General features: G+C 55.6%; 81 protein-coding genes, 2 tRNA genes and 1 pseudogene (1 of these 84 running past the window's edge). 33 read left to right on the top strand and 51 right to left on the bottom strand.

Going from position 1 to position 115,343, the window contains the following annotated elements; all coding sequences use genetic code 11:
• The 13 genes from OHL21_RS15160 to OHL21_RS15100 form a co-directional block, all read right to left on the bottom strand.
• Positions 1-88 carry the start of an arabinofuranosidase catalytic domain-containing protein gene (locus OHL21_RS15160; protein WP_263418121.1) on the bottom strand. It extends 3,038 nt beyond the left edge of the window, so 88 of the gene's 3,126 nt are visible here — the first part of the coding sequence; the start codon lies at positions 86-88; its stop codon lies off the left edge, out of view.
• A 133-nt stretch (positions 89-221) separates the two neighbouring features.
• Positions 222-2,204 (bottom strand): sialate O-acetylesterase, encoded by a 1,983-nt coding sequence (locus tag OHL21_RS15155; protein WP_263418120.1) that lies wholly within the window; start codon positions 2,202-2,204, stop codon positions 222-224.
• Between the two features lie 55 nt (positions 2,205-2,259).
• Complete coding sequence (locus OHL21_RS15150) at positions 2,260-4,581, bottom strand: hypothetical protein (protein ID WP_263418119.1); 2,322 nt, start codon at positions 4,579-4,581, stop codon at positions 2,260-2,262.
• Between the two features lie 408 nt (positions 4,582-4,989).
• Complete coding sequence (locus OHL21_RS15145) at positions 4,990-6,816, bottom strand: glycoside hydrolase family 97 protein (protein ID WP_263418350.1); 1,827 nt, start codon at positions 6,814-6,816, stop codon at positions 4,990-4,992.
• A 183-nt stretch (positions 6,817-6,999) separates the two neighbouring features.
• The gene (locus OHL21_RS15140; RefSeq protein ID WP_263418118.1) at positions 7,000-7,614 is read right to left on the bottom strand and encodes an NAD(P)H-dependent oxidoreductase; all 615 of its coding nucleotides are present in this window, start codon (positions 7,612-7,614) and stop codon (positions 7,000-7,002) included.
• 390 nt (positions 7,615-8,004) lie between these two features.
• Positions 8,005-9,258, bottom strand: coding sequence for an ABC transporter permease (locus OHL21_RS15135; RefSeq protein WP_263418117.1), 1,254 nt, complete (start codon positions 9,256-9,258; stop codon positions 8,005-8,007).
• On the bottom strand, positions 9,255-9,962 hold the full coding sequence (locus OHL21_RS15130) for an ABC transporter ATP-binding protein (protein WP_263418116.1): 708 nt from the start codon (positions 9,960-9,962) through the stop codon (positions 9,255-9,257). Before OHL21_RS15130 ends, OHL21_RS15135 begins: the two co-directional genes overlap by 4 nt.
• Complete coding sequence (locus tag OHL21_RS15125) at positions 9,952-10,374, bottom strand: DUF3299 domain-containing protein (RefSeq protein ID WP_263418115.1); 423 nt, start codon at positions 10,372-10,374, stop codon at positions 9,952-9,954. Before OHL21_RS15125 ends, OHL21_RS15130 begins: the two co-directional genes overlap by 11 nt.
• A gap of 129 nt (positions 10,375-10,503) precedes the next feature.
• Positions 10,504-11,952, bottom strand: coding sequence for an amidohydrolase/deacetylase family metallohydrolase (locus OHL21_RS15120; protein ID WP_317889989.1), 1,449 nt, complete (start codon positions 11,950-11,952; stop codon positions 10,504-10,506).
• Positions 11,953-12,575: 623 nt separating this feature from the next.
• The gene (locus tag OHL21_RS15115) at positions 12,576-13,742 is read right to left on the bottom strand and encodes a diphosphate--fructose-6-phosphate 1-phosphotransferase (RefSeq protein ID WP_263418114.1); all 1,167 of its coding nucleotides are present in this window, start codon (positions 13,740-13,742) and stop codon (positions 12,576-12,578) included.
• 6 nt (positions 13,743-13,748) lie between these two features.
• A complete protein-coding gene (locus OHL21_RS15110) occupies positions 13,749-15,821 on the bottom strand; it encodes a hypothetical protein (protein ID WP_263418113.1) in 2,073 nt (690 codons plus the stop codon).
• A gap of 12 nt (positions 15,822-15,833) precedes the next feature.
• The gene (locus OHL21_RS15105) at positions 15,834-18,440 is read right to left on the bottom strand and encodes an alpha-amylase family protein (protein ID WP_263418112.1); all 2,607 of its coding nucleotides are present in this window, start codon (positions 18,438-18,440) and stop codon (positions 15,834-15,836) included.
• 20 nt (positions 18,441-18,460) lie between these two features.
• Positions 18,461-21,739 (bottom strand): DUF5107 domain-containing protein, encoded by a 3,279-nt coding sequence (locus OHL21_RS15100; protein WP_263418111.1) that lies wholly within the window; start codon positions 21,737-21,739, stop codon positions 18,461-18,463.
• 192 nt (positions 21,740-21,931) lie between these two features.
• On the opposite strand from OHL21_RS15100, the gene OHL21_RS15095 reads away from it, so the two are divergent.
• Entirely contained in the window at positions 21,932-22,771 is an 840-nt protein-coding gene (locus OHL21_RS15095) for a carbohydrate-binding family 9-like protein (RefSeq protein ID WP_263418110.1), read from the top strand.
• 141 nt (positions 22,772-22,912) lie between these two features.
• On the opposite strand, the gene OHL21_RS15090 is transcribed toward OHL21_RS15095, so the two are convergent.
• The 6 genes from OHL21_RS15090 to OHL21_RS15065 all read right to left on the bottom strand — a co-directional run bounded on the left by OHL21_RS15090 (position 22,913) and on the right by OHL21_RS15065 (position 33,090).
• Positions 22,913-26,392 (bottom strand): TonB-dependent receptor, encoded by a 3,480-nt coding sequence (locus OHL21_RS15090; protein ID WP_263418109.1) that lies wholly within the window; start codon positions 26,390-26,392, stop codon positions 22,913-22,915.
• Between the two features lie 166 nt (positions 26,393-26,558).
• Entirely contained in the window at positions 26,559-28,037 is a 1,479-nt protein-coding gene (locus OHL21_RS15085) for a DUF4832 domain-containing protein (protein ID WP_263418108.1), read from the bottom strand.
• Positions 28,034-29,329 (bottom strand): M20/M25/M40 family metallo-hydrolase, encoded by a 1,296-nt coding sequence (locus tag OHL21_RS15080; RefSeq protein WP_263418107.1) that lies wholly within the window; start codon positions 29,327-29,329, stop codon positions 28,034-28,036. Before OHL21_RS15080 ends, OHL21_RS15085 begins: the two co-directional genes overlap by 4 nt.
• A complete protein-coding gene (locus OHL21_RS15075; RefSeq protein ID WP_263418106.1) occupies positions 29,326-30,684 on the bottom strand; it encodes an APC family permease in 1,359 nt (452 codons plus the stop codon). The genes OHL21_RS15080 and OHL21_RS15075 overlap by 4 nt, the downstream gene beginning before the upstream one ends.
• Positions 30,681-31,667, bottom strand: a complete 987-nt coding sequence (locus OHL21_RS15070) for a carbohydrate kinase family protein (protein WP_263418105.1) — start codon at positions 31,665-31,667, stop codon at positions 30,681-30,683. The genes OHL21_RS15075 and OHL21_RS15070 overlap by 4 nt, the downstream gene beginning before the upstream one ends.
• Before the next feature lie 58 nt (positions 31,668-31,725).
• On the bottom strand, positions 31,726-33,090 hold the full coding sequence (locus tag OHL21_RS15065; RefSeq protein ID WP_263418104.1) for an SIS domain-containing protein: 1,365 nt from the start codon (positions 33,088-33,090) through the stop codon (positions 31,726-31,728).
• Positions 33,091-33,110: 20 nt separating this feature from the next.
• On the opposite strand from OHL21_RS15065, the pseudogene OHL21_RS24520 reads away from it, so the two are divergent.
• From OHL21_RS24520 to OHL21_RS15020, 10 genes and pseudogenes are all read left to right on the top strand, one after another.
• Positions 33,111-33,326 (top strand): annotated as a pseudogene (locus tag OHL21_RS24520) (GntR family transcriptional regulator); the annotation flags it as partial.
• Positions 33,327-33,497: 171 nt separating this feature from the next.
• The gene (locus tag OHL21_RS15060; RefSeq protein WP_263418103.1) at positions 33,498-34,406 is read left to right on the top strand and encodes an ABC transporter ATP-binding protein; all 909 of its coding nucleotides are present in this window, start codon (positions 33,498-33,500) and stop codon (positions 34,404-34,406) included.
• Complete coding sequence (locus OHL21_RS15055; RefSeq protein WP_263418102.1) at positions 34,393-35,178, top strand: ABC transporter permease; 786 nt, start codon at positions 34,393-34,395, stop codon at positions 35,176-35,178. The genes OHL21_RS15060 and OHL21_RS15055 overlap by 14 nt, the downstream gene beginning before the upstream one ends.
• A complete protein-coding gene (locus tag OHL21_RS15050) occupies positions 35,156-35,947 on the top strand; it encodes a hypothetical protein (protein WP_263418101.1) in 792 nt (263 codons plus the stop codon). Before OHL21_RS15055 ends, OHL21_RS15050 begins: the two co-directional genes overlap by 23 nt.
• 261 nt (positions 35,948-36,208) lie before the next feature.
• Positions 36,209-36,733: a site-specific integrase gene (locus tag OHL21_RS15045; protein ID WP_263418100.1), complete on the top strand. Its 525-nt coding sequence runs from the start codon at positions 36,209-36,211 to the stop codon at positions 36,731-36,733.
• A gap of 344 nt (positions 36,734-37,077) precedes the next feature.
• On the top strand, positions 37,078-37,317 hold the full coding sequence (locus tag OHL21_RS15040; protein WP_263418099.1) for a FitA-like ribbon-helix-helix domain-containing protein: 240 nt from the start codon (positions 37,078-37,080) through the stop codon (positions 37,315-37,317).
• Positions 37,314-37,733 (top strand): type II toxin-antitoxin system VapC family toxin, encoded by a 420-nt coding sequence (locus tag OHL21_RS15035; RefSeq protein WP_263418098.1) that lies wholly within the window; start codon positions 37,314-37,316, stop codon positions 37,731-37,733. The genes OHL21_RS15040 and OHL21_RS15035 overlap by 4 nt, the downstream gene beginning before the upstream one ends.
• A gap of 315 nt (positions 37,734-38,048) precedes the next feature.
• A complete protein-coding gene (locus tag OHL21_RS15030) occupies positions 38,049-38,219 on the top strand; it encodes a hypothetical protein (protein ID WP_263418097.1) in 171 nt (56 codons plus the stop codon).
• Between the two features lie 406 nt (positions 38,220-38,625).
• Entirely contained in the window at positions 38,626-39,969 is a 1,344-nt protein-coding gene (locus tag OHL21_RS15025) for a TolC family protein (protein WP_263418096.1), read from the top strand.
• A 177-nt stretch (positions 39,970-40,146) separates the two neighbouring features.
• Complete coding sequence (locus tag OHL21_RS15020) at positions 40,147-42,375, top strand: hypothetical protein (protein WP_263418095.1); 2,229 nt, start codon at positions 40,147-40,149, stop codon at positions 42,373-42,375.
• A 317-nt stretch (positions 42,376-42,692) separates the two neighbouring features.
• Here OHL21_RS15020 and OHL21_RS15015 read toward each other — a convergent pair whose 3' ends face one another.
• The 3 genes from OHL21_RS15015 to OHL21_RS15005 form a co-directional block, all read right to left on the bottom strand.
• Positions 42,693-42,989, bottom strand: a complete 297-nt coding sequence (locus tag OHL21_RS15015; protein ID WP_263418094.1) for a putative quinol monooxygenase — start codon at positions 42,987-42,989, stop codon at positions 42,693-42,695.
• A 988-nt stretch (positions 42,990-43,977) separates the two neighbouring features.
• A complete protein-coding gene (locus OHL21_RS15010) occupies positions 43,978-45,375 on the bottom strand; it encodes a sensor histidine kinase (RefSeq protein WP_263418093.1) in 1,398 nt (465 codons plus the stop codon).
• Complete coding sequence (locus tag OHL21_RS15005; RefSeq protein WP_263418092.1) at positions 45,372-46,106, bottom strand: response regulator transcription factor; 735 nt, start codon at positions 46,104-46,106, stop codon at positions 45,372-45,374. The genes OHL21_RS15010 and OHL21_RS15005 overlap by 4 nt, the downstream gene beginning before the upstream one ends.
• Positions 46,107-46,402: 296 nt before the next feature.
• On the opposite strand from OHL21_RS15005, the gene OHL21_RS15000 reads away from it, so the two are divergent.
• Positions 46,403-47,392: a hypothetical protein gene (locus OHL21_RS15000; RefSeq protein ID WP_263418091.1), complete on the top strand. Its 990-nt coding sequence runs from the start codon at positions 46,403-46,405 to the stop codon at positions 47,390-47,392.
• Between the two features lie 132 nt (positions 47,393-47,524).
• On the opposite strand, the gene OHL21_RS14995 is transcribed toward OHL21_RS15000, so the two are convergent.
• The 3 genes from OHL21_RS14995 to OHL21_RS14985 form a co-directional block, all read right to left on the bottom strand.
• Positions 47,525-48,271, bottom strand: a complete 747-nt coding sequence (locus OHL21_RS14995; RefSeq protein WP_263418090.1) for a response regulator transcription factor — start codon at positions 48,269-48,271, stop codon at positions 47,525-47,527.
• A gap of 168 nt (positions 48,272-48,439) precedes the next feature.
• Positions 48,440-51,295, bottom strand: a complete 2,856-nt coding sequence (locus tag OHL21_RS14990) for a TonB-dependent receptor (protein WP_263418089.1) — start codon at positions 51,293-51,295, stop codon at positions 48,440-48,442.
• 392 nt (positions 51,296-51,687) lie between these two features.
• Complete coding sequence (locus OHL21_RS14985) at positions 51,688-54,369, bottom strand: protease pro-enzyme activation domain-containing protein (protein ID WP_263418348.1); 2,682 nt, start codon at positions 54,367-54,369, stop codon at positions 51,688-51,690.
• A 1,446-nt stretch (positions 54,370-55,815) separates the two neighbouring features.
• Between OHL21_RS14985 and OHL21_RS14980 the strand changes: the two genes are divergently transcribed.
• From OHL21_RS14980 to OHL21_RS14965, 4 genes are all read left to right on the top strand, one after another.
• Entirely contained in the window at positions 55,816-56,562 is a 747-nt protein-coding gene (locus tag OHL21_RS14980; protein ID WP_263418088.1) for a response regulator transcription factor, read from the top strand.
• A 106-nt stretch (positions 56,563-56,668) separates the two neighbouring features.
• Positions 56,669-58,528: a type II secretion system protein GspD gene (locus OHL21_RS14975; RefSeq protein ID WP_263418087.1), complete on the top strand. Its 1,860-nt coding sequence runs from the start codon at positions 56,669-56,671 to the stop codon at positions 58,526-58,528.
• 400 nt (positions 58,529-58,928) lie between these two features.
• The gene (locus OHL21_RS14970; RefSeq protein ID WP_263418086.1) at positions 58,929-60,311 is read left to right on the top strand and encodes a type II secretion system protein GspD; all 1,383 of its coding nucleotides are present in this window, start codon (positions 58,929-58,931) and stop codon (positions 60,309-60,311) included.
• Positions 60,312-60,422: 111 nt separating this feature from the next.
• A complete protein-coding gene (locus OHL21_RS14965) occupies positions 60,423-60,860 on the top strand; it encodes a hypothetical protein (protein WP_263418085.1) in 438 nt (145 codons plus the stop codon).
• Between the two features lie 141 nt (positions 60,861-61,001).
• Here the strand turns inward: OHL21_RS14965 and OHL21_RS14960 are convergent, their stop codons facing one another.
• From OHL21_RS14960 to OHL21_RS14935, 6 genes are all read right to left on the bottom strand, one after another.
• A complete protein-coding gene (locus OHL21_RS14960) occupies positions 61,002-61,421 on the bottom strand; it encodes a hypothetical protein (RefSeq protein ID WP_263418084.1) in 420 nt (139 codons plus the stop codon).
• Positions 61,422-61,901: 480 nt separating this feature from the next.
• Positions 61,902-63,527: a glycoside hydrolase family 27 protein gene (locus tag OHL21_RS14955; protein ID WP_263418083.1), complete on the bottom strand. Its 1,626-nt coding sequence runs from the start codon at positions 63,525-63,527 to the stop codon at positions 61,902-61,904.
• A 261-nt stretch (positions 63,528-63,788) separates the two neighbouring features.
• Positions 63,789-64,376 (bottom strand): carboxypeptidase-like regulatory domain-containing protein, encoded by a 588-nt coding sequence (locus OHL21_RS14950; RefSeq protein WP_263418082.1) that lies wholly within the window; start codon positions 64,374-64,376, stop codon positions 63,789-63,791.
• 136 nt (positions 64,377-64,512) lie between these two features.
• A complete protein-coding gene (locus OHL21_RS14945; protein ID WP_263418081.1) occupies positions 64,513-64,926 on the bottom strand; it encodes a VOC family protein in 414 nt (137 codons plus the stop codon).
• Positions 64,919-65,338, bottom strand: a complete 420-nt coding sequence (locus OHL21_RS14940; protein WP_263418080.1) for a hypothetical protein — start codon at positions 65,336-65,338, stop codon at positions 64,919-64,921. The genes OHL21_RS14945 and OHL21_RS14940 overlap by 8 nt, the downstream gene beginning before the upstream one ends.
• 747 nt (positions 65,339-66,085) lie before the next feature.
• The gene (locus tag OHL21_RS14935) at positions 66,086-68,221 is read right to left on the bottom strand and encodes a TonB-dependent receptor plug domain-containing protein (RefSeq protein WP_263418079.1); all 2,136 of its coding nucleotides are present in this window, start codon (positions 68,219-68,221) and stop codon (positions 66,086-66,088) included.
• A 985-nt stretch (positions 68,222-69,206) separates the two neighbouring features.
• On the opposite strand from OHL21_RS14935, the gene OHL21_RS24515 reads away from it, so the two are divergent.
• A complete protein-coding gene (locus OHL21_RS24515; protein ID WP_399258586.1) occupies positions 69,207-69,608 on the top strand; it encodes an adenylyl-sulfate kinase in 402 nt (133 codons plus the stop codon).
• A gap of 370 nt (positions 69,609-69,978) precedes the next feature.
• Here OHL21_RS24515 and OHL21_RS14930 read toward each other — a convergent pair whose 3' ends face one another.
• On the bottom strand, positions 69,979-70,500 hold the full coding sequence (locus OHL21_RS14930; RefSeq protein WP_263418347.1) for a hypothetical protein: 522 nt from the start codon (positions 70,498-70,500) through the stop codon (positions 69,979-69,981).
• Between OHL21_RS14930 and OHL21_RS14925 the strand changes: the two genes are divergently transcribed.
• Entirely contained in the window at positions 70,456-70,671 is a 216-nt protein-coding gene (locus OHL21_RS14925; RefSeq protein ID WP_263418357.1) for a hypothetical protein, read from the top strand. The two genes, OHL21_RS14930 and OHL21_RS14925, sit on opposite strands and share 45 nt — an antisense overlap.
• Positions 70,672-70,724: 53 nt before the next feature.
• Complete coding sequence (locus OHL21_RS14920) at positions 70,725-70,874, top strand: hypothetical protein (RefSeq protein WP_263418078.1); 150 nt, start codon at positions 70,725-70,727, stop codon at positions 70,872-70,874.
• Between the two features lie 105 nt (positions 70,875-70,979).
• Here OHL21_RS14920 and OHL21_RS14915 read toward each other — a convergent pair.
• Positions 70,980-71,054: transfer RNA gene (locus OHL21_RS14915), tRNA-Val, on the bottom strand.
• Positions 71,055-71,183: 129 nt separating this feature from the next.
• Here OHL21_RS14915 and OHL21_RS14910 point away from each other — a divergent pair.
• From OHL21_RS14910 to OHL21_RS14895, 4 genes are all read left to right on the top strand, one after another.
• Positions 71,184-71,912: an RNA polymerase sigma factor gene (locus OHL21_RS14910; protein WP_263418077.1), complete on the top strand. Its 729-nt coding sequence runs from the start codon at positions 71,184-71,186 to the stop codon at positions 71,910-71,912.
• Between the two features lie 27 nt (positions 71,913-71,939).
• Entirely contained in the window at positions 71,940-72,428 is a 489-nt protein-coding gene (locus OHL21_RS14905; protein ID WP_263418076.1) for an anti-sigma factor, read from the top strand.
• A 200-nt stretch (positions 72,429-72,628) separates the two neighbouring features.
• Positions 72,629-73,189: a DUF3106 domain-containing protein gene (locus OHL21_RS14900; RefSeq protein ID WP_263418075.1), complete on the top strand. Its 561-nt coding sequence runs from the start codon at positions 72,629-72,631 to the stop codon at positions 73,187-73,189.
• A 311-nt stretch (positions 73,190-73,500) separates the two neighbouring features.
• Complete coding sequence (locus tag OHL21_RS14895) at positions 73,501-74,736, top strand: TlpA disulfide reductase family protein (protein ID WP_263418074.1); 1,236 nt, start codon at positions 73,501-73,503, stop codon at positions 74,734-74,736.
• 44 nt (positions 74,737-74,780) lie between these two features.
• Here the strand turns inward: OHL21_RS14895 and OHL21_RS14890 are convergent, their stop codons facing one another.
• Positions 74,781-75,650 carry a proline dehydrogenase family protein gene (locus OHL21_RS14890; protein ID WP_263418073.1) on the bottom strand — a complete coding sequence of 290 codons (870 nt, stop codon included), beginning with the start codon at positions 75,648-75,650 and terminating at the stop codon, positions 74,781-74,783.
• 165 nt (positions 75,651-75,815) lie between these two features.
• Here OHL21_RS14890 and OHL21_RS14885 point away from each other — a divergent pair, with 165 nt between their 5' ends.
• From OHL21_RS14885 to OHL21_RS14875, 3 genes are all read left to right on the top strand, one after another.
• Positions 75,816-76,970 (top strand): YncE family protein, encoded by a 1,155-nt coding sequence (locus tag OHL21_RS14885; RefSeq protein WP_263418072.1) that lies wholly within the window; start codon positions 75,816-75,818, stop codon positions 76,968-76,970.
• A gap of 590 nt (positions 76,971-77,560) precedes the next feature.
• Positions 77,561-77,893, top strand: a complete 333-nt coding sequence (locus OHL21_RS14880; RefSeq protein WP_187142960.1) for an energy transducer TonB — start codon at positions 77,561-77,563, stop codon at positions 77,891-77,893.
• An 84-nt stretch (positions 77,894-77,977) separates the two neighbouring features.
• Complete coding sequence (locus tag OHL21_RS14875; RefSeq protein WP_263418071.1) at positions 77,978-79,450, top strand: methyl-accepting chemotaxis protein; 1,473 nt, start codon at positions 77,978-77,980, stop codon at positions 79,448-79,450.
• A gap of 81 nt (positions 79,451-79,531) precedes the next feature.
• Here OHL21_RS14875 and OHL21_RS14870 read toward each other — a convergent pair whose 3' ends face one another.
• The gene (locus tag OHL21_RS14870; RefSeq protein WP_263418070.1) at positions 79,532-81,613 is read right to left on the bottom strand and encodes a PP2C family protein-serine/threonine phosphatase; all 2,082 of its coding nucleotides are present in this window, start codon (positions 81,611-81,613) and stop codon (positions 79,532-79,534) included.
• Complete coding sequence (locus OHL21_RS14865; protein WP_263418069.1) at positions 81,610-82,548, bottom strand: YihY/virulence factor BrkB family protein; 939 nt, start codon at positions 82,546-82,548, stop codon at positions 81,610-81,612. Before OHL21_RS14865 ends, OHL21_RS14870 begins: the two co-directional genes overlap by 4 nt.
• A 273-nt stretch (positions 82,549-82,821) precedes the next feature.
• Here OHL21_RS14865 and OHL21_RS14860 point away from each other — a divergent pair, with 273 nt between their 5' ends.
• Entirely contained in the window at positions 82,822-83,028 is a 207-nt protein-coding gene (locus OHL21_RS14860) for a cold-shock protein (protein WP_317889988.1), read from the top strand.
• Positions 83,029-83,132: 104 nt separating this feature from the next.
• Here OHL21_RS14860 and queG read toward each other — a convergent pair whose 3' ends face one another.
• The 8 genes from queG to OHL21_RS14820 all read right to left on the bottom strand — a co-directional run bounded on the left by queG (position 83,133) and on the right by OHL21_RS14820 (position 94,111).
• The gene (gene queG / locus OHL21_RS14855; RefSeq protein ID WP_263418068.1) at positions 83,133-84,221 is read right to left on the bottom strand and encodes a tRNA epoxyqueuosine(34) reductase QueG; all 1,089 of its coding nucleotides are present in this window, start codon (positions 84,219-84,221) and stop codon (positions 83,133-83,135) included.
• A gap of 119 nt (positions 84,222-84,340) precedes the next feature.
• Positions 84,341-84,432: transfer RNA gene (locus OHL21_RS14850), tRNA-Ser, on the bottom strand.
• Positions 84,433-84,867: 435 nt separating this feature from the next.
• A complete protein-coding gene (locus OHL21_RS14845) occupies positions 84,868-85,419 on the bottom strand; it encodes a hypothetical protein (protein WP_263418067.1) in 552 nt (183 codons plus the stop codon).
• Between the two features lie 19 nt (positions 85,420-85,438).
• On the bottom strand, positions 85,439-87,589 hold the full coding sequence (locus OHL21_RS14840; RefSeq protein ID WP_263418066.1) for an RHS repeat-associated core domain-containing protein: 2,151 nt from the start codon (positions 87,587-87,589) through the stop codon (positions 85,439-85,441).
• A gap of 22 nt (positions 87,590-87,611) precedes the next feature.
• Entirely contained in the window at positions 87,612-91,037 is a 3,426-nt protein-coding gene (locus tag OHL21_RS14835; RefSeq protein WP_263418065.1) for an RHS repeat domain-containing protein, read from the bottom strand.
• A gap of 9 nt (positions 91,038-91,046) precedes the next feature.
• Positions 91,047-91,841: a hypothetical protein gene (locus OHL21_RS14830; protein ID WP_263418064.1), complete on the bottom strand. Its 795-nt coding sequence runs from the start codon at positions 91,839-91,841 to the stop codon at positions 91,047-91,049.
• Between the two features lie 54 nt (positions 91,842-91,895).
• The gene (locus OHL21_RS14825; protein ID WP_263418063.1) at positions 91,896-93,323 is read right to left on the bottom strand and encodes a hypothetical protein; all 1,428 of its coding nucleotides are present in this window, start codon (positions 93,321-93,323) and stop codon (positions 91,896-91,898) included.
• A gap of 32 nt (positions 93,324-93,355) precedes the next feature.
• Entirely contained in the window at positions 93,356-94,111 is a 756-nt protein-coding gene (locus OHL21_RS14820) for a hypothetical protein (protein WP_263418062.1), read from the bottom strand.
• Between the two features lie 244 nt (positions 94,112-94,355).
• On the opposite strand from OHL21_RS14820, the gene OHL21_RS14815 reads away from it, so the two are divergent.
• Entirely contained in the window at positions 94,356-94,556 is a 201-nt protein-coding gene (locus OHL21_RS14815) for a hypothetical protein (RefSeq protein WP_263418061.1), read from the top strand.
• Here the strand turns inward: OHL21_RS14815 and OHL21_RS14810 are convergent, their stop codons facing one another.
• Genes OHL21_RS14810 through OHL21_RS14800 form a run of 3 tightly spaced genes read right to left on the bottom strand, consistent with a single transcriptional unit; the run spans position 94,557 to position 98,182 of the window.
• Positions 94,557-95,825: a hypothetical protein gene (locus tag OHL21_RS14810; RefSeq protein WP_263418060.1), complete on the bottom strand. Its 1,269-nt coding sequence runs from the start codon at positions 95,823-95,825 to the stop codon at positions 94,557-94,559.
• 58 nt (positions 95,826-95,883) lie between these two features.
• Positions 95,884-97,149, bottom strand: a complete 1,266-nt coding sequence (locus OHL21_RS14805; RefSeq protein WP_263418059.1) for a hypothetical protein — start codon at positions 97,147-97,149, stop codon at positions 95,884-95,886.
• A 58-nt stretch (positions 97,150-97,207) separates the two neighbouring features.
• On the bottom strand, positions 97,208-98,182 hold the full coding sequence (locus OHL21_RS14800; protein WP_263418058.1) for a hypothetical protein: 975 nt from the start codon (positions 98,180-98,182) through the stop codon (positions 97,208-97,210).
• A gap of 480 nt (positions 98,183-98,662) precedes the next feature.
• Between OHL21_RS14800 and OHL21_RS14795 the strand changes: the two genes are divergently transcribed.
• Positions 98,663-99,178: a Dps family protein gene (locus OHL21_RS14795; RefSeq protein ID WP_263418057.1), complete on the top strand. Its 516-nt coding sequence runs from the start codon at positions 98,663-98,665 to the stop codon at positions 99,176-99,178.
• 37 nt (positions 99,179-99,215) lie between these two features.
• On the opposite strand, the gene OHL21_RS14790 is transcribed toward OHL21_RS14795, so the two are convergent.
• A complete protein-coding gene (locus tag OHL21_RS14790; protein WP_263418056.1) occupies positions 99,216-101,966 on the bottom strand; it encodes a heparinase II/III-family protein in 2,751 nt (916 codons plus the stop codon).
• 370 nt (positions 101,967-102,336) lie between these two features.
• Here OHL21_RS14790 and OHL21_RS14785 point away from each other — a divergent pair, with 370 nt between their 5' ends.
• The gene (locus OHL21_RS14785; protein WP_263418055.1) at positions 102,337-103,182 is read left to right on the top strand and encodes a fumarylacetoacetate hydrolase family protein; all 846 of its coding nucleotides are present in this window, start codon (positions 102,337-102,339) and stop codon (positions 103,180-103,182) included.
• 71 nt (positions 103,183-103,253) lie between these two features.
• Here the strand turns inward: OHL21_RS14785 and OHL21_RS14780 are convergent, their stop codons facing one another.
• Positions 103,254-104,576, bottom strand: a complete 1,323-nt coding sequence (locus OHL21_RS14780; protein ID WP_263418054.1) for a sugar porter family MFS transporter — start codon at positions 104,574-104,576, stop codon at positions 103,254-103,256.
• Positions 104,577-104,654: 78 nt separating this feature from the next.
• Positions 104,655-105,641: a LacI family DNA-binding transcriptional regulator gene (locus OHL21_RS14775; protein WP_263418345.1), complete on the bottom strand. Its 987-nt coding sequence runs from the start codon at positions 105,639-105,641 to the stop codon at positions 104,655-104,657.
• Between the two features lie 227 nt (positions 105,642-105,868).
• Here OHL21_RS14775 and OHL21_RS14770 point away from each other — a divergent pair, with 227 nt between their 5' ends.
• Entirely contained in the window at positions 105,869-109,318 is a 3,450-nt protein-coding gene (locus OHL21_RS14770; protein WP_263418053.1) for a TonB-dependent receptor, read from the top strand.
• An 82-nt stretch (positions 109,319-109,400) separates the two neighbouring features.
• On the top strand, positions 109,401-113,039 hold the full coding sequence (locus OHL21_RS14765; protein ID WP_317889987.1) for an alpha-mannosidase: 3,639 nt from the start codon (positions 109,401-109,403) through the stop codon (positions 113,037-113,039).
• Between the two features lie 62 nt (positions 113,040-113,101).
• Here OHL21_RS14765 and OHL21_RS14760 read toward each other — a convergent pair whose 3' ends face one another.
• On the bottom strand, positions 113,102-114,031 hold the full coding sequence (locus OHL21_RS14760; protein ID WP_263418052.1) for a LysR family transcriptional regulator: 930 nt from the start codon (positions 114,029-114,031) through the stop codon (positions 113,102-113,104).
• 47 nt (positions 114,032-114,078) lie between these two features.
• On the opposite strand from OHL21_RS14760, the gene OHL21_RS14755 reads away from it, so the two are divergent.
• On the top strand, positions 114,079-115,017 hold the full coding sequence (locus tag OHL21_RS14755; RefSeq protein ID WP_263418051.1) for a DMT family transporter: 939 nt from the start codon (positions 114,079-114,081) through the stop codon (positions 115,015-115,017).
• Positions 115,018-115,343: the final 326 nt, after the last annotated feature.

The raw sequence follows: 115,343 nt of genomic DNA, 5'->3' as shown, positions 1-115,343 counted from the left end.
CGGTGGACTGCTGCGCCGTCGCTAGTGTTACGGAGATCAACACCGATACGAGGGCGAACATAACTCCAAGACCGTGTCTTAACTTCATTCATGCTCCAGTACAGCCGTGCTTAAAAACCATCATTCGGTATCGTGTGCTTCCAGCCGGACTGTTGTTGCGGCAGTCCTACCGGAAACAGGTTCTTATGCTTGTCGTCTTGCATGTTTCGCTGCCAAGTACTTCAATAAGGCTGACGCCCCTCTGTAATTCCCTTCCAGTTGTCTGTACGAAACGGAGCAGCAGGTAGTCCCGCTCCGTTGAACAATGTTGCAACGGGATTGGCCTGCCACGCGTAGCGCACGGCTACCGGATTTTGGATAAGTGAGGTTGAGACGATAATGTAGTCTCCCGATATATGAGCATCCGCCCACATCCACTGATGATCGTCCCCCGCAATCTGGAATTGACCGAGATGGTCACCCTTCACCACTAAGCCTCCTTCGGCATGGATGAAGTGGAGCCGAATTGCGCCAGATTGTTTCTCCACTTTATCTACAGTCGGCCCCTGATACACAATGGGTTTGCCGTACTGTTTCGCCAAGGCACAGCGAGCCAGCCGGTCGCCGACCGGCGCCTTATCTTTGGGATGAATGTTGTCGGCTTCTCCGGTATCAATGGTGACTGCTAAGCAGGTATTCGGCACCGCAGCCACCGTACCCGCTTGTGCTTCGCGGGTCTCAGCCCATGAGTCCTCCACCGGAACCTCGCTTCGCGCCTTGAACGCGGGCAGGCTAACAATATAGAAAGGAAAATCTCCCTGATGGAAGGCTCGTCGCCAGTCAGCAATTAATGCCGGCATAACCTTGCGATACTCATACGCACGCTCAGAGTTTGCTTCGCCCTGGTACCACAGAGCGCCGGTAATCGCCAACGGCGTCAACGGCTCAATCATTCCGTTAAAAAGGACAGAAGGGATAACGGGCCAGTTCTGATAGGAGTTGGGTAACGGAAACGGAGGACGTGCATCCACACTCACCTTGCCCTTCCAGGGACCGGAAAACGGGATCGTTGTGTTATCGGCGAACTGAAGTTTCAGGTCTTCCGGCATTGCGGTAAAGCCGCCATCTGGCAAGGTCTTCAGAACGCGAATCGTAATCTGATTTTTGCCGGGCTTTAATACTCCTGGCCGCAGAAAATAGTTTCGCGGGTTTTCTACCCAAGAACTGCCACCAACCGTCTGGCCATTCACCCATACCGTATCCATCTTCTCGACAACTCCGAGCCGCACCGTGGCGCGCTGCGCAGGAATCGTTTCAGGTAAGGTGAACTCCTTCCTGAAGTAGACAACCGATGGCGCGTCTGCCACACCGAGATCCCTGAATCCACTCTTGAGTGTGACTGTCGCCCACCCGGAATCATCGAACGCGGGCTCTTGCCATCCTTCCTTTTTGCCGATGTCGTACCTGTCATACCAATGGCTTACATAATTGCCGTACTCTGGTAAGCCCTCATCCGCCATCTTCTTGAGTTCGGCCAATGGCGGCTCAAAGTCCTTCAATTCGTGCAAAGCAGCCACGCTCATCCAGGTCTCAGCCGGGGTGCCACCGACAGCATCCACCACCAGCCCGATCGGCACATGAAGCTCCTCTTCTAGTCTTCGACTGAAGAAGTACGCAACTGCAGACAGTCGCCCGGCCGTCTCCGGTGTCACCACCTGCCAACTTCCCGATGGCACGCTCACGAGGTGATATCCCGATCGTTGCGCCACCACGAAAAATCGTATGTCTGGATAGTTCGCGGCTTTCAACTCCTGGTCAGCATTCTTGACCTGCCGCATCATGAATTCCATATTCGATTGCCCGCTGCACAACCATACGTCGCCCACCATGATGTTCTTCAGCTCGGCGACTTGTTTGCCCATAACCTTCATGGTGTACGGTCCACCGACCGCTGGGGGCGTAATCATCGCAGTCCACTTCCGATCAGCTCCTGCGGTCGCTGTTACCGACACATCACCAATCTGCACGGTAATCCGATCTCCCGGTTCGGACCATCCCCAGACGCTGTTCACCTTATCCCGCTGCAGCACCATATTGTCCCCGAAGATGGGACTCACAAAAGGCAGATGAGCTGTTGCAACGTCCGCCGGCTGGGCAATTGCCGTCGATAGCGATAACAGCATTTCAATCGCCACAAGCAGTACGTTTCGGAAAAGCGAGTTCATCGTCTTATCGATTCCTTCCTCTATGCTTCGTGTTATCCGATGGTTTCCTTATTTATCAGTTCTTGCTCGCAGCCAACGCCGGCTTGGTAGAAATCATCTCGAATAACTTCGGATCGAACTCCTCAAGACTATTGATCCCATTCAGATGGTTGGCTGTCACCCAAGGCAACCAGAACCGGTGCGATCCGCGCCCACGGCCGTTCGGCCCGGGTCCCATGCGCCAATGCTCTTGCTGCCAGCCGATTCCCTTGACATCGAACTGGCGCCCGGGCATAGCCACCATCGCCTTGGTGTCATGCAGCAATACCTTGGCTACATCGAGGTAATGAGAATCATGAGAATAGGTATAAAGCTTGGCGTAAGAGGCCACGGCCCAATCAAGATACTCATCGGTGCTTCCGGTGTTAGCTGCGGTAATTCCCTGCACTCCCACGGTCGAAACACCGCGTTTGTAATGCAGCTCTTCATCCTTCGCGTCTATGGGCATGGGAAGGTTCCAGATCCATATCCAACTTTCAGCAAAATCACCTGCCACGCGCGCCCGATCCAACCATTTCGGCTCTTTGGTTGACTCATACAAAGTCAGGAACGCTTCCATGCTCAACATCCCAGCTTCTTTATCAGTGATATTGGGATTGTCGATCGCGCCGCCAACGAAGAACCCGCGATTGCCAAACTGCTCCCACACGTATTCAGCTGCCTTGACCGCTACCAACTGGTACCTGGCGTCTCCAGTAACCTGCGTCAGCCTCACCAGCAGAGGCACGGGATTGTAGCTAGCGGTACCAGAGGGTTCCGCAACCTCATTGCTGCCCGGCTTCCAGCGGCGCGGGAAGGATCCGTCCTCGCGTTGTTGCTGGATCAGCCAATCTCCATACTGTTTGATCCACGCCAGCCACTCGGGATGATCCCTTCTCTCCTGCATTTCCCGTTTATAGGCACGAAGCAGAACCGCCATATCTTCGGTCGCGTTACGAAGCCAGGGTGATAACCAGATGTGGTCCCATGGTCTTCCTGTCGCAATATCGAACCCTGTACCGGCGAGAGGTACGGTGGGCAATGCACGAATAGCCGTGGCAATCATCGCCAATCCCTGTTCACGCATTTTCTCTCCACGCGCCGTCTTATCACGCTCGGACTCTCGCAGAAGCATGTCCGCGCACTCTAAATCTTTTCCGACAAACCCCATCGCTACCATTTGCCAATTCCAATTCCTGACATCATTCAATGTCGACATCACGAACGGCACGGCAGTGTTCCCGTTTACAGTCAGCACCTGAGACGAAAGCTGGTCAGCCAGCACGGTCCGCATGGCGCGGACATCGATATAGTTGATCGCCGGATTTAATGCCGACCACGCCCAGCGCCATGTGTTTCGTGTTGCATCGTGAAAGTCTTCATCCTGGGCGAACCGAATCCGGATTTCGTAATGATGCTTCACTCCAGGAACAATCGGATGGTACCGCCGGATCCACCGTTCTTTTGCTGCAGCATCGCGAGAACTGCCGTAGTCATTTGAGTTCGCCGGATATCTATATCCAAACTCCAGAGGAGCGCTTTCGGCTTGCCAGACTCCTATCGCGCCGAACTGGAATCGCGCATCGATCATGCTCAATTTCGTAAGCTTGGTCTCCTCGTCAGTTGAATCACCTCGGGGAGAGGGGTCCATTACCGACACGCTGGCGCCATTGTTGAAAGAAATTGCAAATGCCGGCGCAGGCATAATGTCTTCCCGCATAACCAGACGATGCGCATTGAAATTCAGAATTCCCCCTGGAGAGCGTTCTCCATCATAGGTAGGGTCGCCATAGATGGCGCCGGGAAACATGAACTTTACATCATCCCATTTCAGGGAGGGGTCAAATGCAAATACGACTGCGGAGTTGAATCCACCCGGCGAATGACCATCTACGGTCACACTACGCCGTATGCTCAAAACCGATCCATCCAACATCCAGAGGTCATGCACGTGAAAGATGGTCTTGTCCGCATTCCTGAGGTCGGCCACTGCTTCTAGCCCATCTGGCGTTTTTTTGATCTTTGAATAGCCGGATATGATCTGGCGGATGTCATTTTCCGATCGGTAGATTTCAATCCGCGCCGGCTTCGGCTGCGAGATTTTTGAGGCCGCTCCTCCTGCGACCTCAATTCCCCACTCATTGCCCGCTCGCTGGAAAACTACTTCCGCGCCACTATCCAGGTGCCCCAAAGAGATGACCTGAGCCTCTGCGGCCTGTGCATGCAGTGAAACACAGCCGAGCGCCAGAGCAAGTGATGCCCAAGAAACAAATATCCGCGTTGCCTTGCAAATGGCGACAGATTTGGAGTGAGGATGAACAGCAAATGGCGAGCTAACAGCGGAAGGGCGCTTTCTCATGGTGCTCCGAACGTCAAGAGAAACATTTCCTTCTGAACCCGGGAAACGTTTTCTCTCGTGCCACGGTTTCTTCGATTCCGATCATTTCTTGCGCATTTATTGCCTCGGGAGTCGATCTTCGAACATAAAGCGAGGTATAGCCTGCTTACAGTATTGCATAATATGCAATATTCATTGCTTTCATGCGAGACGAATCCTAGCAACTCGACGTGGCACTCGTCAACGACGATTGAATTGGTAATTCCCGAAAGTGATGGGATCTTTCCGCATAGGGCGAACGCGCGTCTCACCGCCCTCCTTTTAAACCTGGTAAGCTGCAGCCATAAAAAGCTCTCGCTGCGCATGTTGTTTGCAAAAATTCCTCATTCCCGCCGCAACACCGATGGTGTATGTGTCCACAACCGCGGATCATTTCCGAAACCAACCGACAAATCCGCCACGGCTGTTAGCGTGAACTTCCAGAACGTCACCGCTGCTAAGCGTAGTGTCTTTCCTGGCGAATTTATCGAGTGAACCCTGTTCATCACTCAAAAGACTCGCTTTCCATTTGCTGGAGCCCAGGAATGTCAGCGGGATTTTAAGATCGCCTTCGTTCTCGCCATTCAAAATGGCTACAAACCATTGCTCTCCGGTGCGACGAGCCATGGCCGCTATCTTTCCTGGCTCGCTTCCCGGCAGCACCAAGGTCTCGTCCCATGTGCTCGGAATCGCGGTTAATATGTCCCGTGCCGGATTGCTCACAAGGTCTCTGGGATTTCCTCCATAGCAAAGAAACGGTGAGGTGAATTCAATCGCCTGAGCGAACTCGTGCGTCCATGTGTTGTCCTGCAATTCCCTGCTCTCAAGCACTGTCGGCGTATAGTCGGCCGGACCGATGACATATCTGGTGAAAGGAAGAATCGTATCGTGAGCTGAGTCAAGCCGGCGGTGATAGCGTGTGATCTGATATTCGTGGCCGCGAACAGCTTCACGTGTCAGCACGTTCGGCCAGGTGCGTTCCATACCGGTAGGCTTCACCGCTCCGTGAAAATCTACCAACAGTCTGAACTTCGCCGCATCACGAGCGGTGTCGTAGTACCAGTTCGACCATTCCCGGTTAAATTCTTGAGGAAAGTCGATCTTTACACCGACAACACCGGCAGCAACTAGTTGTTGGAAATACGCGTTCCGTTCGACTGCATCTTTAACGTACTTGCTGTGGACCCAAACCCAGATCTTTACGTTTTGTTTCTTTGCATCGGAGACGATCTGCCGAAGAGACTCCCATGGCTTATCCCACCTCTCCCATCCCTCGTCGATCAGGTAGTACTCAAATCCCAGTTCTTTGGTCCATCGAATCCATTGATCTTGCTCGCCAATTACTGGTGCGCCGGAAGATAACCATTGCCAGGTCGAGCGCCCCGGCTTGATCCAATCGGCATTCGCCAGGGCTGCATCCGGAGGAGGATTCAGATCTTGAATGAGAGTGCTATTCACTAATTGTGTTAGATCGGCGGCGATGATCGTGACGCGCCAAGGTTGCCTGACTTCCTCGTCCGTCACCCATCCCTTGGGATCGGCATAGAGATATCCGTTTAGCTCGCTATTTGCCCCGCGTTTTATCGCAAGATCCCCGAAATCTTTTAGACCTGCTTCGCTGATGGTGACGTAGAGGTCTTTGTACTTTGCAGTGATCGGCAGCCCAATCGGGTCCTCTCCTACGCTCCACAGTGTTGTAGTCCTATACTGCCCCTCATATGCAGCACTCAGTGGATCCGCCCACAAAACGGGATTCCCGGCCAAATTCCAACTGCTTCTATCCGCTTCCACCCGGCGGCCTGCCTCGGCTGGCAACCTGAGGCGGACAGCCACACCATCATTTGCGACGTGAAGGTCTATCCAGAAATTGTGTCCGGAAGAAGTTGCTGGGATCTCCCCCTCGAAGGCATGATTGATGCTCGTCGAATGACCGCCCAGCAAGCGGTATTCCTCATTGACTTCGTGGAGAGTGGGAACTGCGAGTTCGACCTGCTTGCCGTACTCGATACCGTTGCTCAGAATCCCGAGGCGGGAGGAGACGAGTACCTCCTGGCCATCCCGCATAACGTGATATCGCAGGTTTCCATTTGTCACGAACACTTCGGCTTTTACGTGGCCGTCTGGGCTGGAAACCGTCCGAACATTCGTCTGTGCAAAGCTGGTTCCCCCGAGGAGCATTGCACAAACGGCTCCCAGAACACAGGGTTTAACCTTCATCAATGTACCTCCGGAACCTCGCCTAAATATGTGTATTCGGCTCCAGTGTGAAGACTGCGGCCCTTAAAAGTCAACGATATAGTAAACGTTATAGATTGAATCGAGAAAACACGCCAATGTAGGTTTCAAGGGCGTATAGCGGCGTGCGTTCTGGCGCCTGCCTCGTATCTCCGGGATGACAGATCAAGAACCTGCGGCTTGAACGACGATACGGCTAACTTCATCGAGCCAGCGCTCACGATCTGCGACTGAGCTGGTTGCGATGATTCTGAATACATGCCTGATCACGTTCTGAACTCCGCAGTATTGTAAAAGGCACTGTTTCCAGATTCTTTCGAGTGGGTCGCCGAATACGATTTGCTCGCGTTCTTCCTCTGTATTACTTGTATTAAACACAACCGCCACTCTGGTGTGCAATAGCCCCTTCGGGATGTCGCCTTGATCGCTATCTTTCTCGAAAGCGTACGCCGACCCCTCGGCAAAGACGCGATCCATCCAGCCTTTCATCATGGCCGGAGGTGCACCCCAGCAATTCGGATGCACGACCACAAGCACTTCTGCGGAAAGCAGGAGATCGCGGTAGCGCTGGACGAGAGGATCATCAGTCCCAAGGCCCCGCATCTCTCGTCTGGTCAGCACGGGATTGAAGTTATCTGCATATAAATTACAGAAGTGTGTCGTAAAGCCTACTGACTGTAAAGAGATCTCACACCGTCGCGCGATCGCGACGGTGAAGCTTGCATCGTCCGGATGCGAAACGACGATCAGTCCGATTCGATTGGGGGTAGGCACTTCCATGGTCTCAGGATAAATCTCCCTTCCCTAAACCTGGCATCACTGCTGCCCCCGGTAAAGCGTGTCGGCCGAGCACTATCGACTCCTATGTCTTGTGTCAGGCGGTAGCCTCGAAACCGGAATAGTCCGGAGGTGTCAAGTGCGCCGGATGGTCCCGTTTCACTTTGAAGCACAATCCTGGGAGAGGCAAAAGGGTGATTCTGATACCCGGATGATGGGTAGTAGCACTAGAGCCTTTTTCCTGTAGGTGTAGCATAGGGTTCCCGCATCTATGGACGTTTTCCGCAATGAAAACGCCGTTGCACTCCTCTTCCGTATACCCAACAACAGGGAAAATGCTGTAAATATTGAGTCTCTCGTGGAACGAGTTAGGGTTGCCGCTGGCCTTGTCAATCAACTTGCATTGAGTCCGTCAATAAGAGAATTACGGTAGGCCCTCCAAGCTGGCACAATCCCCAGTAGAACTGCTCCAAGGATCGTAGCTAGCGCATAGATCTCGACCCGGGCGGAAAGCCCGACCAGCATTATCGGAAGTCCAAGGCGGCTCTCGATGACGCTCCGCAAGACAAAGAGCAGGACGTACACCGCACCAAGGCCGAGTACCGTCCCCGCGATAGCAATGAGGCCGGCCTCCATGAGGATGAGGGTGATGATCTGACGCAGATGAAGGCCAACAGCCCGCAAAACTGCGATCTCCCGCCGCCGTTCATTAATTGCCATGTAGAGAGCGATTAGCATCGCGAGCAGGCCAACAATAAGAACTGCGGCCGAGATCATCGAGAGCGTCTGGTCCGCATAGTCCAGAATGCTCCAGAGCTCCTGCAATGTATAGGCGGGAATAATCGCCGTCAGCGGCTCGGGCTTATAGGAATTGATCTCCCGCTGCAGCATGAGGGTACTGATGCGGGACTTTGTTCCGAGGAGAAACGAGGTGATGTTTTTGACCGAGAGCTTGGACGGATCCAGCTCCGGCAACTGCTCTCCAATTGCGGGAGGAGTCCCGTTCTCCCATCCGACATGCATCGCCTCGTCCCCGAGCAATGTCATATAGAGCGCCCGATCGACTGGTGTTGCTGTCCGCGCAAGGATCCCGACGATCGTGAACAGGACGTTATCATGCTTCAGAATGGAGTGCTCTTCAATGCCGTGAGACAACGCAATTTTCTGGCCAAGACGGTAGTGCAGCGACGAGGCGACCTCAGAGCCAAGTGCGATCTCGGAGAACGAAGATGGAGCATGTCCCTCGGCGAAGCTGATATGACGATCCCGTCGGTACTGGTAGTGAGCATAGAAGTTCTCATCGGTAGCTACAACCCGGTAACCTCGGTGTGAGTCTCCCATAGAGATAGGAATCGTCCATGCTACTGCCGGATGCTGGGCGAAATGCTGATAGCTCTCCCAAGAGATCTCGTTTGCTGCACCGCCGAGATGAAAGACGGTGGAGAGCAGCAGAGGCAGTTCCCCTCCGCGGGCGCCGACGATCAGGTCTGTCCGAGAGAGGGTTCCCGTAAAGCCCGCTTGTGCAGCGTACCGCAGGCGATCGACTCCCGCCAGCAGCGTCACAGAGAGCGCAATAGAAAAGATGGTTAATGAGGTTGGAAACGCGCGGCTGTAAAGCGATTTCCAGGCAAGCCGGATCAGCATCATAAGAAGGTCCCGGCGTTTCTTCGATTGATGGATGTCAGAGAGAGCGACTGCTCGAAGTGTTTCGTAAGAGTGAGATCGTGAGAAACGAAAAGCAGAGTGCTCCCAGTCTCCGCAACCACCTCCGTTAGCAAGTCGAGAAAGGAATCGCGCCGGTCATTGTCCAACGAAGAGGTCGGTTCATCGGCGACAACCAGCGGTGGCGAACCAATGATGGCGCGGGCAATAGCTACGCGCTGTTGCTGCCCGGTCGAGAGCTCGTAGATGGGCGCATTGAGCTTGTCTTGGATGTCGAGCCGTTTCGCAATCCGCCTTATCTCTTCCGAAAGGCTGTCGGCGCGGATACGACGGCGGCGGCTCGCATGAAACATGCAGGGTAAGGCTATGTTCTCTTCAACGCTAAGATAAGGAATCAGATTGAAGCTTTGGAAGATGTAGCCCATTTCACATCCGCGCAGGATATCCCGCTCCGATGCAGAGAGTCTGCGGAGATCGTGGCCCAGCACATGAATCTCTCCTTCCTGCGGAGAAAGAATGCCCGAAATAAGAGAGAGTAGAGTTGTTTTTCCGCTGCCGGACGGTCCGTAGAGGAAGACACGACGTCCTGCGAATATCTCCAATGAATCAATGTCGAGAACAGGATTCCCCTTCGTATATGAGAGAACAACTCCCTTTAGCGAAATGGATAGCGGTGTTCTATTGCTCATAGGGCCGCACAAGGTCCGCATCCATATTGAAAGAGATATCCCCGTATGGGCTCTGCACCGTGGTTACGTGAAGCATTCCGGTAACCAGAACAGGATCCGTGAAAGACATCTTCACCTTCTGATTGTGGGCTAGCTTAATGTAGATCATCTGGTTTGGCGGGGGTGGAGGAACGTGAATACAAGCGCCCGCGAATGGCACGAGAATAAACTCTGTGACTTGATCCGCATCGTCCTCCAGAGGCACCATAAACCCAGGAACGGCAATCCTCTTCCCGTCCAGATCTTTAGCAGGAGAACTGGCCCGCGACGAGTTGAGGGTCTTCAGCGTAGCCCATGAGATGCTGGGCGGAGACCCTCCCTGACTGGTGGCGAATAATATGAGGCCGAAGAGGAAAGGAATTGGCAGGTTCATCGCAGGTACCGGGCCTCCTAAAGAATAAGACGATCCATTGGCGATTTTTGCTCAACTTCCAAAACTCCACCGCCTCTGTGAAGTTCCACTGGAACGAACTAACTTGTAGTTCGTCCCCCTGGCAGGAATTCATCGAGGCGACTTCTTCTCCTCGGGTGTCTTCATGTTGTAGACATCGGGAGGCCCAGTCTCCACGGTCTTACGCTGTGATGGTGGAATCCAGGAAGGCCAGCGTGCACTGCTTTGCGATCCGAAAGGGCGCTCGCTAAATGTCGTCCAGTGTCCAGCCAGAGCTGGATCGGAGCTATGCTTCGGCGCATCCCACTTGTCGAACTCGATCGCATTGAGGTCATATACGATCTTGCCACTCTTGATCGTCAACTCACAGACAAGCTTCACCTGTCCGATATCCTTGGCGCCGAACATGTCAAAGAAACCGAAGGTGCCGTGCTCTTCCGAGAAGACGGCAACATCCGCCACCGATCCGACTGAAAGGTTGCCAAGCTGGTCCTGCTTGATCTCGTGTGCCGGATTCGCGGTCATCTGCGCAAAGACCTCGGGGATGGTTTCACCCAACAGAATCATCTTGTCAGCGACATTCAGGATGTCCTTCATGCTCCCGTTCATGGACGTGATGTGAAGGTCGGTAGAGATGGAATCGGGATGATAGCCCGAAGCCATAATGGGCGCCGCTACTGAAAATGAAAAAGAACCGCCGCCATGACCGATATCGCAGTAGATACCCCGCTTCCTCATATCCATGAGGGCCTTTGAGGGTCCTCCTGTCTTGGGGTCTTGTTCGCCGCGATTTCCAGAGAAGCAGTGGGTGTAGATATCTCCAGGACGTAGGTACTTTGTAACCAGGTCGTCAAGTGGACGCTCGATTCTTCGTGCTCCGTAATCGATCATCACAGGAATATTCGCGACATTGCCGGCGATCACAGCCTGCTCATAGGGCTTCCACTCCGGCCCGGTAAAGTGGGCGCTCTTGATGCCAACAATGACACCGGGATATTTGAGAGCGAACTCTCCGGTCGTCTTCCCATCCATGTCATCGAGATCATCTTCATACTTCGAACCACGCATCCCGGAACCCACAATATTCAATTCGGCCAGAACCCGCGTAATAGAACGATCGATAACCTTGTCCTTGAAGTCGGGAAAGTTTTTCCAGCCCGACGAACCTGCATCCACAATCGTCGTGACGCCGTTACGCAGTGTAAAACCGTCTGGATACACCGAATTGTCACCAGCATATGAGTTACGCTCACCCGTGCCGGCGTAGACGTGAGTATGAATGTCAATGAGACCCGGTGTTACCCAAAATCCCTTCACATCAATCGTCTTCAAGGCGTCTTTCGCTTCCAGATGCTCAGCGACAGCCGCGACCTTGCCATCCTTGATAGCGACATCACGGATGCCATCGATATGGCTTTTCGCATCGACTACATGTCCTCCCTGAAGCAACAGATCGTAAGGCAAGGGATTTGGCGGAAGAACATAGGCTCTTTGCTGAGCCATTCCCAGGCAGCAGCAGAACGAGAGGGCGGCCGGTAGCAGATATCTGACAGTTTTCATCCAACTCCTGTGGGCGTGAATATCGGTGGGAAGCCAATCTTGCTGAAAAGGTGAGCAAATGGGTTCCGTCACGCAATGAAACGCCTCGTCCATGATGCAATCGAGGATACTCCCGTGTATATCTCAATCCTCCGCAGTCTAATTAAGGCAAAAGCCATAGACGGTGCGATATTGCGACTCCTTGTGCACACATGATCCCGTGTGGGCACCCCCAAAGAGGCTCCCATCCTTTCGGGACAGCCTATATTGCAGAAGCAGCAGGGTTATACATACTCCTTTCTGGCTTGTACGCTTGACCTTGACCAAGGTACCCGTGGAGCGTTGTCGACCGTCAATCCCCTCTGCAAGACATTAAAAAAGAAGATCTCACCCTCCTGGGAGCTATGGCAGTTCATCACGAGCTTTGACGCAATCTGCTACCTCTCAGAGACGCGTCATCCATTTCTTAGGGCGCACCGACGCCAGTGAGGACTACTAGCAATGAAGCCAGAAAGCCTTGAGGCCATCGGATGGTGTTCTCTACCGGTGCCCTGACAGCCCTCGTGCAACTGATCTGTTGCTCATGTCGAGGCGAAGAACGCAACTCGCATTCTTCAAGTTGCCTGGCCACCTTCGACGTTGCTTTAGAGATATCTCGGTCGCCTGAGTTGGCCCACCAATGGCGCGGCATACCCCCGAAACTTTTCATTCGATGCGATCGCACCCGTGCCGAGCCACTCCTGCGGTAACGCTCTCCGGGGGCCTGCAGCAGCTGCCAACGGGATCAATTCGCATGAAGGCGATGCTCCAGTCCCAAGGGGAAGCAAGGACGCCATCTTGCCGGTTTCTCCGCGGGCAAGCGCACGCACGCACTCCTGCGCAGTGAGTTCTGCATCTGCGAGGTCCTGTGATGACACGTAAGCAGCGGCTGAACGTCCGATCAGGCCAGGCTTTTCGCTGCGGCAACGCAGCCCGAGGTGCTCCGCCACAAGTCCCGACAGGTGCTGTGCAACTCCACCTATCAATGGCCTCATGGCCGTTTTCCCGCCTGACGGCAATACCTGCTGAAAGACAGGTTTGCCGTTCGCATACGAGATTCCTTCCGATACCACGGCGAGTGCCCACCCGATCTTTGCGACGGTGTTGGAAATGGCATCGAGAAACCGGTCGAGTTCAAACGGCACCTCCGGCACGCAGACCACGTGTGGCGGATCATCCTCATTCTCTTTCGCAAGCGCTGCTGCTGCGGAGAGCCAACCTACATCGCGCCCGAGCGTCTCGAAGATAGAGACAGGCTGGTGGAGCGAGCGAAGATCAGCAGCCAGATCCAACGTGCTTTGTGCGATGAAGCGCGCTGCACTGCCGAAACCAGGGCAGCGATCGGTGGCGGCAATATCGTTGTCGATCGTCTTCGGAGATCCCATGACCTGCACGGAGAAACTACGGCTCTCGCAAAACTCTGCGAACTTCTTAGCTCCGCTCATGGTGCCGTTGCCGCCAAGGAACACAATCTGGTCAACGCCGCGACTACTCAGATGCCGCAGCGATGCATCCAGATCTGCTTCCGAAGGCGCGAAGCGCGATGAGCCAAGCGCAGCGCCCGGACTATTTCGCACCTGTAATAGCGCATCGCTGGACAGGCTGCTCAGGTCGATCAAGTCGGCACGAGACAAGCCCTGCATGCCGAATCGTGCACCGTAGATGCGACCACCGGGCGCTTGCTTTGCCCGTTCGCGGATGGCACTGGCGAGACTCGCATTGAAGACCGCCGTGGGGCCGCCGCCCTGCACTATGAGCATGTTGCCTGGCATACGAGTCTAGCGGCTCCCTGCGAACTGCAAAGGCGCCTGTTCCGTGCAGACAGATGATGCATCCGAAGCATTGCCCGCAAACAGTATCAAGGCTGTTGGAGTTACCGCGCTGCTTTCCGGGACCTTGATCTCGTAGCTGAAGTCATCTGCCGCAAGCGTACGACTGAATGATCCTGCCCTGCCATCGGCGGTCCAGCAGTGCGTCACGGTCAACGCCGTGGGCTTCCCCTCGGGTGCACGCATCGTTGCCAGGCGCACATCGTCTACTGCGAGATTCCGGAACTGATAGCGAACGTACACGTTGCCGGCGCCATTCGGGAAGCCACTGATGGTACGGTCCACCTCAGGCCACTGCAGAGTCTGCAGCTTCTGTGAACCATCACCTGACGGCGGCTTCTGACCGGCGAAGCTCCATACTGTAATCCATGGGCCTGCTTCGCTGGTCGACCAGGCAATGCTGGCGGACTGCGGTGCATCAGCCTGCGCCGGCCACGGAGTTACCTTGCGCGTCTCCGCCGTGAGCTTGTCCGGCGCCAAACCACTGTGAAGGTCCAGGAAGCGCCCACCGGCATCGATCGCCTTCAAATGTCCATCACGGTCACGATCAAACGCGAAGATGAGTTCACCGTCGTGGCCGTCTTCATTGCGAAGATAGCCCTGACCATGATCGCTTTCGAAGGTCACATGCTTTGCAAATTTAGCGAATGATACTGCTGTCTCTGCGTGTACAGGGAGCTCATGTCTCTCCTGTTGCGACTTAGTTACGGTGAACCGGTTCGTTCCGGGCAGCAGTCCCGGCAGTGTCCGCGGATTCACCTCAAACGTGGAACGGATGAGCAGGCCGGGTACAGTTTGCATGGGCTTCGAGCTGCGCAGACGCAGCAGGTAACCGTACGTTCCCGCAACCGCATTCAGTTGTCCATGCGTTGTGGTGGCGAGTCGTCCAGGCGCTGCAGACCATTGCCCTCCAGCAAATGTGTTCACGACGACTGGCGTCCAGCTGTGGCCGTCGTCTGCAGACGTTTCCGCTTGCAGGCCAATTGATCCGGCGTCCGCAATGAACTGCGCGTCTATCAGAACATACGGCGATGCGATGCGATACGTCCACTCACCGGCCTTTCCGTTGCCGGCACGTTGCGCCGCTGCGTCCGGCCGATACTCCAGAACACCCACAGACCAGCGCCGCTCATCCTTCTCGCTCCGAGGGCCGTTCTTCACCAGCAGGATTTCGCCGATGTCCTTTGGAAACTCCTGCCAGGTGCTGCCGTCACGATGGTACGGCATATAGCGCGATGCATACTCACCGGGTTCGTAGTATCGGATCATGCGCTCACCCGGGCGCAGCGTGAAGTCCATGGTGTGCCCATGGGGGTAGCGCGAACCAGCGTAGAGATAGTTGTCATCCCTCGTGGAGAACAACTCAGCGAGGCCCGGGATGGCTCCCGCACGCAGGTCTGCCGGATACCATGGTGCATCCACGCTGCCGGCTCGCGTCATCTTTTCAGAGATCAGCTTGTCCAGAATCAGCTTTGGATCGTCTGCCAGCTGCTGCACCGAGGCAACAGGGCTGCTCCACACCGGACCGTTGCCCACAGTGGTGTAACCCATCATGTCTGAGTCGTAGTAGTGGTATGCGCCGTCGTAATAGACTTCAGCAACGGTATGCCCGGTGAGAAACCACACGCGCGCGGGCAGCCCCGCTGCCTCCCATGTGGCAGCAAGCAGAGGGGCGTCCTGGTAGCAAAGACCGAAGCCGTAACTGTTTACCAGTTTTACTGGATCCAGCACCTCGCCCAACGGCTCCTCGTAGGCCCATCCGGGGATGTGATAGAAGATGCCAGGGCGAACGAAGCGGCCGTCGGTCAGGAAGTATCGCCAAATAGCTTCGGCCTTCTGCCTGGGCGTTTCCGCATGTGCGTTCTGCACAATGCCTTCAGCCATGCGGTGCAGATCCGTTGTGTCGACTGCGCCTTCGCGAACGATCGTGGGAGAGTACACCTGCGCGCCCGCTGAAAACAGCGTCGGCGTCAGCATGGATAAAAGCAGAATGCACTGGCAAGATAGCTTTGACCGCTTCATATCCCCATCTCCTTATTCGCCGGATTGCAATTGCACAGTATGCGTCTGCACCACGCCGGTCAACATTTCCTGCACGCGGAAGGTCCAGGCACCGGCTGCATCGTTCTTCGCCAACGGCCATGTGTACGCCGCTGCTCCATGTTCACCAAAGACGTTGGTGGAGTACTGGACATTGCGTTGCCCGGAAGGATCGATGACATCGACGTGATAGATCTGTTTCGCTGAAGGTGTATTCAAGGACGTGATGGAGAGGGTGAGCCGATCGCCAGCCTTTACATGGTCCGGCATCACGCTCTTCATCTCCGGCTGTGGAGTATTACTGATGGCAAGCACGGTAGGATCATACGCAGCCATTGTGACGGGGAGGCTTGTCACTCGGCCCAGGTCCTTCTTCGCGCGAACATCCCACACATACATGGGAGAAGGCAGATGCACCACCAGTTGCTGCGGCTTGCTGAAGCGTTCGTTCGAGCGGGAGTTGACCGCGCCGAGTTCGTCGACGGAGAGCTGCGGGTTAGACAACAGCGTGAGCAGCGTTACGCCTCCATTTTCAAAGGTGCGAACGTTCACGCCCACTGCGGGCTGCCGATTGGCATCGGTCACGGCGATGGTGGGCGTAACGCCCGCCTTGTGTAGAATCTCTGCGATGCGCCTCGCTGTTGGCTGCTCGTTACTCCTAAGACGGTTTTGCAGATACGGCGTCACACTGAAGCCGACAGTGATGGCCTGACCAGCGCCATACTTCAACGTGTGCGTGATTTCCCTGTTGCCCGCCACAAACAGATCTGCAAGCGGTGATGCCGCAAGGCGTCGGCTGTGCTCGTCGTATGTGCCGGGAAGACCATCTGCAATCACCGTTCCGCCGCGCCAGATGAAGTTCCGAATCTCGCTTACCTCTGCAGCCGAGAGCGAACTGGAGTTAGGGAGGATCAATGCCTTGATGCCGCCATGCAGAAGGCCACCCTTCTCCACCTGGGCGTACGAAATGAAGCGATACTGCAGGCCCTGATCTTCGATGGCGTGTCCCCATGATTCACGAAGGCGGAGAAAGTCGTTGTGGCTGCGCTCATAAGAAGCGTCGCGCTTCATCCATGCATCGCCATCAGGGCGCCGCTCGAGCATCCATTGCGTGCGCAGGCTTGGCTGCGAGAAGTGGACTGCAATGCCATCATCATCGCCCTTGCTGGCAATGATGAGGGCAGCAAGACCGTCGCGGAGTTCATTGTAGTAACCCTCCGCCCTTGCGCCACCTTCTCCCTTAGAACCATCAGGACGGATGTAGCGTTGATCCTCATCCCACAAGATGAGACCGCGATTGCCCTGAAACAATTCATGCCAGATGCGTTGGCGCTCCGCGTCATCGCTCGCAAAGGTTGTGGACAGCAAGGGTATAGATGGATTCAGGGAATGCGCCAGCTTGACGCTACCGCCAATGTCATACGGCTCCATGACCGTAGCAACCTGCGTCAGCCGCGAATAGTCGTAGCCGCCCCACCCGGGCTTCTGCGCACCCACCACGCCGGCGTAGGCTTCGGGATCTACCTCATGCACGGCGTCCACACCAGCTTTGATGGCGTTGGCGTATGCGATATCCATCCACTCTTTGAAGTCAGCCCAGGACGTCCAGTTCTCGTCCGTGCGCTTCATCGCTTCATTGGTGGTTTGCGGCGTGACCAGATTCCAATCCTTGAAGCTCGACCCCCAAGCCGCGTTCAGTGCGGCCAGCGTGCCGTACCGTTCATGCAGCCAGATGCGCATGGCTTCAAGGGACTGGTCGGAGAAGTCAAAGTCCCACTGGGCTCCGAGCTCAGCAATCCCGGTCTCATCTGCCAGGCTGTAGAAGAACGGCCGATAAGGCTGGTTCAGCTTGACCGTCGCGCGCAGGCGATCTGTGATCTTCGCAAGCCAAACCGGGTCAGAGAGGCTGGGATGGCGCTTCAAGGCCTCCTTCGACGTGGGGTCAGCAAAGTACAGGTCCTTGGCTTGCTGAAACGACCAGTCCACGCTCCGATCCGTTCGGAAACGATGGTACTCCGCGTAAAAATCGGTTGCAATTTGCTCAGAGTACCAACGGATGTTGTTCTTCAGCAGGTTTTGAGGGATCGTCGTCTGGTTGCGTCCCACCCATTGTCCGCCGTTAATGCCCAGCCGCTCCAGCTTCTCGTGAATGGGCGCAGGATAGGACTGATACATGATGATGACGTAGTCGCGCCAGCCTTGAAACAGGGGTTTTGCAGTAAAGTCCACGCGACCCGTCTCATCCAGACGTTCCGTACCCTTGGCAGTCTTCTCATCCATGGTGAAATGCGCTTCCAGCGTGTTCTCCATGGCGACCGCGCGTGTCATGTCCACCGGAAAGGTGAACTCTTCCTCGTCCGTAAGCTCGATGGGAGAGTCGTACTCCTGCACAACTCGATTGAGCGAATCCGTCCAGCGCACATGTACACTTCCCTTGCCCGTATGTGCATGCTGAAAGCGCATGGTGGCCACGACCGTCCCTTTACGTTCCAGAACCTTTGACGGCAACGACAGCCCCACAACGCCGCGCGTTGCCGCAACACTTGCAAGCGGCAGCAAGAGACAGGTCGCAAAGGCCCAGCCGAATGTACGTCGTACCATGTGTATCGCTCTCCTTAGAACTACCGAACCGTTAACACCACATCCACCGAATCACCACGCAAATCAAAGCGAGGCGCCAGGAAGTCCGGCTCGATGCGCAAAGCCTCTTGAATATGCTGATTTGCTGCAGTGCGATCGCCGGCGCGTAACGCGAGCAGTGCCAACAGGTAATGACCTTCAGCCCGACGATGCGCGCGCTTCAGCGGCAACTGTGTCTGCGCGAACTCGCCGAACTTCTTCGCAAGTCCATCCGATTCCTGCTTCCGGTTCAGGCGATCCAGGGCAAACAGCACAAAGATACTGTCGCTGTTGTAGCTGGTCCTGTCGCCTGAGGTCAGGTCGGCATGCTTCACTGCATCGTTGAACTCCGCCTGCGCTTCAGCATACTTGCCGAGTGCTTCCAGGACGAGTCCCTGATCGTAGTTCAGCCGGGGTGTGGCTTCAAAGTGGAAGTCGTCCACGCCGAGCGTTGCCGGCGGTGTTGCGATTGCCTGCAATGCGGTATATGACTCCGCATACTTGCCTGCGCGGAACGCCTTTCCTGCTTCGGCATACTTCAAAGCGCGATAGTTGTCGCGAAGCTGTGTGTCGCGGTGGCGCGGCGCAAAAGTGTGGGTGCCGATCACCTTCTCCGCATCATCGTACCGGCCCTGCACTAAGTTCACCTGCAGCAGGCGCATCATCAGGTCATCCTTGTCTGCCGCGCGGTCAACGCTGGCCTGCAGAAGTTTCAACTCTTCGTCAAAGCGGCCGGCCTTCGCATATTGCGAAACAAGATCATTCACCGTTGCAAGGTGACTTGGATCGAGCTCCACGCCCTTCTGGAGATGATTGATGGCCATGTTCGTCTGGCCTGCCTCAGCAGCGGCAAGACCCAACACACGCTCAATCTTGAAGTCGCTACCGCGTAGATGTTCCGCAGCCAGCCACTCCGCTACGGCTTCATCCTTGCGGTCAAGCGAGTAAAGCAGACAGCCCAGGTCGTAGTGCGCAAGTACATCCGCCGGGTCTACCGCAATAGCGGCACGCAGCGGCGCTTCGCTGGATCGGAGATACGGGAAGCGATCGATAACAGGCTCAGTGCGCTTTGCCGCCGCACGCGAGGCCTTCGCCGCGCTGTGATCACCCGCATGGTCCTGGGCATCCGCAAGCGTGTAATAGAAAACGGAAGAAGTCCCGAACGGATCAGCATTCGGCGGTATCTCTAGTTCCAACAACGCTGCGGCATCCTTCCACCGTTCCGCGTTGCTGTAAAACTCCGCAAGGTGGAGCGCCTCCTGTGTCTGGTCACCGATGCGGCGCTTGAGTTCAGCCTTCACATCAGCGTCTCCGGTCCGCAGAAAACGTTCCGCGAATGCTGCGCGATTGGTCGGGTCGATGCCTAACAAGGTCGCGCATTCTTCTTCGGCCAGCGCATCCTGCTTCGTGGCGCGATAGGCCATTGCCAACATCTGGTGCGCGCTGAGATCTTCCGCGTTGTGGTTCACAGCGCCGCGAAGATGCTCGATGGCAGCATGAAAGTCTCCGCGCATCAGGTTCAAACGTCCTAACTGATACTCGCGATTACCGAAGTAGGCGCTCTCCGGCCACACGTAATAGAGGTTACGCTCCGCGGCAGTGCGGTTGCCCCGGTCTAGCTGAGTAACCGCAAGGTAGTACCAGCCGCGGTCTTCGTATGGATTGCGATCCACTGCCGCCTGCAAGGCGGCCTCCGCCTCTGGCAGTTTGCCTTGCTTGTACAGCAGGATTCCTTTCAACGTGTTGGCCACGCTGTAGCCCGGCAACTTTTTCAGAGAGAGCGCCAGAAGATCGAGTGAGCCTGCGTCATCCAGGTCCTTCAGCTTTGACTCGGCGGCAAGCACTAGCTCCTCCGGGTCCATCTGCTCCGGAAGCTTGGTCGGCTTTTCCAATTCGCGCGTGAAGGCGGTGTAATCGGACGGCTTCGTTTCAGGATTGGGCCGCTGATAACGAAGCAGCTCTGCACCGCTTGCGTCCTTGAGAACAACCTGTACATCTCGCAGGATGCCACTCTTTGCGACAACCGTCTTATGAACGGGCGTTCCCGGAACGAGATCGAGCGTGGTGTCCGTCAGCATACCGGCGCCGGATGTCACGATCAGATGTGCGCCTTGCACTGCACGCACTGGCGAAAGGTCAACCTGTAGCGACGGCTTGCTGCCCTGCTTCTCCTCCCGGACGTTCAGCGCGGCAGCATCGCTCAGCGTGCTAAGCCCTTTAGTGCCCGCAACGGGAATCCACCACTCGCTCCAGCGTTCGACGGCGTGCGGCCCCACCCACTCGTAGTGTCCATCCCAGACATGCCGACCGCTCTGCGCCTCGTAGTACGGGCCGGCCTTGTCCGTGTAGCTGCGTTCCGTAGCGGCAGAGTCGCGGCCGTGTCCCCAGGTCCACATCTTCATGCCCTGCACCACACGACGGTCGGCATAGCGAAAGACGCCGTAATCCTGGTCATACATGTAGGCGCCCCCGTAGTTGTCATACGCGTCGATACCGAACACGCCCAGCATATTCAGGTTGTTACGGTCCCAGCTATAGTCCACCCCGTGATACCAGGGCCAGTCTGTGACCTCACCGGTGTTGTGACCTACAGTGCGCGACATGGGATAGAGAAACTGCGTTTCCTTCGTTAATGGGAACGCAGCATTGGTCCAGAACATCTGTGGCATACGGCTGGTGTTCGGGTTGAAGCAAAACACGCTGATCTGCAGGCCATGTACACCAGGATGCAGCGTGGCGGTAAGAGTCACGTCCATACCGTAAAACGGATCGATCTCGCCCAGCATAATGCTGACGCTGCCATCGTCATGCTTCACCACGGTGTTCGACCAGAACGGGTCTGACTTCAGCGTCAGCGAATGAATGTCAAACGGTCCCGTGAGCTCGATACCCTCCTGCGGCCAGTTCATGCGAGGATTGAAGCCGGTCGGTTTGATGACGTCGTTCTTGTAGAAGACCTCACGCTTGTTTAGCTTGTCGTACAGTTCCATGAAGCGGCCGCCGAACTCCGGCACATAGGTCAGACGAAGCGTGTCACTTTCGAGGAAGACGGCTTTGTAGGTCTTTGGTGTCGGAGTTGCAGGCAGCGGTGTCTTGTACGTGGGAAACGGATAGACGCCACCTGCTGCTGAGCCTGCAAAGAGCGGTGGCTGAAGCTCCCGTCCAGGATTCTCGTACGTGGGCACCGAAATCTCGCCCTCGCGAACCGTCACCGCGGACGGCCCCTGCGCATGCAAAAGAGTAGCGGACAACGCAAGGACAAAGATGCCGTGCTTCTTCATTCGTGAAGTACTCCAAGAAAACCGCGATCGAGCGATGGAGCTACTGTACCTGATTGCGCGACTCTTTACTATCGTTTAGTTTCGTTTTGTTAGCATTTTCTATACGAGTTGCTAAGGATCTTCCCACCAGCCACCCAAGGAGCCGCATTGCATTGGTACTTCCAGGTACGTGTTTCTGCCGTGGAGCGATCTGTGTCGCGCATCCTTCAGGTGCTTGAGACCCAGCGAATCCCTCCCCAACATTTGCAGGCCCGCCAATGCCACAGCGCCATGCACATCCAATTCACGGTAGAAGCGGATGAGAAGCAGGCTGGCCGTATCGGCTGGTTAGTACGGCGCACGCACGCCGTTGAGGCTGTCCATTGGATGGCAATCAGCGATGCGGAACACGAGCGCCGTCTCTGGCACCGCACGGCGTTGGCTGCGTGGTCGGGGGAGGAGATAGACGTTGATCTTGATCCATGTTCTGGATGGTGGCAGTCTGCTCCGTCTGCCCTCCTTCTGACAGACAATTCAGGTCTGCGCGTGGAAGGGCACGATACGGAAGTTCGCATGCGCTGGACAGACAATAATCTTTACTTGCTCTTCAATTCTGGCTACGAGCACCTAAACCTACGCACAGACGATGCGGTGCTTACACAACCGACCCCCAACCTTTGGGAACACGACGTTGCCGAACTCTTCCTTGGACGCGACCCGAAAGCGTCGCAAGGCTATGGCGAGTATGAAGTATCACCGCGTGGTGAATGGCTCGATCTGGACATCACGGCGGACGATGGCGCCATCCATAGCTCTGTCGCACTCAATTCCGGATTTCTTGCGGCCGCTGAGCTGCGTGAAAGCCAGAGTCGCTGGCTGGCCTTCCTGCGCGTTCCGGTCCCGCTACTCGCCGAACGCGGGACCCGCGATCTGCGCTTGAATCTCTTCCGTAGCCAAGGACCCGCTCCCGTAGAACTTGCGTGGCAACCCACACATGATGTCAGCTTCCATGTGCCGTCGCGGTTCGGCTACCTGCACCTTCTTCGCGATTAGCCTTTTCCGCAATAAAAACGCCGCTGCACTCCTCTGTCGGTCTACCCAGCAACAAGGAAAATGCTCCAGCGCACACCTCCAGCTCCAATACAAAAAAGGAAGGATCCCTTACGGGATCCTTCAGGAGTGACCTTCGCGCTTTTAGAAGACGATCTTGCCCTGCAACTGGATCAGACGGCTCCCGCCAACCTGTGAAGTAATTACTCCCTGATTGTTGGGAATGCTCATGTTGATGTGGTTGTAGATGTTGAAGACCTGCGCCTCCAGCTGGAGGTTCAAGCGCTCCTTGATCGGCGTGATCTTGGAGAATGTGGCGTCCATGTTGTTGAATCCCGGACCGGTGAGGGTGCTACGCGGAATGTTGTTTAGCAGATCGTTATCGAGTGTATTGGCCCGCTGGAGGTATGACTGAGTGGTGCAGGTCTGTCCCAGGTCCAGGCGGCATACACGAGCATCAAACCACTGCTTACGCGTGCGCTGATCCTTGGGCAACGCGCCATTCTTGCCCTGTGCGAGGATCGTTGCCGAACCGCGCGCACTATAGTACGGCGAGAAGTACAGACCACTACGCCAGTAGAAGAAGGCGGTAAAGTTCCATCCGCTCACAAGACGATCCACAAAACCGTTCGTGTTGTTCAGGAACATCTTGCCTTTGCCGAATGGCAACACGTAATGCGTGTTGATACTGATTGCATAGCGCGGAAGAGAGGAGTCGTTCGCGTACACAGAGGACAAGCGCTGCGCATCCGAAGCATTGTTGGTCAGAGCAGAGGGCAACATCTCCAATCCCGCGAATGTGTTATTACTGCCCTCCGACGTCGTCAGCACTCGCTGATACACGAACGATCCCTGGAGGATCATGTCTGCATTCACCTGCTGCTTTACTTCCGCCTGCGCCGAGTTTGAATTGGCGAAGCCGTTGTAGCGCATGAGGTCCATTGCGTTCGTGGATGATGTGGCGAAGTTCGGATAGGCGCGCCGCTGCTGAATTTTGGCGCCGGCCGGAGCCTGGGCACGGGGAACCAGAGCGTTGATGGGGTCATACATCACAAGGTTGCTGCTGTTGTTTCCGACGTAGGACAGACGAACTCCGGTCTTCTTGCCCAGATCACGCTCCAAGGTCACGTTGTACTGAGCCACACGTTGTGGCTTGTAGTTTGGATCGAACGGCAGGATGTTCCAGCCGCTGTTCTCCGCAATCGCAAGCGAAGTAGGATTGATGAACTGGTTGCCGAGCGTACGCGCATTTGGAGACTGGTTGCTGTAGCGACTGGGAGCCGCAGGAAACGCAAGTTCTGCTGCGTTGTTGTCAGTGTTATCAACCGTGCTCTGATAGATATAGCTGAACGGAGCGTTCTTACGCGTGTTCTGGTGGTACTGGATGAGTGGCATGGCCCAGTAATAGATGCCGTAACCACCGCGAAGCACCGTCTTCTCGTTCAGCGTATAGGCAATACCGAAACGAGGCGCCCAGTTGTTCTTTTCCATGTTCCACAAATCCGAGTTGAAACCGGCTGCCTGTGCCGATTGGAACTGAAGGCCGGCAGATTGGTAGGCGCTCAGGACAGCAGGATCAACGTTTGGCGTGCCTGATCCGGGATATACAACCACAGGCTTGTTGCTGCCCGCCGTGAACTTGAGCGTGGAGGCTTTGCCATTCGCATCTTTGAAGGGCGTCCAATAGTCATAGCGAAGGCCCAGGTTCAGAACCAGCTTGGGTGTTACCTTCCAGTTGTCCTGGAAAAATCCGGCAAAGTAGCTCTGACGTGTATCGAAGACGGGATATTGATTCAGGCCGGCGTAATCTGTGTGGCCCAGCAATAGATCAGCAAGACCGGCACCGGTGTCTGCCATCTGCTGGTTGTAGATACCTTTGGCTGCCTGTTTGGGATCCATCTGCGCCGTGAAAAGACCGGAGAAGTTGTAATCTCCGCCTGGCTGCCCGGTCTCATAAGTCTCTACCATCACGTGCTGAAACGCGAAACCCGTCTTCATTTCGTGACGTCCCTTTGTGAGGCTCACGTTGTCCGCCACATTCACCGTGATGTTCGGTGAATCCTTGGGGTTATCACGATCGATACCATCGAAGTTGTAGCTATAGGCATCATCGAAGTAAAAGCTGGGCCACGCGATCGTACCCGGGTATGTGGGTAGACCAAGTGTCTGCGTAATGGGCGGCGAAATGATCTGCGGACCGCTGTATGCATGGAACACCTGCACGCCGCCGCGCGCTTCATTCACAATGTTCGGTGTGAAGATGTGCGTGTATGAGATGGCAGCATTGTGGCCACCTTGAGCACCCTGACGCGGATTCAGAAAATATCCGGCGCCTCCCGAGGCCGTATCGGTGTGTGTATAGCGAACCGAGAGACGCTGCTGCCCAAAGAGTTGATCCACCTTCGCCGTGATCAAGGTCTGATCAGACTTTGCTCGCAGGTTGGGTACCTGATAGTTCGGTCCCAGGTAATACGGGGCCGAGCTGGTCGGATCGGGAATGTAGGTCATGATCTTTGCTGCGATGGGATTGATACGTTCCACAGGAATGCGATTACCGGGGAAGGGCGAACGCACATAGGACTGAAGTGCGGGATCGTAATGCGTCGTCAGCGGATCATAGATGATTACCGGGGCACCCTGCGAATCTACAAAGTTCGAGAAATCACCGGTCTTCCAGTTTTTCTGCGGAACCGTGTACCGCGCGTTTGCAGCGGAGCGTTCACGAATCGCTTCCACGTCCACAAAAAAGAACGTCTTATTGCGTCCGTCGTACAGCTTGGGAATGATGACCGGACCGCCAAGATTGCCGCCAAACTCGTTATGCACAAGCGACTTCACAGAGGTTTGGCCCATGGTCTTCGCCTGCAGCGCACTGATGCGATTCAGTTCGAATAGCTGGCCATGAAGCTGATTCGTACCGCTTTTGGTTGCAACCTCCACCATGCCCGGACGGCTGTACTCCGCGCTGCCGTTCGACGTTGTGACCTTGAGTTCCTGGATGGTTGGCAGAGGCTGCGGCGTACGCTGAAGCTCATTGGTGACGCGCTCGGATGCGGTCTGTCCATCCACCAGGTAGTCCATCGATCCGCCTGGGATTCCGTTGACGCGCGTATAGCCATTTCCCTGGCCGCCAAACCCGTTCGCCACCACGCCTGGCGTGAAGTTCAGCACGTTGAGAAAGTTTCTATTCGCCAACGGCAGCGTCTGAATGCGGACGTCTTCTTTCACATCGGCAATCGTCGCTTCGGAACGTTCAATGATCGGTGTTGCATCCACGACATCGACGGAAGCATAGGTAGTAGCCACTTTCAATACCGCATCTACCGTAGCGTTCTGGGCCACTCGCAGCGTCAGCTTGGCCACAAAGTCCGCGAAGCCCTCGCGCTGTACCTGCACCTCATACTCGCCAGGCGCCAACGCGGTGAAATCAAAGTAGCCTTCGCGGTTCGTCCGGTCCTGGCGGTGTTCCTGGGTTCCGAGGTTCGTCAGGGTGACGGCAGCATCGGGCACGATACCGTTCGTGCTGTCGTGCACCGTGCCCTTCACACCCGAGTTGGACAACTGGGCTACTGCCGCGGTGGACAGAAGCAGACTACAACCGAAAGTACGCAGGAAAACGCCCATACAAGCTCCTTGGAGAAACAAGCACCAGCACTATGCCCGGCCCGCAGACCGGCCGGATCTAGAGAAAAGGCAGTGCGTACTTAGTACAGGAAAGGAAACACAAAGTCAACAAAAGATAACAATACGTAATATATGCCGTTTTTTTTCGTTGAGCGGAGGGTCGTTGCTAACGGTTGGTGGACGGCGTGCCTTCAAGGAAAAGGCTTCCCAGTGGAAACCATCCATTGCTGTTCTCGCCTTCCACGGCGAGGTGGATGCGGGGCTGCGGCTCGATGGGATCTATCAGCGCGATGGCGAGGCGATACTCACCCGAGGGTATGCCCTGCGGCAGCGTCACGGTGCCATTCTGCACGATATCTCCCGGTAACCAACTGCGTACATCTGCCGGAAGTGGAATAACCCACGTGCCCCGGCCGTCGGTGAGCTGCAGCGCAGCACGGTACGGCCGGTACACAGGGGCGTTCCCTTTGTTCTCCCACCATGATTCGTACTTCAGCGTGCGGTCGGAGCCTATGCGCGACGGATAGGCAAACCGTCGCAGCGCGAACCGATATCCCATGTGGCGCAGCCACTCATTCACCTGAGGCCACCACTCTTCCGGCACGGCGGACGACTTGTTGTTGAACGTGGATACGTGCCATTTCTCCGCTTGAGCCGCAATGTACTTCAGGTCCCAGCCCTGGTCCTTCCAATGCTGCATAACCCAGCAGGACTCCATCGCCACCGGTGCGGTTTTCCATAGCTGATCCAGATGCAGTCCGACAATGGCCTCCGGGTAGCTATCCGTCATCAGGTTTCGTTTTGGATCGAATCCGCCCATGTCGCCGAGACAATCTGCGCGCCAACCTACGACCGGAGCATCTGGACTGCCTGCAGCGCCTCCGTTATGCGCTGCGGCAAGGGTCTCCGCTACGGTACCTGCATCGGCGAGCTGTGTGAGGAGCGGTGTGCGGTGAAAGCTCTCGGTGTAGCTCCTGATCAACGCCGTGCGTGTGGCGCCGCTCAGCAAATCGCTCCCTGCTCCCTCGCCCCATGCTGCGAGCAGTGAAATGTCGACCGACTCCAGCCTTGGATCGCCATCATATCGTTTCCCGAGGGCACGGATCATAGCTCCGTATTCTCGCGCGTACGCTGGCTGCTCGGGATCGATGAGCCACTTGGCCTTCTTGGATTGCCAGTCGGTTTGCCTGTGGCCCGCGTCGATGTGTTCTCCTGTCTCCTTGCGATACCAGCCCGGAACATCCTCGGTAGCTTGCGAACCATGGGGCGCAATTCGCAACATCAGCGTCTGTCTGCGCTGCTGAGCAGTCTCCAAAGCTCGGTCCAGCAGGCTCCAATCGAAGCGACCTTTTTCTGGTTCGAGGAACTTCCAATACAGCCGCAGATATGCAACGGTGGACTTCGGGTATCCGGGCGCAACCGTCGCTCCGGGCAATGGCTGGGACTCGATCGGCGAGCCTTCGGTCCACCCCGTACCGCTGTTCAGCTTGTCTCCATTGAAGCGCTGGAATGTGGTGAAGCCGATGCCAGGATTAGTCAGCACACGGTCAGATTCCACTGGCTTGATGACGATTGTCTGTGCGGCAGCGCCGGCCGTCGAAAGAATGCATCCAATGCCAATCGCCACGCTCTGTAGCACTCTCATTCCTGCGGCCCCCCGGCGACGCCGCACCACCGGCATGTGAACAACAGCAGGGCGGCGGCGGCGTCCAGCATGCTGGAGATGGTGACGTACTCGTCCGAACCATGTGCCCCGGCACCGCTGGGCCCCCAAAGCACCGCAGGTATGCCAAAGCGATGGAAGATGAACATGTCGCATGGGGCTTCCATGCCCACAACGGACGGACGCGTTCCGTTCGCTTCTTGCGCTGCATCCGCCAGCTCCACGCAAAGCGGCTCATCTGCTTCAATGGCTGATCCCGGTAGCCAGCGCACTGCCTTCGTCAACGTCGGTGCGGATGCAAAGATATCTGGCGCTGCATTGATCAGGCCATCCAGCCACGCCTGAAACTCGGTGTCGACATCGGCTTGTTCTTCGCCCGGCATCAGCTGCCAGTACAGCTCTACCCTGCACTCTTCCGGCACGGTGATCGGCTCACTCGTCCCCCAAGGGCCAGTCGTGATCTTGGTGATGGTGACCGGCACGGGATCATCGCTCTGATAAAGCGCGTGTCCCTTGCACTCCCTCTTCCGCTGGTTGGCGAAATTCGGCAGCTCATCCATGAAGCGTTTCAACTGCGTGATGACACCCGCGCCAGGGCCGCCATCCAAGACGCCGCCAGATGCGGTAAACAGCAGGTGCACGGTGCGCCCGCCACGCTGCGCCGCACAGATGCGTAAAGAGGAAGGCTCCGTCACAATGGCCGCATCCGCCATAGAGCCCCGTAGCCGCGCCGCAAGCGTCCCATTCACACCGCCGAATTCCTCATCCACAACGCTTTCGAAGATCACGTCCCCGCGCAACCGCAATCTCATCGCATCCAGCATCTGCAACACGAATAAGTTGATCGCGACACCCGCCTTCATATCGTTCGCCCCGCGGCCATAGATGCGGTCGCCCTCGCGCACCGCTTCAAATGCGTCCCGCGTCCACGGCAGGGTGCCGCGCGGCACCGTGTCGATGTGCCCGGAGAGGATAAGTGAGCGGCCACCACCCGATCCGCGGCGTACAGTACTGAGGTTGGGCCGGTCGGGGTAGTCTCGATCCGGTGTGCTCAGCGGGTGGCCGCGCAATTCCCTTACATCGTTCAGCGGGTACAGATCATATTCATATCCCGTCGCCTTCAGACGCTCCGCCAGGTACTGCTGACATGCAGCTTCATCCCCTGCAGGAGAGCGGTTCTCTGATGGAATGCGGATCAGGTCTTCCAAAGTCTTCAGCAGGAGTTCACGATTGTTTTCAACAAGGGTGCGGATCTTCTGCGCATCAGGGGTCATACGGCTGTTCCCTCCAGGCTGGTGAGTCGTCCCGCGTTGCGGCGAAAGCCTTTCGTCAAAACAGCCAGATAAACTGCGCCAGTGCAGAGCCAGGCGAAACCTGCGATCTGCGCTTTCGCAGTGAGGCTGAGCCACACATAGGCGGACACGATAGCACCGAGTGCGGGAAAGACAAGTGACGTGAGGATCGCCAGGCCGCTCCGCTGCTCCTTGCGCCCGAAGAAGTGCCGGATGACACTCAGGTTCACCAGGATGAACCCAAAGAAAGCGCCGAAATTCAACAACTCCACGACAAGCTGGAAGCGTAACAACAACGATCCGGCTAACGAAATCGCACCCATCAGGTAAATGCTTCGCGTGGGTGTGGCATGTCTTGGATTAATGTGCGCGAAAAAGCGGCGCGACACCACGCCGTCACGTCCCATGCCCAGCAACAGTCGCGAAGCGCCCGCCTGACCAGTCAATGCGCTAGCCAGGCCCGCCACCAGCAGGATGACACTCATGAACTGCAGCATGGCTGTGCCGCCGATGGCGCGTCCGATGTCGAGGATCTCCGTCTCTGATTCCGTGTAGTTCGCGAAATCCGGTGCCACCAGAGATGCGACATATACAGCCACAACGCAAAAGACCGCCTCAATAAGACACACCGCGACGGTTGCGAAAGAGATGTCGCGCTCCGGATCGATCGTGTCCTCCGCTAATGTAGAGATCGCGTCGAAGCCGATAAACGAAAGGCTTGCGATGGCAGCGCCCAGCATGAGCGGTCGCAGGCTGAATGTGGCCGGATTGTAGATCGCACGCGGCGTAACCAGAGAGATGCCATGAGCTGCCAGATAGCGCAACGCGAGCGCCACGAACAGCACCGCGCAGATACACATCAACCCCATCATCACATTCCCCACCCACTTGGTCATGCGCAGGCCGCGAAGATTAATCAGCGTAATCGCCACCGTGAACATCACGGCCCACGCAGAATATGGCACGGACGGAACCATACGGCTTGCAGTCAGCGCAGCGTAAACGACGCTCAGCAGCGGGATCAGCAAGTAATCCAGGATCATGCCCCAACCTGCAAGAAAGCCGACAATCGGATGCAGCCCCTCTGACACATAGGTATAGGTAGAGCCTGCGGACGGGAACGCGCCTGACATACGGCCGTAGCTCATTGCAGTGAACAGCATGGCGACCATGGCGACCAGGTAGCTCAACACGCTGTGCCCATGTGATGTCTGCTGCACGATACCAAAAACAGGGTATGGCGCAGTGGGCGTGAGGATCACCAGGCCATACAGGATCAGATCGCGACGCGAGAGCACGCGGCGAAGTGTACTTGGCTGCGGCAAATGCTCACTCACCCGGCACGCTCCATCCAACCAAATCCATGCTCTCGCAGGAAACTATTGCGTAGTTCGTCATCACGGAAGGCTTCCGTGCCTCCACTGCGCAAGGTGGACAGCGCGGCAGTAAGGTTACCGGCGGCGGCGCAGGTCTCAGGATCGTGTCCTCGCAGATACGCCGTCAGGAAGCCTGCGTTAAAGCTATCGCCCGCGCCAATGGTATCAACCGGAACCACAGGCGTACCTGCAACGTGCGCTCGTACTGTTCCGTATGCCAAACGCGCTCCATTTGCGCCACATTTCACTGCTACCAAAGGTACCTGAGCGGCCAGGCGTTCCATGGCCTGCTCCACATCGGCCGAACTCGTCATGCGGCATGCCTCCGCGTCATTCGGTAGCAGAACATCGACCAGCGGCAGAAGTTGATCAATACCTTCCCAGCGGTCTTCGGGGTCATCGTTCGTATCGAGAGAAGTGGTGAGACCTGCTTCACGTGCGCGGCGCAGTAGTGCGGCGGCTCCCGGCCTGAGTCCTGTCTGAAGGAACAATGACGACAAGTGCAGATGACGTCCCTGCAACAGGAATGCGTCGTCGACGTCTGCTTCGGTTAGGGTCGCCATAGCCCCTATGTAGGTCAGGATGTGACGGTCGCGCCCATGCGGCAACAACACGGTAACGCCAGTAGATGTTCCTTCTGGGGCAACACTGATTCTGGTGGTATCCACGCCGGCTTCACGCAGACGGGACACCGTGATCTCGCCCATCGCGTCGTCCCCCACTTTTCCCAGGAACGCCGCAGAACAACCCAGCTTCGCCATGTTGTGTACAAGGATTGCGGAAGAACTGCCCAGCGTCATGCTGAAATTACTGGCGAGCAGCTCACGCTCCAGCTCCATCTTGGGCGGCAGGCCGTAGAGCACCAGGTCGAGGTTCAACTCGCCTGCGACCACAACGTCAACACTGCGTCTGGCGCGCTGCGCCGCTTCTTTCACTCTAGGCATCCCTCTCCGAAAACCGATGATGAATCACTTGCAACGAACTTACGACGATACGGTCGCCTCACAACACCGCAGCGGTTTCTTCCATCCCGTAAATGCGGAACTCTCCCACTACCCGGCTGATGACGCCATCCTTTGATGGGGCATCCGGACGCAAACCTTCCTGCAGGCAACGCAGCAGCGCCAACACCTGTCCCGCAACAACGTACAGAATCGAGGTGAAGTCATCATCGTCGAACCCCGCGACATCAATCGTGAGGTCACCCGGACGTGCAATATCGCTTGGAATGTCTGATCCAATGAAAAGCTTCTTCATGCCGAGCTGCTTCTGATTCAGCTCGCGAACGACATCCAGTTCATAGGCTCGAACCAGCGGATCTGCGGAGAGGAAGCACGCTACCAGCGAATCTGGATGCACCGCACTCATGGGACCATGTCGCAGCCCCAAGTATGTTTCGCAAACAGTAATGACGCGGCCGGCGGTCATCTCGGTCATCTTCAGCGCGGATTCGCGGGCCGCACCGAACAACGACGGGCTGGCAAGATAGAAGGCCCTTTCAAATCGCTCCTGGAGAAACTCCGGAAAACGCTCGAACGCAGTTCGCAAAATGTTTGTGCCAGTTTCGCTAAGTTGCTCTGCGTGCCGCACGAACTGCTGTGGCGCCTTCAGGTAGGAGAGGCCGAGCGCAGCAAGCGCCATGTTCGTGAAGCTGCTGGTCATTACCAAGCTGCGATCGTTGGTGCGTGGATCCAGCACGATAGCTTCCAGATCGTCGCCCTTCCGGAAACTGGTAGATAGCCTGCCCTGCTTGTTACAGGTGATGATTAGGTGTCGAACGTTCGCGTTCAATCGTTGCGCCACCTGCAAGGCAGCTACACTCTCCGGGCTGTCGCCGGAACGCGCAAACGAAACCATCAACGCGGTCGTTTCAGGCAGCAGGGCCGTGCCATTGGTCAGCAGCGCCCCGGATCCAATAGTTTGTACGGGCATCCGCAATGCCTTCTGCAAAGGAACGCGCACACACTCACCCGCGTACTCAGAACTTCCCGAACCTGTGAGCACGACCTGCTCACAACCATCCAGCAGGGCTCCAAGCCTGTTCGCACAGGCCAGTACCTGGCTAGCCGTCTTCAGCCATGTGTCCGGTTGCTGCAAAATTTCACACAGCGTGTGCCGATAGGCAAGTCCGTCCCGTTCCTCTTCGGAACGTCCAAGCCACCCATCGGCTTGCGGAAACACTCGCATGTATCGCGAGAATTCGTCTTCGGCACGCACACTGTTTTTCTGGCTCATCCAGACGCCTCCAATTGGTAATAATTCGCAGCTAAACGTAACCATAACATAGCAAACGTTACATTCCGTCCTTGGTAAACCGTACCGATTCGGGAGAGTGGTTTTTACTTTCCATTGCGCGGACAGTTCCACTGTGCTATTTCTATAGCACAGTGTTCAGAAAGCCCAATCCGTCCTCCGGTGTTCCCATCTATGTCCAACTGAAGGAACAGATTCGACACGCAATTGAGACGGGCGCCTTGGCTCCAGGCGACCAATTACCAGGAATCCGAAGTTTAGCGGAAACGCTGGTAATCAATCCAAACACGGTTATTCGCGTCTACCGAGAGCTCGAGGGAGAAAAGACGCTAGAAATCAAGCACGGATTGGGCGCGTTTGTCGCATCCCGACGCAATACAAACTCCAAAACGGAGGGATTGCGGGACGCACAGCAACTGATGCGTGATTTTGTCCATACTCTGAAGGCTCAGGGACTCGACGAAGGCGAGATCCGGAGGCTTCTGGAAGCCGAACTCAATGAGATGTTCCAGGAGAGGTAGATGATGTCTACAGTAATCGAAACTGTCCAACTCAGGAAAAATTACGGAAACCATGAAGCCGTCAAAGGCCTAAATCTCTCCGTACCAGAAGGGTCCGTTTGCGCCTTTTTAGGTCAGAATGGCGCCGGCAAAAGTTCGACAATCAAGATGCTTCTGGGCATGATTCATCCCACCTCCGGCAGCGGCACCATCTTTGGACATCGGATCGATCGAGAAAGCGAAAGCCTCCTCATTCGACAAAGGGTTGCCTACGTAGCTGAGGACAAGAGGCTTTACGACTATATGTCGGTTGAGCAAATTATCCGCTTTACTCGTTCCTTCTTTCCGAGATGGAATGCAACTCTTGAAAAGAATTTGTTGCAGCGATTCGAACTCCCGAAAGCGCGAAAAGTACGTCAACTTTCCAAGGGGATGCGAACCAAACTTGCCCTTCTGCTCGGCTTCTGCCGAGGATGTGAACTGCTCATCCTCGATGAGCCCACGGAAGGTTTGGATCCTGTTGCGATCGAAGAAGTCTTGCAGATCGTAGTTTCGCTCGCCTCGGAAGGTACCACCATCTTCTTTTCCTCGCACCAGATTGCCGAGGTTGAGCAGGTTGCCGACCGTGTTCTCATGATTGACCGAGGCTTGCTGGTGCTCGACTCGACCATGGATCAGGTGAAAGAGGAATATCGCCATATTCAGGCTGTTTTTCCTGAGCCGGTAGAGGAGCGGGACTTCCGCGTCCCTGGCATCGAAAAAGTCCGTACCAATGGGCGCACCGTTTCCCTGTTGGCTAGTCACAATATCGACAGCATCGTAGAACACGTACGCATGCTTCGTGCCGGCAGCATAGATGTCCTTCCGACATCTCTCAAAGAGGTTTTTCTGGAGAAGGTAACAGCGAGGTCAGGACATGCTTCTTTATAAAGCTTGGATCGAAACCAGAATCCGATTCTTAGCAGGACTGGCGACTACGCTCATCGTCTGCAGCTACTATCTCTATGCACACAGTTCACTCGTTGCGATGTGGACCCATATGCTGCAGGATCCGAAGGGGCCACACTTCGGTTGGATGCGCCTGGCAATCAGTGACTATAACTTTTATCTCTGGCACTACCTCTACGACAACTATCTACAGCAAATTTGGTGCCTCTTTGCCGCCTTGTTCGCATTTGGAGGCCTTATCCGCGAGAAACAGGATGGAACTTCTCTTTTCAGCTTGGGATTGCCGGTTAGCCGACGACGCTGGCTGTACACGAGGCTGCTCGTCGCGCTCCTTGAAGGCTGCGCACTCGCGGTATTTTCTGTACTCGTGATTGCAATCGGCTCGGCAGTAATCCACCAGACCTACTCGCTCAGCCAAGTACTCGCGCACACGGCGTTGATGGTGGGAATCGGTTTCTTTGCCGCGGCATTGGGAAATGTTTTCTATACACTTTTTCCGAGCAATTACGTCTCACTGATATTGATTTTGGCAGTGATCAGCGCGCCTTATCTGCTCATCCAAACCTATGTGCAACATATGCGCTCAATTGGTCGTTCGACATGGCTGTCATACGTCGACTTCGGTTATGCGATGGCAGGGCCATGGCACCTCACCTGGTCGACTGTCCCGTGGATAACGATCCTTGTAATGACCGTAATGACCGCAATTCTGCTTCGCACCGCAGCAGTCTATGGAGATCACATTGACTACTAACAGAATCGCATCCCAAGCATCTCTGCGGCTTCCTCTTACTTGGAAATCTTGGCAGGAATCCAAGGCGCGATTCTTCGCCGGTGTAGCTCTCCTCTCAACGCTAATTGTTTACGCAGTGTTCACGAGTTCCGACTTTCTCGCGCGCTACAACGCTCGCTTTCCTATGTCCCCACTCAGTTATTCGGACTATATCTGGAGCGGTCTATTTCACTATGCCCTTCAGGGTCTCTGGCTTTTGGCAGCCTTTGTGCTGTGCCTCGGGGGACTTTACAGAGAGAAGGCCACCGGCGCGGCTCTCTACAGTTTGGGCCTACCGGCCCGACGTCTTCATCTGTTCGGAGTCCGCGCTCTCGTCGCATCTGTACAGGGCCTTTTTCTCGCTCTCATTTCATCTGTACTGATCGCGTTATTATCACGTCTGATTGGTTCTTCATACTCTTTATTCCAATCGCTCACATTTGGTACCCTGATGGGCGTTGCGGGTCTGGTATTTATCGCCTTCGGATTACTCTTGTCTGAAATCTTTTCCGGAGAGTTCACCGCCCCTGTTCTCGGGTTGTGTAGCATCACTGCCATCTTCTTTGCGTACAAAGGTCACGTCCTACATCGGTGGAATATCTTTGACACCATGAGTGCTGCTAACTATGTCGATCCGTCCAACAAACTCCTACAAAATTTCGCATTTTTTCCAAGCGCGCTTGCTTGCGTCTTCATCTCACTCGTCTTATTTGTGGCCGGCGGCGCGATCGTGCACACAAGAGATTTCTAGATCAAATTAGTAGGTCGGAACGCTGTTCCACATCTCCCCTTAAACGATCACGTCGTTCTTGCGATGAGGAGTACGATGACGCCGTCAAATGAATCCATGGGCCATCGATTGCGTGCCGTGCGTCTGCGCAAACAACTGACACTGCGGGATGTAGAAGTCCGTGCGTAGGTGGAACCGACGTTGCCTTGCGCCCAGTCTCTTACCTCGGCACCTCATTATTTGTCTGCTTTGCGCTGGCGTTCCTTTGATGACCAGAACACATTGAACATCACGGAGACTGTCTACCGTGGCAAGCTTCGCCCTTACGGGAAGACGCCTGGCGGCCTGACGAAGGTCTTTTTGCCGGACGGCCTTGCTGCCGAGCTCCGTGCCCGGAAGACGGAATGCGGGGACGTATCCCCTGACGATTTCATCTTCCCTGACGCAGAAGGTGTTTTCCTGCTTGTCACGAACTACCGCCACCGGGTCCTAAAGCGGTTGGCAGAACGTCTCGGGATCGAGAAGCTGAACTTCCAGATTCTGCGCCGCACGAAGGCAACGCAGGCCCAAAACATGGGATCGGTCAAAGACATTCAGGCGCACTTGCGGCAAACACGGCCTGACACGACCGCGAACGAGTACATGCAGGCGCTGCCTGAAAGTGTTCAGCAGAGGGTCGGTTCGGTTTACCTGATGCTCACGAAAGGGGGCAGAAAAGCGGCCAGGAGAGATGGAAGAAAAACAGTCGTTTTCAGATTTGCCACAAAATGCCACAAATTTTCGAAGCTACCGGCTGTAAGTTATTGATTTATTGGTGGGCACAGCAGGATTCGAACCTACGACTTCCACCGTGTGAAGGTGGGGTCGAAGCGGTCGGTTGCACATTCTAAAGGACTTATTTACCGGTTTACACCATAAAAACCGGTATTAAGGGCTCAATTTGTCATCAATTTGGCATCAACTTTTTAGGTGGGCGTCGGGACCGATTGTGGCGGATCGGTCCCTTGTCTCTTACAACCTTCTAGAAACCACATCCCTTTCGTGGCCGAGTCGCTTTCGAAGGCCGACTTCCCTGTACTAAATCTGGATCGTGAATCCTCCTGAAGTGATATCATTAGCGGAAGGTTGATATCATCAATACGGAGAATCTGATGCCTGCGGTGACGATTCGAAATCTTCCGGAAGCCACCCATCGCGCCCTAAAGGCGCGCGCAGCCAAGCATGGCCGAAGTACCGAGGCCGAGATTCGCGACATCATTGAGACCGCGGTTCGACCTGCCAACCGGGTCCGTCTAGGCTCGGCATTGGCTGAGCTGGGTAAAAAGTATGGCGGCATTGAGATCTCCGCCGACCGGGACCAATCCCCTGCTCCACCGGTTCGTTTGTCGTGATCATCCTCGACACCAATGTCATCTCGGAACCGCTCCGCCCAAAGGGCGATCCAGCTGTTCTCCGTTGGTTAGACCAACAAGATATCAAGACCCTCTATTTGACCGCCATTACGGTCGCAGAACTGCGCTTCGGCATCGCGGTTCTTCCTCTGGGAAGCCGTCGACGGCGTCTCGAAGACGAGTTCGAGGAGCGTATCCTTTCTCTCTTCTTCGGCCGCATTCTTTCTTTCGAGGAGGGATCGACCGCAGCTTACGCCAGTCTCCGGACCAAGGCAAAGACTGAGGGCAAAGCCATTGGTCTTGCGGACGCTCTCATCGCGGCAATCGCTATGCAACATGGGTTTACTGTGGCGACACGAGACACGTCCCCTTTCAAAGCCGCAGACATTCCAGTAATCGATCCGTGGACATTCTAGGATTCAGAGAACTCATCTGACGCAGCAACATGTTCTCTAAAACGGCGCGTTTTTCATAGGCCTGTAAGGTTCCGGGCAATGTGAGGTCGCTGTTAGCGGCGCCTGCCTTCGCGTGGATGACCGAGACCGGTTCCGATTCCATGGCGCGTGTGGTTGCTGCGAGAGCTTTCGTCTGTCGCCCCCGCAGGCCAAGTGTCAGAACGATCTTCAGCTCTCCCTTGCTGCCAGCTATGAATTCGACGCCTTGGGACGCATCCGCGCTCGATCGAATCTGCCCGGGCCACACAGAAAGCGTCCCAGGCAGACCCTCGCTTTGTGATGCTTTCTGTCGAGTCCGATGTTGCGGTGACCTACTACAACATCCGTCAGACAGACCAGGAGCTGCAGATTCTCAGCAACACCATCGATACTCTTCACGGGCGGCAGACTGAAAGCCGATGTGGAACAGGCGCGGGCTGCATACAGACAGTCATTGGCGCAGTATGAGAAGACCGTCCTTGGCGCCTACCGTGAAGCCTGCCTCTCGGGACAGTGATCCCTGTCAATGGAAACAAAGTCGATCAACAGCAAGCGGTCGATTATCTGAGGCGTGATCCGGGCATTGCCGGCATCATCCACGCTGCATTGTGAGAGCCGGTCTTCGATAACGAAGACGGTTCGCTTCTCGATTGTATCTCTCGCATGAGAGACCGTCGCGTTGTTTGCAGTTACATATTGTTACAGCCTGTGACTTTCGTTGCATAATGCGCTTTCATTGCTGCGCCCGAATCGTATAGCCGATTACATCGTCGTTCTGCCAGCCGTTACCAATCGTTACAGAAGATAATGCTTCCTCATGCTCATCCCCTGCGTCTTCCACCAATGAAGCACTTATTCGAGGCCTGATCAGAAGATGAGTTCGTCGATTTTCGTAACAAGCTTTTTGTTCCTTCGACGGAATAGAAATTTGCTTGTCTGTAGCGCGATTGCCACCTTCCTCACGGTTACGCCGAAGATCGCACGCGGCCAAATCACGCTGAAAGCTGCCGTGCAATTGGCAATTGAGAACAGTCCCCAAATCAAGATCGCCGCTGCAGATCTTACGAAGGCGCGAGCCGCCCTTTCCGAGACTAAAGCTGTCTTTGTGCCGGCAATTTCTGTCTCTAGCGGTCTGGGTGCGTCGTCCGGGATCACGCTGACAGTGCCGACGATCTTCACTGTCAATGCACAATCTCTGGTATTCAATTACTCGCAGCAAGACTACATCCGTGCTTCACGATTTGGAGTTGAAGCTGCTTCTCACACGCTCGCGGATGCTCGTCTGCAGGCAGAAGAGGACGCAGCAATCACCTACATTTCGCTCGACAATGCATTTCAGCGACAAGTCGTTCTCAGCGAACAACTAGCTGCGGGAAACCGCCTCGTTTCCATCGTTCAAGAGCGGCTGGCGGTTGGCTATGACACAGAACTCGAATTGATGAAGGCACAGAAAGAGGCGGCCTCACTGGAACTACAGCAAGTGCAGTTGAGCCATCGCATTGCAACACTCTCCCATCATCTTGCCAATGTCACAGGCATTGACGAGCACGCAGTTGATCTCGAGAAAAACGGGATCTCCCCGGAGATGTTCTCAGTGGAGTCTCTAGAAAAGACATGTGTTCCGAGTTCAAGTGTGCTTGCGGCCCAAGCAGATGCCAAAGCAAAATGGCAGACTGGCGTTGGAGATCAACGCTATACCTGGCGGCCGCAAGTGACTCTGCAAGCGCAGTATGGAAGAATCAGCCCATTCAACGACGTATCGTCCTACTACAATCTCCATGGCAACTACAACACGCTTGCGGTTGGTATTCAATTTCAGCTTCCGGTGTTGGACCAGGGACGGCGCGCACGCGCGCGCGAATCCGCTGCCGAAGCGGTGAAGGCCAAACAGCAAGCACTCCTCGCCGAAGAGCAACAGAAAGAGCGCTGCAGTGATTTGGGCCGTTCGCTGGTAGAAGCTGCGGCCCAATACAAAATTGCCCAGCTCGACTATAAGATTGCGTCCGCTCAACTAGCCGAGATTCTTATCCGCGTATCCCAAGCTTCTCCTGGCTCCGGTCCAATGACACCCAAGGAAGAACAGCGAGCTCTTCTGGATGCAGGACAGAAGCACCTCGATGCGCTCAACCTGTCTAACGAATACCTCGAAACCTATATTCGCTACCTGAAACAGGTTGGCAAGCTAGAGGATTGGATAACGGGGACTAGCACTCCGTAGCATTAAGTCACACAAATGTTCGGACGTCTACCACCCTACGCGTGTCACCCGATTTTGCTGTTCGACACGTCACCTTTTACCGACAAGCCATCGTCACCATTTACAGGCATACCACTACTGCGACAAGTAAGGGGGATGAACCGTTCGGAAGGAATTCTCTCCGAATGGAGAGGTTGGATGAAGCGATTTATTCTACTTGCTTTTCTGGTGATGTGCTTTATTCCGGTGAGTATCTCGGTTACGGGATGCTCAAGCAGCAACAGCAGTTCGACCTATTGCAACGGTGGCGACACCGGAATGACGACTGGGCAAATCTCCTCGATCACCTTGGAACCCAAATTGACTGGGGTCTCGCTTTCCAACGGTCAGATGGGGAGCGTTGGTACAGCCTCCGCAACAGACTGCAAGGGCAACAGCGTCAGCGTCTCCTCCTTTACGTACGCCAGTTCTGATACGACCCACGAGCTCGTCGACATCAATCCTTCCACTGGGAAACTCTGCGCTGGAAGCTGGAACCGGAACAGCGCCGGCGGCATCGCCGATTACACCTACTGCACCAGTAGCGGCAAGACAGGCACAGCGAACATCACGGCAAGCGCAGGCGGAGCTACGAGTAACACGGTCACCGTCTATGTTCACCCCATCATCGGCAGCGTTGCCTTGAAAAGTTCGCTCCAAGCGGACTGCGTCTCACAAGGAACTTCTATTATGCTGTCGGCCTCCGCCTATGACACGTCAGGCAATTTGATTGACTCATCGATCGTTGGCCACTTCACCTACACGCCGCAATCCAGCAGCATTGTCACCGTCGACGAGAATGGAGTGGCCACTGCCGCGCAGCCCGGTTCGACGCTTATTAACGCTGCCGTTTCGAATGCCACCTCGGCAGCAGGGTACTTTTCTACCTGCCCGCCAACCAGCATTGCGCTTACAGCAGGATCTTCGACCAGTGTTAGCGTCGACCCCAACACAACCCAAGCCTTGACCACTACCGTTCTGGACAAGAACAACACAACCTTAACAAATCTGACACTGACCTTCGTCTCTACAACGCCGCGGACCATCCCGGTTAGCAGCAGTGGCTCGGTCACGCCGACCTATGGCGGAGTGGCCGCTATTACGGCCCTCTGCATGCCGCCTACCTGCAATACTGCACCATCCAGCCTTGTAGGCCTGTTTGGGAATGGCAAGCCAATCGTCTCCAACAACGTGAAGGTCACCACGACCGGACAAAGCGGAAATTACCTCTACCTGGGAAGCACCGCCTCGCAATACATCACACAGATCGACATGACGACTGGAAATGTCGGCAGCACCCTGCGCCTAACCTATGTGCCAAATTCCATGCAACTTTCAACCGACGGGTCCGCCCTCTACCTAGGTACGAACAACGAGATCATCACGGTCAATGCGAGCTCTAACGCCATCACCAAGGAAGACACATCGCTCTCCGGGAAGGTCATCTCCGTTTCGCCAGATTCTGGAACCGTGGTGATTACGGATTCATCGAGGAAGCTTATTTACCTCTACACCTCTTCGGCTGCGATCAGCACGACCTACGGTGGCGTGGCGACGCGAGCTGCCTGGTCCCCTGACAGCTCGATCGTCTACATTATTAACGACGATAACCAGATCATTACCTATTCGAAGCAAGCAGGTTGGCAGGTGCTCAGCAGCACGGGCCTCTCTGCCATCAAAGATGTCGCAGTTACTGTACCCGCTGTCGGCGCTTTCTTTGGCGGATCGACCTCAACGGTGGCGCACACATACTGCCCCAAAACGACCATTTCGGGCACCACGGTTTCCTCCATCGAGTACTTCCCCGTTGCCGGCGGAACAGCCGCAACGGTTTCCGTGCCGCTGGATCGCCTCGCGGCCACGAATGATGGAACACATATCCTTGGCGCCACCATGGTTAGCGGCGTTCCACAGATCACTGATCTCGGGATAAGCCTGCCAACGGGCAACTGCCCGACGACCAGCGCCGCTGTGCCTAGCTTTACCCTCAATAGCCAGAGCACATACACTACAACCGCCACCGGTACAGCCATCACGGGCATTGTTCCCGCTTCGAACTCCACAGTTGCCTTCGTTACGTACTCAGTGGGTTCGCCGGCATCCGCGGTGGTTCCAGCCTACTTCCCTTCTACCGGCACAGTCTCCAACATTGCGCTGGCGACCACCTCCGGCTCCAGCACCCCCACGGCTCCCGTTGCAGGCGTTTTTAGTGCGGATGACAATACCTTCTACGTCAGCACCGCAGGAGACAACCAAGTGCACCTGCTCACCAAGGGCTCCAGCACCTACAGCGACACCAGCCAGATCAATCCGAAGCTACCGGCATATAGCGGCAGCGGCTACGCCGTTCCAGATCTAATCGCTTCCAAGCCTCGCTCGTATCAATAATTGAAATTCAACAAAAAATCTCTACGCTGCGCAAATCTGTACTCGTTGCTGGGATTGAATCTTCTCAGTACCGCTTTGCCGACGAAGACCACCTTTTGTGATCGGCCTGACCGCGTGGAGAAACATTCCCTTTCGGGGATAACAAACAAAAATACAGGAACAACGGTGTGTGTAGGTTGGGACCATATTCGGAATCGCGTCGCACTACATCGCCGGATTGCTGGCTTGCAGTGGGTTGGGCGGGACGAATGGCAATATTGGGGCCGCTCGCCGTGATAGCGGCGCAAACCGTTCATGTCCGACAGTGCCCCCAAACCTCAGAGAACCTCTTCGATTTCAAATACCTTCGCAGGTTCTGCTCCTAAATCCGCAGTGAGCGCTTGAATCTGTTTCCCGATTGGCCCATCGAGATGTCGCTCACGGTCTTCCCGTACACTCCACATCTCATGCAGCGCAAAGCTTCCTTCGTCACCGCAAACACGATAGAGATCGAAAAACAGGCAGTTTCTTGCCCTTCGACTAGACCAGAGCAGTGGCGTGATCGCTTCGACGAAGGCGGTAATATGTTCGGGGGCAATGCGGATCAGGGACACGAAGATGACAACATTGTTCATACCGCGCGGAACCTTCCGTCACGAAACTCAACGTAGAACGGATGTTTCAGTGCCGGAGACAGAATCTCCGCGGCAGAAAGGCCACGAGTCAATCGAGGTCACGCTGGGCGTGATCGACTTCTCTGGGTACAGCGCCTTGAAGTCTTTCTGACTAGACCCGAAGCAAGCGCACATACATTTCCATGTGTGCTCATTCCTTCAAACCAAGAGATCCAGGCAGACAAGCACAGATAAAATTCAATTGATCAACTGACCCACTATCGGCTTGTGGGATTTGTCGGGCTAGGGTCTTCGAGCCGCAGGGGGACGGAGACCTCATTGGTCGTGATATACGAACCCACCGGTTTGACCCGACTCTTCCTCACGCCGTTCTCAGCCCAAACTTCATAGTCATTGTTCAGAGATAAGGGACTGAATCGGTATTCCCCTCCGTCATCAGCATGTAACACTCGAACTTGGGATGTTTTGAGGTCTTTGAGATAGACCATCGTTCCATGCATTGCCTTACCATCCTTATCAGTGACCCTACCCAGGATGGAACGATGGGGAGCGGTACGCGGGCCATCATAAGCACCGCCGAAGACGACCGTGGCCACGCGTTTCCCTTCCGGTGGCGGCCCGCTTTGGGCACGAAGCGTAGTCCCTCGGACGATAAGCACCAACGATAGAAGCAAGAACTCAACAAACTCAGAGCGTTTCCATTTCAGCTCAAGGCCCAACATATCGATGCCTCGCAGGATGGCGATGTAGCTCAATGCGCCAGCTTCAAAATCTCCCCGATTTCTTTGCCTGACATCGCGTGCTACTCCATTCGAGTACACCCGATATTGGTATATCGTGCAGTCACGATTGGTAACAGTTTGTCACTGCTGCGCTGTGGAGGTTCTCCGCTGTATTTGCTGTTCCGCTTCCTACAGCCACGGCTCCACGGCGACCTTCTGTAAGCAGGGCGGTTTCTTGAGAGATCCATTTGCAACGCAGAAGGAGTTTAGACAGGTGTTGTTTCGGAAGCCGAGCGAGCCTCCGACCGTGGCATCCAAATCTGCACGTCCAGTCCGCCAGTGGCGCGATTCTTGGCTACTATTTTTCCGCCGTGAAGATGAACTGCCCGTTCCGCAATTGCCAGGCCAACGCCAAAGCCTCCCGAGGATTCACTCCTTGCCAGATCGACTCGATAAAACGGACGAAAGATCTGGGTGAGATGTTCCACCGGAATTCCGGGACCCATATCTCGGATCGATACACAGAGCCATTGATGATGGACCCCGCTCATCTCCGTCCCACCGTCTTCGCCCAAACTCAGCTCCACGTCGATAACGCCACCGGATGGGCTGTATCGGATCGCATTTCTCAGAACATTCTCAACGGCACGCTGCAGCATTTCTTTCTGCCCGGTCACATTTACCCCCGCTTCCGCCTGCGAAGAAAGCCGGATGGTACAACTGCGCGCGGCTGCTTCAAAGTTAACGTCCGGCAACAACTCTTCGATCAACGTACGCATACTGAAACTCTCAGAACGCGGTAACTCTCCCGTGCTCTCCAGCAAAGAGAGGGTCAATATCTCGCGGATAAGATCGTTGACTTTGTCCGTCTGGCGCGCCATGCGATCGAACGATGCTTGATCGAGTAGGTTGTCCTCTCGCGCTAATTCAAGCGCCAAGCGAAGTCGAGTTAGAGGGGAGCGAAGTTCGTGGGAGATGTCCCGAACCAGAAGCTTCTGCGCATCAATCAATTCTGAAACGCGTTCTGCCATGCGATTAAAATCGAGCATGAGCGTCCGCACGTCGGCGCTATCAAACCTCCCCCAACGTGATGTTCCAGATACCGGAAGTCGTGCCCCGAGGTCCCCGGCGCTGAAGCGTCGGAACGCCTTGGAGAGCGCGCGAAGAGGCCGGGTCAACAGATAGGCAAACAGGAATGTCACGAGAATGGAAATCGGTAACGCACTCTTGGGAAACGGTGGAAACAACCGCAGCTGGCCTGCCGGGGCTCGCAACAGGAGATACCATTTCTCGCCGGATTCAAGAATTACCGGCCAAATCTGAAGCCATTCTTTACCGGAACGTTGGCCGAGGACCTTTTGTGCTTCGATTCCCTTATGAAGTAAAGATCTACCTTCCTCATCGATTGGTCGCGAGCATAGCGTCTCCCCGTTCCCGTCAGCCAGAATGAAGTGGGAGTTTGATATAGCGGGTGCGGAACAACCATGGGCGCGATAGTCAGAAAGAATGAATTGAGTCAGTTGCTCCGTGGACATCCCGAGGATCGCCTGCAACTCTTCGGGGGTTCGAGGCGCGTTCATGGGGGAAAAGATCGTCGCAGCCACGAAGATAACGATCGTGGAAACCCAGAAAGAAAAGAACAACTGAAGAAAGAAGGTCCTCATTCACGCCCCTCTTCTGAAGGAATATCAGGAGAGAACCGATAACCACTGCTGCGGACTGCGATCAATCCACCGTGAAACGAGGGTAACGCCTCCAATTTCTTTCTTAGACGGGAAACATGCATGTCCAGACTTCTGTCATAGGCGCGATACGGTCTTTGCAGGGCTTCAAGGCACAGCTCGTCACGACTGAGCACCTCAGCGGGATGTGCCAGCAGCATCCGAAGCAAGAGATATTCCACGTCGGTGAGATCTAAAAGCCGGCCTTTGAATCGGATCTGCCGATTCGGACTGTCGACAGAGAAGCCAACGCTGGACACTCCCTCGGCGAGTTCCGATCGAGGCATAATGGTCGAACGCCGCATCACGGCCCGCATACGAGCCAAGAGCTCTCTCGGATTGAAAGGCTTGGGAAGGTAATCGTCCGCTCCCAGCTCCAATCCAACAATGCGATCAATCTCTTCTCCTCGGGCAGTTAGCAACAGAACCCGCGTGGGCATCTCCCGTTGCAGCCGCCGAAGTACCTCGAAACCATCGAAGTCCGGCAGCATAACATCGAGCACAATGAGATCCGCATGGAACCTCCTCGCCGCATCCATTCCGGTCTGTCCGTTGTGAACCGTGGATACCTGCCACCCATGTCGGGATAGAAAATCCTCCAGCATGGAACAGAGTTCCACATCGTCATCGATAACGAGGACACGTTCCGTTCCTGCAAGCGGAGTTTCGATCATACTGAACCCCCTCCTCTTCTAGTGTGCTCCTGCCCGAATGATTCCTTAGATTCTCGTTACCAATCGTTACATACGATGACTCACCGTTACGCCCTGATCTAGCTCCTCGATATCTCCTATAGGAGTCGCACTGCGGAACGATGAAGTTCGTCCGGTTTGCTCTCCGAAAGAGGTGCGTGCCAAACGCAGAATCGACCTGGCATCCATGAGCTTCGTTGTAGCGCGCTATTTACACCGATATACCCGCACTCAGAACGGTTCGGTATCGGCCTCACGTTTAGCTGGAGACCTTGTTTATGCTCTTAGTTACTGTCCGCCGTTCCCTCTCCGCGCGTAGGTTTCACACGTTCAGTTTAGCCGCCTTCCTGCTTTCCACCGCTGCGGCCATCTGTCAAGATGTCGTCAAGGCCGCGCCCTCGCCTACTCCCCTTCTCTGGAAGTCCGATCACGCGCTTCATCTGATCGGGTTGATTGAGAGTAAGCCGAACATCGAGGGTATCTTGTCCATCTCGCCAACGACGATTACATTCGCCACTTCTTCCGGCCAGACCACCATTGAGCGTGCACGAATTTTCGCAATTTCGGCGGGAGATATGCACATGGAGAAGGGTGGCACGCTCGGAAGATTCAGCCGTAAGGTAATCCCCTACGGTGGGGGATCGGTCATCGCAGCGGTGACCCACAAACAGGTGGATCTTCTAACCGTAGAATTTCGAGACGCACATGACGCATATCACGGGGCGGTCTTTCTGCTTCCCAAATTGGAGGCCCTCAATGCGGCTAAGCTCTTCGGCTCTCCACTTGCTCAGGCAAAGATCGAGGAACAACAGCATCCATGCGTGGATGGAACTGCAGGAATGGCCACGTTGAAGATTTCAACGATCGATGCCGCCGATGTACCGGTCCCGACAGAATACAAAGTGCTGCTCTACGAACAACTGATCCGGCGGCTGCAGGCGGACGCTGGCTTCGGCCAGGTATTTCGTGACGGCGATCGTGCCAGCGGTGCGGCGTGTCCGATGGCAAGTCTAGCTCTGAGTCTTAGTGCATTCAACAAAGGAAACGCGGCAGTGCGGGCCTCCACAGGGCCACTTGGCATGTTCCTGGGAGTAACAAGCCTGAAATTTCACGTCCATCTGCAGGACTACCAAGGCAAGGTGCTTTTGGACAAGGACCTCAAGGAAACCGAGCGTGGGGATTCGGACAGTCTCGATATCGCGAACAAGCTTGCGAAGTCCGTGACTAAGAAGTTGAAGAAGACTGCAGCACATCAGAAACCCGCTTGAGGTTCCATCTCGCCAACTCCAACACCGGCCTCATGGGCAGTCTTCCGGAAGGAGTTGGCTTCCCATTCAGGCGCATCGAAGACTACGAACAGATCCAGAAGGACAGGACAGGAACAGTTGAAGAAAATGTCCTTATGCCTTCGACTCTTCTTCCGCTGGGTCCTCAGGGAGTGAAGGAGAAAAGCGGTACCCGCTACTGCGAACTGCAATCAATGCGCCATGAAACGAGGGCAATGCCTCTAGTTTCTTTCTTAAACGAGAAACATGCATGTCCAGGCTTCTGTCATAGGCACGATGTGGTCTTTGCAGCGCTTCGAGACACAGCGCGTCACGGCTGAGAACTTCACCTGGATGTGCGAGTAATAGCCGAAGCAAGAGATATTCCACATCGGTGAGCTCCAACAGCCGACCTTTGAACCGGATCTGCCGGTTCGGACTGTCTACCGAGAAACCAGCGCTCGACGTGTCGGCGGGGAGATCCGTCCGCGGCATAATGGTCGAGCGCCGCATCACTGCCCTCATGCGCGCCAAGAGCTCTCTTGGATTGAAGGGTTTGGGAAGGTAATCGTCCGCTCCCAGTTCCAATCCAACAATCCGGTCAATCTCCTCCCCTCGGGCGGTCAGCAACAAAACCCGGATCGGCATCTCCCGTTGCAATCGCCGAAGTACCTCGAAACCATCGAAGTCCGGCAGCATGACATCGAGCACAACCAGGTCGGCATGCATCGTTCGCGCGGCATCCATCCCCTTTTGCCCCGTGTGAACCGTGGATACTTGCCACCCATGTCGGGATAAAAAGTCCTCCAGCATCGAACAGAGTTCCACATCGTCATCGATTACGAGTACGTGCTCCGTCCCGGCATGTGGAGTCTCGATCATTCTGAACCCCTCCCCTACTAGTCTGCTCCTCGCTGAACGATCTCTCTGGCTCTCGTTACCAATCGTTACAAACGACAAATCCATTCAGAATCCGGTCCATGGCCAATTCAGCACCATCGACGACGTCCTAACCTGAATCGGACACTTCCCTTTTTTCTCGGGGTTGCACTAAAAAGAGAAGCTCATCTGCAGGTCAATACTGCGGTTGGCGGCCTGCGATGAGAAGAATCCTCCCGCAAGCGCATTGGACTTGCCGAACAGAGGAGATTGGAGGACCCCGACCGGCGCCACCAGATTGACGTTGTTGAAGACATTCCGGCCCATCGCCCCAAACGTGAGGGAATATCGACGTGGCGCGAGCATGTCCAATCGGGGTGGTCCCCCGTTTCCACTCATACCGCCCGGACCAAGCCCTCCGCCTGGGGCTCCGCCCGGAGGAGGGCCTCCAGGCCCGCCGGGGCCACCTGGAATGCCCGTCGCTCCTCGCGGTCCACCCTCCATTCTCGGGCCGATGCCAAATGACTTACTCACGCGCAGATTCATGCTTAACTGGGCGGGGCCAGCACCGTAGTTGTAAGGGATGCGGCTTCGGTTGGCGTCTGGGCTCAGGTCGAAGAGACCATATTCGGTCTGCATCGTCTTGGTGCTCGTGGAGGTGGCAAATGCGGGACGATCATTGAACTGGTTGTCGCCGTTGAGATCCTGCCCGACCGTGATGTTGAAGGGGCTTCCGGCGTTCGCGACCAGCATCGGACTTAACGATATTCCGAAGGGGGCCTGCAAGCTTCCGCCAAGCAGAAAGCGATTCCGCACATCGAAGTTGGCTCGGCCGTAATCAGCTCCGGGATTCGTTGGAGTCGACGGAAAGTAGGTTGCTCCGGAACTGTCGGCCTTGGCGAAGTTCAACATATAGAAGCCGAAGAGCGAAATACGGCGCGCCCTCACCGTGTAGTTCATCATCAATTGATTTTGGTTGTATACGGCCCCAGACTGAAATTGATAAATGTTCTCATTCAAACCGTTGGGCCGTACGCCCGTCCCGCTCACGGGATCATAGGTGCCTTGCACGAACGCATTGATATTGTTCGTTAGATACTGGTGGATGCCACGGGAATAGATGTAGGTCCCCGAGACGGTGGCCACTCTTCCGAACTGATGCTCAAGGCCAAATGCCAGCTGCATATTGAGCGCGGCCTTGAGCTTGGGTGAGACCTGATAGATCGTCGGAGCGACCGTGCTGCTGGAGGCTAGCTGCGTTGGGGGAGGAGCATTCTGATAGAAAGTCGGGTTCTTCACAACATACTGCTTTTGGTTTACGCCGTTCTGCCGGATCGCAGTAAGGAGGTTGGTGGTCGTAAAGCGATCAAAGAACCATCCATAGCCAGCGCGAACGATTGTCTTCGCCGGAGTTTTTCCATTCCCGGAGAAAGGTGCCCAAGCCAATGAGAAGCGCGGTGCCCAATTGGCGTAATCGTTAATGCGATTCTGTCCTTCAAAGCGGAGCCCATAGCTCAAAGTCAGATTTGGCCGTGCCCGGTAGTCGTCTTGAAAAAACAGGCCGGCATCGAAGAGATTCGCTCGTACATCGGTCGCCCCGGTTGTGATCTCGTATTGCGAAGGTGCCTTGAGCGCATAGGAATTTAGCGACTGATAGGTGTAGTTGCCATTGAAACCCGAGGTCGAATAGCTGAATGCATGGGTAAGACGTAATCGCAAGCCAAGATTGATTGCGTGCTTCCCTGCAGCGACGGTCGTGTAGTTTTGGAGTTCGAATCGATCTTGATTATCCCGAACCGTGCCTTCATTGCTCCCACCACCTGTAAACGCACCTTGTACTGTAATCGTAGGGTCGGCGCTGCGTGCGACCTGGCTATCCCGTGCTCCTGTGTATTGAAAGCGGGTTTCGTTCACGGCGTTCGCATTGAGAACTTGAGTATCGCTGACCTGGACGGTATGCTCATGATCCAAAACATCATACGCTTGACTCTCCAGCGCAAATTGCGACACCCCGCTATTCGACTGCTTCTGCCGGTCATACATATATCGGATGCTGAGGGTATTATTCGTAGTCAACTGAAGATCGATCCGCGAGCTGAGATCAAGCCGTGATTGCGGATTGGCCACCGCCGCCTTGTAGTTGTAGCTGGCGCCACTTCCATCAAGCCGTTGCGCGTTGATGATGGAGTTGGACTGGTTGTCTCGTTGGAACACACTCCCAAACCACGAGGTCGATCGATTTAGAGAGCCGCTCAGATTTCCGCTCAGAAACGTGGTGTAGTAGTTCGGTTGGCTCGTGATGAAAGGATTCAGGGAGTTGAACGATGAGTCATTGCCATTTACCAGAACCGAGCCTTGAAACTTGTCTGTGCCGGGTTTGGTGAGGATCTCAATGCGGCCATACCCGAGCTTGTCATACTGTGCCGAGAACGGATTCTGGTTGATGCGAATCTCCCGAATCGACGATTTAGGCGGAAGCTGTCCCCCGGTGAAGCCGTCGATGTAAATTTGGCCACCGTTCGGGCCTGCCGAAGGACCGGCCAATGCGTTGAGCTCATTTTGGAGTTGGTCCGGGTCATCAGAGAGGGCGTCGAGATCTTTCCCTTTGATCACAATGGCAGTTGCATTGTTGTCTGCGCTGGTATCGACGCTGAGGCCACCTGTACTGACCTGCACCTGCTGCTCTTCGACAAGGATTCTCAGGGTGAGTTTCTCGGAGGTTACCTTGCCCCCATAGACGAGGACGTCATTCACCGTCAGTGGCGCGAACCCACCCGCAGTTACCGAAAGTGAATAGCGGCCTGGAACAAGGCTCCCCACCTCAAAGCCTCCATCGCGTCCGCTCCTAACGGTCTTCGAATAGCCGTTCTCATTGGTCAATATGATCCCGGCGGATGGCACGAGTGCTCCGGAGGGATCCGCAACCGTACCGCGGACCGTTCCTGTAGAGCTCTGAGCCCATGCTATCGGCATCCAGAGCGATGTAAGGATCAGAGCGAGCGTTAGCCCTTTGAAGATAAAAGTCATCGTGTCACCGCGCAATCGTTTTTGAGTCCCGCTAGGAAGACGATCTCGCCTCACCGATTGTTGTCACGATAGGTAATAGTTTGTAACGAAGTGTCACGCGGTTTGTGTTCGCGCAGCTCCGACCGGCTCGGGACTAATCTGTGCGCCGCCACCAGGTACCGCTTTGTGAAAAGCGGATAACTCGAAATCGAAGAGCAACCATCGAAGAAGGAGAGGTTTTCCGACCTCGGTACGTTGGTTCTGAGGCGACCATTGATCACTCGCATCATTGGACGAGTCTTTGGTTCATCGGGCACTTCCGAGTATCGGAGCCGAACTGCCCTTGCCTGTTGCGGAGGCAAATATGTCTTAGCTTTGGATGGCAAGTTCAGTCGTTTTTTGAATCTTGCCTTTCAATTGACCGTCAGGGTGAGCGTTGTTGAAGAGGATAGAGATCCCGAAGTGCCTTTGATCGTGACGCTATAAGTGCCCGTGGGCACCCCTGAACTTCCCGCAGAAAGCGTTACAGTGGATGGCGAAATTGAAACGGTGAAACTCTTGGAGGAAGACGATGAACCATTGCTGCTTCCACATCCGGTGAGCGCAAAGCTCATGCTTACCCCTACGAGTACGAGCAACCAGAGCGAACGAAGACGTCGGCGTCGTAGGCAGACCAGGCCAGCCGCAAAGATACCGGCTATCCCTGATAGGGCGCCTCCTGGAAGAGCACTGGAATTTGTTTGAGCGACCTGAGTGAAACCATGCATCTTTCCTTTGCGCTGGGCATTCGCGCAGTATGTGGTCCCCAGATAGATGGTGAGCGTTTCACTGACGGCGCTTGTGCCCGTAACGGAGGCGTCCGAGAGGTCGTAGCAAGCATATTGTTGCAAATAGGTGTTGGATGTCGACAGAGAGTAGGACACGGTGCCGGTAAAGCCCCCAGAGGGAGTGGCAGTCACCGTGGTTGAACCCGAACCGCCGCTTCCAGACGTAGTACCGCTTGTCGAGCCAATCGTGAGCGTAATCACCCCCGAAGAACTGGCATACGTACTATCACCAGAGTAGGTGGCGCTTACGACGTGAGTGCCGGAGGTGGTTGACGAGAAGGTATAGGCGGCGGTTCCGCTTGTAAGCGCCAACGATGAGTTCACGGTCGTGCCGTCCACGGCGATCGATAGGGTACCGGTGGGTGTAGATGTGGCGGAACTCGATCCCGAGGCAACCGTGATGGTCACCACGTCGTTCGCTCCGGAACTCGGAGAAGTCGTGGCAGCAGTCAGGGTCGTTTTCGAAGAGCTCTTTGAAGATGTGTTGGTTGGGGTTGGCCAGGCGGAAAAGAGGTTATAGAAATCGATGGAGCCCAGACCGGTGGCTTCATCGTATCCGGTCGTGGCGGCATATTGGCTTGTGGCGCTCCCTGAGCAATAGCTTGAGCCCGCGGTGCAGGCATTGCTTCCGCTGGTGATGTCATGAAAGGCGGAAGCATAGGTGCTGGAGCTCGATGCCAGTTGATAGAGGGTGGAGTTGATAACTCCCTGACCAGTGGAGTTGAGCTTCTGGTTGATCAGGGCCATCATGCCGGAGAAGATCGGGGATGCAAAGCTGGTACCACCAGCGACTGTAAGGTAAGTACTGTTGCTGTCACGAAATCCGTTGGAACAGCTTCCACTGACACCGGTAGCGTCAGAGTCACTCGAACAGAAGAGATAGCCTGCGTTGTCAGGGGAAGAATCGAGAGAGATGTCTGGAACGAGCCGATAGCTTCCCGAGGAAATGCCGGTAACGCCGGTTTGCCAACTGGGGCGGGAGGTAAAGGTACTGATACCCCCACCGCCCGACGAAAGGCCGCTACTGGAGGAATCATCGTTCCAGACCTGTTCGGGAACATAAGATTTTGCCGACGAAACGACATCACTACCACCGGCTGATTCCCAATAGGTGGTGTTCGAGGAGGATACGTCCGCAGAAGGAAATTCGGTACCACCCATGCCGGTGACGTACTGGCTGCTGGCGGGAAAATCGACGGCGAGAGCCTGACGTTGAGAGGTGCTGAGGCTGGTTTGCTCGTAGCAGTCCGTTGAGCCTGAGTCGCCCGCCGCGACGACCACCGTCTGTCCCTGTGAGGCCGCTTGTGCCAGGATTCCGTTATAGGTTTTGTAGTCCGTAGAGCCAAGAGCCGTCTCGCACTCGCCGTAGCTTACGCTGATGATGGGAGCGAGGTTCGTGTCGATGGCATATTGCAAGGCATCGAAGACGCCGTAGTTCTGATTGTTGCCCGTGTAGACAAAATAGATTGTGGCCTCGGGAGCGATCGTGCTGGTGTATTCCAAATCCAGGTCGGATTCTGCCTCATCTCCCCCGGTATAGTAGGTGGAACTTCCCGAGTTAGGCACCAGCACAAGAGTAGGGTCCTTCACCGTAAAGCCCGCAGCTGACTGGAAGTGTTCAATGTCAGAGAGCTGAACGTCCGACTGTCCTACAACGGCAATGGCTTGGCCGCTACCTTTGTAGCCGGAATTGTAGACGGGGTTAATGTCGTAGATGGTGGCAACATCCTTGGGGCTTAGAAAGTGGCTTCCCGACTGACTTGAGGTGAAGTTCGCCGAGATCGAAGAGGCTTTCTGAGCGGGCTTGAATCTTACGTGTGGCTTTGGTCTGAAGCTCGATAGATTGGAGACCGTCTGAACCACCGATGAGAGCGCGGCAGGGAGAGAGATGTCGGTGGAGGGAGCAAATTCGGTTTGCGAGCCGGATTTGTAATAGTGCAGTTGGGTGCCAAAGGCGGACTCGACCTGTCCCACCGTGCCAGAGAAGGTAATTCTGTTCTTGCCACGTGCTACGCCGGTGACAGTGAATCCCTGCTGCTGCAACCAAGCTTCGGCCTTTTCGATATCGGAATCGGCAACTCCGAAGCGTGCCGCAAATTCGTCCGGTGATAACCATTGATGATATTGCGAGGATGACGGATTTTGCTGGGCAGCCAACAAGGCTTGCAACTCATTTTCTTGATCTTCTGTTCGGCTAAAGACGAGCGCCAACCCGCTAAGCGGCTTGTCCGAGGGGACCCGCCCGGCATCTTGTTCTGAACGAGCCATCGGGGGATGTGAACCCGTCAAGGTCACACGGCTTTGGTTGGTAATTTCTTGTGTGATTCGGGCATGTATCGTCTGTGCAAGTGCGTAACCGCAGCTCAAGCTTGAAACCAGCAGCATCAGGATCAGAGCAGCTACGAGCCGGCGAATATCAATGGCTTCGCTCTTCAAGAAGCGCGAGACATACGTGTTCATATTGTGGTCCGTCATACTTTTGTCTTGTATAGACGGCGAAGGTGCACACTCGATCTGTAACGATTCGTCACGACGGGTAACAGCTTGTTATTGAACAACGCGTCTGAGCCGTAGCACGAGAGTCAATCGAGCACGACCAGTGTCGTCGAATTCATCTCCTGATACGTCAAACCATTTCATGAAAGCCATCGCCCTCATTAGTGAACTCATGGGAAACGTCCGGGTCACGGCCCTCAGGACAGACAGCACTTTCGGTTGCTGGATGTGCGAGTTCGATTCGACCGAAGACGCCTGCATCATCTTGGAGGAAGCTGGATTGCTTCCTCATAGAGAAACGGTCAACATCGTCCAAGTGCTCTCGAGGAGGTTGTGGACGGCCAGAGGGGATAACGTTGAGCCAGAGGTTCTCGTCACCGCGGGATTCGTCCACGACTCTCGAGCTATCCAGTAGCGCGGCCGCAGCAGGCTTCGCGAAGATCTAGTCTTAGTTGGATCAGACAGAGACGAGTTGGTTCCCCTCCCCTACTGGGGAACCCGAATGTCGCATGCTGAATAAGTGACGTCTGACAACATGGAACTTGGTACGGATTACGCACGCCCTCGATAACACAATGAGCCGCCGCATTCCTTCAAGAAGAAATCCACGGAGCTAATACCACCGCTCACCATCTTGGTTGAGTGCAGTCGAATATCCACTTGGCATCAGTACCGGATCTATCCCTGGGGGTCCTCACGTAACTGCAATTCATCGCCAGGTTATTGCCATGAGGACCAGCATGCAACGAAGTATCGATCAGTCGTTATCCTGCCCCGGAATCGGTGCATGGAAGGAAATAGTGCGAGGCGCGAGCGTGTATCAAGCACTGGAATTGCGAGAGCAAGCCATCCAGCAGTTGGGGGACGATTCTGAATCCTGGGAGCAGTATGTGGACGCAGCCGAAGAGATTCTTTTCCAACGCGGAATCGACTTCTAATCTTGGTTCAAGAGTAGTGCCGGTACGATCTTTCGACGTCCAAATTCATATATGGGAATGTTTGCGGAATCCAGCGCGTTGCGACAAAGCAACGGGGAAATTCGCTGATGCCGGCGGAGACCCGTCAGCGGCTCTATCGTCTGACGGAAGGTAAGCGTTCGTATTTGCAAGTGGATACGGCGCGGTCTCCTTGCGGCGAGATGGCGAACTCTGCAGACCCTGCGGTGAAACGATTTGTCACGGTATGTAACGACACAAGCCGTGACAGCGGGGAGGGCTTGTGCACACAAACAGCGGATACGGAAGCGCCAGGTATCCAGCTCAACGTAAGCGGGTCGTCATCATCGATGATGATGACGAGTTTTGCGAGATGCTCCGCGACTTCTTAGAGAAATGTGGATGGGAGGTACATCCGGTGCCGACTGGGAAAGGTGGCCTCGAACTCACCTCTCAATGTCGTCCTGATTTGATTCTGCTCGACCTGCTTCTGCCCGATTGCGATGGCTTCGAGGTACTTCGGCGTCTACGGCGGGAACGGTTTACTCCCATCCTTATCATCAGTGCGAAGGGAGAAGAAGCCGACCGCATTCTAGGAATCGAACTGGGTGCCGATGACTATCTCACCAAGCCGTTCAGTGTGCGGGAGCTTTTGGCTCGCATGGGAGCCGTACTTCGCCGCTCTTCGTTTCACATTGGACCGGAATCGTCCGACTCCTTTATGGTCGGCGAATTTACCGTGGATAGCCCCAAACAGGAGGTGAAATACGGAAACTCTACGCTGCGGCTCACGCAAATCGAATTTCTGCTATTGCGCCTCTTTCTTCTCCGATCGTATGACGTGCTCAATCGCGACGAGTTGATACGACGGACCATGGGAAGAGCCGCAGAATCTCAGGGGCGGAGCCTCGATATGCACATCCTCCGGCTGCGTCGAAAACTGACGTCCGTACACTTCAACGGAACGATACGCACTATTCGCAACGTGGGATACATGTTCTTACTTCATCCAGGATCGGATCGGAACTGAGTGGCCATGTGGCAACCCTTCGGTATTCGGGCATCGATCCGGTAACAGCAGATATCGCAAGATGGCCGCTTGGACGACAGGCGATCGTGACCAACAGTGACCAATCGTGACAAATCCAAATCGTAGCCGCTACGTCTTTGAAAGTATGCTGCCCCTGGATAGCCCTCGCAAATCGCTGTGGCTCTGCGTCTTCATCGTTTTACTGCTAAATGCAGAGCCTGCACGTCCGACTTCTGCAAAGGACTATTTTCGTCAGGGCCAAAAGGCGGAGACGCGCAATGACGTCATTGCTGCCTTCACTGCGTATGAACATGCACACCAATCCGCACCCGAAGACATGCGTTATCTTGCATCTTTCAACCGTCTTCGGCCGTTTGCCTCGATGGCTTATCTGAAAGAGGGGGAGGAGCGTGAGAAGGAAGGAGACATCCAAGGTGCAATGGTGAGAGTCCTGCATGCGATCGCAGTCGACGAGACCAATGAAATGGCCACGGTCGTTCTCGAAAGGTTGAAGCGGGAGAGCCTGGCAGGCAAGCCAATCCCTGCCGTATCCCCAGCCAGGATGTCTCCCGAGGATGAGCGCCGTCCATCTGGCCCGGTTCCGATGAAGCCACTCCAGCCGGACTCCATCACGCTGCATATGGTCGAAGATGTACGAGCCGTCTACCAGGCTTTTGGAAAGATCAATGGCCTCAACGTACTTTTTGACCCAGAGCTTCCGCCGCGACGCATCTCCGTCGATTTGGTGAACGAGAATATGCAGGATGCCCTGCGGGTCATCCAACGGATCTCCCAAACCTTCGTATCCCCTGTTACGGCACATACCATTTTTGTCGCAGCCGATACCAAAGCGAAACGAACCGAGTATGAAACCCAGGCTCTGCAGACTTTCTATCTGGCAAATGTCTCCCAGCAGAACGATCTAAATGAAGTCCTTACCGCCATCCGCAATCTCTTTGGAGGAGATTCTTCCTTCAAGGTCTTCGGCGTCCCCAGTCAGAACGCAATCACCGTCCGCGGAACGCCGGACCAGTTGTATTTAACGAAGTTGATGATCGACGACCTCGATAAGCCGCATGCGGAGGTGGTTTTTGACGTCTCGATTCTTCAGGTGAGCCGAGACAAGCTCCGCAATATGGGAATCACCTTGCCTTCGTCGATCAGCCTAGGCCTTCAAACTACCTCATCGTCCAGCAGCAGCTCCAGTAGCAGTTCCAGTAGTTCTTCTTCCTCGTCCAGTTCTTCCTCGAACTTGAGCCTCAATGATGTTGCCCACCTGAATGCTTCGAACGTTTCCGTAACCATCGGACAAGCAACCCTCAACATGCTGCTCAGCGACAGCGATACGCGGATTCTGCAGAATCCCAAAATGCGTGCCAGCGACGGGCAGAAAGCGACCCTCAAGATCGGTTCCCGCATTCCTGTGGCTACCGGCTCCTACTCTTCTACAACCAGTACAACCACCAGTTCTCTCGTAAATACGCAGTACCAGTACATCGACGTCGGCGTGAATGTCGATATGCAGCCAACTATCCACTCCAATCATGATGTCACCGTAAAAATGAAGATCGAGGTTTCTTCGGAGACAGGTACTAGCGATATCGGCGGCATCAGCGAGCCCATCATTGGCCAGAAGACCATCGAGCAAACGGTTCGGCTTACGGAAGGAGAAGTAAATCTCATGGGAGGAATCCTGGAAAAAGATGACACCCGCAGCGTTTCCGGAACTCCAGGCCTCGGAGAGATTCCGCTTTTGAAATATCTGTTTAGCTCGCAGAAACATGAAGTCGTGAATAGCGAGGTAGTCTTCGCCATCACACCGCGGATTATTCGCATGCCGCAGGTAGGAAACGGAAGCACATCCATCGTGGATACAGGAACCAGCCAAACAATTGAGATTCGCCCCGGCGCGCCGGCCACCGCCCCCTCACCGGAGGCAGTGTCACCGGCGCCTCCCCAGGAATGAGATGAAAACCGTATGGTCCGTAAATCTGCTCCTTGTGTCTCTCTACGCCGCACTGGGACATGCTCAACCCCAGCAACCAGCGCGCGCGCAAGACACGCCAAATGAGACGGGCTCCAGTCCTACGATTTCCCCGAAACAGCGCTATCGGGCGGAGGATCTCTATCTGGCCGGCGCTCGTGCCTTTGCGAAAGCCAACTTCGCTCTTGCGTCCTCCAAATTTCACGAGGCACTCGCTCTCGATAGCACCAGCAGGGTTTACGTAGCTGCGGCCGCAATAGCCGATAACTACAGGAAGAGGAAGTTGGCCACTGACAAAGTAACAGATGAGACGTTCTCAGCCTCGCCACCGAACACTGCAACGCTTCGAGGCGGAGGCGACGATACAACTCGCGAAAGCCCATTGGTTCTCGCTCCGCAAGCTGAAACTTTGGTAACTCTTCATCCCAGGCGTCGGCGGATAAGCATTCACATGCAAGCCCCCGCCCAGGAGCTTATTCGGCAAAGCTTCACAGCCTTCGGCATCGGTACGCTCTTCGATGTATCGGTTTCCAACGAAATGATCCGTATCGATCTCGACGATGCATCCTTCAGCGATCTGCGTAGAGGGCTGGAAATGCTTACCCGTACCTTTCTTGTACCCGTGGCGGAGGATCGCGCCATAGTCTACAAAGATACGATCGAGAATCGGCAGCACTTCGATCCTCTGGGCTATGAGACGCTCAATGCCTCCTCACTCCAGCCCGATCAAGTCGTTGAGATTCAAAACATCGCGAAAGGCTTGCTCGGAATTCGCAACGTTAACGTGGAAACCAGCGAAAAGAAGATCACACTTCGTGGCTCGGAGGATCGTCTCCTGCTGTTCAATGAAACCTTCGACGAGATTTTTCGTCCTCGTGGGGAAGTTGTAATTGATGTGGAGGTCTATCAGCTGGCACGCTCGAAGACTCGCAATATCGGGCTCCAACTTCCTCAGGAAGCGAGCGTCTTCAATGTCAGCGCGGAAGTCCGTAAGTTGATCTCCGACAACCAATCCGTCGTCAATCAGGCGATCTCGGCGGGACTGGTTACGTCTGACGATACTCTCGGCATTGCGGTTCTCTTAATCGAGGGCGGCTACGCCAGCAGCTCCCCTCTCGGGCAAGGCTTCGCTGTCTTTGGCGGGGGAATCAGTTGGAGCGGGCTTTCGTTTGGAACAACGACACTCCATCTGGCACTCAATTCCTCAGACAGTCGCTTGGTTGATAAAGTGCAAATGCGGGTGAAAGACGGCGAGAAAGGCATCTTGCGAAATGGAAGCCGTTACCCAATCGCTACCTCCCAGTACTCCTCGATCGTCACCTCTAGCCAATCTTCGACGTCTAGCAGCTCTACCGTCCCCCAGGTGCAATACGAAGACCTTGGATTCACTCTAGCCGCCACTCCCAAAGTGCACGCGGACAACGTCGAACTTCATCTCGACCTGACATTCCGTAATCTTTCGGGGAGTTCCTTGAATGATATGCCGATCCTGACCAATCGTCAGTTCATCGGTGATATCGCCGCCCGATCAGGGGAGACCGTGGCCCTATCCAGTAGCCTCACAGTGCAGGAGTCCAAAGCACTCAATGGAATTCCGGGATTGAGTGAACTTCCCGGTTTCCAGACCGCGTCGACCGGGGGAGACCGCGAAAAAGACACCGAGGAGGTTTTGGTTCTCGTCACCCCCCATCTCCTTCGCCCAGCGCGCTCTGTAGCAGTAGGTGCACAGGTTCTTCTGCCCTTCCGTTCCGACAGCGATGAGTAATCAACAATGCCTGCGTCCATAACCGCCGGCAAGAGGTTACAAATCGTTACCCAATATGACTTTGAACTCTTTGTTTACCGCGTAGGATGCGTCACATAGGAGCTCCACTGTATGTCCCAGCGAACGCTTATTACTCTTTCCATAGTTGGCGCGCTCATGCTCTCGATCTGTCCCGGATCTCGTTCATGGGCCCAGATGCCAATGGGAGACCCGCCACCCATGGCGGATCGAAGTAATCCCGACAAAGAACTCAAGCGCATGAACAAGGTCCTGAAGTTATCGGACGATCAAAAGACAAGGATTCTTCCGATATTGCAGCGGCGCAAGGACGCGATTGAGAAGCTCCTCGCCGATCAAGAGACATCCATGCAAGATAAGTTCCCCAAGATCACGGCCATTCGGGATCGCTCGAACGAAGAGATCCGTTCTCTGCTCAACGAAGCGCAACGTAAGGACTTCGACCGGCAGGTGGCTGAAGAGAAGAAACGCATGGAATCCGGTCCGGATGGGGGACCAAACCCAGGGGACCCGCCCCCACCGCCAGAGTAACTGGGGCCGGATGAAGGTCGGGATCTGGCGAGGAGGGGAAGACCTCGTTTAGATCCCGCGTCCTCCAAGCTCACTCACAAGACTCGATGCTGATTGCAGGTGATGCGCCATCAGGGCTACGTCCCGGCAAAAGCGGATGGCTCACTGGGGCAGTATCCTGATCGTTGCCGTGAAGAGCCGATAATTGCTGTATTTGTGCAGTTCGCCTCCGCAGCGTTGATGCCAGTTCATCCGGACATCCACTTGCCTGGGAAGCCAGAAGATCTCGTGGACACCGGTGATGTGGACGGCACTAAATTCAATTGAAGAAGTAAGCTGTTGCATCTCAATCTCCGGGATAGGCGCGAGCAATTCTGTTCGGATCTTGAGGATATGACCGGTTTCACGGTCGATCCATGCAAACCCCTGCTGTAACATGGGCAGGGTGTGGGCCTCCATCTTGATGAAGCCTGGAATTGATCTTCCGGGAATCTGTGCAAGGGCGATGACATCCGTCTCTACGTTATGAATCTTCTGGACACCCAGATAACGGAAACGTACCTCCTCGCGGAACTCTGGCACGAACAGCGTCCATAGTCCAGCAAAGCCGAGTGTTTGTGGCCCCGGCCCATGAATCTAGAAGATTCGATAGGTCCCTTCATCTACACCGTAATTAAAGCGCAGATACTCCATACATCGTGACCCTTATCCCGAACTGTACAGTTTCGCGCAAAAAAGCATGCCGGGTGGAACAGTGATCACACGCCGGCATGCAAGTATGTTTAGGTGCAATCGGTACAACCTATTCAGAGCATGTTCAGGGTAACAATTGGTCACGATCTTGAACTTTGTCCTGGCGGCTCCAGCCAAGTCCTGAGTAAAAGTTGAAGCGATTTTTTCAGCGCAAACTACCGCGCACAAAGTAACGTGCCCTCAAATCTTTGACATCACCTCGATCTGGCGCAAAAGCTGCGACAGCCTGATGCCGAGCGCCACACAAGATTTCACAATGGATCAAGGCACGCCGTGCTCGGTCTCAAATATTGCCCTGTGCAGATCGAGTCACGGCTTCTTGTGAAAACGGAACATGCTTACCCCATGTGGTGCAATCCGAACTGCCATCACACCCTGGTCTTCGCTCACCGCTTTATGAAGAATCAGATTTTGAGCGGCAAACTGGCTGTCGAGGCCAAGACGTTGCTTGGACAGAGTGACGGTCTGCGCTGCGCTTCCCGTGTTGAAAACCGCAATCGCCACGTCGCCTGACGCCAAAGGCTTGCTCCAGACACGAATGTCGCCTTCCTTGTATAACTCCTTGCCACCCGCACCAAGCGCGTCTTGGTCGACTGCGATAATCTCCTTGTTGGTAAGCAGTTCGTGTGTCTCGGGCGTCATATCCCGAAGATCGTTACCGGCGATAAGTGGCGCGGCGATCATTGCCCAAAGTGCAAAGTGAGTGCGGTACTCGTCTTGACTCATGCGGCCATTGCCGACTTCGAGCATGTCCGGATCGTTCCAATGGCCAGGACCGGAAAAGGACGCGAGGCGGCTTTGTGCGAAGCCGATGCTCGTCATGGAATCGTAGCTGTCGCGAATATCACTCGTGGTGCGGTACAGGTTGCCACCGACCAGCGGCGCCCATTGTTCGACGTCGGCCCGTCCATACTGGCAAAGCGCGTAAACGATCGAGCGGCCCGTAGACTGTAGTGCATCGCCCATGAGCTGATAGACGGCCTGCATCTCTGTCTCTTTCCAAACGCGTGAGGCACTACACCAGTCGTATTTCAGGTAGTCCATGCCCCATGCAGCCCAAGTCCTGGCGTCCTGAGCCTCGTGTCCGTAGCTTCCCTCGAAGCCTCCGCAAGTGCGGGGCCCGGGTGAGGAGTAGATACCGATCTTTAGCCCTCTACCGTGGACGTACTCTGCGAGCGCCTTCATGTCTGGGAAATTCGGATTGGGCTGCAGGATACCCTGTTCGTCTCGCTTACCCTGCCAGCCGTCGTCAATGATTATGTACTCGTATCCCGCGGCCTTCATGCCGTTCGCGGCCATCGCGTCGGCGATACCACGTACTGTCTTGTCGTCGATGTGAGTCTGAAACTTGTTCCAAGAGTTCCAACCCATTGGCGGTGTCTTCGCCAAGCCGTTATAGTCACTCGTATGAAGAGTCGGCAACACAATCTTCGGCAGATTTGAGTAATCCACCGCGGGTGCGCGGTACGACGGTGTGGGAGTACCGCGCACTGCCGTGACTTCTCCAATGTGAAGTAACGGCATCGGTGAGGCACCAGCGGCTGGGGACGTATTCGTGGTTGGCGGTGCTTCTACGGCCCCCGGGGGCGGCACGGGCATCACCGGCGTGAGCTTCAGAGTGTCGCCAACAATTTTGCCGTTGACTTCGCGTTTGCTCAGCGTGCCAAAGGACTCCAGCTCGACAGTGAAATGGAAGGTTTCGCCGTTAATGACACCATCCGTAATCGGTGAATCGCCAAAGGGGAGGGATTGCTGGCCCGTGATATGTCCGTCCTTGACCTTCAGAACATAGACGATTTCCATAGCTCCCATCGGACCCTCCGTCTTGGCGACCCAAGTGCCGGAGATATCTTTAGCCTGGGCGGGTAGAGGGTGCGGCATCTGGAAAGCGAAAAACAGGTAGAGAAGCAAAAGACCGACGCGGCTTAGCAACATGATGCATCCTTCTTCGGAGTCGCGCTTGACGCTCTCGTTTTGGCAATCTGAGGGTATGCCCTTTTGTCTCCGAGGAGTGTAACGATGTGTAACGATCCGGTTGTAGATTGTGCATCGTCATCGCCAGAATGCGGGTGCGTAGCTCCCAACAGCTCGCGGCGAGGTTTGGTTTCCTTACGGGAGCCTCATGGCGGTAAAGCTGGTTTGTGACTCGCGTCGTGAGCAGCATCATAGAAATAAATGCGTAGCTTGCGCAGCATGTTAGTTCTTCGATATCTGCTCCTTCTGTCGCCCAAGCTGCGCTCCCTCTGAAGCCCGAGGCTCTGTAGAAGCGGGGGCCTCAGGCCGGCGTTTTAAGGTGGGCTCACCCTGATGTCTCTCTGGCACATCTACCAACAGCGGTAGCGAGACCTCGTTCTGTGCCATAAATGTACTGATTGACCTCTTTGGAGATTTCAGTTCGCCTGCCTCCGCCCAAACTTCATAGTCGTGCTCTAAAGACAGGGGGCCGAAGTGGAAGCTGCCGGTGGAGTCAACGATTGCCACAAGTGTGGATTTACCTTGGATATCCTTGAGGTAGACCATCGCCTCCGACATGACCTCGCCTTCTTTGTTCTTAACCAGGCCGGTAATGGTTCTTTGGGGAGCATTGCGCGGTCCGTTGTACGCGCCGCCGTAACGAATAGTCACAACCGGCTTGAATGGGGGAGGCGGGCCGCCAATGGGTTGGCCGCCAACTGATTGCTGAGCTGCCACGGAGCCTCCCATGGAACCCAGAATCAGGACGGCACCTGCCATGCCTGAACCGCGGATGGTTGTGAGATGGGGAGGAACTGGAAAGAAGTTCATTTTGCTTCTCCTACGTGGGCTAAAGGTGGTCTATCCCGGCCACCATAAGTTCATTAAAGATCTGCAAGTGGTCTATGGATGTCGCACTGCGTAACGATTGGTCACGACGTTCATCTGCCTTGTTTAAACTCGGCGCTCAATGGAGTAAGGGCTTCGGCTCTGCGAACCAAAGGAAGTTGTTGTCAAGATCGGCAATTTGCATCTCTGTGCCGGACTCCAAATCGTCCGGAGGACCGACAATTACAGCCCCGGCGATGAGAAACTCTTCGAAGAGGTCCTGCACGTCATCGACTTCGATCCACACCCGGGAAGGTGACGAGTTGTGCATTGCGGTGGCGAGGAGAAGAGTGCAGTCTCCTCGGGTCACAAGAGCAGATTGGGAGTCGATATTCCATTGCAAATTGAATCCAAGGCTTTGCTCGTAGTAAGCGACACTTCGGCTTACGTCATCCACGAATAAGATCGGGATAGCGGTTTGGAAGAAGTTCTCGCCAAGTCGCTTCTGATCCGGTTTGCAGATAGGAACAGTCGGATTTTCTGGTTCACTCATCAGGGTTTTCGCCTTTCATCGAATGTGTTGTGCTCGAATCTCTTCGTTTCAATTTCAGGATGAGGAACAGCTGTGAGCAGTAATTTCCTGTGTGATTCGATCCGCACTGCCTGCCGAATGCGTAACTGCCATTTGCAAGCCCAAGAATTGCAAACAGCGATAACACCACGTTTGCGTGCGCGCGGCTGTTCATGGCGGGAGGAACAATCTCCCTCCGTGGCGGAAACAGCTCATCTCTGTAGAACCGAATCCACGTAAATCCGGCCAGCAATAGGGACAGCATTGTAGCCAGCAGACCTTCCAGACAGGATTTGGCTATCAGGACCGTCAGCCAGCTGTAAATTGGTCGGCACCATAGCCAATTGGCTGTTCGGCTGGGCAAAACAAGGGTAGGTGCATTCTCGGTGTTCATGGTGATCCCTCGGGCCACGTTTAAGAGGTATGACGTAGGAGTAGTAAGGAGGTTCCGTAATGGAATGTCACTCTTCGTAACGATTTGTCATAACTCGTGTATGTAACAAATCAGCAGGTGAGAAAGAGGCCGATACACAAGGTGGGACAGAAGCAAAGTTCAGAACCGGTACAGCTCAACCCAGCGATGCATCGGGCCGTCATCATCGTGGATGGTAACGCCGCCATGTGCCGCACGCCGACATGCTTTCTCGAACAACATAGTTGAGCGCCGAATTCGTTCATAACGGCCGCCGTGCTTTGGAACTCTTGCGATGCAGGCCCCCGGCTATGGTCCTGCTTGATATTGGACTTCCCAGACTGCAACGGATTCGACCCCGTGCAGGTTCAGTTTGACGTCTGCATATCGTATTTCTCGGGACATCGTGTCGACAGTGAACCTGTCAACGCGGAATGGTTCATCCACACGAGCCGGGACGATCCGGGCCTCAGAACGTCGGCTAATCGTATCGCAGTTGTGGTCGAGCTCGTGTGGGCTCATGAAGCTTCTTGCGCAGGCGGAGGATATGCATATCTCGCTCGGCATTCCGGGCGCTCAAGGATGCGCCGTCCCGGCCGCACGCCATCGATCTCGGCCGAGACCATCGAGCAGATCATTGAGAAAACCACGCAGACGATTCCGGCCAATGCAACGCACTGGCCGGGATACGATCCGGAGACGGCCCATGGCAACGTCAAGGTATTTCGTTTAGAAGGCCCAGGTGAGCCCGAACTCAGGATAGCGATTCATCTGGGTCAGTTCGTAGGGTCCGCAACCCGGGCAGTGCGGAATCATGACGTACTGGTAATAGTTCCGGTTGTTGAGGGCGTTATCGAGTCCGCCGTACAGCTTCATACCGCGGCCCTCTTTCTGGAGATTCACCTCGTAGTGAACGTCGATGCGTTGATAGTCGGTGCCACGTGCGGTGTTGACGCTGGTGATGTCATAGATCGGCCGCTGCTGAAGCTGCGACTGCGCCACCAGGTACGGGGTGTACGGCGTTCCCGTGTGCGAGGAGTAGCGGGTTGTGAACATCTGCTTCTTGCCGATACGGACAGCGGTGATCAGGTTAGTCCGCAAAGGCATGTCATAGTTGGTGCGGCGAGAGACGCCATCCAGAGCCGTCGCGAACGAACGTCCCAGGCCGACGTTCGCGCGAACGAACAGCTTGCGGCTGAAGCTGGAGTTGAATTCAGCCTCGACGCCGTTGGAAACACCCGATCCTTTGCTGACCATCGGCATATAGAGGAAGGGCTGTCCGAAGGTATCCACGATATTGGCCAGGCTGAGCGTCGGATGCTCTACCGATACCGGATACATCGAGTACACCTTGTGATAACCGCCCAGGCTGAAGCGATCTCCACGCTCATTCTCATAGACCACCGTTACCTGGTACTGCACATCGGAGATCGGCTTCAGGGTGCGGTTCGATGCAATGCCCAGCGTCGTAGGCAGCGGCACCTGTTGGCTATAGTTCGCAACACCGCCGAAGAAGCGCACGCCCTTGGTGAGCTGCACCATGACGCTGCCCTGCGGAGAAACGGCTGTCGCTCCGCTCAGGCCGAACCGCTGCATGCGAGCGCCGAGGTTCGCTTCAAGCTTGCGGAACTTCTTCCATGTGAACTGACCGTAGGCTGCCTGGTCCATCGGATTTCCGTTGAACTGGACATCGCTTGCATTCACCGGAAGAGGGTCGATGTTGTAGGGGCTGGGAAAGCCTTTCGCCTGATTGATGCTGTAGTCAAGCTGGCGAACACCGAAGGTTGTCCCTAGAAGCACTTTGAAATTACGCCTGTCAGAGAGCCATTCAAAGCGGCCGTTGCTGAGGCCTTCCTTCAGGTCATCGCTGTACACCGGAGCATTATTCTGCATTTCATTCGCCTGCGAGGTCGTTGTATGCGATGACGCGTAGCTCACCTGGCTTGTCAGCAGCGTGTTGCCGGAGACAATGTGGTTCCACGTCGCGGCATAGATACCGCGATTCCCTGTATACGTTGTGCTGACATATCCCGGATCTTCGTTGTCCAGCAGATTAGGATGGAGTGCAATCTTGTCGTTGCCGCCAATATACAGACCGAAGACCGTATCCTTTCCAGTCGGATGCGTATCAACACGAGCCAGCATACCGGAGTAGATCGGCGCACCGCCGATGCCGATGTCATCGGTAAAGTAGTTGATCACGCTACGACGATACTGCGTGAGGAATGCGGCCTTCTTCCCCAGCGGATGACTGTAAATTGCACCCATGCCGGCATAACCCACATCCATCTGCAGATGCCGCCTCTGCGCAGCCGGCGAAGCCGTATTCACGCTGAGAACGGAAGACAGAGCTCCGGTGTACTTCGTGCTATAGAGCGCCTTGTGCAGGCTGACCGATGAGACCGCGTCGGTATCAAGCATCGACACAAAGCCACCCGAGGAATTGCTGGTGCTGAGGTGGTTGATGTTCGCGATCTCAACACCGTCGACGACATACAGATTCTCGATCGGGTTACCGCCGTTCACCATATAGGTGTTTCTGGAGTCGGTATCGAAGGTTACGCCTGGCTCGGTCATCAGAAAGCGAGGGATGTCGTTATAGGTGCCAGGTGCGGCCTGCATCTCGGCGCTTGTCGCCTGCAGTGTGATAGCGGTGTCGGCCTGCAGAATGTCACCTGCGGAGTGGCCTTCCACGGTGATGGAAGCAATCGCTGCTGGCATGACGGTGGTTGCGGGTGCGGATGGCGTTACGGGTGCTGCGGTCGGAGAAGGCATCTTGTGTTTAGAAGTCTGTCCAATGAAAGACCATGGCAGCATTACAACCAGTACAGCGACAGCTCGACTTTTTAGTGTGTACGTAGTCATCTCGAACTCTCCTTCAGGGATCCGGGGAAACATGCAGCAAACTGCTGCTATGGCCGTAATGAAGCAATCGTCATACCACGACAACTGCACTCTGGAGAGGCGCAGGAACCGCTCAACATTTACCGCAATTCACTCTCATGTCGTAACAACCACAGAGACTTGCGGCGTAGCGAACAAAGAAAAAGCGCCCTGTGACAGGCGCTTTTCGTTATATCTTCCTAATTCGATTTCGAAACACAGCAATCAGCACGAGCTCATTGCTTCTAATAAATCTTATAAAGGCTAAGTAGGTGGTAACTGATATTTGTCAGCGTCTCGGAATGCGCATCCGCACACTTAGAAACGAGGGGAGCCTCGCAGAGGCAATCGCTACCGCTGGGCTTGTAGTGACCGGAAGCATCCTGACCCCGATCCCGAGCTGCACCTTTTTCGCAAAAAAAGCATGCCGGGTGGAACAGTGGTTACACGCCGGCATGCAAGTACGATTAGGTGTAATCAGTACAACCCATTCAGAGCATGCTTAGGGTAACGATTTGTAACAATTGGTCACGCTCTCAAAGTTCGCTGGGCAATTGTGGACTTCGAAGCTGGGTAACCATTCTCGTTCCGACTACGTCCTTATGCTAAATAGTAGTTGTCGATCAGTAGCGTACGTCTGTCTTTGCGACTCCCAAATTGAGATTTTCAAGAGGAGCTTGCCGGATCATGTACGAACATGTTTCTCGAGAAGAAGTCGTAGATCGAATCAAACATATCCGGAACCTGCACCGGCAGGTAGCTCCAACGACTGCTGCAGAACAAGAGATCTACAACTACCGCGAGCAGAAGACAGGAAACCTGCTGTCGAATCTCAGACGACTCAGTAACCGGCCGATGCTGAGCTTAGTACATGACTTCGGGATGCGGAATTCCCTCACCGCAGATGGAGCACACCGTCTCTTTGGATATATCCTCGACTCCCTTCGAGATCACGATTCCGCCCTAAATGGCGGACGCACTCATATTGATGAGGCAAGGCTTGATCATCTTAATATGTGCAGTCTCGCCCGATGCTGAGGATCGTGAGTCGGCTCGTGCAAAGCTGCTGCATCGTGGCTTCCTCGAAGTCTATGTAGATTGCCCGTTGAATATCTGCATGGAGCGCGACTCCCGAGGAATCTATAGGAAGCTGGCGTCTAAAGAGATTACGCAGGTAGCCGGTGTAGACTACCCCTACGTACCGCCCGTAAGACCCGATGTGCATTGCCTCACAGGTCAACACGACGTCAAACACATGCCGCCAAAATTTACGATGCCATTTCAGATCAGATCTGCGAGACGAAGACAGGCAACAGCTTCTAGTTCATCAATTCGTCATGTTCGATCTGACAGTAGGTATCGCAGCTAACGCAATGATATTCACTGGTGGCGATGCACCATGCTCCGGCATGACCGAACACTACAGCCGCGCGAAACGGGCGACCTGACTATGGCATGATCGCCAAGATACGCCATCTCCTCGCGGTCAATTTTTATCTCGGTTCTCTCATCTTCGGGGAAAAGGCTACCGTTGTCAGTAAGAAGAGTGACAACACGATCTGGAGCACACTCCTGCAATGTCAGTTCATTGAGCTAAATTGTTATAAAAATTGAATCGACGCAGGAGGTGGCATTCCTTCCGAAAAAATCCGTGTATCTCGTGTCCACGCCAAGTTTTCCCCTCCACACTCGGTCGATGACGGCGAGTTCGCCCGCCTTTGTCAGACTGTCCTCAACAATCAAGTAGTCCCCAGGAAGAGTGTACTTGCTGAGATGGGAGAGGACTTCGATGTCGGGAAGGCGTCCTTCCCTCCGGTGCCAGATCCCAATTCAATGATCGTTTGAGGTTTGCTTTCGCAGAGAATCATGGGATAAAGAGCGAACTCATATATCGTTTTGAAAAGCGCTTGTCCCCGCCAAGTCAGGCAGCGAGCGACCCCTGAGATGCTGCCATTTGCAAATGCGCTGGCTCCCAAGGCATCGCTGCTTGCGTACGGGAAGCTGAAAGACGTTCGGATAACGACTGGAATCTTCGCGCCCTGCTCAGTGTTCGGCGTATGTCCCAATGCGTTAGCGGAAAGCTCCAATGCTGAGCTTTTCGGAGTGTCGTGACCAAGCTTTTCTCCAAGGGAGGAAGCACGGTTGGTATACACGTTGACTTCGCGAGACGCCCGAGACACTGCTACATAGGCAAATCGTGCATTGAGGAGTTCAGGATGCAGTTCGGTGTCTGCGTTGACCAGAACACGTTCCGCAGTCAAACCTTGCGAGCTGTGCGACGTGACAGCGGAGCCGTGATCAAAGTGCCGCAGCTCCAATGGGTCGAACGTAACAACCCTGCGGTTGTCCATACGGACTGTGATGTCGCCGCTTCGCGCAACGTCTTCGATTGTGGCCAGCGCCGGGTTGGGAAGATCGAGTTCCCAAGCTGAACTTCCAGGTGCTTCGCCGAACGATTGCGACGCGTGCACAAAAGCTGGGGTCGATGAAGGACGTCCAGTCGCATCTGTGGCACTCAAGAGCCGACACGACGGCAAACGAGTACATGCAGGAGCTGCCGGAGAGTGTGCAACAAATGGTCGGCGCGGTCTTCGAAATGCTCACCGCAGAGTCAACCGAGCCGCCAGCGACATAGGAAGGATGCAGCCGGTACAACCGGCGCACTTGATGCCAACCGGTGCAATTTGGCATCAAATGGCATCAAATCCATTTCGCCACAGCCTGTAAGTTGTTGATTTTATGGTGGGCACAGCAGGATTCGAACCTACGACTTCCACCGTGTGAAGGTGGCACTCTACCGCTGAGTTATGCGCCCTATAAAGGTTGGGCCGGACCGCGGACCGCTACACACGCCGCCTCGACGACCTTATCCAAGATACCATTGACGCCCTGATGACGCCACTGGCCGCAACCCGCATCTCAACCGGTAGAATAGGCCAACGGAATGCCGGAGCCACGATCAGCTAAATTCCCGGAGGAAGGCGCGCAACCTCCTGCCGAGGACCGTGTTCAGAAAGACATGGGCACGATGGCGCTCAATCCGGACCTCCAGACCGTCACCCTTCCCGACCCGGCGGTGACAGGCATGCAGGCCGACTTTGCGGCCAATGACGACGTCCAGACCATGCTGGCGCTGAAGGCCGGCAACTTTGCCGCCTTCGACATTCTTCTGGCGAAGTACCGCAAGCCAATTGTGAGCTTTATGTATCGCATGGTGCACAACCAGGCCGTTGCCGAAGAGTTGGCGCAGGAGGTCTTCCTCCGGGTCTTCCGGTCGCGTGAGACCTATCGCGCCGAAGCCCGTTTTTCGACGTGGTTATACCGCATCGCCACGAACCTCGGCGTGAACTATGCGCGTGACACCAAGCACGAGCGCTCTGCCCCGACGGTGCACCTGGATGAGCCAGACCATGAGACCGGAACCATGCCTGATGTGGCCGACAATACGCCGAATATTGAGGCCGACCTTTTACGGGACGAGCGTATGCAGGCCATCCGGCAACATGTGCTGGCTCTTCCGGAACGGCAAAAGAACGCCGTTTTGATGCACAAGTATCAGGGAATGGACTACAAACAGATAGGAGAAGTCCTTAAACTATCTGAGTCCGCTACTAAATCGCTGTTATTCCGCGCCTACCAGACGTTGCGGGTGAAACTGAAGGATTTTGTATAAGGCGCGTCGGCGCCAGGATGAACTGTCATGAACTGCCATGAATTCCAAAACGAGCTAGAAGACCTGGTACTCAACCCGGCAAAGGCTCCCTCGCGTGCGGCCCAGGCTCACCTGTCCGGTTGTGAACCGTGCAGTGTCGAGCTGAAGGAACTGCGTGCGACATTTGCGGCAATGGACGCCTGGACGGCGCCTGAGCCTTCTCCGTGGTTTGATACCCGCGTGAACGCCCGCATCCGCGCCGAGCAGAAGGCTGCTCCCGCAGGATTCCTGGAGCGTATGCGCGCCCGCCTGCTCTATAACACCGGAGCCCAGTTCCGGCCGATGATGGCCGGAGCCATGGCGCTGGTTCTGATGCTGGGCGGCGCAGGGGTTCTTACACAGTTGAAGTCCACGCCGCCGGCGCGAGCCGCTGTGGTTGACGATCTTCAAATTCTGGATCGCAACGACCAGGCGATCCAGGAGATGGATCTTCTGGACGACGCTGTTCAGGACGAAGACGGGACTCCTCAGACCTAGGAGCCCGTACCACATCCTTTTCTCGAGCTTTGGGTCCTTTAATAGAAGGGGATTCTTGGCTTTCTATACGAAGGAAATCCCAGGCGTGCGGCTGGGAGCGGAAAGGTAACACTGGCGTTGATATTTCACGCTGGCTTTTGCCGCGAAAGTTGCTATCTTTGACGCGTAGTACAGGTACGGAAATGAACTGCTTAGCCACAATGCGGAGAGTGACACAGGTAGCCCTGATGGCCGCTATGGTCATGCCGGTATTGGCTCAGCAGCGTCGGCCGGGTTCACCGCCGCCACAACGCCAGATGCCACCCCCACCCGCCGGAGGCGGCGGCCGTGGCGAACATCTTGCCCAGTGGATGGACAAGCACCGCAACCTGACCCCGCAACAGCAGCAGAATGCTCTACGCAGCGAGCCCGGTTTCCAGCAACTTCCGCCGGAGACCCAGGCACGGGTGATGGGCCGGCTGGGCCAGTTGAACGCCATGCCCCCGCAGCAGCGGCAGCGTGTCATCAACCGGGCAGAGGCGATGGAGAAACTGGAGCCGCAGCAGCGGCAGCAGGTCCGTGGCGCATTGAGCCAGCTTGGTGCACTGCCGACGGAACGCCGCCGGATGGTGGCGCGAGCTTTCCGCGATCTCCGCCGGGTCCCCCCGGAGCAGCGGCAGAACGCCCTTAACTCCGCTGCTTACCGTGACTTCACGCCGCAGGAGCGCTCTACGCTCAACAACCTGATGCAGGTTGAGCCGATGCTCCCGCAACAACCGTAGAGGTTGCTGCATCTAATATTCGAAGCCAACGTCCTGGCTGGCCGAACTTGACCCGCCAGGACGCAAGCGATTATCGTACAGAAGATGTCACATTACGCCATCCACGCTTGTTGTTGCCGCTGCTGCTGTCCGCAGCAGGCCGCCGTGGAATTGCGTTTCGGACGGTAGAGTCAAGCGATCCCAGCTTGATTCCCTCCTAATCCAAAAACATCCAATTCTCCCGCGAGCCTGCGACCTTCCCCGAAGTCGTGGGCGTTCTTATTTTGCCCCGGAGAAAACCACCTGAACCGTTCACCAGCAAGGAAATGACCATGAATGCACGTCTTGTCACACTCGCCTCTGCTCTCGCCTTCTCCCTGCCGGCACTTGGCCAATCGGCCCTGACCGGTACGTGGGAGGGCTACTCCGAGATCCATGGGCAGAAGGTCCCTGTCAAGCTGGAGCTCAAGCAGGAAGCCAATGGAGTGAAGGGCGCTTTTCTAAGCGGCCCGGAGCGCTGGGAGGCTACCAGCGGCTCGGCTACGAATGGAAACCTGGTGCTGAGCTTTGACTACTTCGCTCGCAAGGTCGACGCAACCGTCAAGGGAGACGATCTGACTGGCACCTTCGGCACGGTGACAACGAAGTATCCGCTGGCGCTGCACCGTGGCTCCGTGACCAAGCCCGCCGCGGCCAAGGGGCCGGATATCCACGGCGATTGGGAGATTGCCGTCGGCACGTCCAGCAAAGGTGAGTCGGCCTGGAACATGAAGATCGAGCAGACACCCACCGTAGTGAAGGGCGCCATTCTGCGTATCGACGGTGACACGGGCGGCCTGTACGGCAACTACGACGCCGACGCAAAGCAGTATGTCCTGTCGCATTTCACGGCTGCCGGACCCGCTCTTTATACCCTGAAGCCGCAGGATGACGGCACCCTGGTGGTCACCAATGCTCTCAAGGACGACCAGCAGTGGACGGCTCGCCGTCCAGCCGACGCGCGCAAGGAGAACCTGGCTCCTCCTACGGCCACCACAGAACAGACCCGCTGGAAGGATCCGGCACAGCCGCTGTCTTTCAGCTTCCCTGACCTGAACGGCAAGACTGTCTCCAGCAAGGACCCGGAGTTCAAGGACAAGGTCGTCCTCGTAGCGATTGGCGGATCGTGGTGCCCGAACTGCCACGATGAGGCTCCGCTGCTTGAGTCGCTCTATAAGAAGTTCCATAGCAAAGGGCTGGAGGTCGTAAGTCTGACCTTTGAGCAGGATGAAGACCAGCTCAAGAATCCGGTCCGCGTGAAGGCCTTTATCAAGCGCTACAACGTGACCTATCCCGTGCTGCTGGCCGGAACCACTGACCAGTTGAATGAGAAGATCACCGGCGCTGAGAATCTGAACTGCTGGCCGACAAGCTTCTTCGTCGATCGCGAAGGCAAAGTGCGGGAGATCCATGCCGGCTTCTCCGGTCCTGCGACCGGCAAGGCTCATGAGGAGCTGGTCAAGGAGACCACCGAACTCGTCGAGAAGCTGCTCGCCGAAAAGTCGCAGACGCTGAAGGCGAGCAACTAAGCTTTCATCTTCCCCAAGAAGCCTACGCTACGGCGTGGGCTTCTTTAGTTCCGGAAGAAGTTCTTCGCCAGGAAGAGCACGTTCGCCGGACGCTCGGCAAGACGACGCATAAAGTAGGGGTACCACTCCGGGCCGAAGGGCAGATAGACGCGCACACCCCAGCCCTCTTCGACCAGTTCACGCTGCAAATCGCGCCGCACTCCATAGAGCATCTGGAACTCGAAGGCTGTCTTCGGCAGCTTCGCTTCAGCGGCGAATCGCTTCAGCTCTTCGATGATGCGCTCATCATGCGTTGCTATCCCGCAGAAGACTCCACTGGTCATGCATCGTTTCGCGAGCTTGAGGTAGTTTGCATCGACATCGGCCTTCTCCGGGAAGGCGAGCGACGCCGGTTCCTTGTAAGCGCCCTTGCAGAGCCGGATGCGGATTCCCTGCCCCAACAGCCGTTCGACATCCTGCTCGGTGCGGTAGAGATAGGCCTGCAACACGGTTCCGGCAGCACCGTACCTGCGGAAGAGACGCTCGGTCATAGCCACCGTCGCTTCCGTATAGGCGGAGCCTTCCATATCAAGGCGCACGAAGTTTCCGACACGGGCGGCCTGGTCTACCAGTTCGCCGACTACCTGTTCGGCCAGCAGCGGATCGAGATCCATGCCCATCTGCGTCAGCTTCAGGCTGACATTCGCCTTCAGGTTCCGCTGGGTGATCGCCTCAATCATCTGCGCGTAGAGCCTGCCGGTGCGACGGGCGTGTTCCTCGGAGAGGACGCTCTCTCCCAAAGCATCGAGTGTCACGGCCATGCCCTGGCGGTTGAGCTCTTTGCAGGCTTTCAGCGCCTCATCCAGAGTCATACCGGCGACGAAGCGGCTGGACATCCGGCGGCCGATGGGGGAGCGCTCAGAAAACGCGCGCATCTGTCTGTTTTGGGAGAGTGCGATGAAGAAACTGCGAAGCAAGGTCTCGTTTTCCCTCTGGCTCCTATGCAATGTAGCCTTCATGGCATTGCTTTGCAAGGGCGCGGGATTGATACACTCGCATCTGTGCGTGTGAAATCGCTGTTACGGGCTACCCTTCCTGCCATGCTGGTACTCCTCGCCGGTTGCAAGCGCGGCGCCTTTCCGGAGTACCCGGCAAACTATCGCGAATTTGCGTATGTCACCAACGGCGCGGCCAACACCGTCACCGTGCTGGACCTGGTGTACCTGCGTCAGGACAAGGTGCTGCAGGTAGGCCAGTCACCCTCAGGCATCGCTGTGAACCCGCTACGGAATGAGGTGTACGTCGCCAATGCAGGTTCGGGCACCGTCACGGTGATCAATACGGAGCTGAATCGCATTGAGGCCACCATCGGCGTACAGCGCGGTCCCTACTCCATTGCAGTCTCTCCCGATGGAAAGCGTGCCTATACGGCTAATTCCGGTTCGAACTCGGTCTCGGTCATCGATCTGGATACGCGCCGGCAGATCGCGGCTGTGGGCGCCGGGGAGAAGCCGGGTGTCGTTGTGGTAGCACCGGACAATCGCGCGGTTGTGGTCACCAACCGGGCTTCAGGATCGGTCTCGGTCTATGCCGTATCCACAGAACAGAACGCTCCTCCGTTAAAGCTTCGCAGCACCTGGGGCAACTGCCCCGGAGCGACGGATGCCGCCATTATTGGCGACTCGACTAAGGTTTTTGTGACTTGCTCTTCGAATCGCCAGGTGATGGCAGTATGGCTTGCTGCTGACCCGAACGAATGGCGCGGCAAGCAGGATCCCTCGCTGCAGCGGGATGCATTTTTGACCATGTTGGACGTGGGGGAGACGCCGATGCAGATCACGCTCAAGCCGGATGGCTTTGAGCTGTTTGTTTCGAACTTCGACTCGAACACGATCTCTGAAATCTCTGGCTGGACTAATGAGGTCAGCAACACGTTTCCGATCGGCACGCATCCCGTTCACGGTGTGATCGGTCGCGATAACACGAGCTTCTGGGTCTCAAATTTCGGCGCGGATATGCTGAGCCTCTACAGCATCGAGGATGGAAAACGAGTCAACAGCGTACGTACCGGTACAGCGCCCGATGCTCTCGCCTTCTCTAGGGATGAACACCTGTTGCTCGCCGCGAATGCGAAATCCGGGGATGTCGCGGTGATTCGCACCAAAGGACGCAATGGACAGCCGGAGCTGTTCACCATGCTGCCGGCAGGCGCCCAGCCGAATGCCATTGGAGTGAAGGCATTCAGCGTGAAGTAAGCCGAGCGCCAAACTAACCTCGGAACTGGGTGCCCCATCCATCTCATCGCGATGGGTGGGATATCGCGCGATGCGCGACCGTTTCGGGTGGGAGCAGCGGGCTTCAGTCCGCTGATTTAGGCCCGAACAATATGCCGGGTTTTAGCCCTGGACTGTTCTCTGTGGATCATGAAAAGCCCACTTTTTATTAAGCCAATAGACCGTGGGCTAGAAGCCCACGGCTCCCACCTCGTTCGAGCTTCGCTCGAATTTTCTACTCACGCTCCGCGTGAATGGGGTACCCAAGATATGGGCTCTCGAATCTGCAAACGTACCCATGTCTCGAAATAGGACAGTGCTAAAGGTAACTAGTGCAGCGGTTGTATCGGCTTCATATAGCTTCATCTACGCACGCCTCTCCTGGCGCTGCAAAGCCCTCTAAATCGCAGTATTTACGAGATAAATGGCTCGGCAGCTCTTGAAGTTTCGTGAGACGCAGCAGTCCCGGTTTAGCACATTAAAAAAATATGTCGTAATACCGCCGTTTCTCTAATGGCGATGACCAAGGTGCCGATAAGTGGGAGTGAATGACTTTCCTAAGGAGCCCTCTCATGAAGTACGCCTTGTCACCTAAGTCTTCTCTGGTGCTTTTCGCCGCCGGCCTTTTCTTTCTGACCACCAACTCTCTTCATGCGCAGTCGCGCAAGGCTGTATCGAAGACCCCTCCCACCTATCCTGCTCTCGCCAAGCAGATGCACATTGGCGGCGTGATCCGCGTTGCGGCAACCGTCGATGCAGGTGGCAACGTTCTGAAGGCTGAGTCCGATAGCCCGAACAAGATGCTGGTTTCCGCTGCCGTTGATGCTGTGAAGCGTTGGAAGTTTGCTCCCGGCGACGCGACCGAGACGGTCACCGTAGAAATCAACTTTGAAGCAAACAACTAGTCACTGCTCTAAAGAGCAGTGCTAGTTGTGCACCACACTCTGTCGCCATTGAGACACTGATTATCCCTTTTGGAGCTAACTGTAATGGGCATTCGTGGCAAACTTTTCTGGAGTATCGGCGCCCTTGCGCTCGGGTATGTCTTTTTCTTTGCGCTGATGGCGATCACCACTTCCACGGTACAACGCCATCTTCACGTAGCGTCTGACTTCCTGTTCCCAGGCGCTTCCAACCTCCAGCTCGCGGAGTCCAGTTCACAGCGAGTCGCTAAGTCCTACAAGGATGCTTTGATGTTGCAGGATCCGTCAGCGTTGAACACCGGCGACACGGAGACCCGGGCCGTTATCAGCGCTCTGGAAGCTGCGAAGGAGAAGCTCTCCTACAATCCCACGTACGGCCAGAAGGCCAGTGAGCTGATCGCTCGCTACCAGGAGCTGCATGAGCGTGCTCGCGGTGCTTATGCGAAGGCGATTGCCAATCCGGCAAGCGCCGATCCGAATATGCTCGCTACACTCGAGCGTGACCAGGCGGCGCTAGACAAGACCATCGACGAGCTTCGTACGGAAGTGGGCAGCACGAGCTATCGCGCGGAGCTGGAGGCGGTGACCTCGGCCAACCACGTTCAGGCCGTGTTGGGCATCGCACTCTTCCTGGTTGCCCTGGTGGTCGCCGGCGGCTCACTGGTGATCATGGAGAGAAAGGTTAGCGCTCCTCTGCGTGAGCTGGCCAAGAATCTCGCGCTGCGCGCCAACCGTGTATCGGATTCCGCAGACCAGGTATCGGAGTCGAGCGAGAGCCTGTCGCAGAGCTCATCACGCCAGGCTTCTTCCATCGAAGAGATCTCTGCGTCGTCAGAAGAGATTCGCGCCATGGCGCAGGCCAGCAGCGATAGCTGCAGCTCGACGGCTGAGCTGGTTGCCATGTCCGAGGCGAAGACCATTGAGTCCAACTCCTCACTCAACGAACTGATTCGCGCCATGGAAGGCATCACTGCCGCCAGCGGCAAGATCTCAAAGGTAATCGCCATCATCGATACGATCGCATTCCAGACCAACATCCTCGCACTGAACGCTGCAGTTGAAGCGGCCCGTGCAGGCGATGCGGGTCTCGGCTTCGCGGTCGTCGCCGAAGAGGTCCGTACCCTGTCGCAGCGCTGCGCCGAAGCGGCTCGCGATTCCGCCGAGCTGCTTGGTGAGTCGATCTCCAAATCGCAGAGCGGTAAGGCAAGACTCGACGATGTAACGGCAGCCATTGCCGGCATCACCGAAGAGTCTTCCAAGGTCAAGCGCCTGGTCGACGAGATCAATCTCCGCAGCCGTGAGCAGACACAGGGCATCATTCAGATCTCGCGTTCGCTCTCTGGCATGGAAACCCTCACGCAGCAGTCGGCCGCGAACGCGGAGTCCAGCTCCTCGGTTGCATCCACTCTGAAGACAGAGTCGCGGGCCCTCAACGAGAGCGTTCGCATCCTGAGCGCAGTCGTCGAAGGCAAAACACAGGTCGACAAGAAGAGCTCCAATGCCGCGTGGGATATCCAGACACAGTTCGAACCCGCGTAAGCTTGGGGTTTAGAACAAAGTAGCAAAATCAAGACGGTTCGAGCCTGGCTCGAACCGTCTGACTTTAAACTCGATTGTTCCCTACACGCGGCGGGCGAGGACAAGAGTGATGTCATCCGGTTGTTCAGCATCACCGATCCAGGCATCGAGTGCCTGCAGCACCTGCGCCGAGATGACATGCAGCGGCTCGTTGCGGTAGCGCCATACCACTTCCAACAGGCGGTGCTCGCCAAACTCACCGAAGTCGTTCTCGGGCTCCGTAACGCCATCGGAGTAGCCAATGAAAATATCACCGACCTGCAGCGTGACGGCGTCATCCATGTACTCCATGTTGTCTATCAGGCCGACGACAGTACCGCCCTTATCGAGCCGATGCACGGAACGGTCACGGCAGAGCACCAGCGGCGGCAACTGGCCGGCGTTGGAGTACGTCAGGCGCGAGCGCGCGATGTCGTACTGCGCCAGGAAGAGCGTGGCATACTTCTCCGGCTGGGTGCTGCGGTAGAGATGGCGATTGAGCAGGCCAAGGATGTGTCCGGGCGAATCGAAAAGATCTTCACAGTGATCCTGCGCGGCATGAATCGGCTGGCTCAGCTCTTCACTGGCAAACCGGTAAGCGCGCACAGCGGAGTGCAGGGTCGCCATCAACAGCGCAGCGGAGATTCCCTTGCCGCTGATGTCACCAATCGCGATGCCGAGGCCGCTGGGCGGCTGGCCCTCGTCCTGGTAGACAAGGAAGTCATAGTAGTCACCGGAGACGGTTCGCGCCGGACGGCAGACACCATGGAGCTCCAGTGAAGGTATCTTCACATCGACGGAAGGAAAGAGATTGGCCTGGACCTCCTGCGCGATGGAAAGCTCATTCTGCATCCGCTCTTTCTCCTGCTGCTCGGCCAGCAGACGCTGCAGCGACCCGCTCATACGGTTGAAGGCCCGGCTGAGCTCCGCAAGCTGATCGGTGCGCGTGACCCGAATGCGATGCGCCAGCTCGCCGCGGTCGATGGCCTGCGTTGCGGCATAGAGATCGGAGACCGAAGCCGTTATCGTGCTGCTGAGCCGCATCGCCATGTAGAGCGCGAACGCCTCTATAAACGCAAACAGGATGCAGAGAACGATCAGCAGAAGCCGGATGAACTCCGGCATCAGGCCTTCGATCGACACGGCGAAGAGCTGGGTATAGAGCAGCGACGGACGGGAGTCGACCTCGACCGGAACGTTCTCTTTCGCAGCCGTATCCCATACCGTCATGGGAATGGTCGAGAAGAAGTGCACCGGAACATCGAGCAGGTTCACGGCGCCCGGAAATGTTCCACCGGAGACACTTTGCACGTTGACGTCGCTACGCCGAGCCAACGTGAAGTTGCTACGCAGCGAGCTTCCCGTAGACTCTGCCAGCGCGGGAACAAGCGACGCGCGGCCCAGGCCGAGTGCCGTGAGCTCCATGATGTGTCGATCCAGAGGGACACTGCGCACCACGGTAACAACGTGCCCGTTGCGCGAGTGGCGCTGGGTGATCGCCGCCAAGTAGAGACGGCCATCATCGATCACAATGCCGTGGAAGCCTTCGCGCGGCGGCGTCCAGTCCGGCAGACCAAGCGGCGAGTGCTCCATGCCGGCTTCGGGCGCCAGCAGAGCGGGAAGACGATCGATAAAGATAGCGACCTGTCCGCGCTCCATCTCTGCTTTGTCCAGACCCAGCAGGCTGGGATCGAGGTTGTGTTGATCCACCTTCGTCTCGGGCCGGGCGAGGACGCGCGCAAAGTGCACGGCGCAGTCGGTATTCTCAGTCTGCATCTGGTCCAGTTGCGTCTGGATCCGTTGCGCGACCAGGTGGATCGCGAACTGCCCTGCCGCGACATAAGCCGAGACAAGCACCAGCGTGACAAAGAGCACCACCGGCGCCAGGCCGATCAGGAGATAGGTAATGGCGAGCTTGTTGCGCAGGCTCCAGAGAAAGCGCATCCGCGCCTGACGAATGCCCCACGGAATCACGCAGACCAGAAGCGCGCCGCCGGCCAGGAACCAGAGGTCACGAGCGGTGTTGCCGAGCGCATTTTGCAACAGGCTGATGGGCCACAGCAGCAGAAACAGGGCCGTCAGCAGCGCGATAAGGCGCGTCAGAACCGACCAGCTTCGCCATGCACCTTTCAGATCGACACTCATGCCTGCGCCGCCTCTTTCTGCTCCGCGAGACGGGCCATGCGCATCGCATGCCGGTTCGCGGAAAAGTGTCCGCCAGCCAACAGAAGCAGGCCGGAGAGAAAGGCCCACGTCATCAGCCCCACTGAGATATAGAAGGGGCCGTAGACTCCCGGGAAGTCCAGCCACGGCAGCGCCTTCACGTACACCACCTTGGCGAGCTGCCACAGCAGGCCAACCACAATGGCCGTCGGCATTACAGCGGCCGCTGGAATCTTCCGGTTGGGCAGCAACCAGTAGATCAGAAAGAAGAGCAGAATGCCCGCCACGACGGAGAAGATCTTCAGCACCGTATGCGAGACGAAGTTGAAGACCCAGTTGTCGGTGTGGCCAAAGAAGATCCAGCTCAGCAGCGACTGCTGCCCGGCGGTTCCGGCGACCGAGGCCATGGCAAGCACACCCACTGCGAGCGCCAGCCCCAGGGAGACCATCTGGTTATGCAGGTAGCTGCGATTTTCTTTCACGCCCCATACGGCATTCAGCGCCACTTCCAGCGGAAGGAAGACGCCGGTGGAGGTGATCAGCAGCATAACGATGGAGAACACCTGTACTCCCTTGCGGGGATGGGCGAGGAGCTGCATATTGCGAACGATGAAGTCCTGCCCCACCGGCAACAGGTTGCGCATCATCTCACCGACGACGGACTCCATGGCGCGAGAGTGGAAGAGGTTCCGGCTCAGCGTCAACATCATCACGATGAACGGAAACAGCGAGAGAATCACCTGGGCGGCGACGCTGAAGGCGTAGGTGTGGACCTCGGTCTTGGTGAGATATTTCAGCAGCGCCCGAAGCTGCGGCCAGGAGCCGGCTTCCAGTACGGCGGGACGTTCCGTCAGCTCTTCAGCGGAGGTGGACGCGGGATCGCGAGGTTCCTCACTGGGCGGGAGAATGGATGGCATCGTCAGTGGAATCCGCAAACTTTCATGCTAGCAGAGCCGGATGACAGAAAAATTTGTGTTGCATGACGGCCCGATTTTTGCCATAAAAGGCATAAGACATTCGAACTCATAGGTTTCACTGGGCCCTCGGTGTCTTGCAACTCCACGTGTAACTCCAAAACCTCCATATCCTCTTTCGGGTGTAGGGGCCTCCTCCGCTTCGCACATGTCGAAGGCTCTCCGAGGTGTCTCTCTATCTCCAGGGAGAGGCTCGCAAACAAGAAGGGACTGGCTGTGAAGGAAAAGGGTGTCGTGAAGTGGTTCAACGGAACAAAAGGTTACGGCTTTATCCAGCGCGCTGATGGAAAGGACGTATTTGTACACTTCTCCGCAATTCAGGAGGAGGGCTACAAGACGTTGAACGAAGGCGAGGCAGTCGAATTCGAGTGCCAGCAGGGTCCGAAGGGACTCAGCGCTGCCAACGTCGTTCGCGGGGTCTAGGGCGGCGAGTCTAAAGTTCGTACCCAAATGGTGTCATCCTGAGCCGAATGGCGAAGGACCTGCTTTTTCAACGCTTCAGATGGCGCGAACTTAGATTAAGACGGCTAGATCACAGCACGCTGGCGGCTGTGGGTGATGCGTTGTACAGCCCACGCCGCCGTCGTACGCAATACCGTATCCTCTGATTGCTGCCACGCTTCAAGCTGCGGCAGATAACGTGTGTCTTCGCTGTTCCCCATCGCAATCGCGATATTCCGGCGCAGACGCTTCAGACGCGTGCGCTCCAGCGGCGACCCGCGGAAACGCGTGCGGAACTCAGCGGGCGTCATCGCCGCCAGCATCGCCAGGTCAGGGTTCACCAGCTCGGTGCGCGGCTGCATCTCCGTCGTGCTGCCCACGGGAGCCTTGCGATTCCACGGACAGACATCCTGGCAGATATCGCAGCCGAAGATCTGCCGCCCCATCAGCGGACGCAGCTCCTCTTCGATCTCGCCCTTCTTCTCGATCGTCAGATAGGCGATGCACTTGCGCGCATCCATCTGCCGCGGAGCGATCAGCGCCCCGGTCGGGCAAGCATCCAGGCAGCGTGTGCAGGTGCCACAGCGATCTGCCGCCGGCAGGAGCTCAGCTTCGTGGACAAGAGGCAGCGAAGTGACGATGACAGCAAGCAGCGTCCAGGAGCCGGTTCCCTGCTGAATCATGCAGGTATTCTTCCCTACCCAGCCCACACCGGCGGCTTCGGCGAAGCTTCGCTCGACGACAGGACCGGTATCGACATAGCTGCGGACCTCCAGATCAGGCCCGGCCTGCTCGCGCAGAAACTCTTCGACGCCCCGCAGCTTCGCGAGCAGCACATCGTGATAATCGGTTGGAGCAAGGTCATCGCCATCAGGCCGGCCGCTCCAGGCATACCGAGCGATCCAGCCCGAACCTTCAGGAGCCGGATCGATCGACTTCGGATGCGCAGCGTTGTAATTGAGCGAGCAGACAATCACCGACCGCGCCCAGGGAATGGCCACACGCAATGAGGAGCGCAACAACTGCCCAGCCTCATCACGTCGCTGTAGATACCCCATCTCTCCGGCATAGCCCTGATCAACCCAGCCCTCATAGCGTCGCCGCAGATCAGGATTATCTTCAGGAACAGCAGCAATCCCGGCAGCGGAGAAGCCACACTCCAACGCGCGAGCCACAAGCGCATCGCGAAGTTCAGAGCTAATAGATGTGACCCGGTTCCCCATAAGACTACCTAGCTCACGCTGCTGCGTTACAGATAACAAAACCCGCATTTTAGCGGGTCCGAGTGAGCAGATGGCGGAGAGGGAGGGATTCGAACCCCCGGTACCATTGCTGGTACGTCTGATTTCGAGTCAGGTGCATTAAACCGGGCTCTGCCACCTCTCCGTGTTTCTATCCTACATTAAATCAAACGCTTCATGCGAGCACGGGACGAAGCCGATCCGACGAACATGGGGTGGTCCATCTTGTGATGGTTCCATACGAGACGGATAGCCTAGCGTTGGCGTTGAAGCACACCCATGGCCGGAGTGCTGGATGCTGGAGTGCTAAATACGGTTCCAACGGACAGGAGCGCTCGGACATCAGCAATATCTAGGCAATGACACATTGTATTGCTGCATCTTCCCAGCAACCACCTCAGTACACGACCGATCGTCATCGTGCTCCGAGATGTACCGCTGCGCGTTGCCACGCTGCGTTACGTGATGCGGCTGTCCGACAGCAACTACTCGTGCAAGTCGTCCCATCACTACAAATTATCCGGTTACGTCCTATCTATCACCTCCATTTCCCGCTCCCCCACATTTCCCTCGAGGTCCTCTAGTACAACGCCACGCTATCTTCCGTAGAAACAATGATTTTTCGACCACGACCAAACGGTATTCTATGAGCCGGGGGAAGGGAGGGATTACTTGGATACATAAACCCGTCAAACGACAACTTTGCTTCGTATTCGACAGGAGTTCTGCGACCTCCCCGAACACCAACGCCAATATCAGGATAACCATTCGTTGTACTGGGCAAGAGCCATATTGGAAGTTGAACGATGGTTAGTCTGCCGAGAACCTTAAAAGAAGATTCAAGCGGCTCCAAGATTAGCAAGGTGCAGCCCCCACTACCGCACCAGTTGCTGCCGATGACGTAAACAAGTACGATCGCCTTCGCTTTTCCTTTTGGAGGAACTTGAAAAAAAACGATCCTGGCATCCTCATTGCCATCTTTGTTTCCATCTGGATTCAAAACCGATCTCACAAACTTTTTTAGCGGATCGCGAAAAGAGGCTGACCTCGCGGGTAGATCCTTCTGCGCAAATAATGAACCAGTGACCGCAACACAGATCAGCAAGGCAGTTGAAAGGGTACGGTTGTGCATAAATCCTCTTAGAAAATATTTACCAACCTCCGAAGCAATTCATAAGGCCGACAACACTAGCTCCGTAATGACCATCTGGTGTGCCATGAGTACCATTATCGATGGTAGCAGGATTTCCACTGATGCCTCCCGGGCCAATATTGTGGGAAGCCGCAGTAGCTTGTAGCAGTTGAGTCGGAGTTAGCGCAGGAAACTTATTGGCGAATTTAACCATATTCTTCGAAAGGGACTGTGCAGTGTGGTTTGCGGAAAACGGGATGCTGAATGCCTGCTCTTTGGAAACCCCCGGTTGGTTCGTGAGTTGGAAAACACCCATCCCAGGTCCTGTACCACCACCCTGCGTTTTTTCCTGAACACTTGAGAAGTCAGTTTCTTCCATACCAATCGCATCTATTAGTGCAGCTGGCACATTGTTTTTGGATGCAGCATCATTAATCGCCGCAGACGAAGCATCGGCTCTTTTGACGCCGGCCATCGTTTTTCCGGCATATTTTACAGCCGAGGGGCAACCTCCGATATTCGGAACGACCCAAACGTTGATCAGAGTAGTTAAGCCATCACCAACTGTCGTTATATCTCCAGCACCACTCCCATCAGCATGAACGTCAACGGTGGCATTTACCGACAGAACCTTGCCTCCATTAGCTATGCAAGCTGCGTCAGTACCCGTGTCCTCATAATCAGTGGGATCATGATCGTTTTCAGTTGTATCCCCCTCACCACCATAGAAGCATGAAGTTAATCCAGAAGGATCTATGAATCTCAACGGATTATTCAGCGCATAGCTATAAAGATTAAGGCTCTGCGGATTACCGGGACTAGCGTATGCCAGACCGCTTGGATCGGGGGACATAAACCGTCCTATAGAACTTCCATAGTACCGAGCTCCGAAGTAATCGAGTCCTGATTCCTGATCTCTTTCTTTGTCAGTGAAATGAACGTTACTAACATCTGAGGCGTTAGTAGCTAACGCAGAGCAAATCTGCCCGTCACCAAAAGCTCCGCTTTCACATTTGAGCTCTGGAGCGCCATCCGAAGTAGTCGTAAAGCGTTTGCTCCCAAGCCAATCCGCCATGTGAAAGTGCGCATCCTGACCGTCATTTCTGTATGTAGCGGCGAGCTGTCCGCCGACGGTGAGATCGCTTTCGGTCCACGCTCCTTGCGAATCGAAACGAACGGTTTGCGCACCTCCCGCTGTGGTGATGATCTCCTCCGTCATCGTGAATCCATTTTGAGACGGATTGCAGGAGAGAGAAGTGATCGTACCTTTCGCGACGCGTTGACCTTGGGCGTCGTAGAGGTATCCGATATTACCTCCAGGGCCGCTCACGGCACAAAGACGGCCTTCCTGATCGTAGAGCATCGAATTTTGCCCATCGGAAGTTAAATTTCCCGCCGAGTCGGGCGAAAGACTACCTGGCGATGCAGAGGCCCACGACTCGGTTGGGCGGTTATTCTGGTCATAGTGTACCCAGTTATTTACGGCTAACGCACCAGTCGCACGTGAGGTGCATTTATCTCCAGGGGATCCTCCGAATATAGACTGAGATATGGACTGTGTCGTTCGGTTGCCAAAGCTATCATAATCCCAGCAGAAATACTGTGATGAACGGCCAACGGGAGTTTGGAATGCCGTAGCGATCCGGTTGAGCGAATCATACCCGTTATCCATGGACCATGTACCATTGACCGAATCGGAATAGGCCGTGATCTTGCCATCCGCGGCATAGCCGCTGGAGCCGTTCGTTTGCTGAATGTTATAGGTATAAAGAACGGTATTCGTGGGCGGCGACGTCGAAGTGGTAGAGCCGCCAAATGCTATCGTTCCTCCTTGGTCCGAGCTTCCTGTCACCTGAACCGAGGATAAGACACCACTACCACGCGGTTTTACTGTTATGACGCCATTGTTGTCAGCCTTTGCCGTAGCGGGTCCATTGCAATCGGCCGAAAACATCGCGGCTAATGCCGATGCAATGGACTGAGTTGTAGAGAAGGCACCATAGCGAGTAGTTTTGCTGACGCCATTAATGGTCAGCGTCACACTACCGCCAGACGCGGGACTCCCTTGCGAAGTAATGGCGACAGTCGTGGCAGCTCGTAGTGAGGTAGCATTACCGACGGCCATGATGGAAAAGCCTGCAAACAGCGCACGCCTAAAAAGGGCAGACACTCTAACGAATCTCATCCTAACCTTACCTCGCCTTTGCTGTCAGACCCTGGAGTCTTAGATATTGGTCGTATGTCTTTTGAACAGCGATATTATTCCCGAGCAAGTATCCAGTGATGCCACCCGGGCCTGAACCGGTTAAGGTATATAAAGTCTGATAGGACAACGTTCCGCGGTACGAACGAAGCGAAGATGCCATTCCTGCGCCATCGTATGCGGTGTGGAAGGTAAAGAATTGACGTCCGTCAGAAAATTGAGTCAGGTTTCCCGAGAGATCGCTCTGATAAGTGAAGGAATGGGGCCGACTTTGAGTGCAGCTATTGCCGTTGCACCGCTCCTCCTGTGAGATCCCACCAAGCGCATCGTAAGCAATCACCGAGTGGCGAGTCCAGACACCTGACGACGGTGCCCCTGGGCAGGATCCATCTTGTGTCCATTCATGAATCAGACGCCCGTTTAGATTGCCTGAGGTGCTGGTTCCATACGCATAACAACTCGAAAGCGTGTGCGATTGAGTCGCACCATTAGCGTACGTCTTATGCAGAAGGCGGTCGAGCGAATCGTAATCAAAGTTCGTCGTGATTCCACGCGCATCCGTTTTAGCCAGCAGATTGCCATTCAGATCGTACGATCCCGAACAAGAATCCACGCTTCCCGCAAGAGACGTCCCATAGCAAACCAAACCGCTCTCTGGATTATAAGCTCCTTTTAGCTGTCCCAACGAGTTGTAACGGAATGCTCTTACGCGTGGCTGATCTCCACTTGCACCTGACTGGGTCACATCTGTAAGACCGAAAATATTGTACGTATAAGTGGTGGAAAGAGTGGGATCCGTGCTCGGAGCTGTCGGCTCAAGCACGGACGTAATCCTCCCCAGCGCATCGGTGGTTGTCCACCTTCTGTTTTGCAGTTCATCAGTCAGTTTTGATGTGAAGCCAGAATACGCCCAGGTCTTCACACCCGTGGGCGTATCAACCTCGGAAACCCGCCCGATCGCATCGTAGTGAGTTGATGTTCCAATCGATGTACTGGAAGTAGCGAGATACGGGATCGACGTGAACGTCACACGACCCCATGCGTCATAGCTGGTGTCCGATTGAACGGCCCCACCTGGAGCGGAATCGAGACTAGAGCGGACTGTCCTTCCCAGCCCATCAGCCTTGAAGGTTTTTATGACTGTATCGGACGCGGATGAGCCACATGTCGTTCCATCTGAGGATGGACTCGAAATCGAGGTAGCCTGCGCCTGGAAGACACGAGCCGTGTTGGAATCCGGGTAGCAAATCGTGGTTGAGTAGTGGCCACTACTCAACCCGGGCGTCTGAACCGTTATTGGGCGGCCGCCAGAATCGTACCCAAACTGTGTCACCTGGTTGTTGGCATCGGTATGAGAGAGGACTGCTCCGGTATCCAGGTTATAGGAGTAACCATCGGATAAACCGCCCTTTGTCACAGAAATAGGATAGACATGGTATGTCGCATCATAAGTCGTTGTTGTCGAGTGGTTCTTACCGTCATATTGTATGTCGGGCATGCCGTACGAATCATAGTGGGTGTGCGTCGTCACATTGGAGCCGCTGTCATTCACCTTCGTTATGCCCGTCAAATGCCCTTTCCCCGTGCCTCCGTAATAGCTCGGCTCGTCATAGGCGTAATCCGTCTCGGAGGATGAGGACGCATCGCTCGTAGTCTGGGACTGAACTGCGTTTATAAAATTTGCCGCTGAGAAGTTTGTATCGGTACTCCATTTATAGACTGTAGCTTGGGTCTGAATTCCATTCGAGGTGCTGGTGACCTGCCCTATACCAGTGGCGACAGACGTTTTGTACTGACAGAAATTATTGTCCGGTCCCAATCCACAGACTTTTATTGCCGGCTGAAATGAGCTGTCGTAGCCCTGGGAGTCTGTCTCTGTTGTAACGTTGTCTACATTCGTTGTCGTTGTGCTATCTCGATTGACAAAAGAAAACTGCTCCGCCGAATCTCCTGAGACTGGCAGCCGTTTTCCCTGGCTGCTTTCCGTTACAGATTTCATTAATTGCCGGGAGTTTCCACTATGCAAATAATAACTTTCAGTTCGGGTATTCGTATTGTATTGACTATATATGGTACCCGGAACGTACGATGCCACTTCGTCATTCCCTTGGGGGTCTGTGACCGTATTTGTATATCCCACCGAATCTGGGCCGACCTCATAGTGCCAGATCGAACGACCGTTCGCTGAAGTCGAACTGCCGCATTGATAGTTGGGAGCATTGGGGTCAGAGTCGATAACACGCTCACTCAGATATATAGAAAGGGGAGTTCCAGAGCCCCACCTGCCGGGGGGATTACCGGGCTTAAGCCAGTCGTGCTTATAGCAATACCAGATCGATCCCTTGGTGGGTTCGATGATTCTTTTTATCTCTCCATATGCTTCATTGGTGGTGTTGTCGGGGGCAGAGTCATAGAGGAACATCCACACTCGGCCATCCGGAAGCGTTACGCTCTGTATTGGCTGAACAGTCTTCGATGTTTCCAGGAAATCGATAACGAAATAAGCGGGACATCCCGGATCTCCCGCGCAGCCACCACTCATAGTTTGTGAGACTGACTGCCCAGGTCCATTCCCAAAAAAGTTGGTATTGATATTGACATTCGCCGAACAAATCATCAAGGGGGCAGAATACCCCGGAACAGTCATCAATAGCTTTGCAACTGGCAACGGTTCATTTACGGGAGGAGTTGGGCAGCCCGAAGTATTACTGCTAAACGAATTCCAACCAAAGGTAAGTGACCGACCTACCGTATCCGTCCATGTAACGGTTTGGTTTGAGTTGTAAGTCCAGGAAATCACGTTCCCATCGTTATCAGTAACGGTGTTAGTCGATGGAGGCGCAGACCACGAAGTCGTTATAGTGCGCCCCAGAGAGTCTTTTAATCCCGTGCTATCGTCTAAGTAACCTGACCCGTCTACAGTTCGCGACGAACCGGCATTCCCTGCATCAACCCAAAGCTGATGGCTTGCCCCAGAGTCATCGATAACATAGCTCTTATCATAACTCCACCAGGCGGACCCCGGATCCTGGAACGTGTAGTTTTTAGTTATTACATATGGTATTCCCACCGGCAAAAAACTCGGGCCAAATCCTCCCAGGTTAGGAAACCCATCGCTGGTTGGAAGAGGCTGGTCATGGTTGTAGAAGTATTGGCAATGGCCTGCATCCAGGCAGTTGACCTGCGGATACCACATAGGGGTATTCGCATTTAGCACGAATTCCAGCGGTGGCGATGATCCGCGTTGCGCCCATGAAAACAGCGGAATGCGCACCACCGATGTCAAATCACTCACGTTCACATGGTCGGCATCAAAATGCTGAAAGAGGGAATCTGTTTTGAACCCTTGCGCTACAGCAATCGATCCACAGCATGTAGCTAAGAACCAAAGAAGAAAAAACACAATTCTACGCATACTGGCTCCCTAACGACCTAAAAACTTGCTCTTATCCAAAGCTGTATAGAACTTCGTCTCTGTCATGCTGATTGTTTTAGTGAACTTTGTCCCGCTCCAAGTAATTTCGGCGCGAACCGGATACTTCAATCCATCGGCCTGTTTGAACTCCAGGAAGGTCACCGTTGCAAGCGAAACGTTCCCATTCATTCCCCGTATCGGAAGCTCGACGGATATAGGCAGAGCAGAAGAGGCATCGATTATCCATTTGATCTCAACGCGGTGGTTCGGGTAGAGGCGAGCAATGCAGACTTGCGATATGGCAATTTGCTTTGACTCATCGGCTCGAACTTCATGCGAAAAAACACAAGAGTCTCTAGATGCCCCAATGAGCAAAGCAACGGCTGGCATAGACCTTGCGATATTGATCAGATCGTATTCCGGCGGGCTTATGGACGGTGTTGCCGTCTTCCCGTATGTCTCCGAACGTTCCGGTGTAAAGATCCAGGCCTTCTTATCAGATCCATCGATCTGTTCACGCCGGTTGCTAACCGTTCCCGTACTCCAGTCATCACTCCACTCCTCTTTGAGGGCCGCGGAGGAGTCGGGGAGTGATATGGATACCGTGGAGGTCACTGCCCCGACGGATCGCCACTGATTTCCTCCCATCGCGGCAATAACTTTCTGTACGAGTAAACGCGTCTTATCCTGCTCGCTGGCAGAGCCTGCTTGAGCGGCGGAGTACAAAGGAAGGGCGAACAGAGCAATTCCAACCACAACGATGAGCTTATAATTTGTTTTCCGAATACTCATAAAGTCTCGCATTACTACCTTCTTCATTTGGTGACGACTCGCACACTTTTCTAACTAACCCTGTAGTTATTGCAGCGACACCAGAACCTCGATCGTTCCGGTTCCCTTGTCTAAACGTCCCATTGCTTTTCCGATCACGGCGCCCATCATTCTGGTGGAGTCGGTTCCCTTCATGGCGTAGCCTTCCGTGGCGGAAGAGACCAGAAGGTCTCCTGGGCGGATCACTCCGTTCTCTGCACTTACCTTGGTGGGCACGATGCCGAGCATGGCCATCGGGACCTCTTCGCCGGTCTTGGCTCTTCCCTCGCGTCTGCCGGTCAGTCCCGGACGGGTGGAGTAGATTCCGGCGACGAATCTGGAGTAGGGTTCGCTGGAGTGGAGGAACTTGTCCGGTGTGTCAGCGTCGATGACCAGGACGTCTCCAGCCTCGTAGCGTTTGCGGTCGCCGGTGACATCAACTGATTCCGCATAGTCGCCGCCGCAGGTTGTGCCGTTCCATGCCGTCGACTGCACGGTGCCATCGGGGTAAGTCATGGACGCGCCACTACCAGATGTGAGCTTGATGCTGCCGTTTACTTCCAGCTTTGCGCTGGGTTGGATTGTGCCGATGCCCACATTGCCGTTTCCATGAAGGCGCAAAAGAGGATTGACGGAACCACCATTGGTTACATCGTAGAAGGCAAAGCCTCCTGTTCCCCCACCGCCTCGATTGGCAAGAAAATCAGCCTCGCCATCACCGCCCATGCGGTTCCATCCGGTAACTAATTTACCGCTATTAACGACTCGACTCAGGTTGAGAGAATTCCACTGAGGATCGAGATTCAGCCCTGAGACTACGAAGCCACCTACGGGAGCACTTATTTCAAAAGAGCCCAGAGGATTTGATGTTCCGATACCGACGCTTCCTACATTCGTAATCGATAGACGCTTTTGAAAGTTTGTGTAGAAATCAAGTCCCCACGTGTTGTTCGTTCCGCTTCTCGAAGAAGCAATTCCTTCTCCGCTGGAGGAACCGAAATGTAGCCCACTGTTATCGAAGGCCCCAGCATTGGCATTTCCCTGGTCGATAACAGCTCCTCCCTGCACTGAGAGATTTTGTTGCGGAGAAGAGGTTCCCAGGCCAACATTCCCTGAGCCGCCCAGAATCGCAAAGCGGACGGGCGCGCCTCCATCGGAATTGTTTTGAATGTTAAAGTTCCCAGAGGTCACTGAGAGGTTGTACTCAGCACCGAAATTATTCAGCTCGAGATTTGGTCCGAATATCTTTGTAGTTCCAGCGCTTGTATTGACCTTCAATGGAGCATCCGGCGATGTTGTGCCTATCCCTACATTGCCGTTTGTTGCTTGGTAGATCACCGAATCACCGATCGTGGATCCAGTCGTAGTAAAGACAGGAAGCTTACCCGCCGATCCGCTACCGGTAACTGTCTGAGCAAAACCAACCATGCTTCCGGCAGTGATAGCACTAGCAACAAGAACATTCCGTAAGCGCATTGCACTCTTCTCCTAACGAACCAAGCAAATCATTACTGCAGGGCAATTCCGACTTCGATCAGGCCCGTTCCCGAATCGAGATAATCGAGGGCTTTTCCAATCAGAGCTCCCACCATGCGAGAACGGTCCGTAGCTTTCATCGCATATCCGGGAGTCGACGAGGTCACCAACAGGTCGCCAGGCTTGATAGGGCCGTTCTCCGTACTCACCTTGGTGGGCACAATCCCCAGCATCGCCATGGGAACTTCTTCGCCTGTCTTCTGAGCACCAACGCGACGTCCAGTCAATCCCGGCTGCGTGGAGTAAATGCCCATCACTGTGGTGGCATACGGCTCAGAGGACTTAAGGAATTTGCCTGCGACCTTCGGATCAACGACGAGCACATCGCCCGGCCCATAAGACTTACGGTCGCCGGTGACATCGATGGATTCCGCATAGTCTCCGCCGCACGTCGTTCCATTCCACGCCGTCGATTGCACTGTGTTATCAGGGAAGGTCATCGAAGCGCCACTACCGCTGATCTTCACGCTTCCATTAACATCGAGTTTGGTTGCTGGAGATGTCGTGCCGATGCCCACGTTGCCAGTAGGATTTAGAATCAAATTGCTTGCACCACCGGACCAGGTTCCAATAATTAATCCGTTGCCGGAGCGGCCAAAACTTCCAAGGACATGCCCGCTACCATCATTCAAAGATATCCAATTGCTATTAGCATCGGGCTTAATATCCAGAGGCATTACTGGATTGACCATTCCAATCCCGACGTTGCCGTTCTGTAGAATCGTCATTGCAGTAAATAGAGATGTAGGAGAGCCACCTGAATTTAAGTCGAAAACAAGATTGCCACCATAAGTGATTCCGTAAGTCTGTCCAATCCGTGCAGGAGTCCATCCGTCCGATGCACGACTCCACTGAAAATACCTTGTTGCGTTTGTTTCTGAGCTGTCACCGGGGAGAGGGTTAGGAGTAGGGTCAGAATCAACTGCGACGTTCCCGCCTGAAACTTGCAAACGAGAAGCTCCAGGGTTTGTCGTGCCGATCCCGACATTCCCATTTACTTCGGAGATCGCCGAAGGACCGATCGTTGAGCTTCCGGTGAATTTAGGAACTGTATTGGTTGATCCACTGCCGGTAACCTGGGCAAAACCGGCCACACTGCCGGCCGCGATAGCCCCGGCTACAAGAACATTCCGTAAACGCATTGCACTCTCTCCTAACGAACCAGGCAAATAATTACTGCAGTGCTATTCCGACTTCAATCACGCCAACTCCTGAATCGAGATGACCGAGGGCTTTTCCTATCAGTGCTCCTATCATGCGGGAGCGATCCGTCGCCTTCATTGCGTATCCAGGAGTGGACGAGGTCACCAATAAGTCACCTGGCTTGATAGCGCCGTTCTCCGCACTTACTTTCGTGGGCACAATGCCCAGCATCGCCATCGGGACTTCTTCACCTGTCTTCGGAGCACCTACACGACGCCCAGTGAGTCCGGGCTGGGTCGAATAGATCCCCATCACAGTAGTCGCATACGGCTCGGAAGACTTGAGAAATTTGCCTTCGACCTTTGGATCGACGACCAGCACATCGCCCGGCTCATACGTCTTTCGGTCACCGGTCACGTCTACCGACTCAGCGTAGTCACCGCCGCAGGTCGTGCCATTCCAGGCGGTTGACTGCACTGTTCCATCCGGGTAGATCATCGATGCACCGCTTCCGGAAGTTAGCGCGATATTGCCGTTTACTTCCAGTTTTGATGCGGGAGCCCCTGTGCCGATCCCAACATTGCCGTTGTAGGCAATGCGCATTCTTTCGGCGGTTTGCGTCGGATTGTCTACGTCTCTCGCGTTTGCCAGATTCCATCTTGTGCCGAAGATGATCGGGCCGCTACTAGTTGTTCCTAGAACAAGACCGGCTGGAATAACACCGGTCGATACCGGGCGAACCCCCGTATCAACATACGAATGGATAAACGCGCCCCGCGTACGCACATTCGTACCGTCATCCCCGAAGAACCCCACCATGCCAAGGAGCGCCCCATTCTGTACTGCAACCGGGGTGGTTACAGTCGTACCGCCTGAGGCGCCGATGTAAACCTCCGCTGCGGCCTGGGCCATATTCGGAGCGTTTATATTCAACTGCAACAGTCCAAGGCCCGGATTCGCATTCGGATTACCACCTCCAACGATCTGAACGAGGGGTGTCTTCCCCATGGTGATAAGACCGCTCATCGTATCGGGGCCGTAACCGAACGCAGCGTTGCCATATACTGTCAGCGGGAAAAAAGGGGCGGTAGTCCCGGTCTTGATTCCTATGTTGCCGTTTGGAGCCTGCACCATCGTGGAATTAGCAATGACAGATCCACTTCTGAAATAGGGAATGTTTCCGTATGTACCTGGAGAACTGTTGTCCACCGTCACATTTGTTTGGGCAAAAGCTGCGACATTTCCGAGAATAAGCAACGCACTCGCGCCGATCAGGCCAAGGCTCAACTTATAACGCATGAAATTTCTCTCCCTTAGAACCAATCTTTTTCTGTTGTCCAAACGAACCAGGCAGTAACTACTGCAGTGAAACCAGAATTTCGATGACTCCCTTACCGGAGTCGAGTGTGCCCATCGCCTTACCGATAATGGCACCCGTCAGCTTCTCCCGGTCCGTGCCTCGCATCGCATAGCCGGCAGTGGACGAAGTCACAAGCAGTGTGCCCGGCTTGATGGGCCCGTTCTCAGCACTTACTTTCGTCGGCACAATACCGACAAGCGCCATAGGAACTTCTTCGCCGGTCTTGGGAGCTCCTTTTCTGCGGCCTGTAAGACCGGGCTGAGTGGAGTAGATTCCAGCGACCAGAGGAGAATAAGGCTCAGCGGTGCGGAGGAATTTGTCAGGAGAGGAGGGATCGATCACCAGCACATCGCCCGGCTCGTAGGCCTTACGGTCTCCGGTCACGTCTACCGACTCAGCGTAGTCACCACCACAGGTAGTTCCATTCCAGGCAGTGTTTTGCACCGAGCCATCCTGAAAAGCTATCGATGCACCGACACCGCTTATCTTGATATTGCCGTTTACTTCCAGCTTCTCCCTAGGAGTCCCGGTACCGATACCGACATTGCCGTTGTAGTCAATACGCATTCTTTCGGAGGTTTGCGTCGGATCAGTTACGTCTCTCCCGTTTGCCAGATTGACTCTCGTGCTGAAGATGATCGGAGCGCTGCTGGTCGTTCCGAGGTTAAGACCGGCCGGAATAACACCGGTCGATACTGGGACATGCGAGGTATCAACATACGAATTGATAAAGGCGCCCCGCGTACGCACATTCGTGCCGTCATCCCCGAAGAACCCTAGCTGTCCAAGGAGCACCCCATTCTGTACCGGGGCCCGCGAGGTTGCAGTCGTGCCGGCTGAAGCGCCAATGTAGATCTCAGCCGCGGCCTGGGTCATGCCAATAGCGTTCATATTCAATTGCAGCAGTCCAAGGCTCGGAGCCGCATTCGAATTACCACCTCCAACGATCTGAACGAGTGGAGTTTTCCCCATGGTGATCAAACCGTTCATAGTATCGGTGCCATAACCGAACGCGGCGTTGCCATAGACCGTCAACGGAAAAAAAGGAGCGGCCGTCCCGGTTTTGATTCCGATGTTGCCGTTTGGAGCCTGCACCATCGTTGAATTAGCAATGACAGAACCACTTCTGAATACAGGAATGCTCATATAGGAACCAGGGGAATTGGTGTCGACAGTCACATTTGTCTGAGCAAGAACCGAGACACTTCCAAAGATCAACGACACGCTTACACGTACCAGACCAAGGCCTAATTTGTTACGCATGAATATTTCTCTCCTCGAACCCTTCGTTCTTCCGCTAACTCGACGAACCAAACAGTAGTTACTGCAGTGAAACTAGAACTTCAATCAAGCCTTTCCCCGTATCCAGCTTTGCCATTGCTTTCCCAATAACAGCACCCATCAACTTGCTGAAGTCCGTTCCCTTCATCGCATAGCCTTCCGTTCCGGAAGAGACCAGCAGATCACCCACGTCAATGGCTCCGTTCTCGGCGCTGACCTTTGTAGGGACAATACCCAGCATTGCCATCGGAGCCTCCTCTCCAGTCACGGTCCGGCCCTGACGGCGGCCGGTCAGTCCTGGCCTGGTGGAGTAAATACCAGCGACAAGTCGGGAGTATGGTGTCGTGGAGTGCGCAAATTTACCCGAGGCGGTACGGTCGATCACCAGCACATCGCCGGGCTCATAAGCCTTACGGTCGCCGGTCACATCGACTGATTCTGCGTAGTCTCCGCCACAAGTCGTGCCATTCCACGCCGTCGACTGCACTGTGCTGTCAGGGAAGGTCATTGAAGCGCCGCTACCGCTGATCTTTACGCTGCCATTGACGTCGAGTTTGGCGGCTGGAGATGTCGTACCTATGCCGACATTCCCCCTCACGATCATGCCGTTCGCCGGCGCTTGAACGGTTCCTGATGCATACGTTGAGCCAACGGCCATTCCACCTGAACTGGTATCGATGTGGGCTACTTCAGATCCCCCCTGAGAGAAGAAATGAAAGCCACTCTGTACCAGATCCCGCGGAGTGGTGAACGTCATTCCTCCTGCCCACCAGTTGGAGACAATTGACCCGCTCGCCTCGGAATTCTGGAACTTGATCCCCACTTCAGCAGGGCCGGTGTAACCAGACTGGATTGTGAGCATCGTGCTTGGCGTGAACGTATAGAGATGCAGCAACGAGTTCGGGCTTAGCGTTCCGATCCCCACATTCCCACTGCTGGGAAACGCGTTTTGTGCGATGCCGAGAAGACCACCGGATAAGACAGCCCCTGCGACAAGTACGGTCCGGAACCACACTCTATTTTTTGCAGTACCAAGCAGAAGGACAGACAAACGCACAGGAACCCCACTTCATGAAACGACTCCGTCGTCGACTCTCCAGGAGTCATTCGAAATTTGTCGTAAGGATTCCGTGACCCTATTTGCTTCCCATTGAGGGCGCAATACTCAAAGGTATCCATACTTAAGTGCAGGCATTATTTATTACTTTGCAAACAAGTTTTCGCATCGCATGAAAACCTCAGCGGGATAAATCAAGCCCTTTTAAGGTCCGATGCCTTATGACCGACATCCTCTTGCTGCATTGCGACACCTGTGCGATAGACGCCCTCTGCGTGCGAATAACGGCCTATTTCCACTCCATGCCAAAGGAATAGGCGAACATCGATCATCCAGTCCTGCCTGTCACCCTTCCGTAGGTCAGACATCCCCCTCTAAGGAGTATGGTGAGAAGAGAGGGATGGAATTACGGTAGTTCCATACCCTGGGAGGAAATCAATGACAGCGACCGCTGATCTGCAAAAGCGCCAACAGTCACCCCTCACCCTCACCTCAGATCTCTCCAGTGAAGCCGTGCGCGATATCTCGGCCGGCCTGAATGGCCTGCTGGCAGATGTCTTCGCCCTTTATCTGAAGACGAAGAACTTCCACTGGCATATGAGCGGACCACATTTCCGTGATTATCATCTGCTGCTGGATGAGCATGGCGATCAGCTCTTCGCCATGACCGATGACATCGCGGAGCGCGTGCGGAAGATCGGCGGCACCACCATCCGCTCAATCGGCCACATTGCCCGGCTTCAGAGAGTTGCGGACAACGATGCCGAGTTCGTTACCGCCGCAGATATGCTGAGTGAGCTGCATGAAGACGAAAAGGCGCTGACGCTCAGAATGCGCGCCATCCATGATCTTTGCGATGACGGCGGCGATGTTGCTACGGCCAGTCTGCTGGAGAACTGGATCGATCAATCACAGCGCCGTAGCTGGTTCCTCTTCGAATCAACCCGCCGCTAACACGACCGATTGCGAGCTCCCTTCGGCAAAAGCACTCTTACTTTTGCGAAGGGGGCCCGATCGTCCAGGTCATATCAGGCGTCTTTCCGAAAGAGACCGTAGCCTGCCGGTTGTCGCACTGGATCAGAAGGTCCCCCAGGCGAAGCGCCCTCTTCGCCCCTGCCGCCACACTCCATTGCGGCGCTATCGCGCCTCCAGATGGTTGAATGAGGGTCAGAATCGTCAGAGAGTCGACAAGCCCTGACTGATACTCGATGATCATTGGCTTCTGCACCGGCTCCCGTTCAGCCTTCTCGTAGCTGCTCAGAGGAAATGGTCCCTTGCTTTGGCCCAATATCATCGCCGTCGTGGAGAACAGATGCATCTCCACACTATCGTTTTGCGCCCGCATGCGAAGCAGGTTCTTCTGCAGATCGAAGGACTCGACTGCCTGCTCGGGATGCCATATCTGGCTGAAGCGGTGCGGCCCGTCCGCACGGATCTGATCCATTACCACCAGAGTTCCGCCCTTGCGATAGATCAGCGTACGAACATAGGAACGAACCTGTGGATAGACAGAGCTGAGGTCGGCACTGATGATCTCAGATCCATCCTTCGAAGCGAGCCGGCGCATCGAAGGGTACTTGCCGAAGACCGCATTTCCGGCAACCACCTGGCTCTCCGGGTCTCCGTCTACCAGAATCGTGTTATGGCCGATCGCCTGGATGTTATAGGTGCGATAGTTGGGATCTTTATAGTAATCGGCATACCCCGCCTCGCCTATCCAGAGGCGGTTGTTCCAGGCGTAGTAGAGACTGCCCTGGTCGGCATGATTGTGATTGAAGTTCGGTCCGGCGCGCATGGCAATAACCGCAGACTCCGGCGACCAACTATCACGCAGTGCGGCAACACCGCGCTTTTCGAACAACGCTGACGTTGGTGCATCCACCGCGGTTGTCGCCGCAGACTGATGAATGCCGTCTTCCCAAAGCACCCGGCTCAACAGTTCAGTTGTCCCAGGATTCCGATACTGGAAATAAAACGCCGTCAGATCTGGATCACTGTTCTGCGCCGCCATGTAGGCGAAGACATTCGAAGGGCCGGTATCGCCATGGCTGTCGCCGAAGTCTTCCAGTGAGTCTTTGCCGTAGGTCGCGTAACGGAGGTAGCGCTGCGGACGTGCAAGCCGGCTGTCGAACGATTTCCCCAGTTGCTCCTTCGCCGCGGCCGCCACCAGCGCCGTCGTCTCAAAGTCAAAGCGATGATAGGAGATTCCCTCACCATAGGAATCGTCCGCAGTGTACGCCGACTCCAGATGTCTACGTTCTTTTGCGTAGAGCGCCAGGACATACCCGGCGATATCGGGATCGTCGCTCTGCAGAGCCGCCAGCAGCGCTCCTCCAACCGTGTGGCCAATCCAGTTACTGGTGTCGAACTGAAGGCGATCCTCTACGACATATTCCTGGTAGACCGGCTTGATGGACTGCTGCAACAGAGCATCATCGAGCGTGTGTTTCAAATCCGCAGGCAGCGCATTCCCCAGAAACTGTTCCGCCATAACAATGTTCTTCGTCATGATGCCGAGGGGGTAATAGCTGAGATATCCATGCGCTGGAAACCAGGGGTGAACCCATTGCGGCCATGAGGCAATCTCTCGCAGAATGTGAAGCGCCTCGTCCCGTTCGCGGCTCTCTCCGGTCGTGCGATAGGAGACCGCATCCCATAGAGCAAGCTCCGTCGGTTTCTGAACAAGGTTGAAGTAGGACGATAATCCCGGCAGCAGCAGCTGCGCATTCATCTCCGGGATGTTCGTCCCCACGCCAAATGCGAGAGCCGGCCCCAGATCTTTCCGTAGTTCGTCGCGCCGGGCAACAACCTGCTGCAAAAGCTCCGGAGAGACTGCATGCACAGCAGCGCCAAGGAGCGGCTGACGTATCGAAGGACGAATCAGAGCAAGCACCGTCGAGAAGCCGCCCTGCCCCACCAAACGGAGGGTCCAGACACCGTCAGGATCAGACGGCGAGATGGCGTGTTGCACCTTGAGACCGGAGCCATGGTCAATCAGCTGGCCATCCGGACCTTCGATCTCCCAACTCGCGTGAAAGGATGGCTTAGGACCGTCAAACTCTACCGCAAGCTGATCACCGGGCCGCAGTGCGTGCGGCAGATAAAACAGCTCTTGAACTCCATCCCACAATGCGGTGGGCGCCTTCAACAGATAGTGCCGCGTGGATTGTGCGCGAAGCTCGACATCGGAGAGGGCAACCCGCTCAAGTCGTTCGCTGCTGACATGAGGCAGGTCTGCCGTAATTGCAATTGCGGTGATGCGCCGCGAAGATGCCGGCAAGGCAACCTGCACATGTTGCCAGCCACCTCCCTGAATCGCCGATCGCAGGACAACCTCTTCTTCTCCGCGATAGATATGGATCGAAACCGGTATCCCACCCGTGGCGGAGGAGACCCTGAGGCGAAATGCCAGCGAGGAAGAGGGCCCGGCAACCACATACATGCGACGGATGAAACCCATTGCCAGCTTTCCATCACGATGCGGAACCACTTCGCGCGTAACAGCACTGAGACCATGGGAGGTCTCTACTCCCAGGGTGGGGTCATAACCTGTATCTTCCGCGAGGGGAAAACTCTCCCACCCATCGCGGGAGCCGGAGCCAGGAGCAACGCCTGAACTGGGCTGAAAGTGCGACCGATAGACGTAGGGCGCAAGCGGAGATCGATCCTGCTGCGCGGCTGCGGTCCCAATCACCAGGCAAAAAAAAGACAACACAAGCCACGCACGGAAGTTCAATCTCATAGAGCATTTTCCCTGTTGCGGGGTGTCCCGGAAGGAGCGTGCAGCGGCGTTTTCGTTGCGGAAAACGCCCATAGATGTGAAAACCCTACGCTACACCTACAGGGAAAATGCTCCAGGCCCTTTCGAACGTAGCTGCGAATCCACCCTACGCCGCCCACCTTGCATCTCGCCAGCCACTCGTAGAGGTCGTCCATGGAATGTTTCTCGGGGTCTCCCATTCCGTCATACAGCTTACGCTCTGTACTCTTCTTGATAACGATAGCGTCCCCATATCGATCTTTACACCCGGAGTTGCAGAAACTCGCATCATCCGCATAAGGCAGACTACTCTATTCATGAACACCCGCATTCATCACCAAGGAGATCGGCATTGAAGCTTCTACGATATGGAGCCCAAGGGGCAGAGCGCCCGGGCATCCTGGACCAGAACGGCAGCATCCGCGATATCTCTTCGATTGTTCCGGACCTGGCCGGGCAGTACCTCACGCCGGAGTGGCTAGAGAAGATTGCGTCGGCCGATGTTGCTTCCCTTCCGTTGGTCGACGGGCCGGTCCGCCTGGGCTCGTGCGTCGCGCAGCCGGGCAAGTTCCTGTGTATTGGGCTGAACTATTCAGACCACGCCGCCGAGTCCGGCATGGCGGTACCGGCGGAACCGGTTCTTTTCATGAAGGCCGGATCATCGATCTGCGGCCCCAATGACAACGTAGTGATTCCGCGTGGCTCCTTGAAGACAGACTGGGAGGTTGAACTTGGCGTGGTGATCGGCGCTAAGGCAAAGTACGTCTCGGAAGCGGACGCTCTGAACTATGTGGCCGGCTACTGCGTCATCAATGACGTCTCCGAACGCGCCTTCCAGCTTGAAGGCACCGGACAGTGGGTCAAAGGAAAGAGTGCCGACACCTTCGGCCCGACCGGCCCATGGCTGGTCACCCGCGATGAGGTACCCGACCCGCAGGCGCTCTCGATGTGGCTGGAAGTCGACGGACACCGTTATCAGAACGGCACAACATCGACCATGGTCTTTGGCGTCGCTTACCTGGTCAGCTATCTGAGCCGCTTCATGAGCCTGCAGCCTGGCGACATTATCAGCACCGGCACACCTCCGGGAGTCGGCCTGGGCCAGAAGCCGCCGGTCTACCTGCGTGCCGGCAATGTCATCCGGTTGGGAGTCCAAGGTCTGGGAGAACAGCAGCAGACCGTCGTTGCAGACGAGTAAGACAGGTCACCTCCAGATACAGCAAAGCCCCGAACATGGTTTCGGGGCTTTGTTGTAAGTACCTGCGATTGTCAGGAAACGCCCAGCTTCGACTGAATCTGTTCCAGAGAGATCGCCTTCGTTTCGGGATACACCACCAGCACAACCACCAGCTGCACCAACATCATCGCTGCAAAGAAGGCGAATGGAAGCCCCTGGCTCTTCGCGGCAATCGTCGGGAAGACACCTGCAATCACCGCATTCATGATCCAGTGGGACGACGATCCCAGGCTCTGGCCCTTGGAACGGACTCGTGACGGAAAGACCTCCGCCAGGTAGACCCAGATCACCGACCCCTGGGAGATGGCAAAGAAGATGATGAAGGCAACCAACATCCAGATCAGCAGGCCCTGATGCGCGTTCAGATAAAAGATCGCCGCGGTCCCGGCCAGGGCTGCCGCCATTCCAGCAGCGCCAACGATCAGCAGGGTCACCCTTCCCCACTTGTCGATCAGACTCATTCCCAGAAAGGTCGCCAGCAAATTGACCAGGCCCACACCGACGGTCTGTAACGCCGCCGAGCTTTCACTGAATCCGGCCGAAGCAAAGATATAGTTCGAGTAATAAAGGATGGCGTTGATGCCTGAAAGCTGGTTGAACATACCGATCGAGATAGCCAGAAAGATCGGCAGCCGGTACTTCCACTGGAACAACGACTCCTGCGCGACACCTCGCTCCAGATGAACGGAGTCGATGATCTCCTGCAGCTCGGCCTCTGAGTCGGGTGAACCCATCAGGCGCAGCACCTCAAGGGCTTCGTCTGTCTGATTCGTCGTCACCAGCCAGCGGGAGCTGCGCGGGATACCGTACAGCAGGATCAGGAAGAAGAGAGACGGCAGAAACGCCACCCCGAACTCCCACCGCCACTGAGCGGCGCCAAGATGCATTAAGGTAATCAGGAAGTTCGACAGATAGGCCAGCAGGATACCGACGACGACATTGACCTGAAACAGGCCCACCATCCGGCCACGCCATTTTGCCGGCGCGAGCTCAGCAATGTACACCGGTCCCAGAACGGACGATCCGCCGATACCAAGACCGCCGATAAAGCGCGCCACCAGCAACACATCCCAGTTCCAGGCAAACGCGGAGCCAATTGCGGAGATCGTATAAAGCACAGCCATCAACCGCAAAGCCTCCCGGCCGCCAAACCTCTGCCCCAGTACTCCCGATCCCATGGCGCCGATCACGGTTCCCACCAGGCCGATGAAGACGGTGACGCCCAGCGTGGCGGGGGTGAGATGGAAGATTTCGGTCAGTTGTTGTGTCGTGCCTGCGATAACGGCGGTATCGAAGCCGAATAGAAGGCCCCCCAGGGCTCCGACGGCGGTTGCTTTTACCAGATAGCGATTCAAGGCATCTCCTGTCTCTTACCGCCCTTCCGGCGGCGTCACATTCTCACAACTTGCCCCGGAGGGGCTTTGGGGGGCGAGCTAAGCACTTGCTCTTCGGCATCCGCAGGATTCACGGATGGTAAGGGTCACAGGCAGAATCGTCCGGACGCTTGTCGACTTGAACTCCCCATTAATACGCTGCAACAGCAGCCGGGTAGCCACATTTCCCAGTTCGGCGGCAGGCTGACGCACAGCGGTTACGGCGGGAGTAATCAGGGTGAAAAAGTCGACGTCATCGAAACCAACCAGCGCAATGTCCTTCCCCATCTGAATGTTCAGCTCTTTAAGAGCCTCAATCACCCAGATCGTGGATGCGTTGTTCGCCGTAAACAAGGCGTCAGGCCGGTCGCGCGAGGTAAGCAATTCGGCCAGGACAGCTTTTGAGGAAAGACTCGATTTCAGCTCCAGCTCGTTCTGATAAGAACGTTTCGCTCTTCGGAGCGAGTCCCGGTACCCGGCAATACGATCCTTCATAGTCCGGAGGTGCGCATTCGCTGATATACATGCAATCTTCTTGCAACCATGCTCTACCAGGTGATCCACGGCCATCGCGGCGCCGGCCTGGTTTTCAACTCCGACGGAATCTGTTGTGGCCACCTCAATCGGGCGGTCGATGGTTACGATTGGTGTATTCCCAGAAACGATGGCCTTGAGATACGGCTCCCGACTCTGGGTGGGAACAAGAAGAATGCCGTCCACCGGGTGATGGGTCATACTTTCAACCTGCGCCGCCTCGATGGCAGAGTCGTCCTCCGACGCAGCCAGCCACACCAGATAGTTCTGGGCCCGGGCGGTCTCCTGGACGGCATGGCTCACAACCGAAAAAAACGTATCGGAGATGTCAGGAACAATCAGACCGATGGAGCGCGATAACTTTCCTGTTAACATCCGTGCGGCATGATTAGGACGGTAATTCAGCTTCCGGATAGCTTCACGGACCTTTTTGGCGGTCGCGGGCGTGACATAAGGGTGCCCATTGATCATCCGAGAGACGGTCATGGGGGCTACTCCGGCTGCTTTTGCCACGTCTTGCAACGTTGCCCGTTTTTTCTTCGATTGTTGATGCAATCATGGCCTCAAATCTGAGAGAGCTACCATATCACCGGTTTTCTGGTAGCGTCCGTATTCCACAATAAAATCGGTGCATCTGTCTTGACAACACTTATTCCAAACGCATAAATATGGTTGTCGCTGTGATAGCGCAATCATAATTTTACGTAAACGATGACGTTGTATTTTTTCGAGGAGGCTGGATGAAACGCCACAAAATCCCTATTCGGATATTTCTATCCGTTCTGGTGTATCTGTTTTTAACGGGCTATTCGCTCGTTGCGCAGGATACGTCTTCACTGTCAGGAACCATTACCGACCCGTCCGGAGCCCTTGTTTCGAAGGCCAATATCACCCTTCAGAACAACGCTACCCGCGCTGAGACCCATGCGGTCTCAAACGACGAAGGCAACTTCAACATCACCAACGTCACACCGGGGGCATACACCCTGCGCGTCGAGGCCGCGGGTTTTGCATCCGTAACCCTCAGCGGTATCCAGGTCGACCCGAACATTGGTCGCCGCGTCGACGTAACCATGAAGGTGGGTGACAGCACCACCTCGGTCACGGTCGAAGCCAATGCCAACACGGTCCAGACCGAGAGCGCATCGGTGGGCCAGCTCATCACGCAGGAGCAGGTCAAGAACATCCAGCTTAACGGCCGTAACCCGCTCTATCTCGCACAGATGGAACCCGGCGTCGTCCGCAACAACTCGATGGCGGCCCTTGGCTTCGGTCTCGATAACCCGCTCAACATCAACGGAGCCCGCTCGCAGGAGAGCATGCAGACCTTCGACGGCGCACCGATGGTGCGTACCCGCTCCAACGGCACCAGCGTTGGTGTTGCCGATGTTGACTCCACGTCGCAGGTTCAGGTCCTCAGCTCGAACTATCCTGCCGAATACGGCCGCACCTCCGGCGGTCTGATCCGTCTGGTTCCCAAGAGCGGTACGGCGAACTTCCACGGCAGCCTGTTCGAGTACTTCCGCAATAACTATCTCAACGCCAACACTTGGCAGCGCAACAATCAAAAGCTGAAGCGCGGCGCCTTCCGCTACAACCAGTACGGCTGGAACCTGAACGGTCCGTTCTTCATCCCCGGCCACTTCAACTCGGGTCGCTCCAAGCTCTTCTTCCTGGCCGGCCAGGAGTGGGTGAAGTACAACCACGACGATACCTCCAGCGCCACGCTGAAGGTTCCGACAGCTCGCATGAGAACGGGTGACTTCGGCGAACTGCTCGGCTCGAACATCTTCTATAGCTCGCCCGTGCAGATCGTGAATCCCACTACGGGTGTTGCCTACGCCAATAACGTCATTCCCACCGCTCAGCTCAGCCCGAACGGTATTGGCCTGCTGAATGCATATCCACTCCCCAATCTCGTGGGAAATGCCTCCAGCAACTGGACCGATACTGCGCTTTACACCGAAAGTCAGCGTAAAGACACGCTGATCATCGACTTTGTTCCCAACGATGCGCATCGTCTGCGCTTCAGCCTGTTGAACTACAACTACGACGATTACGAGCCGCACTTCGGCAACTTCAACACCAATCCTCGTATCTTCCACCGCCCGAACCAGGTCGGCGTGCTGCACCATACCTGGACCATCAACTCCACGATGATCAATGACGCCTTCGTCTCTGGCGCTGCCGATCACGTCGACATCAATATCGATACATCCTCGGGCCGTTTTGATCGTACGAAGTACGGCATCAACTATCCCTACCTCTTCGGTTCCGCCACCAAGGTCGTTCCCAACAAGATCCCGACCATTCAGCTCGGCAGCTTCGGTACGCTTGACGGCGGTCCGTATCCGTCGCGGTCCGGCGGTATGGTTTACGACGTGGGCGATACGTTCACCTGGGTCAAAGGAAACCACACGCTCAAGTTCGGTGGAGTATGGGAGTACGCCGGCGAGAACAACTACGACCAGATCAGCGTCGACAACACGCGGCCGGGCACCACGAACAACCAGAACGGTCTGTTCGTCTTTACGGATAATCGCGGCGGCGGGGCCACGTCCAAGGCAGCAGTCGCCAACGCAGCGCTGGGCATCTTCGACACCTACGGAGAGATCGGCCAGCGCTCCTACACTCCGTTCCGCGGCAACATGTTCGAGATGTTTGCCCAGGACCAGTGGCGCATGACTCCGAAGTTCGTGCTCGAGTACGGCGTCCGCTACAGCATCATGAAGCCGTATCACTCGTTGTGGGGTAACCAGGCCTTCTTCAGCCCGAAGGACTACAACCCGACGTTGGCTCCTACGGTCAATACGACCACTGGCTTCCTGATCGGTGGAGATCAGTACAATGGCGTCGTGATCCCTGGCTCCGGCTTCCCCAGCGCCGCCAAGGGACATGTTCCCGACAGCATCCTCAATGGCAACTTCCAGCGGCTCTTCCGCGGCTACGACGCGAACTACTCTCCGACGGTCTATACCAACATCCAGCCTCGCGTAGGTTTTGCCTACCAGGTTGAGCCTGGTACGGTAATCCGTGGTGGCGCCGGCCGTTATATGCAGCGTCTCGGTATCAGCGATACAGTGCACGTCGGCGGCAACGCTCCGTTCCAGCCGGCATCCACGGTAAGCCAGGGAAGCGTTGATAACCCCGGCGGAGCCGCAGGAAGCATCACCCCGCTGGCCTTCACCTCGCATGCATACAACTACCCCAGTCCCGAGGCCTGGGCCTGGAACATGACGGTGGAACACGAGTTCACCAACATCGGCACGTTCACTCTGAGCTATGTCGGCCGCCGTGGTTACCACCTGGAGCAGTTAGCCAACATCAACCAGCTTCAGCCCGGAACGATCCAGGCGAATCCGACGGTCAAGGCTCCGGATGCGCTCCGTCCCTATAAGGGCTTCTCGACCATCATCGAGGCCCAGAACAATGGCGGATCGTTCTACCATGGCATGCAGGCAAATCTGAAGCGCCGTCTTACCAGGGGCTTCCTCTTCGGTGTGGCTTACACCTGGTCCAAGAGCCTGGATTACGGCTCTTCCAACGGAACCAACATTCCCAATGCTTACAGCAACGCTAACCTGTATGGTCCGAGCGACTTCGACACCAAACACGTGATGGTTGCCAACTACGTCTGGGATATCCCTTACGGAACCCACGCAAGTAATCCGTTCGTCCGCACCGTAGTTGGCGACTGGCAGTTCTCCGGAACCATCCAGGCGCAGTCTGGACGTCCACAAAGTGTTACGCGCAACCTCGATCAGGCTGGTGTAGGACCGGGCTCGGGCAACCAATACTATACCCGCACCCGCACCCCTTCTCTGCCACATTCATTCGGCACGTCTGGCCAGTGGTTTGAGGTTGGTACAAGCTGCGGTCCGATCAACTCAACCTGCATCTTCCAGCCTGCCGCGGCCGGCACCTTTGCTCCGCGCGGCTCCCGTGGCCTCATCTATGGCCCCGGCTTCCAGAGCTATAATGCCGCGCTGCAGAAGGCCTTCCACGTCATCCCCGGTCATGAAAACCACCAGTTGGTCTTCAAGGCTGAAGCGTTCAACTTCGCTAACCATCCCAACCTGGATAACCCTGACATGACCCCCACCAACAGCACGTTCGGTAAGGTCACGAACAAGGGCACAACCTACGCGTCGGAACGCCAGTTCCAGTTCAGTCTGAGATACGCGTTCTAAACCACAGGCCCCGCGGCATACGCCGCGGGGCTTTTCTCTTTCTCCCCATACAAATCAGATTCAAGGAACGAGGAGCGGTCAGATGCGATCGATGGATTCTTCGCGCTCATTCTTCAATGGTGAACATCGCAACACTTCCAGGTGGAGCCTCGTCCGCCGCGTCCTGTGGCTTAGTGCTCTCTCCAGCGCAGCCTTTGCCCAGACGATGAAGGCGCCCGATATCACCAGCCAGCCGACGCTTTACGTCGTTCCATATGCACACCTCGATACGCAGTGGCGCTGGGAGTTCCCCCAAACCATCCGCGAATACCTGTTGAAGACCATGCGGGTGAACTTCGACTACATGGACCGCTATCCGCACTACGTCTTCAACTGGACCGGAGCCAACCGCTACCGGCTGATGAAGGAGTACTTCCCTTCCGACTACGCACGGATGAGCACCTATGTTGCCGCCGGCCGCTGGTATCCCGCCGGCTCATCTGTCGAGGAAGGCGACGTCAACCTTCCCAGCGCAGAAGGCATCTTCCGCCAGATCCTGTATGGCAATAGCTACTTCCGCAAAGACTTCGGTAAGGCTAGCGAGGAATACATGCTTCCGGACTGCTTCGGCTTCCCGGCCTCGCTGCCGAGCATTCTTGCCCATGCCGGAATCAAGGGCTTCTCGACTCAGAAGCTTAATGCCGAGTGGCAGCCGGCGCCAAAGATCGGTGGTCCTAACTCGCCGGAGCAGACTCCCGAAGGCATCCCCTTCAATGTCGGCATGTGGTACGGCCCTGATGGAAAAGGCGTGATCGCAGCCCTCAATCCCGGCGGCTACGGTAGCAACACCTACACCGATTTGAGCAAAGAGCCGACAGAAGCTGTGGCCAATGCACCACAACTCACCAGTGAAGAGCGCGCCCGCCTTTCCCCGCAGCAGCTTGCCGCGCTTCCTCCTCGTCCCCGTAATGTAGAGCCGAACTGGGTGAAGCGCATCGAGCTCGATGGAAAAGTAACAGGCATCTTCGCCGACTATCATTACGTCGGTACAGGAGACGTGGGTGGCGCGACTCAGGAGTCTACGGTCAAACTTCTGGAAGCGATCGTCACCAAGAGCAAGACTGTTCTGCCGACTCCGCCGCGCGGCGCATTTGCGATGGGAGAGACACCCAAAGCCGCAGAAGCAGGACCTGAGGTACAAGTGGGAGACGGCCCTGTTCATGTCGTCATCGCAACCGCCGACCAGCTCTTCAAAGATATTCCCTCGTCTATGACCTCAAGGCTGCCGACCGTAAAAGGAGACCTTGAGCTCATCAACCATTCCGCCGGCTCCCTGACCTCGCAGGCTTATCACAAGCGCTGGGTGCTGAAGAACGAGCTTCTGGCCGATGCCGCAGAGAAGTCTGCACTCGCGGCTGCATGGATGGGTGGCGGCGCCTATCCGCAACAGCGTTTGAACGATGCCTGGATGCTGGCGTTGGCAGGTCACTTCCATGACACCGCCGCTGGAACCGCCACACCAAAGTCGTATGAGTATGCCTGGAATGACGATGCCATCGTCGCCAACCAGTTCACCGGCATCCTCACCAGCGCGAGCCAGGCGATCGCCTCAGGATTAGACACCGAAGGGGCAGGCATCCCTGTCGTTCTCTTCAATCCGCTGAACGTTGAGCGTGAAGATGTGGTCGAAGCCGATCTCCACTTCCCCAGCGCCCCTCCAAAGAGCGTCACAGTCACCGATCCTCAGGGCAAAGAAGTGCCCGCACAGATTGCCGAAGGGAAGGTCCTCTTCTTAGCAACGGTCCCATCTGTTGGATACGCCGTGTATCACGTGCAGGCGGCACAAAAAGCTGCTCCCTCGACCGGCCTCAAGGTGACTAACTCTTCTCTCGAAAACGCTCGTTATCTCGTGAAGCTCAACTCAGATGGTGATGTCTCCAGCATCTACGACAAGCAAATGAAGAAAGAACTTCTCTCTGCTCCTGTACGTCTGGCCATCTCCAATGACAAGCCAAAGCAGTGGCCGGCATGGAATATGGACTTCGATCAGGAGCAGGCCGCGCCTCGCTCCTATGTCGCGGGCAAGCCCACGATCCGCATCAAGGAGAACGGCCCGGTCCGCGTCACGCTGGAAGTAACGCGCGAAGCCGAAGGCTCGAAGTTCGTACAGACCGTCAGCCTCTCCGCCGGAAACCCGGGCAACCGCGTGGTGTGGGGGAACAGTATCGATTGGAAGACGCTCTCGGCTAACCTGAAGGCCACGTTCCCGCTGAGCGCGTCGAATGAGAACGCCACCTACAATTGGGACCTTGGAACGGTTCAGAGACCTAATGCCAATGAGCGGCAGTTCGAGGTTGCCTCGCACAAGTGGATCGATCTGCAGGACAAGAGTGGAAGCTTCGGAGCCACGATCCTGACCGACTTCAAGAATGGTTCGGACAAGCCGAATGACAACACCATCCGGCTGACACTTCTGCGTTCTCCGGGTCTTCAACCTTCGACCAACGGGCGGCCAATTCCCTATTCGGATCAAGCCAACCAGGACTGGGGACATCACGAGTTCATCTTCGGTCTTGCCGGGCACGACGGTGACTGGCGCACTGCGCAGACAGACTGGCAGGCCTATCGCATGAACGCTCCCGTCATTGCCTTCCAGACCGGCAAACACCAGGGAACACTTGGGAAGAGTTTCTCCCTCATGCATCTAAACAACTCGCGTATCCGCGTCCTCGCGTTAAAGAAAGCAGAAGACAGCGATGAAGTCATCCTCCGCATGGTGGAGCTTGACGGCAAACCGGCACAGGATGTTCAGGTCTCTTTCGCAGGCCCAATTGCTTCCGCCCGTGAAGTCAACGCACAGGAGCAGCCCCTGGGTGATGCGACCGTCGAACAAGGAGCCCTCAAAACCTCGTTGACCGCCTATCAGCCAAGGACCTTTGCTATTCGGCTCGTGGATGCCGCGGAGAAGCTGAATGCGGTTCAATCTCAGGCGGTGCCGCTACAGTATGACCTTGCCGCCGGCAGCAACGACGATACTGCAACCAATGGCGGTGGCTTCGATGGGAAAGGTAATGCCATCCCTGCCGAGATGCTCCCAGACAAGATCGACTATCACGGCATAGTCTTCGACCTTGCCTCTGCGAAGACAGGCAACCTGAATGCCGTAGTAGCAAAAGGCCAGGCCGTCAAGCTTCCGGAAGGACACTTCAATCGTGTCTATATCCTGGCCGCATCTGCTGATGGTGATCAGACCGGTGTCTTCAAGGTCGGCTCTCATACTACGACGCTCAAAATCCAGGACTGGACCGGCTATATCGGCCAGTGGGATACGCGTCTCTGGAAGGAACAGCAGCCCGGGCGCAACTGGGCCATCTCAGCCAATCACGCGGCATGGCCTCCTGCAGATCTGCAGCAGCGCGAGGCACGTCCTCCGGCGCCTCGTTATCCGGACGACTATATCGGCCTGAAAGCCGGCTTCCTGAAGACAGCTGGTCTCGCCTGGTACGCCTCGCACATTCATACGCCGCAAGGACTCAACCAGCCCTATCAGTATTCCTACCTGTTTGCCTATCCGATCGATGTCGCGGAAGGTGCAAAGACCATCACGCTGCCAAACAACGACAAGATTCGCATCCTCGCTATCTCCGCAGCACAGGAAAGCGAGAAGCTCACCGTCGCGACCTCATTACTCGATGTGCCGAAACCCCCAGCGGCAGAACCCGGTGCAGCAACGTCGAAATAATCTCCACTCAATCACCAAAGGGTGAAGCTGCAAGCACAGCTTCACTCTTTTCGTGAAATGCTCTACCGTTCCGCTAGCATCTCCAGCGCCATCGACCAGAATGCCTGCATCACCGGCGAAAACCACTTGTCGCGATGCCGAACGACCTGGGTATAGACAGAGAGCCGCTTCTCCGGCCACGGCAATGCAACCAGGCTTCCCTTCTCCAGTTCTTCCTCCACCACAACCTCCGGCAGCACGGCGACGCCCATGCGCGCGAGCGCGCACTGTTTCAGGGCCTCGACGCTCGCGAACTCCAGGCATTTACTCACACGGCCACCGCCCTGCGCCAGGGTACGTTCGAAGAGTGCGCGATAACTGCAACTGCGTTCCGTAAGCAGTATCTGCTGTTCGGCGATCTCCGTTGCCGTAACCTTCTTATAGCCGGCAAGCGCATGCTCCTTGGCAACGAGGGCCAGCATCGGCTCCCGGCGGACACACTTCACCAGAAGTTGCGGCACCTCGATCGGCTCATCGATAGTGATGGCGATGTCGATGCCCGGTTCCAGAGGACTGACAGAAGCACACTGCGTACTGGTATGCAGCGTAAGTTGTACACCCGGGTAAGTGCACTGGAAACTCCGCAGCAGGTCCGGCAGACGGTAGGTCAACAGACTTTCCGACGCTGTAATCACCAGGGGGCCGACTACCTGCCCGCTCTTCTGCACCGAGGTACGCGCTTCTTCCGCCAGGACCAGCAGCCGGGTTGCATACGCGAGAAACTGCGTGCCTGCTGCCGTCAGTTCCACCTGCCGGCCCAACCGATTGAACAGCGGCAAACCGAGTTCGCTTTCGAGCGCATGCACCTGCGCTGTTACGCTGGACTGCGCATAATGTAACTGACTGGCAGCACGGGTAAAGCTCTTTTCGCGCGCAACTTCCGCAAACGTCCGTACCTGCTTGAGATCGAGCACAGCTTCACTCCCATCAGGAATTTCGATGCAAGTCATCATATCAATTCGCTGGACGCGATTCATACCGCCTGCGAAAGTTAATCTCCATGAAGCCACGGCACATCGCGCAGATCATCCTGCTCTCAGCGGTATGGGGCATCTCATTTCTCATGATCCGGATCGCAGCGACAACCTTCCCGCCGGTCTGGGTAGGAATGCTCCGGTCCGGCTCGGGCGCGGTCTTGCTCCTGGTCTTACTGAAACTCAGGGGAAACCGGCTTCCTCCACGGAAGATGTTGCCCTGGCTGCTTGCCGTGGCGCTCTTCAATAACGCGATTCCCTTCAGCTTCTTTGCCTGGGGAGAGCAAACTGTGCCGAGCAATACGGCTGCCGTCCTGAATGCGACTCTCCCGATCTGGACCATGCTCTTAGGCATGGCTGTGCACCGCACGAAGATGGGACTGGCGACGATACTCGGTGTTCTGATCGGCTTTGGCGGTGTAGCCTTGGTGGTCTACAGCCGAGCCTCCGACCCGGCGCCGGGACAAGGCAATCTGACCCTTGGGATCACCGTGATTGTATTGGCGACACTCGGCTACGCGACCGCTACACTTATCGCGAAGGCGAAGCTACAGGGCCTGGATCCTATCGGCCTGGCCACAGCACAGCTCTCGCTGGCTGCATCGATGCTGGCTCCTGTCGCCGTCCTCACGCGGCATCCGACTCACATCACCCTGCCTCCTGTTCTCGCTATTCTGGTCCTCGGCCTTGCCGGTAGCGGCTTGGCTTACTTCCTGTACTTCAATCTGCTGGCCCACATTCCCGCGACCCACGTTGTCGCGGTGACCTACCTTTTGCCGATCTGGGGTATCTTCTGGGGGCTCGTTGCACATGAACAGGTTGCGCCTCTGGCCTATGTAGGAGTGCTGGTGGTGATCGCCGGCTTGATTCTGATGAACAGCAGTATGCGAAAGCCATCGCCCAAAATCGAGCCCAGCCCCCAGCCAGTCACATCGTCCGCAGAGTGCGAAGCGGTGAAGAGTTAGAGCAATTCTCCTAATGCTGTAGCTCCGACGAATGCAGTTTGCTTTACAGGAAAACGGCGCAAATTGCCAAGACCCCGCACTATACCGAAGTTCGCTCCTGTTTTGCTTAAGGGCATCGGCTTCAGCCGTGCCGTACAAAGTTGGCAAGAAACGCGGCTTTAGCCGCTGAGGTCATTGGTTGGGTACCTCAGTGGCTAAATGTGAAGTTTCAATAGGTTATTGTCCATCTGACCGAGAACGAAGAAGCTGATTGTGAGAGCAATCCAAAATCTTCGGAGGCCAGATGGACTATCACCATCATGCCCGTTTGACAGTGCGTGGTCGAG

The sequence above is a fragment of the Terriglobus albidus genome, from assembly GCF_025685425.1.
Lineage (GTDB): Bacteria > Acidobacteriota > Terriglobia > Terriglobales > Acidobacteriaceae > Terriglobus > Terriglobus albidus.
This window is presented reverse-complemented; position numbering and strand designations above follow the sequence as displayed.

Coding starts and splice junctions, on each gene's coding strand:
- OHL21_RS14865 (WP_263418069.1), bottom strand. CDS start 82,548: ATGCCATCCATTCTCCCGCCCAGTGAGGAACCTCGCGATCCCGCGTCC.
- OHL21_RS15010 (WP_263418093.1), bottom strand. CDS start 45,375: ATGAGGACCTTCTTTCTTCAGTTGTTCTTTTCTTTCTGGGTTTCCACG.
- OHL21_RS14890 (WP_263418073.1), bottom strand. CDS start 75,650: ATGCGCGCGTTTTCTGAGCGCTCCCCCATCGGCCGCCGGATGTCCAGC.
- OHL21_RS15070 (WP_263418105.1), bottom strand. CDS start 31,667: ATGCCTAGAGTGAAAGAAGCGGCGCAGCGCGCCAGACGCAGTGTTGAC.
- OHL21_RS14955 (WP_263418083.1), bottom strand. CDS start 63,527: ATGTTGCTAAGCCGCGTCGGTCTTTTGCTTCTCTACCTGTTTTTCGCT.
- OHL21_RS15020 (WP_263418095.1), top strand. CDS start 40,147: ATGAAGCGATTTATTCTACTTGCTTTTCTGGTGATGTGCTTTATTCCG.
- OHL21_RS15085 (WP_263418108.1), bottom strand. CDS start 28,037: ATGAGAGTGCTACAGAGCGTGGCGATTGGCATTGGATGCATTCTTTCG.
- OHL21_RS15005 (WP_263418092.1), bottom strand. CDS start 46,106: ATGATCGAAACTCCGCTTGCAGGAACGGAACGTGTCCTCGTTATCGAT.
- OHL21_RS14790 (WP_263418056.1), bottom strand. CDS start 101,966: ATGAGATTGAACTTCCGTGCGTGGCTTGTGTTGTCTTTTTTTTGCCTG.
- OHL21_RS14770 (WP_263418053.1), top strand. CDS start 105,869: ATGAAACGCCACAAAATCCCTATTCGGATATTTCTATCCGTTCTGGTG.
- OHL21_RS14805 (WP_263418059.1), bottom strand. CDS start 97,149: ATGCGTAACAAATTAGGCCTTGGTCTGGTACGTGTAAGCGTGTCGTTG.
- OHL21_RS15135 (WP_263418117.1), bottom strand. CDS start 9,258: ATGATGCTGATCCGGCTTGCCTGGAAATCGCTTTACAGCCGCGCGTTT.
- OHL21_RS14940 (WP_263418080.1), bottom strand. CDS start 65,338: ATGAACACCGAGAATGCACCTACCCTTGTTTTGCCCAGCCGAACAGCC.
- OHL21_RS14880 (WP_187142960.1), top strand. CDS start 77,561: ATGAAGTACGCCTTGTCACCTAAGTCTTCTCTGGTGCTTTTCGCCGCC.
- OHL21_RS14920 (WP_263418078.1), top strand. CDS start 70,725: ATGAAGGACGTCCAGTCGCATCTGTGGCACTCAAGAGCCGACACGACG.
- OHL21_RS14990 (WP_263418089.1), bottom strand. CDS start 51,295: ATGACTTTTATCTTCAAAGGGCTAACGCTCGCTCTGATCCTTACATCG.
- OHL21_RS15145 (WP_263418350.1), bottom strand. CDS start 6,816: ATGAAGGTTAAACCCTGTGTTCTGGGAGCCGTTTGTGCAATGCTCCTC.
- OHL21_RS14765 (WP_317889987.1), top strand. CDS start 109,401: ATGCGATCGATGGATTCTTCGCGCTCATTCTTCAATGGTGAACATCGC.
- OHL21_RS15110 (WP_263418113.1), bottom strand. CDS start 15,821: ATGAAGCGGTCAAAGCTATCTTGCCAGTGCATTCTGCTTTTATCCATG.
- OHL21_RS14985 (WP_263418348.1), bottom strand. CDS start 54,369: ATGGCTCGTTCAGAACAAGATGCCGGGCGGGTCCCCTCGGACAAGCCG.
- OHL21_RS24515 (WP_399258586.1), top strand. CDS start 69,207: ATGGCGGACGCACTCATATTGATGAGGCAAGGCTTGATCATCTTAATA.
- OHL21_RS14945 (WP_263418081.1), bottom strand. CDS start 64,926: ATGAGTGAACCAGAAAATCCGACTGTTCCTATCTGCAAACCGGATCAG.
- OHL21_RS15015 (WP_263418094.1), bottom strand. CDS start 42,989: ATGAACAATGTTGTCATCTTCGTGTCCCTGATCCGCATTGCCCCCGAA.
- OHL21_RS14950 (WP_263418082.1), bottom strand. CDS start 64,376: ATGAACTTCTTTCCAGTTCCTCCCCATCTCACAACCATCCGCGGTTCA.
- OHL21_RS15105 (WP_263418112.1), bottom strand. CDS start 18,440: ATGGTACGACGTACATTCGGCTGGGCCTTTGCGACCTGTCTCTTGCTG.
- OHL21_RS14830 (WP_263418064.1), bottom strand. CDS start 91,841: ATGCGAGACTTTATGAGTATTCGGAAAACAAATTATAAGCTCATCGTT.
- OHL21_RS15090 (WP_263418109.1), bottom strand. CDS start 26,392: ATGGGCGTTTTCCTGCGTACTTTCGGTTGTAGTCTGCTTCTGTCCACC.
- OHL21_RS14825 (WP_263418063.1), bottom strand. CDS start 93,323: ATGCGCTTACGGAATGTTCTTGTTGCTAGTGCTATCACTGCCGGAAGC.
- OHL21_RS15155 (WP_263418120.1), bottom strand. CDS start 2,204: ATGAACTCGCTTTTCCGAAACGTACTGCTTGTGGCGATTGAAATGCTG.
- OHL21_RS14910 (WP_263418077.1), top strand. CDS start 71,184: ATGCCGGAGCCACGATCAGCTAAATTCCCGGAGGAAGGCGCGCAACCT.
- OHL21_RS14755 (WP_263418051.1), top strand. CDS start 114,079: ATGAAGCCACGGCACATCGCGCAGATCATCCTGCTCTCAGCGGTATGG.
- OHL21_RS14925 (WP_263418357.1), top strand. CDS start 70,456: ATGCAGTTCGGTGTCTGCGTTGACCAGAACACGTTCCGCAGTCAAACC.
- OHL21_RS15050 (WP_263418101.1), top strand. CDS start 35,156: ATGGAGATCACATTGACTACTAACAGAATCGCATCCCAAGCATCTCTG.
- OHL21_RS15060 (WP_263418103.1), top strand. CDS start 33,498: ATGATGTCTACAGTAATCGAAACTGTCCAACTCAGGAAAAATTACGGA.
- OHL21_RS15080 (WP_263418107.1), bottom strand. CDS start 29,329: ATGACCCCTGATGCGCAGAAGATCCGCACCCTTGTTGAAAACAATCGT.
- OHL21_RS15115 (WP_263418114.1), bottom strand. CDS start 13,742: ATGCCAGGCAACATGCTCATAGTGCAGGGCGGCGGCCCCACGGCGGTC.
- OHL21_RS14900 (WP_263418075.1), top strand. CDS start 72,629: ATGCGGAGAGTGACACAGGTAGCCCTGATGGCCGCTATGGTCATGCCG.
- OHL21_RS15150 (WP_263418119.1), bottom strand. CDS start 4,581: ATGAGAAAGCGCCCTTCCGCTGTTAGCTCGCCATTTGCTGTTCATCCT.
- OHL21_RS14905 (WP_263418076.1), top strand. CDS start 71,940: ATGAACTGCCATGAATTCCAAAACGAGCTAGAAGACCTGGTACTCAAC.
- OHL21_RS15040 (WP_263418099.1), top strand. CDS start 37,078: ATGCCTGCGGTGACGATTCGAAATCTTCCGGAAGCCACCCATCGCGCC.
- OHL21_RS14995 (WP_263418090.1), bottom strand. CDS start 48,271: ATGATCGAGACTCCACATGCCGGGACGGAGCACGTACTCGTAATCGAT.
- OHL21_RS14895 (WP_263418074.1), top strand. CDS start 73,501: ATGAATGCACGTCTTGTCACACTCGCCTCTGCTCTCGCCTTCTCCCTG.
- OHL21_RS14885 (WP_263418072.1), top strand. CDS start 75,816: ATGCTGGTACTCCTCGCCGGTTGCAAGCGCGGCGCCTTTCCGGAGTAC.
- OHL21_RS14935 (WP_263418079.1), bottom strand. CDS start 68,221: ATGACTACGTACACACTAAAAAGTCGAGCTGTCGCTGTACTGGTTGTA.
- OHL21_RS14875 (WP_263418071.1), top strand. CDS start 77,978: ATGGGCATTCGTGGCAAACTTTTCTGGAGTATCGGCGCCCTTGCGCTC.
- OHL21_RS15100 (WP_263418111.1), bottom strand. CDS start 21,739: ATGAAGAAGCACGGCATCTTTGTCCTTGCGTTGTCCGCTACTCTTTTG.
- OHL21_RS15025 (WP_263418096.1), top strand. CDS start 38,626: ATGAGTTCGTCGATTTTCGTAACAAGCTTTTTGTTCCTTCGACGGAAT.
- OHL21_RS14870 (WP_263418070.1), bottom strand. CDS start 81,613: ATGAGTGTCGATCTGAAAGGTGCATGGCGAAGCTGGTCGGTTCTGACG.
- OHL21_RS15140 (WP_263418118.1), bottom strand. CDS start 7,614: ATGGAAGTGCCTACCCCCAATCGAATCGGACTGATCGTCGTTTCGCAT.
- OHL21_RS14810 (WP_263418060.1), bottom strand. CDS start 95,825: ATGCGTTATAAGTTGAGCCTTGGCCTGATCGGCGCGAGTGCGTTGCTT.
- OHL21_RS15055 (WP_263418102.1), top strand. CDS start 34,393: ATGCTTCTTTATAAAGCTTGGATCGAAACCAGAATCCGATTCTTAGCA.
- OHL21_RS14965 (WP_263418085.1), top strand. CDS start 60,423: ATGTCCCAGCGAACGCTTATTACTCTTTCCATAGTTGGCGCGCTCATG.
- OHL21_RS14820 (WP_263418062.1), bottom strand. CDS start 94,111: ATGACGATTCTACAGAACGGCAACGTCGGGATTGGAATGGTCAATCCA.
- OHL21_RS14835 (WP_263418065.1), bottom strand. CDS start 91,037: ATGCGTAGAATTGTGTTTTTTCTTCTTTGGTTCTTAGCTACATGCTGT.
- OHL21_RS14795 (WP_263418057.1), top strand. CDS start 98,663: ATGACAGCGACCGCTGATCTGCAAAAGCGCCAACAGTCACCCCTCACC.
- OHL21_RS15125 (WP_263418115.1), bottom strand. CDS start 10,374: ATGAACCTGCCAATTCCTTTCCTCTTCGGCCTCATATTATTCGCCACC.
- OHL21_RS14845 (WP_263418067.1), bottom strand. CDS start 85,419: ATGCACAACCGTACCCTTTCAACTGCCTTGCTGATCTGTGTTGCGGTC.
- OHL21_RS15000 (WP_263418091.1), top strand. CDS start 46,403: ATGCTCTTAGTTACTGTCCGCCGTTCCCTCTCCGCGCGTAGGTTTCAC.
- OHL21_RS15130 (WP_263418116.1), bottom strand. CDS start 9,962: ATGAGCAATAGAACACCGCTATCCATTTCGCTAAAGGGAGTTGTTCTC.
- OHL21_RS14760 (WP_263418052.1), bottom strand. CDS start 114,031: ATGATGACTTGCATCGAAATTCCTGATGGGAGTGAAGCTGTGCTCGAT.
- OHL21_RS15120 (WP_317889989.1), bottom strand. CDS start 11,952: ATGAAAACTGTCAGATATCTGCTACCGGCCGCCCTCTCGTTCTGCTGC.